Origin of the sequence: Mycobacterium persicum (assembly GCF_002086675.1) — a bacterium.
GTDB classification, from domain to species: domain Bacteria; phylum Actinomycetota; class Actinomycetes; order Mycobacteriales; family Mycobacteriaceae; genus Mycobacterium; species Mycobacterium persicum.
This window is the reverse complement of the sequence record NZ_MVIF01000006.1, coordinates 1-105,508: the sequence shown is the minus strand read 5'-3', so window position 1 is coordinate 105,508 and position 105,508 is coordinate 1. Positions and strand designations below refer to the sequence as shown.

The 105,508-nt window shown below is 65.7% G+C and carries 98 protein-coding genes and 4 pseudogenes; 44 read left to right on the top strand and 58 right to left on the bottom strand.

What is annotated here, in order from left to right; genetic code table 11:
* Positions 1 to 107: 107 nt before the first annotated feature.
* Positions 108 to 818 (bottom strand): hypothetical protein, encoded by a 711-nt coding sequence (locus BST40_RS03955; RefSeq protein ID WP_075548021.1) that lies wholly within the window; start codon positions 816 to 818, stop codon positions 108 to 110.
* A gap of 449 nt (positions 819 to 1,267) precedes the next feature.
* On the opposite strand from BST40_RS03955, the gene BST40_RS03950 reads away from it, so the two are divergent.
* The 3 genes from BST40_RS03950 to BST40_RS03940 all read left to right on the top strand — a co-directional run bounded on the left by BST40_RS03950 (position 1,268) and on the right by BST40_RS03940 (position 8,748).
* Complete coding sequence (locus tag BST40_RS03950; protein ID WP_083153520.1) at positions 1,268 to 5,125, top strand: NAD(P)-dependent oxidoreductase; 3,858 nt, start codon at positions 1,268 to 1,270, stop codon at positions 5,123 to 5,125.
* Between the two features lie 189 nt (positions 5,126 to 5,314).
* A complete protein-coding gene (locus tag BST40_RS03945) occupies positions 5,315 to 7,036 on the top strand; it encodes an aldehyde dehydrogenase family protein (protein ID WP_083153518.1) in 1,722 nt (573 codons plus the stop codon).
* A gap of 719 nt (positions 7,037 to 7,755) precedes the next feature.
* Positions 7,756 to 8,748 carry an NAD-dependent epimerase/dehydratase family protein gene (locus BST40_RS03940; protein WP_075548018.1) on the top strand — a complete coding sequence of 331 codons (993 nt, stop codon included), beginning with the start codon at positions 7,756 to 7,758 and terminating at the stop codon, positions 8,746 to 8,748.
* A gap of 18 nt (positions 8,749 to 8,766) precedes the next feature.
* On the opposite strand, the gene BST40_RS03935 is transcribed toward BST40_RS03940, so the two are convergent.
* Positions 8,767 to 10,374 carry a WS/DGAT domain-containing protein gene (locus tag BST40_RS03935; RefSeq protein WP_158083990.1) on the bottom strand — a complete coding sequence of 536 codons (1,608 nt, stop codon included), beginning with the start codon at positions 10,372 to 10,374 and terminating at the stop codon, positions 8,767 to 8,769.
* A 256-nt stretch (positions 10,375 to 10,630) separates the two neighbouring features.
* Here BST40_RS03935 and BST40_RS03930 point away from each other — a divergent pair, with 256 nt between their 5' ends.
* Positions 10,631 to 11,284, top strand: coding sequence for a class I SAM-dependent methyltransferase (locus BST40_RS03930; protein WP_083153515.1), 654 nt, complete (start codon positions 10,631 to 10,633; stop codon positions 11,282 to 11,284).
* A 118-nt stretch (positions 11,285 to 11,402) separates the two neighbouring features.
* Here the strand turns inward: BST40_RS03930 and BST40_RS03925 are convergent, their stop codons facing one another.
* Entirely contained in the window at positions 11,403 to 12,062 is a 660-nt protein-coding gene (locus tag BST40_RS03925) for a carboxymuconolactone decarboxylase family protein (protein WP_075548015.1), read from the bottom strand.
* A gap of 45 nt (positions 12,063 to 12,107) precedes the next feature.
* Positions 12,108 to 12,509: a nitroreductase family deazaflavin-dependent oxidoreductase gene (locus BST40_RS03920; protein WP_083153513.1), complete on the bottom strand. Its 402-nt coding sequence runs from the start codon at positions 12,507 to 12,509 to the stop codon at positions 12,108 to 12,110.
* A gap of 83 nt (positions 12,510 to 12,592) precedes the next feature.
* Here BST40_RS03920 and BST40_RS03915 point away from each other — a divergent pair, with 83 nt between their 5' ends.
* Positions 12,593 to 13,174, top strand: a complete 582-nt coding sequence (locus tag BST40_RS03915; RefSeq protein ID WP_083153511.1) for a TetR/AcrR family transcriptional regulator — start codon at positions 12,593 to 12,595, stop codon at positions 13,172 to 13,174.
* A 15-nt stretch (positions 13,175 to 13,189) separates the two neighbouring features.
* Here BST40_RS03915 and BST40_RS29245 read toward each other — a convergent pair whose 3' ends face one another.
* Positions 13,190 to 13,516 carry a hypothetical protein gene (locus BST40_RS29245; RefSeq protein WP_142276706.1) on the bottom strand — a complete coding sequence of 109 codons (327 nt, stop codon included), beginning with the start codon at positions 13,514 to 13,516 and terminating at the stop codon, positions 13,190 to 13,192.
* On the opposite strand from BST40_RS29245, the gene BST40_RS03910 reads away from it, so the two are divergent.
* Positions 13,515 to 13,883, top strand: coding sequence for an OsmC family protein (locus tag BST40_RS03910; protein WP_075548012.1), 369 nt, complete (start codon positions 13,515 to 13,517; stop codon positions 13,881 to 13,883). The two genes, BST40_RS29245 and BST40_RS03910, sit on opposite strands and share 2 nt — an antisense overlap.
* 70 nt (positions 13,884 to 13,953) lie before the next feature.
* Positions 13,954 to 14,385, top strand: a complete 432-nt coding sequence (locus BST40_RS03905) for a MaoC family dehydratase (protein ID WP_075548011.1) — start codon at positions 13,954 to 13,956, stop codon at positions 14,383 to 14,385.
* A 588-nt stretch (positions 14,386 to 14,973) separates the two neighbouring features.
* On the opposite strand, the gene BST40_RS03900 is transcribed toward BST40_RS03905, so the two are convergent.
* The 3 genes and pseudogenes from BST40_RS03900 to BST40_RS03890 all read right to left on the bottom strand — a co-directional run bounded on the left by BST40_RS03900 (position 14,974) and on the right by BST40_RS03890 (position 16,099).
* Positions 14,974 to 15,432, bottom strand: coding sequence for a type II toxin-antitoxin system VapC family toxin (locus BST40_RS03900; RefSeq protein WP_158083989.1), 459 nt, complete (start codon positions 15,430 to 15,432; stop codon positions 14,974 to 14,976).
* Positions 15,401 to 15,631 (bottom strand): FitA-like ribbon-helix-helix domain-containing protein, encoded by a 231-nt coding sequence (locus tag BST40_RS33115; RefSeq protein ID WP_075510669.1) that lies wholly within the window; start codon positions 15,629 to 15,631, stop codon positions 15,401 to 15,403. Before BST40_RS33115 ends, BST40_RS03900 begins: the two co-directional genes overlap by 32 nt.
* Before the next feature lie 53 nt (positions 15,632 to 15,684).
* Positions 15,685 to 16,099, bottom strand: a pseudogene (locus BST40_RS03890) (hypothetical protein).
* A gap of 175 nt (positions 16,100 to 16,274) precedes the next feature.
* Here BST40_RS03890 and BST40_RS03885 point away from each other — a divergent pair.
* Complete coding sequence (locus BST40_RS03885; RefSeq protein WP_083153510.1) at positions 16,275 to 16,592, top strand: WXG100 family type VII secretion target; 318 nt, start codon at positions 16,275 to 16,277, stop codon at positions 16,590 to 16,592.
* 468 nt (positions 16,593 to 17,060) lie between these two features.
* Here the strand turns inward: BST40_RS03885 and BST40_RS03875 are convergent, their stop codons facing one another.
* Positions 17,061 to 18,011 carry an SCO6745 family protein gene (locus tag BST40_RS03875; RefSeq protein WP_083153508.1) on the bottom strand — a complete coding sequence of 317 codons (951 nt, stop codon included), beginning with the start codon at positions 18,009 to 18,011 and terminating at the stop codon, positions 17,061 to 17,063.
* A 487-nt stretch (positions 18,012 to 18,498) separates the two neighbouring features.
* Between BST40_RS03875 and BST40_RS03870 the strand changes: the two genes are divergently transcribed.
* From BST40_RS03870 to BST40_RS03860, 3 genes are read left to right on the top strand one after another with little or no spacing between them, the layout of a single operon-like run.
* Positions 18,499 to 20,169: a nitrite/sulfite reductase gene (locus tag BST40_RS03870; protein WP_083153506.1), complete on the top strand. Its 1,671-nt coding sequence runs from the start codon at positions 18,499 to 18,501 to the stop codon at positions 20,167 to 20,169.
* Positions 20,170 to 20,199: 30 nt separating this feature from the next.
* Positions 20,200 to 20,928 (top strand): phosphoadenylyl-sulfate reductase, encoded by a 729-nt coding sequence (locus BST40_RS03865; RefSeq protein ID WP_075548008.1) that lies wholly within the window; start codon positions 20,200 to 20,202, stop codon positions 20,926 to 20,928.
* Positions 20,925 to 21,641 (top strand): sirohydrochlorin chelatase, encoded by a 717-nt coding sequence (locus BST40_RS03860; RefSeq protein WP_075548007.1) that lies wholly within the window; start codon positions 20,925 to 20,927, stop codon positions 21,639 to 21,641. Before BST40_RS03865 ends, BST40_RS03860 begins: the two co-directional genes overlap by 4 nt.
* Before the next feature lie 8 nt (positions 21,642 to 21,649).
* On the opposite strand, the gene BST40_RS03855 is transcribed toward BST40_RS03860, so the two are convergent.
* A complete protein-coding gene (locus BST40_RS03855) occupies positions 21,650 to 22,582 on the bottom strand; it encodes a LysR family transcriptional regulator (protein WP_083153504.1) in 933 nt (310 codons plus the stop codon).
* 100 nt (positions 22,583 to 22,682) lie between these two features.
* Here BST40_RS03855 and BST40_RS03850 point away from each other — a divergent pair, with 100 nt between their 5' ends.
* The 3 genes from BST40_RS03850 to BST40_RS03840 all read left to right on the top strand — a co-directional run bounded on the left by BST40_RS03850 (position 22,683) and on the right by BST40_RS03840 (position 25,720).
* Entirely contained in the window at positions 22,683 to 24,059 is a 1,377-nt protein-coding gene (locus tag BST40_RS03850) for an FAD-dependent oxidoreductase (protein WP_240316445.1), read from the top strand.
* A 2-nt stretch (positions 24,060 to 24,061) separates the two neighbouring features.
* Positions 24,062 to 24,388 carry a ferredoxin gene (gene fdxA, locus BST40_RS03845; protein ID WP_075548031.1) on the top strand — a complete coding sequence of 109 codons (327 nt, stop codon included), beginning with the start codon at positions 24,062 to 24,064 and terminating at the stop codon, positions 24,386 to 24,388.
* Positions 24,389 to 24,499: 111 nt separating this feature from the next.
* Positions 24,500 to 25,720: an alpha/beta hydrolase family protein gene (locus BST40_RS03840; RefSeq protein ID WP_083153502.1), complete on the top strand. Its 1,221-nt coding sequence runs from the start codon at positions 24,500 to 24,502 to the stop codon at positions 25,718 to 25,720.
* Between the two features lie 50 nt (positions 25,721 to 25,770).
* Here BST40_RS03840 and BST40_RS03835 read toward each other — a convergent pair whose 3' ends face one another.
* A complete protein-coding gene (locus BST40_RS03835; protein WP_075548003.1) occupies positions 25,771 to 26,589 on the bottom strand; it encodes a 1-acyl-sn-glycerol-3-phosphate acyltransferase in 819 nt (272 codons plus the stop codon).
* A gap of 164 nt (positions 26,590 to 26,753) precedes the next feature.
* On the opposite strand from BST40_RS03835, the gene BST40_RS03830 reads away from it, so the two are divergent.
* The 3 genes from BST40_RS03830 to BST40_RS03820 are packed head-to-tail and all read left to right on the top strand — an operon-like array spanning position 26,754 to position 30,219.
* Positions 26,754 to 28,016, top strand: a complete 1,263-nt coding sequence (locus BST40_RS03830; RefSeq protein WP_083153500.1) for an alpha/beta hydrolase — start codon at positions 26,754 to 26,756, stop codon at positions 28,014 to 28,016.
* Complete coding sequence (locus BST40_RS03825) at positions 28,013 to 29,017, top strand: tocopherol cyclase family protein (protein WP_083153498.1); 1,005 nt, start codon at positions 28,013 to 28,015, stop codon at positions 29,015 to 29,017. The genes BST40_RS03830 and BST40_RS03825 overlap by 4 nt, the downstream gene beginning before the upstream one ends.
* Positions 29,018 to 29,070: 53 nt before the next feature.
* Complete coding sequence (locus tag BST40_RS03820; protein ID WP_075548000.1) at positions 29,071 to 30,219, top strand: acyl-CoA dehydrogenase family protein; 1,149 nt, start codon at positions 29,071 to 29,073, stop codon at positions 30,217 to 30,219.
* A gap of 9 nt (positions 30,220 to 30,228) precedes the next feature.
* Here BST40_RS03820 and BST40_RS03815 read toward each other — a convergent pair whose 3' ends face one another.
* A complete protein-coding gene (locus BST40_RS03815; protein WP_075547999.1) occupies positions 30,229 to 30,921 on the bottom strand; it encodes a mycothiol-dependent nitroreductase Rv2466c family protein in 693 nt (230 codons plus the stop codon).
* A 237-nt stretch (positions 30,922 to 31,158) separates the two neighbouring features.
* Here BST40_RS03815 and BST40_RS03810 point away from each other — a divergent pair, with 237 nt between their 5' ends.
* Positions 31,159 to 32,406: a hypothetical protein gene (locus tag BST40_RS03810; RefSeq protein WP_208618897.1), complete on the top strand. Its 1,248-nt coding sequence runs from the start codon at positions 31,159 to 31,161 to the stop codon at positions 32,404 to 32,406.
* Between the two features lie 36 nt (positions 32,407 to 32,442).
* On the opposite strand, the gene BST40_RS03805 is transcribed toward BST40_RS03810, so the two are convergent.
* Positions 32,443 to 32,883: a protease inhibitor I42 family protein gene (locus BST40_RS03805; protein ID WP_083153532.1), complete on the bottom strand. Its 441-nt coding sequence runs from the start codon at positions 32,881 to 32,883 to the stop codon at positions 32,443 to 32,445.
* A gap of 184 nt (positions 32,884 to 33,067) precedes the next feature.
* On the opposite strand from BST40_RS03805, the gene BST40_RS03800 reads away from it, so the two are divergent.
* Both BST40_RS03800 and BST40_RS03795 read left to right on the top strand, forming a co-directional pair.
* The gene (locus BST40_RS03800; protein WP_083153494.1) at positions 33,068 to 34,156 is read left to right on the top strand and encodes a DUF5685 family protein; all 1,089 of its coding nucleotides are present in this window, start codon (positions 33,068 to 33,070) and stop codon (positions 34,154 to 34,156) included.
* Positions 34,157 to 34,207: 51 nt separating this feature from the next.
* Positions 34,208 to 35,800, top strand: a complete 1,593-nt coding sequence (locus BST40_RS03795; RefSeq protein ID WP_075545489.1) for a Na+/H+ antiporter — start codon at positions 34,208 to 34,210, stop codon at positions 35,798 to 35,800.
* A 49-nt stretch (positions 35,801 to 35,849) separates the two neighbouring features.
* Here the strand turns inward: BST40_RS03795 and BST40_RS03790 are convergent, their stop codons facing one another.
* Both BST40_RS03790 and BST40_RS03785 read right to left on the bottom strand, forming a co-directional pair.
* Positions 35,850 to 37,112 carry a cytochrome P450 gene (locus BST40_RS03790; RefSeq protein ID WP_083153492.1) on the bottom strand — a complete coding sequence of 421 codons (1,263 nt, stop codon included), beginning with the start codon at positions 37,110 to 37,112 and terminating at the stop codon, positions 35,850 to 35,852.
* On the bottom strand, positions 37,109 to 37,657 hold the full coding sequence (locus BST40_RS03785; RefSeq protein ID WP_075545487.1) for a TetR/AcrR family transcriptional regulator: 549 nt from the start codon (positions 37,655 to 37,657) through the stop codon (positions 37,109 to 37,111). The genes BST40_RS03790 and BST40_RS03785 overlap by 4 nt, the downstream gene beginning before the upstream one ends.
* 59 nt (positions 37,658 to 37,716) lie before the next feature.
* Between BST40_RS03785 and BST40_RS03780 the strand changes: the two genes are divergently transcribed.
* The gene (locus BST40_RS03780; RefSeq protein WP_083153490.1) at positions 37,717 to 38,640 is read left to right on the top strand and encodes a TIGR03619 family F420-dependent LLM class oxidoreductase; all 924 of its coding nucleotides are present in this window, start codon (positions 37,717 to 37,719) and stop codon (positions 38,638 to 38,640) included.
* Positions 38,641 to 39,212: 572 nt separating this feature from the next.
* On the opposite strand, the pseudogene BST40_RS03770 reads toward BST40_RS03780, so the two are convergent.
* Positions 39,213 to 40,280 (bottom strand): annotated as a pseudogene (locus BST40_RS03770) (alpha/beta hydrolase fold domain-containing protein); the annotation flags it as partial.
* 269 nt (positions 40,281 to 40,549) lie between these two features.
* Entirely contained in the window at positions 40,550 to 40,888 is a 339-nt protein-coding gene (locus tag BST40_RS03765; protein ID WP_083153530.1) for a hypothetical protein, read from the bottom strand.
* A gap of 260 nt (positions 40,889 to 41,148) precedes the next feature.
* On the opposite strand from BST40_RS03765, the gene BST40_RS03760 reads away from it, so the two are divergent.
* A complete protein-coding gene (locus BST40_RS03760) occupies positions 41,149 to 42,003 on the top strand; it encodes a sulfurtransferase (protein WP_075545485.1) in 855 nt (284 codons plus the stop codon).
* 9 nt (positions 42,004 to 42,012) lie between these two features.
* Here the strand turns inward: BST40_RS03760 and BST40_RS03755 are convergent, their stop codons facing one another.
* The 3 genes from BST40_RS03755 to BST40_RS03745 all read right to left on the bottom strand — a co-directional run bounded on the left by BST40_RS03755 (position 42,013) and on the right by BST40_RS03745 (position 44,315).
* Positions 42,013 to 43,026, bottom strand: a complete 1,014-nt coding sequence (locus BST40_RS03755; RefSeq protein WP_240316447.1) for a 5'-methylthioadenosine/S-adenosylhomocysteine nucleosidase family protein — start codon at positions 43,024 to 43,026, stop codon at positions 42,013 to 42,015.
* Positions 43,027 to 43,224: 198 nt separating this feature from the next.
* Positions 43,225 to 43,779: a hypothetical protein gene (locus BST40_RS03750; protein ID WP_240316448.1), complete on the bottom strand. Its 555-nt coding sequence runs from the start codon at positions 43,777 to 43,779 to the stop codon at positions 43,225 to 43,227.
* A 35-nt stretch (positions 43,780 to 43,814) separates the two neighbouring features.
* Positions 43,815 to 44,315, bottom strand: a complete 501-nt coding sequence (locus BST40_RS03745; protein ID WP_244174279.1) for a hypothetical protein — start codon at positions 44,313 to 44,315, stop codon at positions 43,815 to 43,817.
* 3 nt (positions 44,316 to 44,318) lie between these two features.
* Here BST40_RS03745 and BST40_RS03740 point away from each other — a divergent pair, with 3 nt between their 5' ends.
* From BST40_RS03740 to BST40_RS03730, 3 genes are all read left to right on the top strand, one after another.
* The gene (locus BST40_RS03740) at positions 44,319 to 45,641 is read left to right on the top strand and encodes a M23 family metallopeptidase (protein ID WP_083153486.1); all 1,323 of its coding nucleotides are present in this window, start codon (positions 44,319 to 44,321) and stop codon (positions 45,639 to 45,641) included.
* 22 nt (positions 45,642 to 45,663) lie between these two features.
* Complete coding sequence (locus tag BST40_RS03735; RefSeq protein WP_083153484.1) at positions 45,664 to 46,650, top strand: alpha/beta fold hydrolase; 987 nt, start codon at positions 45,664 to 45,666, stop codon at positions 46,648 to 46,650.
* A gap of 178 nt (positions 46,651 to 46,828) precedes the next feature.
* Positions 46,829 to 47,971, top strand: coding sequence for a MalY/PatB family protein (locus BST40_RS03730; protein WP_083153528.1), 1,143 nt, complete (start codon positions 46,829 to 46,831; stop codon positions 47,969 to 47,971).
* Between the two features lie 20 nt (positions 47,972 to 47,991).
* Here BST40_RS03730 and BST40_RS03725 read toward each other — a convergent pair.
* Both BST40_RS03725 and BST40_RS03720 read right to left on the bottom strand, forming a co-directional pair.
* Positions 47,992 to 49,347, bottom strand: a pseudogene (locus tag BST40_RS03725) (HNH endonuclease signature motif containing protein).
* A gap of 289 nt (positions 49,348 to 49,636) precedes the next feature.
* Entirely contained in the window at positions 49,637 to 50,167 is a 531-nt protein-coding gene (locus tag BST40_RS03720; RefSeq protein WP_083153482.1) for a PadR family transcriptional regulator, read from the bottom strand.
* A 95-nt stretch (positions 50,168 to 50,262) separates the two neighbouring features.
* Here BST40_RS03720 and BST40_RS03715 point away from each other — a divergent pair, with 95 nt between their 5' ends.
* Complete coding sequence (locus tag BST40_RS03715; protein ID WP_083153480.1) at positions 50,263 to 51,135, top strand: DUF3159 domain-containing protein; 873 nt, start codon at positions 50,263 to 50,265, stop codon at positions 51,133 to 51,135.
* Between the two features lie 107 nt (positions 51,136 to 51,242).
* Here BST40_RS03715 and BST40_RS03710 read toward each other — a convergent pair whose 3' ends face one another.
* The 4 genes from BST40_RS03710 to BST40_RS03695 form a co-directional block, all read right to left on the bottom strand.
* Positions 51,243 to 52,004, bottom strand: coding sequence for a 3'(2'),5'-bisphosphate nucleotidase CysQ (locus BST40_RS03710; RefSeq protein WP_083153478.1), 762 nt, complete (start codon positions 52,002 to 52,004; stop codon positions 51,243 to 51,245).
* Positions 52,005 to 52,118: 114 nt separating this feature from the next.
* Positions 52,119 to 53,303: an acyl-CoA dehydrogenase family protein gene (locus tag BST40_RS03705; protein ID WP_083153477.1), complete on the bottom strand. Its 1,185-nt coding sequence runs from the start codon at positions 53,301 to 53,303 to the stop codon at positions 52,119 to 52,121.
* A 20-nt stretch (positions 53,304 to 53,323) separates the two neighbouring features.
* Positions 53,324 to 54,115: an SDR family NAD(P)-dependent oxidoreductase gene (locus tag BST40_RS03700; protein WP_075545477.1), complete on the bottom strand. Its 792-nt coding sequence runs from the start codon at positions 54,113 to 54,115 to the stop codon at positions 53,324 to 53,326.
* Positions 54,116 to 54,172: 57 nt separating this feature from the next.
* Positions 54,173 to 54,607, bottom strand: coding sequence for an SRPBCC family protein (locus BST40_RS03695; RefSeq protein WP_083153475.1), 435 nt, complete (start codon positions 54,605 to 54,607; stop codon positions 54,173 to 54,175).
* A gap of 220 nt (positions 54,608 to 54,827) precedes the next feature.
* Here BST40_RS03695 and BST40_RS03690 point away from each other — a divergent pair, with 220 nt between their 5' ends.
* Both BST40_RS03690 and BST40_RS03685 read left to right on the top strand, forming a co-directional pair.
* A complete protein-coding gene (locus BST40_RS03690) occupies positions 54,828 to 55,733 on the top strand; it encodes a haloalkane dehalogenase (protein ID WP_075545475.1) in 906 nt (301 codons plus the stop codon).
* Positions 55,730 to 56,152, top strand: a complete 423-nt coding sequence (locus tag BST40_RS03685) for a DoxX family protein (RefSeq protein WP_425270689.1) — start codon at positions 55,730 to 55,732, stop codon at positions 56,150 to 56,152. The genes BST40_RS03690 and BST40_RS03685 overlap by 4 nt, the downstream gene beginning before the upstream one ends.
* Here the strand turns inward: BST40_RS03685 and BST40_RS03680 are convergent.
* The 8 genes and pseudogenes from BST40_RS03680 to BST40_RS03650 all read right to left on the bottom strand — a co-directional run bounded on the left by BST40_RS03680 (position 56,136) and on the right by BST40_RS03650 (position 63,116).
* On the bottom strand, positions 56,136 to 56,630 hold the full coding sequence (locus tag BST40_RS03680) for a hypothetical protein (RefSeq protein WP_142276703.1): 495 nt from the start codon (positions 56,628 to 56,630) through the stop codon (positions 56,136 to 56,138). The two genes, BST40_RS03685 and BST40_RS03680, sit on opposite strands and share 17 nt — an antisense overlap.
* A gap of 114 nt (positions 56,631 to 56,744) precedes the next feature.
* Positions 56,745 to 57,311 (bottom strand): adenylate/guanylate cyclase domain-containing protein, encoded by a 567-nt coding sequence (locus BST40_RS03675; protein ID WP_373420091.1) that lies wholly within the window; start codon positions 57,309 to 57,311, stop codon positions 56,745 to 56,747.
* A 2-nt stretch (positions 57,312 to 57,313) separates the two neighbouring features.
* Positions 57,314 to 57,394: pseudogene (locus BST40_RS33110) on the bottom strand (hypothetical protein); the annotation flags it as partial.
* Between the two features lie 98 nt (positions 57,395 to 57,492).
* Entirely contained in the window at positions 57,493 to 58,386 is an 894-nt protein-coding gene (locus BST40_RS03670) for a 3-oxoacyl-[acyl-carrier-protein] synthase III C-terminal domain-containing protein (RefSeq protein ID WP_075545471.1), read from the bottom strand.
* Positions 58,370 to 59,470, bottom strand: a complete 1,101-nt coding sequence (locus tag BST40_RS03665; RefSeq protein WP_083153467.1) for a 3-oxoacyl-ACP synthase III family protein — start codon at positions 59,468 to 59,470, stop codon at positions 58,370 to 58,372. Before BST40_RS03665 ends, BST40_RS03670 begins: the two co-directional genes overlap by 17 nt.
* Before the next feature lie 29 nt (positions 59,471 to 59,499).
* Positions 59,500 to 60,498, bottom strand: coding sequence for an Acg family FMN-binding oxidoreductase (locus BST40_RS03660; protein WP_083153526.1), 999 nt, complete (start codon positions 60,496 to 60,498; stop codon positions 59,500 to 59,502).
* Positions 60,499 to 60,633: 135 nt separating this feature from the next.
* Positions 60,634 to 62,151 carry a bifunctional aminoglycoside phosphotransferase/ATP-binding protein gene (locus BST40_RS03655; protein ID WP_244174281.1) on the bottom strand — a complete coding sequence of 506 codons (1,518 nt, stop codon included), beginning with the start codon at positions 62,149 to 62,151 and terminating at the stop codon, positions 60,634 to 60,636.
* Positions 62,152 to 62,213: 62 nt separating this feature from the next.
* Complete coding sequence (locus tag BST40_RS03650; RefSeq protein ID WP_083153465.1) at positions 62,214 to 63,116, bottom strand: universal stress protein; 903 nt, start codon at positions 63,114 to 63,116, stop codon at positions 62,214 to 62,216.
* A 257-nt stretch (positions 63,117 to 63,373) separates the two neighbouring features.
* On the opposite strand from BST40_RS03650, the gene BST40_RS03645 reads away from it, so the two are divergent.
* A complete protein-coding gene (locus BST40_RS03645; RefSeq protein WP_075545468.1) occupies positions 63,374 to 64,183 on the top strand; it encodes a universal stress protein in 810 nt (269 codons plus the stop codon).
* Positions 64,184 to 64,246: 63 nt separating this feature from the next.
* Here BST40_RS03645 and BST40_RS03640 read toward each other — a convergent pair whose 3' ends face one another.
* The 8 genes from BST40_RS03640 to BST40_RS03605 all read right to left on the bottom strand — a co-directional run bounded on the left by BST40_RS03640 (position 64,247) and on the right by BST40_RS03605 (position 72,995).
* Positions 64,247 to 65,896, bottom strand: coding sequence for a sensor histidine kinase (locus BST40_RS03640; protein ID WP_176357503.1), 1,650 nt, complete (start codon positions 65,894 to 65,896; stop codon positions 64,247 to 64,249).
* Positions 65,897 to 66,131: 235 nt separating this feature from the next.
* The gene (locus BST40_RS03635; RefSeq protein ID WP_075545467.1) at positions 66,132 to 66,788 is read right to left on the bottom strand and encodes a response regulator; all 657 of its coding nucleotides are present in this window, start codon (positions 66,786 to 66,788) and stop codon (positions 66,132 to 66,134) included.
* A 270-nt stretch (positions 66,789 to 67,058) separates the two neighbouring features.
* Entirely contained in the window at positions 67,059 to 67,829 is a 771-nt protein-coding gene (locus BST40_RS03630) for a universal stress protein (protein ID WP_075545466.1), read from the bottom strand.
* Positions 67,830 to 67,970: 141 nt separating this feature from the next.
* Positions 67,971 to 68,972, bottom strand: a complete 1,002-nt coding sequence (locus tag BST40_RS03625; RefSeq protein ID WP_083153463.1) for a 1-phosphofructokinase family hexose kinase — start codon at positions 68,970 to 68,972, stop codon at positions 67,971 to 67,973.
* A 27-nt stretch (positions 68,973 to 68,999) separates the two neighbouring features.
* Entirely contained in the window at positions 69,000 to 71,042 is a 2,043-nt protein-coding gene (locus BST40_RS03620; protein ID WP_083153461.1) for an erythromycin esterase family protein, read from the bottom strand.
* 16 nt (positions 71,043 to 71,058) lie between these two features.
* Complete coding sequence (locus tag BST40_RS03615) at positions 71,059 to 71,490, bottom strand: Hsp20/alpha crystallin family protein (protein ID WP_075545463.1); 432 nt, start codon at positions 71,488 to 71,490, stop codon at positions 71,059 to 71,061.
* A 52-nt stretch (positions 71,491 to 71,542) separates the two neighbouring features.
* Positions 71,543 to 71,857, bottom strand: a complete 315-nt coding sequence (locus tag BST40_RS03610; protein WP_244174277.1) for a hypothetical protein — start codon at positions 71,855 to 71,857, stop codon at positions 71,543 to 71,545.
* A gap of 157 nt (positions 71,858 to 72,014) precedes the next feature.
* Positions 72,015 to 72,995: an Acg family FMN-binding oxidoreductase gene (locus tag BST40_RS03605; protein WP_075545462.1), complete on the bottom strand. Its 981-nt coding sequence runs from the start codon at positions 72,993 to 72,995 to the stop codon at positions 72,015 to 72,017.
* A 269-nt stretch (positions 72,996 to 73,264) separates the two neighbouring features.
* Here BST40_RS03605 and acsA point away from each other — a divergent pair, with 269 nt between their 5' ends.
* Genes acsA through BST40_RS03580 form a run of 5 tightly spaced genes read left to right on the top strand, consistent with a single transcriptional unit; the run spans position 73,265 to position 78,524 of the window.
* On the top strand, positions 73,265 to 75,073 hold the full coding sequence (gene acsA, locus BST40_RS03600; protein ID WP_075545461.1) for an acetate--CoA ligase: 1,809 nt from the start codon (positions 73,265 to 73,267) through the stop codon (positions 75,071 to 75,073).
* Complete coding sequence (gene pdhA, locus BST40_RS03595) at positions 75,070 to 76,077, top strand: pyruvate dehydrogenase (acetyl-transferring) E1 component subunit alpha (RefSeq protein WP_075545460.1); 1,008 nt, start codon at positions 75,070 to 75,072, stop codon at positions 76,075 to 76,077. Before acsA ends, pdhA begins: the two co-directional genes overlap by 4 nt.
* On the top strand, positions 76,074 to 77,051 hold the full coding sequence (locus tag BST40_RS03590) for an alpha-ketoacid dehydrogenase subunit beta (RefSeq protein ID WP_083153459.1): 978 nt from the start codon (positions 76,074 to 76,076) through the stop codon (positions 77,049 to 77,051). Before pdhA ends, BST40_RS03590 begins: the two co-directional genes overlap by 4 nt.
* Complete coding sequence (locus tag BST40_RS03585) at positions 77,048 to 78,259, top strand: dihydrolipoamide acetyltransferase family protein (protein WP_075545458.1); 1,212 nt, start codon at positions 77,048 to 77,050, stop codon at positions 78,257 to 78,259. Before BST40_RS03590 ends, BST40_RS03585 begins: the two co-directional genes overlap by 4 nt.
* Positions 78,260 to 78,266: 7 nt before the next feature.
* Complete coding sequence (locus BST40_RS03580) at positions 78,267 to 78,524, top strand: acyl carrier protein (RefSeq protein ID WP_075545457.1); 258 nt, start codon at positions 78,267 to 78,269, stop codon at positions 78,522 to 78,524.
* A gap of 225 nt (positions 78,525 to 78,749) precedes the next feature.
* Here the strand turns inward: BST40_RS03580 and BST40_RS03575 are convergent, their stop codons facing one another.
* Positions 78,750 to 80,114, bottom strand: coding sequence for a WS/DGAT/MGAT family O-acyltransferase (locus BST40_RS03575; protein WP_075545456.1), 1,365 nt, complete (start codon positions 80,112 to 80,114; stop codon positions 78,750 to 78,752).
* A gap of 222 nt (positions 80,115 to 80,336) precedes the next feature.
* Positions 80,337 to 81,200 carry an ABC-2 transporter permease gene (locus tag BST40_RS03570; protein WP_075545455.1) on the bottom strand — a complete coding sequence of 288 codons (864 nt, stop codon included), beginning with the start codon at positions 81,198 to 81,200 and terminating at the stop codon, positions 80,337 to 80,339.
* Between the two features lie 525 nt (positions 81,201 to 81,725).
* On the opposite strand from BST40_RS03570, the gene BST40_RS03565 reads away from it, so the two are divergent.
* Complete coding sequence (locus BST40_RS03565; protein ID WP_075545454.1) at positions 81,726 to 82,157, top strand: pyridoxamine 5'-phosphate oxidase family protein; 432 nt, start codon at positions 81,726 to 81,728, stop codon at positions 82,155 to 82,157.
* A 130-nt stretch (positions 82,158 to 82,287) separates the two neighbouring features.
* Here the strand turns inward: BST40_RS03565 and BST40_RS29965 are convergent, their stop codons facing one another.
* On the bottom strand, positions 82,288 to 82,452 hold the full coding sequence (locus tag BST40_RS29965; protein WP_158006296.1) for a hypothetical protein: 165 nt from the start codon (positions 82,450 to 82,452) through the stop codon (positions 82,288 to 82,290).
* A gap of 513 nt (positions 82,453 to 82,965) precedes the next feature.
* Here BST40_RS29965 and BST40_RS03560 point away from each other — a divergent pair.
* The 3 genes from BST40_RS03560 to BST40_RS03550 all read left to right on the top strand — a co-directional run bounded on the left by BST40_RS03560 (position 82,966) and on the right by BST40_RS03550 (position 85,423).
* Positions 82,966 to 83,199, top strand: coding sequence for an RNA 2'-phosphotransferase (locus BST40_RS03560; protein WP_131808248.1), 234 nt, complete (start codon positions 82,966 to 82,968; stop codon positions 83,197 to 83,199).
* A complete protein-coding gene (locus BST40_RS03555; protein WP_075545453.1) occupies positions 83,199 to 84,287 on the top strand; it encodes a glycoside hydrolase family 19 protein in 1,089 nt (362 codons plus the stop codon). Before BST40_RS03560 ends, BST40_RS03555 begins: the two co-directional genes overlap by 1 nt.
* Positions 84,288 to 84,625: 338 nt before the next feature.
* Positions 84,626 to 85,423, top strand: a complete 798-nt coding sequence (locus tag BST40_RS03550) for a hypothetical protein (RefSeq protein WP_131808247.1) — start codon at positions 84,626 to 84,628, stop codon at positions 85,421 to 85,423.
* Positions 85,424 to 85,638: 215 nt separating this feature from the next.
* On the opposite strand, the gene BST40_RS03545 is transcribed toward BST40_RS03550, so the two are convergent.
* The 9 genes from BST40_RS03545 to BST40_RS30680 all read right to left on the bottom strand — a co-directional run bounded on the left by BST40_RS03545 (position 85,639) and on the right by BST40_RS30680 (position 94,810).
* Entirely contained in the window at positions 85,639 to 86,097 is a 459-nt protein-coding gene (locus BST40_RS03545; RefSeq protein ID WP_075545451.1) for a hydrogenase maturation protease, read from the bottom strand.
* Positions 86,094 to 87,386, bottom strand: a complete 1,293-nt coding sequence (locus BST40_RS03540; RefSeq protein WP_075545450.1) for a Ni/Fe hydrogenase subunit alpha — start codon at positions 87,384 to 87,386, stop codon at positions 86,094 to 86,096. The genes BST40_RS03545 and BST40_RS03540 overlap by 4 nt, the downstream gene beginning before the upstream one ends.
* Positions 87,383 to 88,150 carry an NADH-quinone oxidoreductase subunit B family protein gene (locus tag BST40_RS03535; protein WP_075545449.1) on the bottom strand — a complete coding sequence of 256 codons (768 nt, stop codon included), beginning with the start codon at positions 88,148 to 88,150 and terminating at the stop codon, positions 87,383 to 87,385. The genes BST40_RS03540 and BST40_RS03535 overlap by 4 nt, the downstream gene beginning before the upstream one ends.
* Entirely contained in the window at positions 88,151 to 89,014 is an 864-nt protein-coding gene (locus tag BST40_RS03530; protein ID WP_075545448.1) for an FAD/NAD(P)-binding protein, read from the bottom strand.
* Positions 89,007 to 90,128 carry a 4Fe-4S dicluster domain-containing protein gene (locus tag BST40_RS03525; protein WP_075545504.1) on the bottom strand — a complete coding sequence of 374 codons (1,122 nt, stop codon included), beginning with the start codon at positions 90,126 to 90,128 and terminating at the stop codon, positions 89,007 to 89,009. Before BST40_RS03525 ends, BST40_RS03530 begins: the two co-directional genes overlap by 8 nt.
* 73 nt (positions 90,129 to 90,201) lie before the next feature.
* On the bottom strand, positions 90,202 to 90,783 hold the full coding sequence (locus tag BST40_RS03520) for an Rv1733c family protein (RefSeq protein ID WP_075545447.1): 582 nt from the start codon (positions 90,781 to 90,783) through the stop codon (positions 90,202 to 90,204).
* Between the two features lie 43 nt (positions 90,784 to 90,826).
* The gene (locus tag BST40_RS03515) at positions 90,827 to 91,828 is read right to left on the bottom strand and encodes an Acg family FMN-binding oxidoreductase (protein ID WP_083153457.1); all 1,002 of its coding nucleotides are present in this window, start codon (positions 91,826 to 91,828) and stop codon (positions 90,827 to 90,829) included.
* Positions 91,829 to 91,978: 150 nt separating this feature from the next.
* A complete protein-coding gene (locus tag BST40_RS03510; RefSeq protein WP_083153455.1) occupies positions 91,979 to 94,360 on the bottom strand; it encodes a heavy metal translocating P-type ATPase in 2,382 nt (793 codons plus the stop codon).
* 222 nt (positions 94,361 to 94,582) lie between these two features.
* Positions 94,583 to 94,810 (bottom strand): hypothetical protein, encoded by a 228-nt coding sequence (locus tag BST40_RS30680; protein WP_162877233.1) that lies wholly within the window; start codon positions 94,808 to 94,810, stop codon positions 94,583 to 94,585.
* A 19-nt stretch (positions 94,811 to 94,829) separates the two neighbouring features.
* On the opposite strand from BST40_RS30680, the gene BST40_RS03505 reads away from it, so the two are divergent.
* Entirely contained in the window at positions 94,830 to 95,147 is a 318-nt protein-coding gene (locus tag BST40_RS03505) for a hypothetical protein (protein ID WP_240316454.1), read from the top strand.
* Between the two features lie 5 nt (positions 95,148 to 95,152).
* Here BST40_RS03505 and BST40_RS03500 read toward each other — a convergent pair whose 3' ends face one another.
* Positions 95,153 to 95,971 (bottom strand): SDR family NAD(P)-dependent oxidoreductase, encoded by an 819-nt coding sequence (locus tag BST40_RS03500; RefSeq protein WP_075545444.1) that lies wholly within the window; start codon positions 95,969 to 95,971, stop codon positions 95,153 to 95,155.
* 111 nt (positions 95,972 to 96,082) lie between these two features.
* On the opposite strand from BST40_RS03500, the gene BST40_RS03495 reads away from it, so the two are divergent.
* The 3 genes from BST40_RS03495 to BST40_RS03485 are packed head-to-tail and all read left to right on the top strand — an operon-like array spanning position 96,083 to position 99,023.
* On the top strand, positions 96,083 to 96,859 hold the full coding sequence (locus BST40_RS03495; RefSeq protein ID WP_075545443.1) for a crotonase/enoyl-CoA hydratase family protein: 777 nt from the start codon (positions 96,083 to 96,085) through the stop codon (positions 96,857 to 96,859).
* Positions 96,859 to 97,998 (top strand): acyl-CoA dehydrogenase family protein, encoded by a 1,140-nt coding sequence (locus BST40_RS03490; RefSeq protein ID WP_083153522.1) that lies wholly within the window; start codon positions 96,859 to 96,861, stop codon positions 97,996 to 97,998. Before BST40_RS03495 ends, BST40_RS03490 begins: the two co-directional genes overlap by 1 nt.
* Complete coding sequence (locus BST40_RS03485; RefSeq protein WP_083153453.1) at positions 97,995 to 99,023, top strand: acyl-CoA dehydrogenase family protein; 1,029 nt, start codon at positions 97,995 to 97,997, stop codon at positions 99,021 to 99,023. The genes BST40_RS03490 and BST40_RS03485 overlap by 4 nt, the downstream gene beginning before the upstream one ends.
* Before the next feature lie 100 nt (positions 99,024 to 99,123).
* On the opposite strand, the gene BST40_RS03480 is transcribed toward BST40_RS03485, so the two are convergent.
* Both BST40_RS03480 and glgX read right to left on the bottom strand, forming a co-directional pair.
* Entirely contained in the window at positions 99,124 to 99,885 is a 762-nt protein-coding gene (locus BST40_RS03480) for an SDR family oxidoreductase (protein WP_208618898.1), read from the bottom strand.
* Positions 99,886 to 100,057: 172 nt separating this feature from the next.
* Positions 100,058 to 102,244: a glycogen debranching protein GlgX gene (gene glgX / locus BST40_RS03475; RefSeq protein ID WP_075545501.1), complete on the bottom strand. Its 2,187-nt coding sequence runs from the start codon at positions 102,242 to 102,244 to the stop codon at positions 100,058 to 100,060.
* Positions 102,245 to 102,554: 310 nt separating this feature from the next.
* Between glgX and BST40_RS03470 the strand changes: the two genes are divergently transcribed.
* On the top strand, positions 102,555 to 103,778 hold the full coding sequence (locus tag BST40_RS03470; RefSeq protein ID WP_075545500.1) for an alkane 1-monooxygenase: 1,224 nt from the start codon (positions 102,555 to 102,557) through the stop codon (positions 103,776 to 103,778).
* 98 nt (positions 103,779 to 103,876) lie between these two features.
* Positions 103,877 to 104,518, top strand: coding sequence for a TetR/AcrR family transcriptional regulator (locus BST40_RS03465; protein ID WP_241780147.1), 642 nt, complete (start codon positions 103,877 to 103,879; stop codon positions 104,516 to 104,518).
* Positions 104,519 to 104,565: 47 nt separating this feature from the next.
* Here the strand turns inward: BST40_RS03465 and BST40_RS29960 are convergent.
* On the bottom strand, positions 104,566 to 105,508 hold a 943-nt coding region (locus BST40_RS29960; RefSeq protein WP_083153449.1), incomplete at its 5' end, for a DUF6777 domain-containing protein.

The following is a 105,508-nucleotide window of genomic DNA, read 5'->3' as shown; positions in this document are numbered from 1 at the left end:
GTGGATTAACAAGCCCGACGACACCGAGGAGGCCACTCAGTAAATACCGCTCGACGGTGCCTCATTCAGGTTGACAACTTCCGTTCCGAAGTTACCCAGCGCAACCCCTAATCTGGATCGGATACGCAGGTAGTCCGCAGGCACTTGCAGGACCCGCAGAATCTCGTCGTGAGATCGCACCTGGTTTGCGGCCGAATTCTTACGCCCTCATTCGTTATGGTCGCGGCCCATGCCGTTATGATCCCCGGCAACGACGAAGCCTCAACCGTTGTGACACTCAGGTCATCGGCTGAGCGCTCGAAATAGACTAAACCCGCTTCTTTGACCTCGAGACTTCGAGGCAATACGGTGAGACCGATGACGTCGTGAAGATCGTATGACTCAAGTAGCTGACCCACCGCACTAAGAAAACCGGGGTTCTGGCTGAGTTTTTCGGCGGATGAAACGGCTACGGGGTCGGTGCAATATTCCAATGGATGGAATTGCGCCGTTTCCGGTTGCCACTTCCACCGAACCGCAACGGCCTCAGGGGTTACGGCTTCGGGCCGTGCCACGAGCGCGGGACGACCGTCATCCAGCACCGCTGGCCTCTCGACAATTGCTGTGTCACCGCTGACCGCGAAATGACTGTGCAGCAGTAGCGGGCCGGCTATCTCATCGAGCCCAACTTTGTAGAGCTCGGCCTCAACCAATATCTCCGCGAAATCGTCCAGGAAGTTGTCAAACTCTGTTCGTGATTGCCGTTCTTTGTCGGCGTCTTCGACGTTCGGAAGCGCATTGTAAATTTCAGCATGTCCGGGCATAAGCATGCTAGTCATATTCGGTGCACTCCTTTTCACTTGGTTATATTGTTGTGAGCCACACTTTGACTGCGCCGGTACACTGCTTCGGCGCAGCAAATGGATTCTCAATCCGGAGGCGAAGTGGCCGCGTCGGCACGCCCAGTGGCGAGTGCTCGTCGCCCACTCGTCATCGCCTCATCTGTATTGGCGACCACCCCCCCGAATCGTCTTCTGAGGCGCAACGTCGAAGGTTTCATTCGAGGGTCCTCGTAGCGCGGTGCATTGTCAATGGGCCATCCGGCCGCACCCAAAGCGCGACTTCGCGTTCCGCGAAGCGATCGCCGCAATGGCCAGAAAACGTGAACACCCGGATGAGCGAACTCGGTCGCCGGCTCCGTTCGACGCAAGGACTTCGGACTCTACTGGTGATCGAGCGCGCGGTGGTCGAATCAAGCAGATGACGCCCGAAGATCCGTGAGGCCAGGATGAACCCCAGCTATCTGATGGCGCTTGATGCCGGCGGCAGCGGCGGCCATTGCCTGCTCGTTGACGTCGCAGGCGGCGCGTTTACCCGCATCTTTCGGCCATGGAGCCACTCGGCGGCGCCCGAAACCGGCGGGCTGGGAACCGATCTCGACTTAGACCTGATTTGGGCAACCCTCGCCGAAGCCGCCCGCGCGGCGCTGGCCAAGGCGGGCGCAACACCGGATCAGGTGTTGGGCGTGGCGGCGACGAGCATGCGACACACCACGGTGGTGCTCGACGAAGACGACAACGCCTTGTTGGCCACGCCCAACCGCGACGCCCGCGCTGCCGGCGAGGCCTTTCAGCTCGCAAGCGAGCACGGCAGCGCGCTATATGCCCGCACCGGACAATGGCCGAGCCCGCTGGCCACCGTGGCCCGACTGCGCTGGTTGGCAACGACGGACCCGGACGCGTGGGCCCGTGCCACGATGGTGCTCACGCTCAGCGATTGGATCGCCTACCGGCTGTGCGGCGAATCCGGCAGCGAGCCGTCGCAAGCCAGCCCCACCCTGTTATTCGATGTGGCGCAACGTGCTTGGGCGCCCGACCTCGCCGACGAATTGAGCATTCCGCGTCGCCTGCTGCCGCCGTTGCGTCCCGCTGGTACCCGGCTGGGCACGGTCACGCCCACGGCGGCGGAGTTGTTCGGGCTGCGCGCGGGGACTCCCGTCGCGGTCGCCGGCGCCGATACCCAGTGCGCCATGCTGGGCGTCGGCGCGGTAGCGCCGGGACAGGTAGGGGCGATTGGCGGCACCACGGTGCCCGTCCAACTGGTCCTCGACCGGCCGGTTGTCGACCCCGGCGAGCGGCTGTGGACCGGTTGCCACGTGCTGGCGGACCGCTGGGTGTTGGAGAGCAACGCCGGAGCGATGGGTGAAGCGCTGGACTGGTTCGCGCGCATCCTGCACCCGGACGCCGAGCATCCGGTTGCCCACTTCCTGGCCGAAGCGGGATTGTCGGAGCCGGGTGCGGCCGGCATCCTGTCCACCCTGGGCACCGGCGTGATGAACGCACGCGAGTTGCGGCTACCCACCGGCACTGTCACGCTGTCGCACCTGAGCACGGCCCACGATCCGCAACGGCGGCGCCACCTGGAGCGTGCCGTGGTCGACGGCATGGCGTATGCGGTGCGCGCCAACCTCGAGCAGTTAAGTGACGTCGCCGCAACACAAGCCAGCGCTGCCGCGTTCAGCCTCGCCGGCGGCATGTCGCGCAGTGCGGTGTTCGCGCAGCTGCTCAGCGACGTCCTCGGCATGCCCGTCGAAGTCGGCGCCACACCGGAATCCACCGCGCTCGGCGCGGCGCTGTGCGCCGGCGTCGCCGTCGGCGTCTTCGCCGATCTGGCCGAAGGCGCCCAGCGATACCGCGGCCTGGCCCGCACGGTGCTGCCGGACGGCGAGCGGACCCACGCCTACGGCGCGCTCTACGGCGGCTGGCAACAGCTGCGTGCCGCGGGAGCTGACGCCGAAACGCTTGCGTCGCAACTGATCCTGCCGTCGGCGCTCAAGGCGATGAGCGCTACGGCGGCGCGGTCGCGACCGGCGCTGCGTCCGCGCATCCTGGTCACCGCGGACATGGACGACGACGGACTGGCGGCGCTGCGCGCGCTCGGCGACGCCGAATACGCGAGCTTTCGCACCGCGATGCGGCTGCTGACCGGTCCCAGCCTGGTCAAGGCGCTGGCCGGGGCGCAGGTGTTCATCACCGAAGTGGACGTGGTGGACGCCGACGCGATCCGGCAGCTGCCCGACCTGAAGGTCGTCGCCGCATGCCGGGGTAACGCGGTCAACGTCGACCTTCCGGCGTGCACCGCGTTCGGCATTCCGGTCCTCCACGCCCCCGGACGCAACGCCGACGCCGTCGCCGACCTCACCGTCGCATTCCTGCTGATGCTGGCCCGCCGGCTGCCCACGGCATCGACGTTCCTGCGTCAGCCGGGGATCGCCGCCGGCGACATGGGCCGGATGGGTCAGGCGTTCACCAGCCTGCAGGGCCGCGAACTGTGGCACAAGACAATCGGTCTCGTCGGTTTCGGCGCGGTGGGCCGTGCGGTCACCCAGCGCCTGCACGCCTTCGGCGCCGGCGTCCTGGTGTTCGACCCGTATGTCGATGCCGAGCAGATCGTGCTGGCCGATGCCGAGCCGGCGACGTTGGATGAGCTGCTGGAGAACTGCGAGTTCGTCAGCCTGCACGCCGCGGTGAGCGAACAGTCACGCGGGATGATCGGCGCCGCCGCGCTAGCCCGCATGCGGCCGGGCGCTTGCCTGGTCAACACGGCGCGCGCGGCGCTCGTCGACGAGGCCGCCCTGGTCGACGCGCTGCGCAGCGGACACCTCGGTGGCGCCGCGCTCGACGTCTTCAGCGTCGAGCCCCCGGGCTCGGATCACCCGCTGCTGGCCCTCGACAATGTGATCGCGACGCCGCACGTAGGCGGCAACACCATCGACGTGGCGGCGCACCAAGGGCGCATCATCGCCGCGGACCTGCGCCGACTGCTGGTCGGCGAGGCGCCGCTGCATGTCCTCAACCCCGAAACCCTGCGCAGCTTCGACTGGAGCGCACCCCGCCCGACACCGGAAACTGGAGTCCTCGAACAGTTAGCCCGCCAACCCGGGCCCGCGGTCTCGGACCTGCAGCTCGACCACGGCGCGGCCACCACGTCACAGCCCGAACCAGCTTCTCCCGCAACGATATTGGCCCCGAGCATCGAAGTGCCGCCCGAGACGCGCGACGGCATGCGGCGTATCCTGAAGGGCTTCGTCGAACGCATCACCCACGATGAGGCGCTAGGCGCTTTTGCCGCAGGCAAATCCGTCACACTGCGTTTCACGCTCACCGACGTCGATCTGGCGTTCTTCCTGCAACTACAGGGCGGGGCGATCACCGCCGACCTCGGAGACCCCGCGGCGCCAGCCGACGTCGAATTACGCATGCGCGCCGAGATTCTCGACGGAATGTTCACCGGCCGCGTCAATCCCATGCAGGCGGCCATGGGCGGGCGGCTCTCGTTCAGCGGTGACACGACCAAGGCGATGACATTGCAGAACATGCAGGACGATCTGGCCCGGCTCTACCGGGAGGCCCGCGAGGAAGCCGGTGATCCGGGCGATCTGGCCGCCATCCCCGACGCCACCGCAGCCGGGCCGGCCGCCGCGGCAACCACCACCGCGGCGCCAATCGGATCCGCGGGAGATCTTCGCGACACCCTGCTGCAGACCGTGCACGAGCTCTACACCGCCGAGCTCATCACCGCCACCGGCGGCAACGTGAGCGTGCGCATCCCCGGAACCGACCAGCTGTGGATCACGCCGAGTCAAATGTTCAAGGGGGATCTGCGGCCCGAAATCCTGGTGCGCCTGGACCTCGACGGGCACGTACTGGATCCCGGCGCGCCCTCGCCGTCGAGCGAACGAATGATGCACTGCCTGGTGTACCGTGCCCGTCCCGACGCCCAGGCGGTGGTGCATGCCCACGCACCGCACGCCACCATGCTCGTCAATACCGGGTTGCCGTTTCTGCCGGTGTCGACCGAGGCGGCGTTCTTCGGTGATATTCCGCGGGTGCCGTTCATCATGCCGGGGACCGACGAGCTGGCCCATGCAGTGGCCGAGGCCATCCGGGATGGCTGGGCGGTGCTCATGCAGAACCACGGGATACTGGTCGCCGGCCGCAGTTTGCGCCGCGCCGCCGACATGGTCGAGATCATCGACCGCTCGGCCGAGATCATCCTGGGTTGCTACGCCGTCGGCAAAGAGCCGACCACGCTGCCCGGCGATGTGGTCGAAATGCTGCAGAAGATGGGCGATTTGATGGCGTGAAGTCCGGGCCGGGGTGGCTCGTCGTCGCCCGGGCACCAACGTCAGCCCGAACCGCATCCGGTTCGAGACTCGATGTCAGGACCTTTGACCCCTTTCGACCGCGTGGCAAACGGCGCACGCTACAGGCAGCGATGCGGACAGCCGCCCGGGGCGGCGCACATCGTCGTCACAGCAAGATAGGACGGCCCCATGCCCACACAACCAGCACTCGATACAACGGCACTCGACACGGCGCTTGACGTTCTTCATGCTAATGCGGCCAGCTGGGTCGCCCTGTCCCTCGAAGCCAGGGTGGCGCTGCTGGAGGCGTTGCCGAAGAAGATCCTCAATTTCGCCCCGGAGATGGTGGCCGCGGCCGACAGGGCGAAGGGTATTGCGTCGACCTCCAATTGGGTCGCTGAAGACTGGCTGACCGGTGTGTGGGCCTTTATTCAGGGCGTCAACTCGCACGCCCTGGTGCTGAAGCGATTACTCGCCGGACAAGCGCCTATCAAGGCCGACGCGGTGCACACCCGGCCGGATGGCCAGGTCGTCGTCGACGTCTTCCCGGTCAACGTCTACGACCGGTTGCTGCTCAACGGCTATAAGGCGCAGGTCTGGATCGAGCCGGGCGTCAGCGCTGAGCAAACGCGCCAGGACGCCGGCCGCATGTACCGCGGTGCCGGCTACGACCACCCGGGCGTCGCATTGGTCCTCGGCGCCGGCAACGTGGGAACCATTACGACGCTCGACATCCTCGACCAGTTGCTCGCACAGGGGAATGTCTGTGTCGTAAAGATGAACCCGGTCAACGACTACCTCGGCCCGTTCTACGAGAAGATCTTCAATGACTTCGTCTCGCGCGGCTGGCTGCGCTTCGTCTACGGCGGCGCCGACGTCGGCGGCTACCTGGCCCATCATCCGAAGGTCGACTCGATCCACATGACCGGTTCGGCGGCGACCTATGACGCGATCGTGTGGGGCAGCGATGCCGAGGCCGCGACTCGTAAGGCCCACAACACGCCGTTGCTCGACAAGCCGATCTCGGCGGAACTGGGCGGGCTCAGCCCGGTGATCGTCGTCCCGGGCGAGTGGAGCAACGCCGACGTGAGGTTTCAGGCCGAACACATCGCAACGAGCAAGCTCAACAACGCCGGCCACAACTGTATCGCGAGTCAGGTCATGCTCGTGTCGGAAGATTGGGAGTTGACCGATCAGCTCATCGCCGAAATCCGCGCCGTCATGCGCGAAGTCGAGCCCCGCCGCACGTACTACCCGCGCTCGCAGGAGAAGACCGAACAGGCGTGCGCGGGGATGCGCTACACGGAGTTCCTCAGCGGCGACCAGAGCCGCGTGCTCATCTCCGATGTCGACCCGCACAGCGGCGCGAGCATCCTGCGCGACGAGGTGTTTGCGGGCGCCCTCGGAATCGTGCGGCTTCCCGGCAAGACGGCGCGCGAATTCATGCGCAATGCGGTGGATTTCGCCAACGACGTGCTGCCGGGCACTCTAGGTTCGACGATCATCATCGACCCCAAGACACGCAAGGCGAACGCGGCGGCCTTCGATGACGCTATTTCCGGGCTGCGCTACGGCGACATCGGCGTCAACGTGTGGTCGGCGATGAACTTCTTGCTGGGCTACACGCCCTGGGGTGCATTCCCCGGGCACACCCCGCAGGATATCGGCAGCGGCACCGGGGTAGTGCACAACGCTTTCCTGTTGCAGCACGTGCAGAAGGCCATCGCCGAGATCCCGTTCCGGCCGTCACCGCGCGCCATCCTCGGAGGCGAGTTGACGATATCGCCCAAGCCGGTCTTCTTCGTCACGAACAAGACCGCGGAGACGACCATCCGTCGATTGGTCAAGTTCCTGGTGGATGGCAAGCCCACTGCGCTGCCTGGGATCTTTGCGTCGGCGCTGCGTGGGTGACATTGGTGCGCCCATGACCATCGTGGCGCGGCCAAACCCGGGGGACGCTGCGGTGGTCTGGGAGCGTGTGGTCCGATGCCGCGCTGCGTGGACGGGGACCGCACCTGCCGCCGCTGATCAACGTGTTCACTCAAGCCAAATAGCTGCGACACCGCTGATTTCGTCGCCACCACTGGCTTGAGTAGCGGCAGTCACTCTGTCTTCATGAGCCTCTGGCCGAGCCGATATAATTTGCTCACCGCACTCGGAGATTCATGGTGATCACGAATGCTGCTGGGCAACGATGTCCGCTTGCGCAGCCTTGACTGCCTGGCTCTGTTTTCGGCGCGCCGATACCTGTCGGGTCCGCTCAAACCTCTTGTGGTGGCAAGCGTTCGGGAGATGTCTCAACCCAATCGGCTGCGATGCCGCCGTGTCGAGTGTGCAACGACGGCTTTGACGGTGTACGGAGGGCGGAATCCCCTGCGATCGGCCGCCCTGACGGCACAGCCGGGGCCATCAGCACACGCTCGGCGCCATCAGCCGCCGACCCAACCGCACCAGCATGCGATTTCCATCTCCGCATACCGGGGCGCAGCCCCACGACGGCTCGCACCCCATCCCACAGAGACTCGTGTGACTGTTGTGACATTCTCCGCTAGCGCTCACCGGCGGGGACTGCGATGACCGCGCTCCAATCTCGCCTGCCGTCTTCCGCCGACCGGTAGAGTCACGAATTCGTGCAGATCGCAGTGACTGGCGGCACCGGATATCTCGGCGCGCACATCGTTCGTGGCCTCTTGACCGCCGGGCATGACGTGCGGCTTCTTGCCGAGCTCGGCTGGAATAATCCCCAACTGCTGCAACGGCTTTCCAAGCTCGGCACGATCACCGTGCTGGCGGGCGATGTCCGCGACTCCGACACGGTGACGCGGCTCCTGGACGGCTGTGACGCCGTGCTGCATGCCGCCGGCGTCGTCGGGACGGACAATCGGCGCGCGAAGTTGATGTGGCAGGTCAATGCGTATGCGACCGAGGCGGTATTGCGTCAGGCGCATGACCGCGGGCTGGACCCGATCGTCTCGATCAACAGCTACAGCGCCCTCTTCCCGCCGCCGGGACCGGTGATCGGGCCGGATACTCCGACTGCGGCGGGTAGGTCGGCCTACGCCAAGACAAAGGGCTACGCCGATCGAGTTGCCCGGCGGCTGCAAGACGAGGGCGCACCCATTGTCCTCACCTATCCGTCGAGCGTGGTCGGTCCGGCCTTCACGACGGCGCCCGGTATCACCGAACAGGGTTGGGCACCGATACTTCGGACTGGTGTGGCGCCACGACTGCGCAACGCCGGAATGATGATGGTGGACGTGCGCGACATCGCCGAGGTGCATGTTGCGGCGATGCGCCCAGGGCAGGGCCCCAAACGTTACGTGTGCGGCGGCGTGATGCTGAGCTTCGAGGAGATGATCGCTGCCTTCGAGGCCGGCTCCGGACGCCACATCAGGCGAATTCCGCTATCCGGCAGGGCATTTCGGACCATGGGGAGGATCGCGGATGTCGTCGGTGGTCTACTGCCGCTGGGAGCCGGATTCAGTTTCGAAGCCGCACAACTGCTCACCGCGGCGATACCCACCGACGACTCGCGCACCCTGGCCGAGCTCGGGGTGACCTGGCACTCGCCCCGCGAGGCGATCATCGCGACGTTCGCGCACCGCACCGAAGAAGAAAGATAAGTGACAGCCGTCCCGCCGTCAGTTAACCCCGGGGCTGGCGGCCCGCAGCCGCTCGAAGGCCCCGGCGAACCCGTCGACTATCGTTTCGTGGTCGGGCACCAGGGTCTTGTCACAGGCGATACCCACGACGACGTTGCCGTTGTAGGTGGAAATGGTGAAACTCATGGGCTGGTTGCCCGATACCGGTGCCCACCCGACGATGCCCGCCACCTTGCTACCGGCCAGGTACACCGGCATCGGCGGGCCGGGAACATTCGTGAGGGTGCCGATCGTGCGGTTGGTGAACAAGTCCACCGATGCCTCGTAGAGCTGCCGATTGAACCCGGCGATGGTCTCTTGCAGGCGAAACGCCACGGCCGCCTCGTGGCCGTGCTTGATCCGGTTCATCCGCCGCTTGGCCACGGCCAGGACTCGCAGGGGGTCGGGCTGATCGGTCGGCAGTTCGAGTTGAACCAACGCGAACTCGTTGCCGAGACGGTCGGGCAGCGTCACGTCGACGGGTTTGAGGTTGACCGGGATCATGAAAGTCACCGCGGAACAACGGGCATGGTGGGCCTGCAGGTAGTCGTGCAACGCTCCGGCCACACTGGCCACGAGTATGTCGTTGACCGTGCACCGGTTCGCCTTTGCCACGGCCTTCACCGTGGCCAGCGACACCGGCTCCGACCACGCCACCCCTTTGTCCTGGCCGGCGGTACCGGTCCAGATTGTCGAGTCGTTGCGGGTGCCGATCAGCAGTTTGCGCAGCGTGTCCACGTCACCCGGCGCGGCGGAGAACACGTCGACCAGTGTGCCGCTGCCGGGCACGGCGGCGCGCATGGCGGAGCGTACGGACTCGGCGATGCCGGACATCGTCGCCCGGGTGGACGTGGTGATCGTGTGGCCGGCCCCCACCGGGTTCTGCACGGCCAGGCGGCCAAACTCGTTGGCGCGGCCGAGGATTCGGGGAAGCTCGGCGGCGGCCCCGATGACCCCGGCCGCCACGTCCGTCGCCCGTCCGGTCGGGTCGCTCAGCGTCTCTTCGAGAAGTGACCTGCCGCGCCGCGCGGTGCCCGCCGCTCGGCCCGCTGCCGCTCGCAGCCGGTCTCTTATCGGCTGCCCCGGCGGCTGCGGGCGTGCCGCGTGCTGCAGGACCCCGGGGTCGCGGACCAGACCTCCCGAGGGGGACGCATCGAACAGGCTCATCGCCAATTCGACCATGCGCATCCCGTCGGCGACGGCGTGGTGGGTCCGCATGATGATCGCGCTGCCGTGCCGGTAGCGGTTCACCCAAATCCCTTGCCAGAGTGGCCGGTTGCGGTCGAGCATTTCGGTGCGGTGGCTGGCTACCAGCGCCTGCAGTTCGCGGCGATCGTCGGGATCGTTCAGGTCCACAATCGTGACGTGCCGCTCGAAGTCGAACTCGTCGTCGACCTCCCACCACCACGAGCCGTCGCGGTCCTTGACCGCCAGGCTGCGGAACACGGGGTAGCGGGTGGTGAGCCGCTCCTCGATAACTTCGCGCACCCGGCTCCAGTCGAGCGGGTCGGCCGTCCAAACCACCGTGTCGACGACCATCAGGTTGTTCGGCCGGTCCATCTCCAACCACAGAGCGTCCTGGATGCCGAGCCGGTGTCGCTCTGCCATCTTGCACCTCCACGACCGATCGACCGCGCGCCCGGGGGGTCCGCGCTTCGTACCGAGAATCATGCGCCCAGCTGATGCCCTCAGGCCAGCCTCGTGGCCTAGGGGTCGCCGCGCGGACCGAGGGCGCGGTAGCAGACATTGCCACCGATTGCCGCCTGGACATTGACAACCTGATTCGGGTACCGGCCTGGCGCAGTCATTACTATTCCGGCGCAACCCCAAGTGACTGGTTGCGGACGAGCAAGGAGGACGACTCGTGGCCCTTACATTGAACCAGGCCCGTTCGCTCTACGACCGGATCGGTCGTGTCCAGGACTGGCAGGCGTTCTATGAGGACGCGACGATAAACCGGCTCGTGGACCATGCGGAGCTGGCCGAGGGCCAGACGATCTTTGAATTCGGTTGTGGTACTGGCCGATTAGCCGCGCATTTGCTGCGTGCGGTGCCCCCCAGCGTCAACTACCTCGGCGTCGACATCAGCCCGGTGATGATCAGCTTGGCCACCGCTCGGGTCGCCGCCTGGGCCGAGCGGGCCAAGGTTGTGCTGGTTGACGGCTCGCTGCCGCTGCCCGTCGATGACGGATTCGCGGACCGTGTGTTCTCCACGTTCGTGTTCGATCTGCTCGACGAAGCTTACGCCGTGGCGGTTCTGGAAGATCTGCGGCGGATCCTTGCGCCCAACGGCCGGATTTGCCTGGCCAGCCTGAGTTACGGAGAGCGGTTTTTCGAGCGAGCCATCTGCCGAACCTGGACGGGCATCTGGCGGGTCGCGCCGCAGGTCCTGGGCGGGTGTCGTCCGATCAGCGTGAGCGCCCTGCTGGAGCACGGCTGGAAAATGGAGCATCAGTCACGCGTCCATCGCCTGGGAATTGTCATGGATGTCGTCATCGCGACTCCGGACGCACGCTGATGATGGTCATTTGGCTGCGCTTCTGGCGGCATAGCAACAGGTGGTATGCCCAGGCGAGCGCTAGCCGCTGAAACCGTTTTGAAGCCGAGGCGTAGACGGCCGAACCAACGCCGACCAACTACGTCGACAGCACATTGTCGAGCGTCCGCAGCGCCGCCGCGACCCGCGCGATGCCGTGCTCGGCGCAGAAGCGGACGACGTCACGAACGCCGTCCTTGCCGAGACCGGCGTCGAGCGCGAGTTCGACATGCCGGCGGTAAGATTCGTCCAGGGTCTGCAGGGCGACATCGGATGTCAGCGCCATGATGGCCCGCTCGCGCATGCTGAGCCGGTCCTCCGACCATGCCCGCGACAGCTGCCAAGCAACGAATTCGGTGGTCCATTCGTCGGTGGTGCCAAGGTGCGCCACCACGTCAGCCACGGCCTCAGGTGCCGACGACTCGTCGAGATCGCTTGTCTCCATACCGATCTCGGCGGCGACCTGCTGAAGCCGGGCAAGTGCGTCGGCGGCCGCCGGATAACCCGAATACGGGGCGATAAACCGGATCGCGGCCAACAGGTCGGCATAGGCCAGACCGTGCATCGCCGCCGCGGTGACGTGCATCCGGAACGCCAGCCCCAGAGTCGGACGGCAGATGTCCATGGCCAGGTTCTGCAGTAGCTTCTCCCGGACGCTCGTCCCGGCCAGTCCGAACGCAGCAGCACCCACGTCCACTGCGAGCCTCTCGAACTGCGGATCCACCTCACCAAGCGGACTGCTCGGTAACTTTACCGTCATTGTGCTCCCCTTTACCTTAGACGCCACAACGGAATTCGGCCGGGATCAGCCTGCCGGTACCAGCTCGCGCACCACGTCGAGCCTGAGGAATTCCGGCGCCTTGATCACCCAGCGGAGCATGAAGCGGATGAACGGCGGCATGCCGTTCGCCTTCTCGTCACGAAATAGCGTCGGGGCGCCGAGCTGGTAATGCCGCCGCCGGGCCTGCAGCTCACAGCCGCCCGCGGCGAGCACATTGCGCACCCAGTCGGTGCCGGGGCCGTAGGTCAGCGCGATCACAAATCCGTCGTCGCGACGGAATACCCACAACGGAGTGCGGAAGACGCGGCCAGACTTGCGACCGCGATGGATGACGACCCCCCATCCCGGCGCCCAGGTGGCGACGTACTTGGTGACTCGATTAAGTCCCAACTTGTTGGCTTGGGCGACCCATCGTGGTGCCGGCATTTTAAACTCCTCACTCGTGGAATTTATCTGTCCAGGCTAACGCCCGCCGACCCAGAAGTCAACGACTGTAGAATTCTGGAACTATGCGCCCGATTGGACGACGCCCCGGTAATCCCGACACCCGCAACGCGATCGTCACGACCGCTCGCCGGTTGTTCGCCGACTCTGGATACGAAAAGACGTCGGTCCGCGACGTCGCCACCGCCGCCGGCGTTGACCCGGCCCTGATCCGGCACTATTTCGGCAGCAAGGCCGAGCTGTTCAGGTCCACCGTGGGCTGGCCGTTCGAGTCGGACGCGATCAGCGCACGCATCGTCAGTGGCGATCGCGGCAACATCGGCGCGCGGCTGACACGGGTGTTCTTCGAGGCATGGGAGCAACCGGATTCCCGCGCCCCGCTGCTGGCGATCCTGCGGGGTGCGGCCACCCACGATGAATCCACCGCCCTGGTACGGCAATTCATTCAGGGCCAGCTGTACCCGCAGTTGGCCAAGCCGTTGCAGGGGTCGGATGCCGAACTGCGGATCGACCTGGCGATGGCCCAACTACTGGGGATCGCCTACCTGCGCCACGTCCTGCAGGTGGAGCCGATCGCGTCTACACCAGCCGACGAACTCATTGCACGGGTCACGCCAATTATCAACGCCCACCTCAAAATCGGGTGAAACCGGCGACGAAGATCAACCACCGCCGACACCAGCCTGGTCACCCGAACATGCTACGTGTGCGCCGACACGTTGTTGCCGCAATGTGGGTAGTAGCCCCAATGCGGCCAGGGGCATCATGTCCCCAGCGTTCCCGGCATGAACATACCGCAACCGGTGATCTGCTCGCAGCTCGCCGGCGTCGCCACGGACCATAACCCGAACTTTTGAGGCGGATGCCTCAAGCGCCACCATCCCCGTTCGATCAATGATCTCCGCATGGCCTTTTTGAGATGCCGATGCGAAGCGGCGGCCTTGAACTGAAATGCGTTGCACCACAAACGCCAGAAAGGAAATATCCATGACCACAACAGCCAGCGAGACCCCCGTCGACAACGGCGTCAACGTCGACGCTCTCCTGGGCGTCCGGAACGCGTTGCCCGACACACCGGAGATCGCCCAGTTCCACTGGCGGACAATGGTTTACTGCGTCAACGGTACCCACAGCCGATCGGTGCAGGCGACCATCGAGGCCGACCCCGACCTGCACGGAATTCTCGGTGCCGACCCCGACGTCCGCAACGGATTCAGCGGCGTTCGGGTGAGCTACCAGATCAATGCCGACGCGACCCCCGACGAGATCAAAGCGCTGGTGGCCCAGTCACAGAAGCGCTCGGCGGTCTTCGACATGCTCGTCAACCCGACCGACGTCACCGTCGACGTCACCTGAAGGCACGGAGGCGATCGGTGCGGCGGCATGTCCGCATTACGTGTCCATCATCGCACTAAGGAGAATCCCCATGGTTACCAACACCATTCGCAGCACGCCAGTGCTCGGGCAGACTGCCGAGCTCTCGCGCACCATCGGTGACGACGACATCGCGCTGTTCACGCGGATCAGCGGCGACCGCAATCCGCTGCACTACGACGAGGCCGCCGCCAAAGCCTGCCGGTTCGGCGAAATCGTCGTCCAGGGCGGCATCACCAGCGCGATCCTCAACGCCGTCGTGGCCGAAGAACTGCCCGGACCGGGAACGGTGTTCCTCAACGTCAACTGGTCTTTCAAGGCACCGGTACGCCCGGGCGACACCATCACCGGCCGCGTCGAGGTCACCTCGGTTCGCACCGACAAGCCGATCACCGAACTCAAGACGACGGTCACCCGCGACGACGGCACGGTCGTGCTCGACGGCACGGCGCTCTGCTACACGATGGACACCCGTTACGAATAGTCACTCCATCGCAGTCATCCGCTAGGGCGGCGCTGATGTATGTGCCGTTGGCTGATGGGGCGACGGCCGGTCTGGTCACATCAGTCACTCGAGCCACTCGGGGTCGGGGGTATTCGTTGTGCCCGCCCGTTAGCGACAATTCCGTTGTGCACCTGGGTTTGTCGCTCACAGGCGGCATGCCGGTGCGGTCGGGTGCATGGCTGACGGCGCCGAGTGTGCGTTGGCGGCGTCAAGTGTGCGTTGGCGGCGTCGAGTGCGCCGTCAGGGCGGCCGATCATGCCGGTTTCCGCCCTACATGCACAGTCAAAGCCATCACTGCACACTCGATAATGCGGCAGCACAGCCGATTCGGTGAGCAGGCGCGATATCCCCCGAACGCCTTCCACCACAGCCGGTTTGAGCGAAGGTGCGTTATCGGCGTGCCGAAAACGGCGCTAGGCTAAGGCTGCGCAAGAGGATATCGTTGACCAGCCGCATTCGTGGTCACCATGAATTTCCGAGCGAGCCGGGCAAATCGAGTACCCGCTCAGCCGGACTCCGGTGAGCGCGGCAACCGGATCATCGTCCATTTCCGTGGCGGGTCTGGTCTCAAGCAGACCAGCGATATCCCGCGGCGGCTGTCAGCAATCGCCGATTTCGTCCGACGACCTCGATCTCGCAATAGGCGCCAAAAGCCCCGGAAAGGCGTGCATCTGCGGTAACCAGTACGACGTCGAGAGCCTCGGCCAGCGCAACGTAGGCGGCATCGTAGGTCGTCAGGACATGCCGCAGTTCCCATACCCGGTGGAGCAATGGCTGATGTGAGGACTGACGCAGCGGCAGATCCGTCAGGTCCGCCACCGCGCTCGCGGCCCTTCGAGCCGGCATCCGTTTCGCCGCGACCTCGCGGCGCCACACCGAGACCACCTCGAGGTCGATGAGTTCCGGAGCAACCAACGTCTCGCGCGCCAAACGTTCCCGCGCGAGCCGGCCGTCCGACCCGTCGTCGCCCAGCGCTACGGCCAGTACGCTCGCATCAACGACGATCACGATCAGCCCGAACGTCATCGACGGCGGCTCTGAAAGACACGCGGCCGCCGCGACGTGTGGTGATGCGGTCGAACACCTCATCCAGCGTGGGTTGATTCGCGTCGGCGATGAGCCGACTTCGGAGGTATTCCTGTAGGGATTGATGTGCGCGTGCGGCTCGCTCCCGCAGAACTCGGTGGGTGTCCTCCGGAACGTCCTTGATCTGCACACTGGGCATGGCGCCATTTTGGCGCTATGAGCGCCAAAACGCAAGTACGACGGGTGTCCGACTTACATGCCGAAGTGCGTGCGCCGCAATGCCGCAACGGCCTCCGGCGGTCCGCAAACTTCGACGTGTGCCGCCGCTTCGCGCCCGAAGACATACAACAGCAGCTCACCCGGCGGGCCGCTGAGCCGTGCGGCAGGATCGCCCGAGCGCACCCGAACCACCTCGCCGGCACCGGCCCACTCGACCTCCAGCCCGCAACCGCGCAGCCGCCGACTCAGATACCGCGCGCCGCGGCGGACATTCCGCCACAAGCACAATGCATACGCCGGCCGCCAGATCGCGCTCGCGCAACACGATGTGGGCGGCCAGATCGTGAGCGGTCCAGCCCTCGAGCAAGGTGGGAACGGCGGGGCCCAGTTCGTCGAAAAGGTCGCAAAGTTCCAGGCGCTCCTGTATGTCCAACGACACATCGGCCATACCGCCGCAGTCTACGAGCAATGCCCGGGGCAAGTGGCCCGTCGCTCACGAACTCCAATATCGACGCTGCCGCGAGGCCGGCAGCGTATACCGGCATCACCTGGAAGGAATGGGTGACTTGTATGAAGAGCCCGATTTCGCTCGGATGGTGCCAAAGTGACCGATAGGGGGTTTCGTGACTGGTGAGCTGACCACGAGGTTGGAAGCGATGGCATCACCCGCGCAAATTCTTGCGAATCAAAGTGATGATCTGAAAGCGAAATTAGACAGTATCACCGATGATTGGCGCGCATTGTCAGCGTCCTGGCGTGGTATTGCGGCATCGGCCTTCCAGCCGCCTTGGGAAGAGTGGCACCAGGGTGCAACAGCCGTCGCGGCCATCTTGTCTGAGCACTCGCAGCGGTTGCTACGTTCGCTGGACCTCATGCTCGACCACGAGACCATCGCGGCAAAAGCGTTCGAGGCGCTGACCGCAGCGGACCCATCATTATGATCCACCGCTACACGGTCGACTTAGAGGCGCTATTGCATTTCGCCGATCGGCTGGCCAAGTTCAATTCGCAAGCCGAACAGATTGCGACGGCCGTAGAACCAATGCGTAGCTGAGCTGCACGGCACCAACAGCGGCCGCCGCAATTGGACTACATCGTGTTCTTTGGGTTTCATGTCTGTCGTTCTCTCATCTACTGGCAGGAATCGCCGTCACCAAACGCACGACTCCATCATTGCCGCGTATCCATGCAAATGTTACGTCAATAACATTTCCATTCGCTCCCGTGATTGAGATTACTTGAGGGTATTTTATGTCATATTGTGTCACACCCGTTTGTACAGCTTTGCTATCGTTAAAGACGATCTGCCTGGCAAGGTCGGATTCATTCTCGCGGGTGAAACCTGGAGCCGTTCCACTCGACCGCAACCCCTTGTCGTGGTTGCCATTTCCCGGCGAGAAACCCGTCGCTCACGAACTCCAATATCGACGCTGCCGCGAGGCGGGCTGATAGTTCGGGCCCGCGGTCTCGTCCACTCGCTTCAGCAGCAGTTCGCACGGCGGCTCGAACTGCTCGGCGAATAGAATCGCGGCGGCTTCTCCGAGCACCTGCCACGGCTGGGTGGTCAACTCGTCGGTTCTGCGTTCAACGGCTTCGCGGAGATCGAGGCCCGGCTGTAGAACCGTGTCTTCGGCCGCTAATCCCTTGGCACGCAGGCGTTCCCAGCCCGCGGAGAGGTCGTCGGCCGACGTGCCGCGCGACAAACCCAGCCAGTCTTTTTCGTAGCCTAGCCACGCGTTGTGCAGAATCGACGCCTCGGCGTGGGTCAGACCAGCAGCCGTGAGGACCGCCCAGTGAGTGTCACCTCGCCACTCCCGCAGGCAGTTGACCGCATGCCAGCCCGACAGCAAGGGGTCATCCGGACGCGGCATATCCAGGTGGGCCGCAAAGAACGCCCGCCCCATTCGGGGCAAGGCTTCCACCACGGGCCACAGCCTGGGACCCAGCTCTTCCAGGGGCGCCATGATATCCGGGACGTAGCTGTGAAGCCCTTCCACAACTGCCTCGTCACGGGCTCGCCAGAAATCCACAAACGACCGACCGGACTGCGCAACCGCCGGGAATAGCACACGCAGCGCCAGCGGCGAGATCGAGCCGAAGGCGGCAATCACCGCCTCGGGCCCGGCGGGCGCGAGCGGCGCGGCGCGTGCCGCCAGGTACCCGGCGGCTTGGTAGCCCAAGCCGGCGGCCAGATAATCCGGCAATCCGAGCGCTTCATACCGTGCGACAGCGCCCGGATCCCAGAAGATCCAGCCCACTACGGTTTGCACGGATCGAGCGTTGCGCGCGGTGATAGCGGGCCAGTCAGGCCCCTCCGGTGGACTCACCTGGACCCAGAGCGGCAGTTCACTCGACGCCATCGACGTCCCGTCCCTTAAGGCACCCATTTCTGAACCGAATATCCCGGGCGCGGTTCAGTGATAGCGGATATCGCTGGCAAGTCACTGCCAATCTGCTGGGGAATACCTTACGACTGGCGCCACCAATTCCCGATCGCAACACCTTGCGTTGCTTATGTTTCCGACGACAGAGCGCGAATCACACTAGCAAACAACATGATCGAGCCGCGCACCCCGGCCAAGGCCCAGGTTACTCACAACCAAACGATGTGACCTCACAACATGAAGGTCCCTACCGGCGCAACGAACAACAGCGCAACATCGATGTCATGACCCGTGGGTCCGGTGACGTACCTTCGGGTACCTGCCGCTGACCAACATCATCGTTGATGTCGCAGGCCGGTCCGGTGGCCGCCCACCGTCGACTCCCGCCGGAAGGGACACAACCGCCAAAGCGCTGCGCGCCACGGCGATCCGGATCGCCAACGTTCGCGAAGGAGTATGCCACATGACCACAGCAGCCCGTCCCGCCAAGACTCGCAACGAAGGCCAGTGGGCGCTGGGACAGCGTGAGCCGCTCAACGACGCGGAACAGTTCAAGCAAGAGGACGCACCGCTGAATGTCCGCGACCGAATCCTGAACGTCTATGCCAAGCAAGGTTTCGACAGCATCGAAAAGTCCGACCTACGTGGCCGCTTCCGCTGGATGGGCCTCTACACGCAACGTGAACAGGGTTACGACGGCACCTGGACCGGTGAGGAAAACACCGACACCATCGAGGCCAAGTATTTCATGATGCGGGTGCGCTCCGACGGCAAGCCGATGTCGGCCGCCACGGTGCGTGCCCTGGGCCAAATCTCGACTGACTTCGCCCGTGACACCGCCGACATCGGCGACCGGGAGAACGTCCAATTCCATTGGATCCGAATCGAAGACGTGCCCGAGATCTGGGATCGGCTGGCGTCGGTCGGTCTGACCACCACCGAGGCCTGCGGCGACTGCCCGCGCGCCATCCACGGTTCTCCGCTGGCCGGCGACTCGGTCGACGAAATCCTCGACCCCTCACCGGCGATCGACGAAATCCTGCGGCGCTTCATGAACAATCCCGAATACGCCAATCTGCCGCGCAAGTACAAGAGTGCGATCTCGGGCCTGCAGGACGTCTCTCACGAAACTCACGACGTCGCCTTCATCGGCGTCAACCATCCCGAGCACGGCCCGGGGATGGACCTGTGGGTCGGCGGCGGCCTGTCGACCAACCCGATGCTGGCCCAACGGGTCGGTGTGTGGGTCCCGCTCGACGAGGTGCCCGACGTCTGGGAAGCGGTCACCAAGCTGTTCCGGGACTACGGCTACCGCCGGCTGCGCGCCAAGGCCCGCCTGAAGTTCCTAGTGAAGGATTGGGGCATCGAGAAATTCCGCGAGGTCCTGGAATCCGAGTACCTTGACCGCCGGCTGATCGACGGCCCGGCCCCGGAGCCGGTCAAGCACCCGATCGACCACGTCGGGGTGCAGCGGCTCAAGAACGGGCTCAACGCCGTCGGGGTCGCCCCCATCGCCGGCCGGGTATCGGGAACCATCCTGTGCAAGGTGGCCGACCTCATGGAAAAGGCTGGCTCGGAACGCGCCCGGTTCACCCCTTACCAGAAACTGGTCATCCTCGACGTCGCCGACGACAAGGTCGACGAACTGGTGGCCGGTCTGGATGCGATCGGTCTGCCGTCGCGTCCGTCGGCGTGGCGCAAGAACATGATGGCTTGCACCGGCATCGAGTTCTGCAAGCTGTCGTTCGCCGAAACCCGGGTCAGGGCACAGTCTTTGGTTCCGGAACTGGAAAGCCGTCTGGCCGACATCAATACCAATCTGGACGTGCCGATCACCATCAACGTCAACGGATGCCCCAACTCCTGCGCTCGAATTCAGGTCGCCGACATCGGTTTCAAGGGCCAAATGGTCGACGACGGAGACGGCCAACCGGTCGAGGGGTTCCAGGTCCACCTCGGCGGCGGCCTCGGCGAAGACAGCGGATTCGGCCGGAAACTGCGCCAGCACAAGGTCACCAGCGCCGAACTGGGCGACTACATCGATCGGGTGGTCCGCAACTTCGTCACACAGCGCCACGACGGCGAACGGTTCGCAACCTGGGCACTGCGGGCCGAGGAGGAAGACCTTCGATAAGTCCACCCGAAACGAGCGGAGGACGACGAGATGAGTTACACCGAGCCGCAACTACGTGAATTGGCTGCCCGTGGCGCCGACGAGCTGGAGGGAGCCAGCGCTACCGACCTGTTGCGTTGGACCGACGCCCACTTCGGCGGCGTCAACGGCCCCCGGGGCTGGGCCACCTGCAACTACGTGGTCGCCTCCAACATGCAAGAAGCCGTATTGGTGGACTTGGCCTCCAAAGTGCGCCCGGGCGTGCCGGTGATCTTCCTCGACACCGGCTATCACTTCGCCGAAACCCTCGGCACCCGGGACGCGGTCGAATCCGTCTATGACATCCGGGTTCTCAACGTCGCCCCCGAACACACGGTGGCCGAACAGGACGAGCTGCTCGGCAAGGACCTGTTCGCCCGCAACCCCACCGAGTGCTGCCGGCTGCGCAAGGTCGTCCCGCTGACCAAGGCGTTGCGCGGGTATTCGGCCTGGGTCACCGGCATCCGCCGGGTGGAGGCGCCCACGCGCGCCAACGCCCCGCTGATCAGCTTCGACGAGGCGTTCGGACTAGTGAAGGTCAACCCGCTGGCCACCTGGACCGACGAGGACGTGGAGACCTACATCCAGCAGAACAACGTGCTGGTCAATCCGCTCGTCGACGAGGGCTACCCGTCGATCGGCTGCGCTCCCTGCACAACCAAACCGGCCGCCGGCGCCGACCCGCGCAGTGGGCGCTGGCAAGGGCTGGCCAAGACCGAATGCGGGTTGCACGCCTCATGAGCACTTTGATCCTCACCGCGCACGGCAGCAGAGATCCGCGATCGGCGGCCAACGCCCGAGCCGTCGCAGCCGAGCTCACCCGCATTCGGCCCGGAATCGACGTGCGGCCGGCCTTCCTGGAACTGGCCGAGCCGGCATTCATCGACGTAGTCGCCGGCTTGCCCAACGGCCGTCAGGCCGTCGTCGCGCCCCTGCTGCTGGCCAGCGCCTACCACGCACGTCGCGACATTCCCAGCCAGATTGCGCGTGCCGGCGCGCACGGCGTCCGCCAGGCCGACGTGCTCGGTGAAGACGATCGCTTGGTATCGGTATTGCGCGAACGCCTGGCAGAACTCGGCATTTCACCGCTCGACCGGGACCTGGGTGTGGCAGTGGTCGCGATCGGCTCATCGAACGCCGCGGCCAATGCCCGTACCGCGCAGGTGGCCGCCGCGCTGGCCGCCGGCACCCGCTGGGCCGGAGCCACCATCGCCTTTGCCACCCGGCCGCAACCGTCGGTGGCCGACGCGGTCGCGCAGTTGCGGCGCCGCGGCGCCCGCCGCCTTGTCATCGCACCGTGGTTCCTGGCGCCGGGTCTCATCACCGACAAGGTGTGGAACTACGCGCGCGACAACGGTATTCCGATGGCCCAACCGCTAGGCGCGCACCGGCTGGTGGCCGAGACGCTGCTCGACCGCTACGACCAGGCGCTGGCCCACCACGTCGCCGCTTAGCCGCATTCCTAGCCGAAGCGGATATGGCTGAGCAGCTCCCGGATGGCCCCAGCGGGCGGGGTGCGCCCGCCAACCCAGATGGCCCGAAACTGGCGCCGCAGGTCCAATTCGGGCACCGGAACGGCGCTCAGTCGGCCGACCGCGAGGTCGTCGGCCACCGCCAGCCGGCTCATGGCCGCCGGCCCGGCACCAGCCAGCACCGCGGCCCGCATGGCCGCGGCGGAGGATAATTCGAGCACCGGCGGCGCTTGGCGCACATCGTCGCCCAGCACCTGACGCAGCGCCACCGTCAGCGAATCGCGGATGCCCGAACGGGGTTCGCGAGTAACCAACGGTGTTTGCGCGAGTTCACCGGCGCTCACCGGGTGTGCTCGCCGAGTCCACTTGTGGCCCGGCGGCACCACGATCACCAGCTCGTCATGGCCCACCACACAGCTGCCCAACCCTTTTGGCGGCCCGGGATTTTCGACGAATCCAAGATCAGCGGTGCCACCGCGAACCGCAGCGATGGCGTGCTCGCTGTTGGTAGCCGTCAAGATCACCTGGGGGGCGCTGTCACCGCGCCGCCTGGCCGCGTCCTGTAACGACAGCAGCCAGTGCGGCATCAGCTGTTCGGCGATCGTCTGGCTGGCCACCACTTTGATCCGCTCCCGCCCCTCCTTGCGCAACGCGCCCAGACCGGCATCGACCTCGCTCGCGACGTCGAGTAAGCGCGCAGCCCACTCGGCGACAACCACTCCGGCCGGGGTGAGTTGTGAGCCGCGGGTGGTTCGGGCGGCCAGCGTCACACCGACCTGGGCTTCCATCGCCGCCAGCCGTTTTGACACGGCTTGTTGGGTCAAGCCGAGTTCGCGCGCGGCGCCGCCGAGGCTGCCGGTCTGCGCGATCGCCAGAAAGATCTCGAACGAGGCGAGTTCGGGCATGCGGGAACTGAGCGGCATGGTTGATGAAACCACGAAAACGCCGACACAACCATTGTTTGTGACAACACAACATCGACACGTCTACCCCGGCCCGGCGCAGACGGCAACCATGAGATTCATGACCCGTCCGTATCACGTAGCGATTGTGGGTTCCGGTCCGTCGGGATTCTTCGCCGCGGCGTCGCTGCTGAAAGCCGCCGACGCCGGCGAAGGGCTCGAGGTCGCGGTCGACATGCTGGAAATGCTGCCCACGCCATGGGGTTTGGTGCGCTCCGGGGTGGCACCTGATCACCCCAAGATCAAATCGGTCAGCCAGCAGTTCGAGAAGACCGCGCAAGACCCCCGATTCCGGTTCTTCGGCAACGTCACGGTCGGCCAGCATGTCCAGGCCGCAGAACTCGCCGAGCGCTACGACGCGGTGATCTACGCCGTCGGCGCCCAATCCGACCGGCCCCTGGGCATTCCCGGCGAACAGCTGCCGGGCAGCGTCGCCGCGGTCGATTTTGTCGGCTGGTACAACGCGCACCCACACTTCGAGCAGATGTCCCCCGATCTATCGGGCCGCCGCGCCGTCGTGGTGGGCAACGGCAACGTCGCGGTCGACGTCGCCCGGATCCTGGTGACCGATCCCGACGTGCTTGCGGTCACCGACATCGCCGACCATGCATTGACGGCGTTGCGCGCCTGCCACATCGAGGAAGTGGTGATCATCGGTCGGCGCGGCCCTTTGCAGAGCGCGTTCACCACCCTGGAATTGCGCGAACTCGGAGAACTCGAGGGCGTCGACGTTGTCGTCGACCCGACCCAGCTGGAGGGCATCAGCGACGACGACCTGGCCTCCGCCGGCAAGGTCGCCAAACAGAACATCAAGGTGCTGCGCGACTACGCCGCCCGCGCACCCCGGTCCGGACACCGCCGGATCGTGTTGCGGTTCTTGACGTCTCCCATCGAAATCAACGGGAACGACAAGGTGGAAAGTATCGTGCTCGGCAGCAACGAGCTGGTCAGTGACGCCGGCGGCCGAATAGTGGCCAAGGACACCGGGGCCCGGGAAGAGCTGCCCGCGCAGCTAGTGGTGCGATCGGTGGGCTACCGCGGTATACCCACACCCGGGCTGCCGTTCGACTCCAAGAGCGCCACCATCCCCCACACCGACGGCCGGATCACGGGCAGCCGCAACGAATACGTCGTCGGCTGGATCAAGCGCGGTCCGAGCGGGGTGATCGGTACCAACAAGAAGGACGCCCAGGACACCGTCGACACCCTGCTCGCGGACCTGGCCGCACAGCCCGGCAACGGCACCCCCGCCGAGGACCGCGCTGACGAACTCGCCCGGTGGCTCGCGTCCAGGCAACCGCAGCTGGTCAGTGCCGCGCACTGGCAGGCGATCGACTGTTTCGAGCGGGAGGCCGGCGCCGCGCAGAACCGACCGCGGGTGAAGGTGGCGAGCAGGTCGGAACTGCTTCGCATCGGGGGCTGTCAGAAAGGAGAATGATTGTGGCATACGTGATTGCCGAACCCTGCGTTGATATCAAGGACAAGGCCTGCATCGAGGAATGCCCCGTCGATTGCATCTACGAGGGCGCCCGGATGCTTTACATCCACCCCGACGAGTGTGTCGACTGCGGCGCTTGCGAACCGGTGTGTCCGGTGGAGTCGATCTACTACGAAGACGATCTACCCGGCGAGTGGAGCGAGTATCAGCAGATCAACGCCGACTTCTTTGCCGAACTCGGTTCACCCGGGGGCGCGTCGAAAATCGGGATGACCGAGAACGACCCCGCCGCGGTCGTGGAGCTGCCTCGCAAGGCGGAGGCGACCTAGAGCCGACCTCGCGCGCGAGGGGATCCGAAATACCCGTTGGGCTTAAGCTGATCGAAGGCTGATCCAAGGCCGATCGAAAAGCCGAGACCGCGTCGAACAGGGTGACACGAGATGCCGGACATCGACCAGACAGACCGGCGCCGCGGCAGCGCCAACGCGCTGCTGCAGGCGCTGGGTCCATTCACCCGCACCGGCGGCTTCTACGCCCGGTCTTGGGGCGCTTATCTGGACCGGCAGCCCGACGAGCTGCCGGTGGCTCGGCCCACCATCGCGCTTGCCGCGCAAGCGTTTCGCGACGAAATCCTGCTGACCGGCTTCGGGATGCTGAGGTCGGCGCCCAGCGCCTCCTCACTGGAGCGGATAGATCGCGAAGTCCTTGCCGCACTTGACGTTTACCAGAACAACGGCTGGCTGGCCGATCCCGAGGGATTCTTCGCGGCACCCCCGCCGCTGACCGAGGTGGCGGTCAAGCGGGTGGACAGCATGGGGCGCAGCTACCAGCGCCTCTCCTTCGACAGCGGCTACGAACCCCACCCGGGCGAACCGGGCCGCGAGCGGTGGCTGAGCTACACCGGAAACCGTCGCGAGTACGCGTTGATGTTGCGGCACCGCCGCCCGCGGCCGTGGCTGGTGTGTGTGCACGGTGCCGAGATGGGGCGGGCCGGGCTCGACCTGATGCTGTTTCACGCGTGGTATCTGTACCGCAACCTCGACCTCAATGTCGTGCTTCCGGTCCTGCCCCTGCACGGGCCGCGGGCACGCGGGCGGCCTTACGGCGCCGCGTTTCCCAGCGAGAATGTGCTCGACGCGGCCCACGGCGCCGCTCAGGCGGTGTGGGACATCCGGCGCCTGCTGTCCTGGATCCGCGCCCAGCAGCCCGACGCGATGATCGGGCTCAACGGCATATCCCTGGGCGGTCTCATCAGTTCGTTGGTCGCCAGCCTCGACGACGGACTCGGATGCGCGATCCTGGGTGTTCCAGCCGTGGATCTGGTGGAGCTGGTCGGCCGCCACGCCGGCCTCGGCGGCCACGGCCGCCTCCGTCAGACGATGAGGTCGGCCCGGCCCATCGGCAGGATGATCTCGCCGCTGGCCCTGACTCCCCGTGTTCCCTTGGCGGGCCGCTTCATCTATGCCGGTGTTGCCGACCGGTTGGTACACGCCCGGGACCAGGTCAGCCGCCTCTGGGAGCACTGGGGCAAGCCGGAGATCCATTGGTATCAAGGCGGTCACACCGGTTTCTTCCGCTCCCGGCCGGTACAGCGGTTCATCGACGACGCACTGGCGCAGTCCGGGATGGTGGACCCGGCGAGGTTACGGCCACGACGGTGAGACCGCCGGGCGTCGCGGTGGCGTCGTAGACCGCGTGGTGATCGCAGGTGTCACCCAAAGATCGGGAAGCGCCGCTGGGCGGCCAGCTTGTCCAGGCCGTTCTGCATCACCCGGCGCACGTGCGCGTCGACGTCCTTGACGTCAGGAGCGTGGCCGAATTCCTCGGCGACGCGGACGGGCGGCAGCACCTCGACGACGATCTTGGTGGGCAGCGGCATGTTGACCGGCGCGACGATGCTGAGCCCGAACGGGAAGCCGAAGGTCACCGGCAGAATGTTGGTCCGGAACAGCTTACGCTCCAACTTGGTGAGCCCAAGAGCACGTGCCAGCCGTCTGCCGCGGGTCAGGAAGAACTGGCCTTCCTGGCCGCCGATGGAGACCGCGGGCACGATCGGCACTTTTGCTTCGACGGCGGTGGTCACATAGCCGGTTCGGCCACCGAAGTCGATGACGTTCTCCCGCAGGGTGGGCCGGTAGACGTCGAAGTCACCGCCCGGGAATACCAGCACGACCGCACCGGCGGCCAACGCCTTGGCGGCGTTGTCCCGCGTTGCGCGGATCACGCCGGTGCGCTTGAAGAACTCACCGGCCGGCCCGGCGAACAGTGTGTCGAAACCCAGCGCGTACAGCGGGCGGTCATAGCCGTATCTGTCGTAATAGCCCACGGCGAACACCGACAGGTCCACCGAAACCAGGCCGCCGGAATGGTTCGAGACCACCAGGCATGCGCCCGACGGGATATTGTCCAGACCACGCACCTCGGAACGGAAATACCGCTTGACGATCGGCCGCGTCAGCGTGATGACGTGCTCGGTCAGGCCGCGGTCCCACTTTTCGATGTCGGTCGGGTCGCTGTGGGTATCGCCCATGTCTTGCCCTCACAGGTGCTCGGCTGGAGCCGATGGTACGCCGCAGCGCCATTGACGCGTGACACCAAGCGCCACACCGATTCTCGACCGCGTCCCGCCGCGGCGACGAAGCTCCGGCACCCTGATCGGTCAGTCGGGAAGGCACGCTAAGTAAGGTGGCCCACATGGGCAGAGCTCAGTTCATCCACATCCTCCGGCAGATCGGCGCTCTGGTGGTCACGGCGGTAACTGCCACCTCCACACTCAACGCATATAAACCCCTGGCGCGCAACGGTTTCGCGTCGCTGTGGTCATGGATTTTCGGTCTGGTCGTCACCGAGTTTCCGTTGCCGACACTGGCCAGCCAGGTAGGCGGACTGGCGTTGACCGCCCGCCGGCTGACCCGGCCGGTGCGGGCGCTCTCCTGGCTAGTCGCTGCCATCTCGGCATTCGGTCTGCTCAACTTCAGTCGCTCGGGTCATCGAGCCGATATCCCGCTGGCCGCTGCGTTGGACGGCGGCTTGGGCAACGGTCGCCGCACCGACTCGGACGGCCTGTGGCGCCGCGCGTCCGGCGGTGGCACCGCCAAGAATCCCGGACCGCTGCGCATGCTGCGGATCTACCGCGACTATGCCCACGACGGCGACATCAGCTACGGCGAATACGGCCGGGCCAATCATCTCGATATCTGGCGACGTCCCGATCTCGATCGGTCCGGCAAGGCACCGGTGCTGTTTCAGATCCCCGGCGGTGCCTGGACGACCGGAAACAAACGCGGACAGGCCCATCCCTTGATGAGCCACCTCGCCGAGTTGGGCTGGGTCTGCGTGGCGATCAACTACCGTCACAGCCCGCGCAACACGTGGCCCGATCACATCGTCGACGTCAAGCGCGCCCTCGCCTGGGTCAAGGCACACATCGGCGAGTACGGCGGCGACCCCGACTTCATCGCCATCACCGGTGGCTCGGCCGGCGGTCACCTGTCGTCGCTGGCGGCACTGACACCCAACGATCCGCAATTTCAACCGGGATTCGAAGACGCCGATACCCGCGTCCACGCGGCGGTGCCGTTCTACGGCGTCTACGACTTCACCCGCTTCGACGACGCGATGCATCCGATGATGCCGGCGCTACTCGTCAAATCCGTTCTCAAACAGCGGCCCGCGACCAACTTGGAGCCGTTTGTCACCGCGTCACCGGTCAACCATGTTTCCGCCGAGGCCCCGCCGTTCTTCGTGCTGCACGGCCGCAACGACTCGCTGGTACCCGTCGAGCAGGCACGCGCGTTTGTCACCGCGCTTCGCGACGTCAGCACTCAACCCGTGGTCTACGCCGAACTGCCGCTTACCCAGCACGCTTTCGACATCTTCGGGTCGGCCCGGGCGGCGCACGCGGCGATCGCCGTCGAGCAGTTCCTGGCCGAGATCTACGCGACGCGGCACCGATGACCGCCGCATACCTGCGCTGGGCCGCCGAGGGTATCGCCAAGCGACTGGTCGATGCCTATCGCAGCACCGGCGCCGACCTGCCCTTTGGCGATCCGTTGCCCTCTCATGGCTGTGAAATGGAGGGCTGGTTCTGGCGCCTCACCGACAGCGCCACCGATCGCGTCGTGGTCGGGCTGTGCAGCGTCAACCGCCACCCGGACGGGGACTGGGCCACCGTGGCAGTCGCGCTGCATCCCGGCGGGATGGTGCGGTCGGCGGCGCTGGACGAAGCCGAAGCGGAATCCTCGCCGTTCACGGTCCACGCCGGAACCGACCCGGCCGGCAGTTTCGCAGCCGCCACCGACGGGCTACGAATCGACCTCGACGACATCCATCTCAATCTGCGATTCACTGATCTGTTCCAATGGCCCAAGGTTTTCGGGGGCGGCGGGGTGTTCTCCTCGATCCCGTTTCTGAACCAATACTGGCATCCCTATCGGCTGGGCGGTAAGGCAAGCGGCACAGTCGAATTCAGTGACGGTACCTGGACGTTCGACGACGCCCGGCTCTATGCCGAACGGAACTGGGGCGCGGGCTTTCCCGAGCGCTGGTGGTGGGGCCAGGCGCACGATTTCGACGGCGCGGACGTCTCCGTCGCGTTTTCGGGCGGTCTTCTTCAGCTCGGCCCGATCCGTCAAGACGTCACCGGAGTGGTGGTGCGCCTCGGTGACGAGGTGATCCGGATGACGCCGCCGGCGCTGGTGCGATCACAGGTCGGCGACGGCCACTGGCGTATCCGGGCGTTCAACCCGCTTTACCAGATCTGGCTGGACGGTGACACCGCCGGCCGCGATCCGCACGTCTTACCGGTGCCATTGCCCGCGGCGCGGCGCAACGTCGACACCGACTTCGAGCATCTTGCCGGCCGGCTGCATTGCGTGGTCCGCAAGTTCGGCCGCGTGGTCTTCGACGGCACCTCCGAGCTGACGGGACTGGAGATCGGCAGCCGGCCGGCCGGGTAGCGGCGCTCGGTCGTATCGAACACCGCGCCCGCACCAGACAGTATGGTCTGCACATGGCCGCCGGTGTCACGGACGCATTCGTGGAGCGACTGGGTCAGCGTGCACAGCAGGCCGAGGAGCTTCGCCGGTTGCCCGCCGCCACGGTCGCCGAACTGATCGAGTCGGGATTCTTCGATCTGTTGCGGCCCACGCGGTATGGCGGGCAGCAGGCCGAATTCGCGGCGATCTTCGACCCGGTACGCCGGATGGCGCACGGCTGCGCCTCCACCGCCTGGACCGCGGCGTTCTACACGCTGCACAACTGGATGCTGGCCCTTTTCGACGAGCGCGCCCAAAGCGAGGGATTCGCTTCCCGACCGTTTCTCGCTTCGTCACCGTTGGCGCCTACCGGGCGCGGTGTCGCAGTGGACGGGGGCGTTCGGCTGTCCGGTCGCTGGTCGTGGGCCACCGGAGTGATGGACGGCAACTGGACGATCGTCGGCGCGCTCTGCGGTCCCGACAACGCGACCTACCCGGCACTGGCGCTGGTGCCCGCCGACGACATCGGGATTGTCGACGTCTGGCAAACCGACGGGATGCGTGCCACCGGCTCCAACGACGTCGTCATCGACGACGTCTTCGTCCCCGCGCACCGACTGGTCAAGGTCAGCGATATCTACGCCGGCACCGCGCCTGGTGCGCTGCTGCACGACGCGGACCTCTACCGCTGGCCGCTGATACCCGCGCTGGCGCTGGTCGCCGCAATGCCGGCGCTGGGCGCCGCCGAGCGCGTCACCGAAGTCTTCGCCGAGCGACTCTTCGAACGTGTCCTGGCCTACGAGGGTGGCACGCAGAAAGACAAGCCGGCCGCTCAAGCCCGACTGGCCGAAGCCCGGGTCCGGCTACGCGCCCTGGACGGTCTGCTGGCCGACACCGCCGGGCGAATCGACCAGACCTTGGCGGCCGGAGACCGTGTGCCGCGCCCCGTCCGCGCCGATGCCCGGCTGGCCGCCGCGCACATCGTGCGGGAATCACGCGCGGTGATCGCCGGCCTACTGGAGGCGTCCGGCGCCAGCGCACACTTTCTCAGCAGCCCGCTACAACGGGCCAAACGCGATGTCGACGTGCTCAGCGGCCACGTGGTCTTCGACTACGACGTCAGCCGAGAACTGGCCGGCGCCTTGGCAATTGGCCTGAAGGTGGCGCCGACCGCCATGGTCTGACGGTGAGCTTCAGCGGCCGGCCAGCCTGTCGATGTCGACCACTTCGCCGCGGTTGATGCTGACCCAGTCACGGCCGTCGAGATATGGCCGCAGACTTTGGGCGATGAGGTCGGCATCGGCGGGTGACTTCGGCCGCTGCAGCTCATAGACATGCGGCAATTCGGCCATACCGGTGACCACGTTCCACAGCTTGAGCGCATCCGGCCCGGTCGGTGGGTCCACCAGCACCGGCCCGAACAGGCATTGCCCCTCGATGAACAGCGTCGGCACCCCGTATCCGCCGGCGTCGACAACCCGCTGATGCTCCGCGCGGACCTCGTCGTGGGTGCTCGGATCCGCAAGCGCGGCATCGAGAATCGACGCGTCGACACCGATCTCGCCCAGCAGCCGGCGGGCCACCGCGGGATCGTGCGGTTTGCCGCCGAGACTGTGCAGTTCGTTACCGATCGCCGCGTACCACCGGTCGAGCAACGACATGTCGCTGCGGCGCAGCAACGCGCCGATGCGCATCAGAGACCAGCCGTAGGACCAGTCACGTTCCCAGGGGTGCTTCTTGCCGGCTACCCGGTTGATCTCCTCGAGGCTGAAAAACCGCCAATTGACGGCGATGCCCAACTGCGCACGGACGTCACGGATCCAGATCGAGGTCTGGTAGGCGAACGGGCACATGGGGTCAAAGTGGAAATCTACGACAGTGCTCATCACGCTTGACCTTTCGACGGCGCCTCGCGAGCTGGCGTTGCCGCGTAGCCTACGCGCACGCGCCGGACCGAAAGCCGTGCCTGCACGATCACCTGACATCGACGGCCACGATTTCTTAGGTAATCGGCCGTCGAGGCCCAAAGCCCCTAGCAGGTGCCGGGTTGCGCGGTGCAGTGTTGCGATATGCCGACGCGGATCGGCGGCAGGGGGATTTACATGAAGAGGCTGCACCCGCGGTTGACCGGCGCCGCCCAAAACGGCTTTGCCGCTTTTCTGCGGAATCATGGCGGAAAGCTGCGCTGGATCGTGGTGCTCGTGGGCGTGACATTGATGATGTTCGGCGCGGTGATACCGGTAGCCTGTAGCCGCCAGCCCAGTAATTGCGGAAATGGTGCCGCGTGCGAGCCCACGAAGGGCGCACCGGACGCGGAACGGGGCCCGGCCGCGGATAGAAAGCACGCGGGTCGATTGCTAGATGCTGCCCGGCAGTGCGAGGACGATATGCACAGCGCCCACCCGCCGGCGGCCTGTTATGTCGTGGTGTCGTGGGAGCAGAACCGGAAAATCCCTTATCAGGAAGCCATAGACCTCGCCAACAAGTTGATGCGACAAGGATTCGTGGACGCTCTTTCGGCCGCCTCCGACAAGCCGTGGGCTCCCTATTCCCTGCAAGCCTGCAATTGGTATCTTGGCGCTCTTGGAGCGATTCTGGATATTCCCTATTTCAGAGATCGCGCCTATGACGGCGTCTACGACGAGAAGCTGCGTAATGCCGACAAGATGAATGAGTTCCTCGCACAGGCGGTCAAGAATCCGGATAGAAGCGGTTGGAAGCTCGTCGGCGTAGGAATCAATCCCGGATCCGAGGTCACGGAACTGGCAAATCAAGGTCAATTTGTTGTCGCGTCATCGCATAGCATCCCGGGCCGCACCGAATACGGGCATATCGCAATTGCGGCACCGGATTACCTCGATAAGGAATCCCAGCCGGCGGCAGGCAATACCGGGCCGTGGATCAGATATTCGGTGTACAACGGCACGCCGCATACCACGAAAAGCACCAGGACCAGCGCCATCTTCGGCTCCAGCGTTACCGAGCCGATCTGGGTGCAGTATGTCGGTAAAGACTGGCTCGTACCGTCGGGTCAAAAGAAACTCCCGTGCGTGGACTTGAACGGCGACGGTATCTGTGACGACCCGCCCGGTGGGGGGACACCGCCGTCGCCCACCTATGTCTGCGTCGAATGTCCGCCCGGATATCACTGCGGCCACAATCCGGAACGCTGCATCCCCAACGCAACCACTCCGGTAACGACCAAGCCGACGACACCACCGGTGACGACCAAACCGTCGACCCCGCCGGTGACAACACCACCGGTGACAACCAAACCCTCGACCCCGCCGGTGACAACACCACCGGTGACAACCAAACCCTCGACCCCCCCGGTGACGACGCCGCCGACGACGACCGAACACCCCGCGTGAGCGGCTTTCGAGTCAACCCAGCTCTAGCGGCACCCGCTATTGCACAGTCACTTTCCCGGTGAAGGTACACGTCGGCGCGTTGTCGCCGCCCACGAAGCTGGCGTAGCCGGTGGTGATCGTGGTGCTGCCGGGCTTGAGCGCCGTGAACGTCCACACCTCGGTGCCGGGTGCGCCCATCATGTCGGTGTCCGGCCGCACATACCGGTGATCGACCTGCTTCAGGACCGTGGCGTCACCGATCTTCATGTCTTCCGCCCAGCGGAACGGGGTGGTGTAATTCGACCCGAGCGTCACCTGCAGCGTGTCCCCGACCGACATGGTGACATCGCGTTCGATCGCGCTTTGCTTCAACACGTCGTCCATCGACACGTCAATGGTTTTGGTCGCCGGCGGTCGGGCCTTGCTGGCACAGCCGATGCAACCCAACAGCACCGACAAGACAACCATGACGACGGTCACCATGAGTCTGATCTTCATCAACACCGCCCTTCAATCAGGGTTTGCAGCATAGTCGCCTGAACGGGATCGCGTTGGCCGGCAAGGACGTTTGCTTGCCCGGCGAGTTCCGGCGCCCCGGCGAACTCCCGATCTCGTGTTCCCGGCGCGCGGCGGCGCGGCGTTTCCGGGCGCATGTCCGTCCCTAGTCCGGTAGCTTCGACGCGTGTTTGGCATCATCCGGCCGTGCCGTCACCGGCTCGGTGGCGAACTCACGGCAGTTTGGCGAGCGCAGCTATGCGGACTGTGCCTGGCGCTTCGCGACGACTACGGCCAGGCCGCGCGAATCGCCACCAACTACGACGGCTTGGTGGTCTCGCTGCTGGTCGAAGCGCAGTCCGACGCGCGACCAACGCGACGGACCGCCGGACCCTGTCCATTGCGCGGGATGCGACGTGCGGACGTGGCGACCGGTGAGTGCGTGCGACTGGCCGCCGTGGTGTCGCTGGCGCTGGCCGCCGCCCGGGTGCGCGATCACGTCGACGACCGTGACGGCGTAGTCGGTGCGGCCCCGGTGCGGGTGGTGGCGCGCCGGATCGCCGATCGCTGGACGCGCCAGGGCACCGATGCCGGACACTCCCTCGGATTCGACACCGGCGTGCTGGTCGCGGCGATCGACCGGCAGACCGTGCTCGAGGCGATGGTCGGTCGGGCGGGCCCGGGCAGCTCGCTACTGCTGGTGACCGAGCCCACCGAGACCGCGGTCGCCGCGGCCTTCGCACATACCGCGGTGTTGGCCGGCCGACCGGCCAACCAGGAGCCGCTGCGTGAGGTGGGGCGGCTGTTCGGGCGAATCGCGCATGTCCTCGACGCGGTCGAGGATTACCGCGACGACGCAGCTCACGGAAAGTGGAACCCGTTGGCGGCCACCGCAACACCCGTCGCGGCGGCCCGCACCCGGTGCGACGACGCAGCGCTGGGCATCGAACTGGCGCTGGCCGACGTCGACTTCACCGACGGACGACTGGCGCGGCGGTTGCTGACCCGCGAGGTGCGCCGCGCGATATCGCGCACCTTCAACCGCGCCGGTGACAGCGCGCGAGGCGGGACGCCGCATGGCGAGCAGGACGGGATCAACTTCGGCGACCAGGCGATGGGCGCTGGCCCCTACCCGGGCGATCCGGGTGAGCTACCGCCCATTGCGGAGCAAAGTCCCAAACAGGGATGCTGGAACACCTGCACCGACGCGTGCTGCTGCGACGAAGACTGCTGCTGCGACTGCTGCGACTCCTGCGACTGCTGCGACTGCTCGTAGTTCGGGCCATGTGGTCGCGGGATCGATGAGTCCGTAGGCGAAGATGGGCTGGTGTTCGGCCTCGTCGTTATCGTCACGCTCGTCGCCATCGTGGTTGCCGGAACCGTTCTGGGTCGCCGTTACCGGGTGGGACCGCCGGTCTTGCTCATCCTGCTTGGCGCGCTGCTGGGTCTCATCCCCCGGTTCGGAAGCGTCGAGATCGACGGCGAAATCGTGTTGCTGCTATTCCTTCCGGCGATCCTTTACTGGGAAAGTCTGAACACCAGCTTCCGCGAAATCCGCTGGAACTTGCGCGTGATCATCATGTTCAGTGTGGGGCTGGTGATTGCCACCGCGGTGGCCGTGTCATGGACAGCACGGGCATTCGGCATGGAGTCACACGCCGCGGCGGTGCTGGGTGCGGTGCTCTCGCCCACCGACGCCGCCGCGGTGGCCGGCCTGGCCAAACGATTGCCGCGGCGCACACTTACCGTCTTGAAAGGCGAGAGCCTCATCAACGACGGAACGGCGCTGGTCCTCTTCGCCGTGACCGTGGCCGTCGCCGAAGGTGCGCCGGGGATCGGACCTGCCGCCCTGGTCGGCCGTTTTGTCGTCTCCTATTTGGGTGGGATCACCGCGGGGCTGTTGGTCGGGTGGCTGGTGACGATGCTGCGCCGCAGGATTGACGCACCGCTCGAGGAAGGAGCGCTGAGCATGATGACGCCGTTCGCGGCGTTCCTGCTCGCCCAGTCGCTACATTGCAGCGGCGTCGTCGCGGTCATGGTGTCAGCGCTGGTGCTCGCCTACACCGGCCCGCGGGTGATTCGGGCGCGTTCCCGTCTGCAGTCGTTCGCATTCTGGGATATCTCGACGTTCCTCATCAACGGGTCTTTGTGGGTCTTCGTCGGGGTCCAGATCCCAGGCGCGATCGAGCACATCTCGGACGTCGGCGGCGGACTGCGTCGCGCCACCGTCCTGGCATTGGTCGTCGCGGGGGTTGTCGTCGCAACCCGAATCGTGTGGGTCGAGGTGACCACCCTGCTGGGACGCGCGGTCGACCGGTCCTTGCGTAAACCCCACCGCTACGTCGGCTTTCGCCAGCGCTGTGTGACCAGCTGGGCCGGATTCCGCGGCGCGGTCTCGCTCGCGGCAGCGCTCGCGGTCCCGATGACCACGCGAAGCGGCGCACCGTTCCCCGACCGCAACCTGATCATCTTTGTCGTGTCGATCGTGATTCTGGTGACGGTGCTGGTCCAGGGCAGCTCACTGCCCGCGGTGGTCCGCTGGGCCCGGATGCCGGACGACGTCACCCGTGCCGACGAATTGCAGTTGGCCCGAATTCGCAGCGCCGAAGCCGCCCTGGAAGCCTTGCCGGAGGTCGCCGACGCGCTTGGGGCCGGCACCGAGATTGTGAAACGCCTGCAGCGCGATTACGAAGAACGCGCCGAACTCGTCGGGGTCAACGGCGCCGACTCCGCGACCAGCGATCTGGCGGCGCACTGCGATCTGGTCCGTCAGGTTCGGCTCGGCGTTCTGCAATATCAGCGGCAGGCCGTCACCGCGCTGCGCAACAAGAACCTGATCGACGACATTGTGCTACGCGAGGTGCAGGCGGAGATGGATCTCGAGGAGGTGCAGCTGCTCGACCCGGCCGACCTCGACTGACGTCGATCCCGGTGGCGGCGACTGCTGCGGAGGGCGAGCGACCGGCTGCTCAACCCACCGCACACGGCAGCCGTTTGATCCCGTGGAAGAACGAGGACCGCAGCCGGTCGGGCGGCCCGGTGACGACGAGGCCGGGCACGCGTGGGTACAACTCTTCCAGCATCACCCGCAGTTCCAGACGGGCGAGCTGAGCGCCGAGGCAGAAGTGCACTCCCCCGCCGCCGAACGCGACATGGTCGGGCCCCGGGCCAGACCGCCCCCGGGTGATGTCGAACTCGGCGGCCCGCTCGAACATGTCCTCGTCGCGGTTGGCCGACAGGTAGTGCATCAGCACCCAGTCGCCGGCCCGGATGTGCTGGCCGCGGATCTCCACGTCGCGAGTGGCGGTACGGCGGAAGTGCATCACCGGGGTGGCCCAGCGCAGCAGTTCCTCGACGGCGGTCTTGGCCGCCTTACGATCGCGGGCCAGCAGCGCCTGTTGGTCGGGGTGCTCGGACAGCGCCAGGATGCCGTGGCTGAGGGTGTTTCGAGTGGTCTCGTTGCCGGCGATCGCCAGCAGCAGGAAGAATTCGTTGAGCTGGTCGCGGTTGAGCCGGTCGCCGTCGACCTCGGCGGCGAGCAGAGCCGACAGGATGTCGTCGGTGAGGCCGTGCTTTCGCCGGTGTTCGACCAATTCGCCGCAATAGGCGAACATTTCGGCGGCCGCCTGCCCGAGCGCCTCGGGTGTGGGAGCGTAGTCGGGGTCCTCGATGCCCAGGCTTCCGATCGCGTTGCTCCAGCGGAAGACGTCCATCCGGTCCGCGGCGGGCACACCCAGTACCTCGGCGATCACCTGCAGCGATATTTCCGCGGAAACATCTGTGACGGCGTCGAATTCGCCCTTGTCGGCGATGTTGGCGACGATGTCGCGGGCGACTTGGCGCATCCGCGGTTCCAGACGCAGCACATTGCGCGCGGTGAAACCCTGGTTGATCAGCTTGCGGTAGTGGATGTGTCGCGGCGGGTCGATTCCCGGCAGCATCGCCGAGGTCGGCGCCGCCTCGACCGCCACCAGGGTGTTGCCCTTGCTGCTGGTGAACGTCTCGGTGTCGCGACTGACGAGTCGCACATCGGCGTGTCGGGTCAGCAACCACGTTCTGGGCAGTCCGGACAGGTACACCGGATGCACTGGCGCGCGGGCCCGCAACCTGCGCAGCGCCTCGAACGGAGCACCGGCGAGATACGTGTCCGGGTCTAGCACGGCGGCGGCGTCGCGACCGGAAGTGCTGTCGTGATTTTCGACAATCAGCGACCCCAGCTTCGGAATGCTCATCGGTGCTCCGCGCGCGCCTTGATACCGGCGATGACGACGTCGAGTCCGGCCCGGAACCGCGATGCGGGCTGACGCTTGCCGCGGGACTCCTCCAGGCTGATCGAACCGAGCAGATAGGTGTACAACACCGAATGTGCCGCGGCAACACCGCTTTCGACTAGTCCGGCTTCGGCGAGAAGGGCGCGGCTCAGTTTGTCGAGGCGGCGGGCGCGTTCCCCGCCGCCACTGGTTTGCAGGACGCCGGCGACGCCGGGGACGTCGAGCAGCACGTCGCGTGCGGCACAGTAAAGCTCGGTGAGCCGGGTGTCCCAGGGGCCGGCTTCGGGTTCGGGGATGTCGGCCAGAACGGATTCGGCGAGCAGGTCCAGGGCGGCCTGCTTGCCCGGGACGTGGTAGTACACCGATGGGACCGCGGCGCCGAGTTCGGCGGCGAGCTCACGCATCGTCACCTGCTGCACGCCCATCCGCCTGGCCAGGTTGTGCAGGCACGCCACCACCTGGGCGCGGTCGAGTTCGCCGTAGGCCCGCCGTTCCGTGGAGGTCATTGAACCCGCCTATTCGAGCGGCGTTCGAAATGATTCGAGCACTGTTAGAATCTAGCGCGATGAGCGCCGTCGCCGCAAAGCTGTCGATTGCCACGCCGGTGGTGACCATGTTGCCGGGGGTCAGCGCCGACTGGGAAAGGCACGCCTCGGTAGAGGACCTGGCTCAGATCGCCGAAGCCGCGGACCGGCTCGGCTACCACCACCTGACCTGCAGCGAGCACATTGCCTTGCCCAGAGCCGAGCAGCGGCGCCGCGGGACCCGCTATTGGGATCCGTTGGCCACCTTGGGCTACTTGGCCGCGCGCACCCAGCGCATTCGGCTGGCCACTAACGTGCTGGTGCTCGGCTATCATCATCCGCTCGAAATCGCCAAGCGTTACGGCACTTTGGACGCTGTCAGCGGCGGCAGGCTAATCCTCGGTGTGGGTGTCGGCAGTCTCGAAGACGAATTTCATCTCATCGGCGCTCCGTTCGCCGATCGTGGAGCCCGCGCCGACGACGCGTTGCGAGCGTTGCGCTCGGCGCTGTCGGTATCCGAGCCCAGCTACCATGGCCAGTTCTATTCCTTTGACGGCATGGTGGTCGACCCGTGCGCGGTCCAGTCGCACGTCCCCATCTGGGTCGGCGGACGCACCGTGCGGTCACTGCGGCGAGCCGCGACGCTGGCCGATGGGTGGGCCCCGTTCGACGTGAGCCTAGGGCACGTCCGAGAATGGTTGAGCCGCTTCGAACTTCATCCGGGATTCGAAGTGGTGCTGACGCCCCCGGCGCCGCTGGACCCGATCGGCGAACCCCAGTTGACCCGCGACGTCCTCGCCGAGACCGCCGCGCACGGCGCCACCACCATCTGCGCCACCTTCGTGCACACCTCGCGGCAGCACTACCTAGAAAGCCTGCAGGCTCTTACCGAACTGGCCCCTCTGGAGTGGCGAGCCGCTCCGCGCGCTTATTCCCCACGAAGGGTTGACATTTCATCGTCATGACGAATCTGTGATGTCGTTAGCGGACCGACCAGGACGGCGCATGGCGGGTCACCGTAGGCGGTATCGCCGGCGCAGATCCTCCCCGGTGACCGTGTTGCCGGCGGCGTAGTCGGGTCGGCCCGGCGAAAGTCATCTACCAAGCCAGGCGCACGTAGCGCGCGCAGGGTTTCGTTCAGCGACTCCAGGTCGTCGGGCGACATCCTGACCGCGGTGACGCGGCCGTAGCGGGTTGTCTGGATGCTTTCGTGTTTGGTATCAGCCTCATCGACGAGCGCAGAAATCTTGTCCTGGCCTCAGTCAGCGGCACCATTTTCTGGTCAACAGTCACCCGAAGATCCCGTGCTCTGCACAGGTCAGATCGAACGGGGCGCCCCGCGCGTGCCGGACGCCGGTGAGGGCGCGCGGCAAGTCGTCACGGTGCCGAAACGGTGGCAATCTCGGCCTGCTCTTTGACTTCGCAAGCCGACCATGAGCACACTTCGCCAAAGACGCGATCGGTTAGGGCGCCGCCGCGAAGCAGAACTCGCCGGCGAAATGGGCGCGACTACGGTATGCGGGTTGGTCGGCTCACCGGTGGCCTCACGAATGTATTCGCCGATTTGACGCAGCGAGCGGCTGGCCTCGGGCACCACTGGTGCGGCCAGCTGAAAGACATGAATCTGGCCCGGCCAGATCCGGACCTCGGCCGGCACACCAGCAGCCGCCAACTTGGCCGCCGCCAACCGCGCATCGTGTAGCAGCACCTCGGAGCCGGATACATGGATCAGCGTTTGCGGCAGGCCGGGCCGGATGTGATCCAACGGCTCATAGATCTCTTCGGGCATCTCGTCGACCGAGTGCTTGGTAGCCGCGCTGGCAACCCAGGCCGTCAGCGCATCGAAAGCCGTAGCGGGAAACATCGCGTCGGTGCTGATGTTGGGATGTGCTTTCTTGGGTTCCTTGGCCAGCTGCAGCAGCGGTGAGATTGCAACCAATGCTGCCGGCCTTTCGCCAAACTGCTGCAAACGCTGCGCCAATGCCAGTGCCAAATAGCCACCCGCTGAGTCACCGGCCAACACGATCTGGTCGGGCTGGTACCCGTGCCGACGCAGCCATCGGTATCCGTCGTAACAGTCATCGAGCGCCATGCTGAGCGAATGCTTGGGAATCAGCCGGTAATTGACCACCAATACCGGCGCGTCGGCGGAGTGCGACAGGGCATTGACCACCCCGCTGTGCGAGTTTGCCCCACAGGTCAGGAATGCGCCGCCATGCAGGTAGAGCACTACTCGCCGGGTGCCATCCGCAGGCAGCACTGCCGGTGCGCGAACCAGCAGTGCGCTGGCGTTGGGTAGCTTCACCCGAGCACGGACCGTGCCCGGCGTGGGGAGCAATACCCGGCACGCGAAGTCGACCAGGCCAAACGGCCACGGCGCATGGGGGAGATGGCTAACCACGCTGATAACGGGCCGGATCGCACACCGCGCTGCCAATGACACCAACCGGGCCGGTGCACTTGGACCCGTCTCGACGATCTCGGCGGCGGCTTCGTCGCTGAGAGCGGCGGCTTCGTCGAGCTGCAATCGATGTGCAGCCGTCCTTGCAGGTTCGCGAAGAGCCTTTGCCGGAAACCCGGGCAGGGTTGTCAATGGTGCAATCAAGCTCGACGCTTCCTTTACAGCATGGTCAAATCACAATACGCGTGTATAGTATTCTGCAATGGATGCATAGCGCAAGACTTCCTTGTGGCAATATTTGATCAGGTACACCATGCCGCACCCGTCCTGCCGATGAGCTCGCCCGGCGCCTCGTGATAGATGCGCCGGGTCAAAGCTTTTGCCGCCACCGCCCCTTCACCGCAAAGTGCACTGCGGGACAGGCACATTCGGTTATCAACACCCACAGGGCGGGCTGCGCCGAAAAATTCGGCTTAGAACAAAGACTCGGCCCAGCTGCCTTGCGGATAGGGCGGAACCTGGCCGGCGAAGGCTCCGTCGGTGGCGACGCACAAGAGATCTGAGACAGTCCCCGCGTTCGCCACCGTCTTAGTCTCCGCCCCTGGCACGACGCGCAGTACCACCGCTTGCCAGAAATAGGTGATGCCGCCGTGTTCGTACCAAACAAACCAGTCATTGTCGCGAGAGCCGGCCCGAATCAGACGCCGAAACGGCAACGTCGGATCGGTGACCGCGTCGGTCTTGTTGAAGGGCGCGCCGATATCGGCGATCGGCGGCAGAATCTGACGAAGTTCCGCGGGCAGCTGGGACACTGACTGCACTTCCTGGACCGGTGTCGCAAGCGTGCACTGCGTATCAGGCACTGCCCCAACGGGTGCCGACATCGCGATAGCCAATGACACAACGGCCATCAGCGTCGCCGTCGACATCCGTGGTGCGAGAAACCGCCGCGCCGTCATCTGATCCGCCTACTGTCGCCTGTGCCACCGAGGCTATCGCCGATCGAGCCCTCGCCATGGCCAATCCGGGAAACCGATGGCGGTAGGCTCGTGGACCAAGTGGAGGTGAGTCGGTGAACGCCAGGGACCAGGTATTGATCACTGTCGCCGAGCTGGCCGGCCGGATCCGGTCCGCCGAGCCGGTCACCCTACTGGACGTGCGGTGGCGATTCGACGAGCCGGACGGGCATTCGGCTTATCTGCGGGGCCACCTACCCGGGGCGGTCTACGTCTCGCTGGAAGACGAACTCAGCGACCACACCGTCGTCGGCCACGGCCGTCACCCACTACCCTCGGGGCGCAGTCTTCAGGCGGCCGCGCGCCGCTGGGGAATTCAGCGGGACGGCCTGGTCGTGGCGTATGACGACTGGAACCGGGCCGGTTCGGCGCGAGCGTGGTGGGTACTCACCGCGGCCGGGGTTGACAATGTCCGCATCCTCGACGGCGGCCTGGATGCGTGGCGGTCGGCTGAAGAACCGTTGGAGACCGGACCGGTGACGCCTCCCGCCGGGAATGTGCTTGTGCGCCATGATGATCTTGCTGCCGGGCGACGGCCTACCTTGACCGCACAGCAATGCGGGTCAGGCGCGGTGCCGCTGCTGGACACACGGGCGCCGGAGCGCTTTCGCGGCGATGTGGAGCCCGTCGACCCGGTTGCCGGTCACATTCCCGGCGCGACAAACCTTCCCAGTGCCGCCGTACTGGATTGCGACGGAATGTTTCTCGACCAGGATGCGCTTACCCGGCTGTTGTCCGGCCGCGGCATCGATCCCGACGGCCCGGTGGGCGCCTACTGCGGATCCGGTATCACCGCTTCCGTCACCGTCGCCGCGCTCGCCGCGATGGGTCGTGAGGCGGCGCTATATCCCGGATCGTGGTCCGAGTGGAGTTCGGATCCGACCCGTCCGGTCGCTCGCGGCGCCGGATAGCCGGGCGCGCTAGGCGCCGGTCCAGTTCTGCAGAAACGCCTGGGCAACCAGTGCGGCGTTTTCGACCGCGATCTGCTTGTAAAGAAAGAACTGGAACGGAAAGCCGGGCAGGTTGAGCGGATCACCGGGGCCGTCGGACATGCCGCGGATGCCCAGAAACGGTATGCCACGCGCGTTGGCGACCGCCTGCGCCGCCGCCGTCTCCTGGTCGACAGCGTCGAAGGCCGGTTTCTGTACCGGTATCTTCAGGTTGCTGAGCAAGCCGTGGGCCAGGAACGGCAACGCCGCGTGCGGAAAGTTACCGGTGTAGAGCAGCGAGCGGTCCGGCGCCGAGCAGGGCTGACAACCAAAAATGTCGCCGCCGTTGGGGATACAGGGAAATGCCTGGCCGTTGTTGTTGTCGCTGCTGGAGCCGTCGCCACCGACGAAGAGTTGTGTCTGCCGCCCCAGGTTGACCAGTGGCACGGTGGGTACGTGCTTGCACAGGCAGGCGGGATTGCCGAGATTGTTGACGTTGCCCAGGCTGACGGCCAACGTCTGCGCCGCGGCCAGCATGCCGGGATCGACGGCCTGAAATGTCGCGCCGTTGTCCAGGGTCCAGCGCGCCGGGATGGCCACGTCTCCTATCGCGGTGCGTCCGGCGCCGCCGGCGACACCCGAAAACACCACCGCGCCAACGGCAATTCCGGACGAGCAGGTGAAGCGATCCACGGCGATCTCGGTGGTGCGGGTGGCGTTGACCAGCCCGATACCGGTCATCGCCACTATCACTCTCTTTCCGGCGATCGACCCGAGGTAGAAGCGCCGATGGTGGTCGACGACAACCGGGTTGGCGTCAAGCATGGTGTGCGACAACACCGCGTCGGCTTCGGCGGGAAAGGCCGACAGGATCAGCGTGCGCTGTTGACATGGGCTCACTGTCGCGAAGCCTCCGGTGTCGGCCCTGGTGTTCGACGAGACCGCCGCGGCGCCCAGCAACAAGGCGGCCACCATCGCACACGCAGCCAGGAACCGCTCGAGCACGATCCCCCTATCCCCGGCGGAACTTCGTCGGTCGCGGGTGCCAGGACACGCTGTCTCATGGGTGGTGTGGCTTAGATTTTGGCGCTACCTGACGTAGCGGCGGACATTCGTTATGGATGTTTTTCGCCAACGATTCCGTGTCGTTATTCGGGGGCTGGCGTCGGAGCTGCCGCCGAGTGAGCGAACGTGTCGGCGGCGCTACAAGCGCTCGACGACCAGCTGCGCGAACGCGTGGTTGGTCGAGACCTGTCCGTCGGGCATTTTGATGTTCGGATCGTAGAGCTGCAGGCTTATCCCGTCGACCTTGTCGCCGTTCTGATGGCCGACGAAGTAATTCGTCGTCTTGCGTATCGTGAGCACGCCGTCGATGATGCTCTGTTGCGAATAGCGCGGATCTTGAAGCGAACCCAGGATCTCCATCTTCTTCTGGTCGACATTCCAGAAGAACGCATAGCCCGGAGCCGAATAGGCGGCCGCCTGCTGCTCCGGCGTCAGCTTGAAACCAAACGAGGTCAGCGACCAGCCATCGATGCGATACGTGCCCGGATGCAGTGTCAGGTATCCGTTCGACTTGTCGTACTTGATGTAGCCATGCGCATCCAAGTTCACGTCGTTGAAGACCCGAACATTGACGCCGGGCTTCATCGGGACGTTGGCCAAGCCGCGTTCGGTGAACGCTCCCCACAGGCGCGGGTGAGATGCTGCGCCGCAGGCCGTTACGGCCAGCGCCACAGCGACGGCCAGGAAGAACAACCTGTGTCTCAACATGCCTCCCGGGTGGATTCTTTTCAGAGCAGCGGCCGGCCTGCAATTGCCGCTGACACTCTTTCCGCCATCCAATAGGCAATGGCCATGGATCGCTGTCCGTTCGCAAAACCGATGCCTTCGTAGACCACTTCGCCGACCGCCGCCGGCAGGCTGACGTTCTGCGAGCGGTGCCGCCAGGTCAACCGATAGGACGCTCCGGCCCGCTGGATCCGCAAATCGAGATCCCCGGTCAATTCGCCTGCGGCGTCGAAGTATTGCACACGGTAATCGCCGGGGAAGCCATTGGACGTATCGCCCCTGGCCCGTCCCGAACCGATCCCGCCGCTCGACCGGACCGAACCAGAAGAGACATATCGTGCATTGATGATGCCGGCTTCCTCGGAGCTGATCTGATATTCGGCAACACCGATTACCCGGGTAGTGATCATGCCCAGCATGGTAAGCCCGGCGTGCATGTCTTCGGCCCAAATAGCAGAGCCGAAGACTAAGCTCACGAGACCCGGCCGACCAAGGAGGCGCATCCGATGGCAGCTGTCCCCGCACGCCGTCCGCTCTGGAAACCGTTGGCCACCTTCTGGTTGATCCTGTTCGTCGCCGCGTGCTCGTCGAGTACGCAGACGGGCGGCGGCGCCTCGTCGACTACCCCGGCCAGAACCAACCCGCTTGCCGGTGTGACGGTGCCCGACGCCTTTACCCCGCTGACCGTTGCGCCAATCAGCCGCCCGACATTTCCCTTCCCCGGCAGTGACGGCAAGTATCACTTGGCCTTCGACGTGCAGATCACCAATGCCACCGGGGTGCCGGCCAGCCTCACCGCCGTCGATGTGGTCGATGCGCAGGATCCCAACAAGGTGCTCGCCACGTTCGCCGGCCCGCAGTTGGTCGACCCCGCCTGTAACTATGGAAACTGCAACCGATTACGACAGCTCACCCAACAGCCCTCCCCCGACTTCGGCATTGCGGCCCAGACATCGCGGACGCTGTTGCTGGACTTCACGCTTGACACGTTGGCGCAATTCCCGAAGGCAGTCATGCTGCGTCTGCGTGGCACCGGGGTGACCAACCCGGCGGTGAGTACCGAACCCGGCCCGATGGACACCCTAGGTGCTCCGTTCGATATCTCGGCCGGCACCCCGCGGGTGATCAGCCCGCCACTGCGGGGCAACAATTGGGTCGCCTTCAACGGCTGCTGTGATCCGGGCTGGGCGCACCGCGACGCCATCATGCCGGTCAACATGAAGCTGAACAACAGCCAGCGGTTTGCGATCGACTGGATGCACATGGACGACCAGGGCAACTTCTACACCGGAGACCGAACCCGCAACGAGAGTTACGTCTCGTACGGAGTTCCCGTCTACGCGGTCGCCGACGGCACCGTGGCCTCCACACTCGACACGGTCGAGGCCAACGTACCGGGCATCCTGCCGGCCTCCGATCCTGCCCTGGCCGCCAAGATGACAATCAACACCATCGACGGCAACCACATCGTAATGGACCTCGGTGACGGCGTGTACGCGCTCTACGCGCACCTCATCAAGGGCTCGTTGCTGGTCAAACCCGGTGACAAGGTCAAAAAGGGCCAACAGATCGCCAAACTGGGCAACACCGGCAACTCCAACGCCCCGCACCTGCACTTCCAGCTGATGAGCGGTCCGTCGCTGCTCGAAGCCGACGCCGTGCCCTATGTGCTGGACGCCTTCAGTTACCAAGGCCAGGTGAGCACCACCTCGGTGTGGAATGCCGACAACTACCTCAGCGGCTCGTTCTTCGGGCCAGAGCGACTGCAGGCACCCGAACTTCGCTCCAACCAGCTGCCGCTATTGCTGGCGATTACGACTTTTGCATAAGACCGGCGAAAGGACCCCGCCCGTGGACATCTTCACCGAATGGCACAGCGGCGGAACACAATTGCGTTGGCGATCGACCACCGCCGCCAACGACGGCGCCGAAGTGTCGGTGTTCAGCCGCCGCTGCGGCACACCCGGGGCGCCGGCGCTGGTGCTGGTTCATGGCTTCCCCACGTCCAGCATCGACTACTTCGGGTTGGCGGGTGCGCTGGGCTCGGAGTTCGACATATTCGTGCTCGACTTCCCGGGCTACGGGCTGTCCGACAAGCCGTCGGCGCCCTACGTGTATTCGTTGTACGACGACGCCCGGCTGCTCGTTCACGCCATCAGGCGGGTGTGGCAGCTGACCGAGTTCCGGATGCTCACCCACGACCGCGGCAGCAGCGTGGGCATGATCGCGCTGGGCATGCTGGCCGCCGAGGACCCACCGGCACTGCCGCTGAACGTGATCATCACCAACGCCAACATCTACCTGCCGCTGTCCAACCTCACCGCGTTCCAGACGGCGCTGCTCGACGCCGCGACCGGGCGGGCCACCGCCGCGGCGACGACGCCCGAGCTGCTGGCGGCCGGGCTGGGAGCCAGCACCTTCATCCCGCGGCGGACGCTGGACGACCCGGAGATCGCCGCGCTGGCGAAGTGTTTTGCCCACAACGACGGGATCTCGGTGCTGCCCGACACCATTCAGTATCTGCATGAGCGGGCTGCCGACGAAACCCGTTGGCTCGAAGGGCTTTCCACCATGTCTCTGAACACCGCGCTGGTCTGGGGGCTGCATGACAGCGTGGCGCCGCTGCGCGTCGCCAACCATGTCTGGCAGGCGTATCTGAAAAACCAGCCGGGGCGCAGCCGCTACTGGGTGATGCCCGGCGCCGACCACTATCTGCAATGTGACGCGCCCGCGGAATTGGCCGAGATCGTGCGCCTCACCGCCGGCGGGGAGGACATCGGGCTGCAGACGCTGGGGAACCGGCCCGAAGGCGCGGTTCTGGTCGACCAGAGCGACTAGCGTCGCAGACGCCATCGACCCACACTGCGGCGATTTCGTCAGTTCGGTGGATCTGCCGTCGACCATCCCCACGCACGCCTTTGCCGCTCGGTGACTCGGCATCCGAGGGCCGTAATCTGCAACAGTGACGAATCCACTCGAGGAGCTATCGCTCGAGCAATTGCAGCGCCGCACCAGCATGAAATGGCGTGCTTACCCGGCCGATGTCCTGCCGCTGTGGGTCGCGGAGATGGATGTCAATCTTGCGCCGACGGTGGCCGCCGCCATCCACAGCGCCGTCGACCGCGGCGACACCGGATATCCCCACGGCACCGCCTATGCCGAAGCGGTGGCCGAGTTCGCCTCGCAACGGTGGGATTGGCACGATCTGGAGGTCGGCCGCACCGCGATCGTGCCCGACGTCATGCTCGGAGTTGTGGAGCTACTACGGCTGGTCACCGAGCGCGGTGACACGGTCATCGTCAATTCGCCGGTCTACGCACCGTTCTACGCGTTCGTGTCTCACGACGGCCGGCGGGTGATCGAAGCGCCGCTGGGTGTTGACGGCCGGATCGATGTGGACACGTTGCAGCGGGCCTTCGCGCGCGCCGGTGGCTCCGGCGGGAGCGTCGCCTACCTGTTGTGCAATCCCCACAACCCGACCGGCGCCGTGCACACCGTCGACGAACTAAGCGAGATCGCCCGACTCGCACGCCGGTTCGGCGTCCGGGTGGTGTCCGACGAGATCCATGCTCCGCTCGTCATGAGCGGGGCGCGATTCACGCCGTACCTGAGCGTGCCTGGTGCCGAGAACGCATTCAGCCTGATGTCCGCCTCGAAAGCATGGAATCTCTGCGGGATCAAAGCCGCTGTGGCCATCGCCGGTGCCGAAGCAGCAACCGATCTTCGCCGCATGCCCGAGGAAGTCAGTCACGGACCAAGCCACCTCGGTGTCATCTCGCATACCGAAGCATTTCGCAGCGGCGGCGATTGGCTCGACGCCGTGCTGCAGGGCCTGGATACCAACCGAACGTTATTGGGTGATCTGGTCGAGCAACACCTTCCCGGGGTGAAATACCTTTGGCCGCAAGGCACTTACCTGGCCTGGCTGGACTGTCACGCACTCGGTTTCGCCGAACGGGCCGCCGACGGCCTTGCCGTGGTGTCGGACCTGTCGGGTCCGGCCAGCTGGTTCCTGGACCACGCCCGGGTGGCGCTGAGTTCCGGCCACGTCTTCGGAACGGGCGGGGACGGGCACGTGCGCATCAATTTCGCGACCAGCCAAGCCATCCTGACCCAAGCCGTATCGCGAATGGGCCGGGCGCTGGCCGACATACATTAGTCAGCTCTGGGTTGACGGAGCTACTCCGTTTCGTCGTCGTCGCCTCCATCGCGGAGCAGTTTCTCGGGATGATGCATGGTGGTGCGGGGTTGGCCGCGGTCCAGGTGGGGTGGCGGGAGCCATTCGGTGTCGCCGTGGGTGTTTTTGCGGGTGGTCCAGCCGTTGTCGAGCAGTTTGTGGTGGGGTCCGCAGGCGAAAGTGAGTTGGTTGATGTCGGTGGTGGTTGACTCGGCGAACGGAATCACGTGGTGGACTTCACCGTAGTAGCCTTTGACGTCGCAGCCCGGGGCTGAGCAGCCACGCTCCTTGGCGTACAAGACGATTCGCGTCCGGGTGAGGCCAGCCGCTTGCGGTGATAGAGCGCCACGGCTTTGCCTTGATCGAAGATGGCGAGGTAATGGTGGGCGTGGCGGGCCAGACGGACCACATCCGACATCGGCAGGATGGTGCCGCCGCCGGTCAGCGCATTGCCGGCGGCCGCCGCCAAATCCTTGAGCGTGGTGGACACGATGATGCTGGCCGGCAGCCCCGTTGTGTTGGCCCAGGTCTCCGGAGGCCAGCAGGGCGCGCAGCCCGGCGGTGAGCCCGTCGTGGTGGCGTTGGGCGGCCGAGCGAGTGTCATGCTGAATCGCCTCTTCCGAGGGCGCGCCATCGACCGCCGGCTGCTCGTCGTCGGGGTTGCACATGCCCGGGGCGGCCAGTTTGGCCAGCACCGCTTCCAGGGTGGCGCGCAGTTCGGGGGTGATCAGCCCGCGCAGCGCCGACATGCCATCGGCTTGCTGGCTGCCCAACATCAGTCCGCGTCGGCGCGCCCGATCCTCATCGCGGTAGGTGCCATCGGGGTTGAGGCAATCGGCGAGGGTGGCGGCCAGCTCGGCGAGCTGTTCGGGGCGAAACTGGCTGGCTTGGCGGGCCAGCTGGGCTTCGGCGCGCTCGCGGGTGGCGTGGTCGACCCAGCCGGGAAGCTGCCGGCAAAACCGGCGGATCACCGTGATGTGCTCGGCGCCGAGTTTGGCGTCGCGTTGGGCGGTGGCGGTGGCGGCCAGCGCCGGGGCGATCGGCCGACCGGACAACCCGCGCCGCGGCCCGAGATCGGCAGCCACATTAATGCGCCGGGTGGCCTCGGCACGGCTGATCAACGTCCACTCGGCGATCGCATGCGAGAGTTTGCCGCCTAACTCTGCGGCGCTGGCTTGGCGGGCCAAATGGTTGATCGGCTGATGCTGGGGCACCGGGATGCGTCGGCGCACCTGTTCGCAGCGCTGCAGCAGCGTCAACCATTGCGCGGCGCTCAACGCGTCAAAGTTCAGGCCCGCCACCACATCCAGCGCCGCATCCAACCTGTCGAAGGCCGCCGTGACCGCCTGCCAATCCATAGCACCTAACCTATCGGCGGGCACCGACAAGACTCGGGCAAAAAACGACTGCCGAACAATCGATTTCACGCTTCGCTCAGAGCGAACAGCAGCGCTTCCCGTCGCGCGGCTAACGGTGCGACAAGGCCGCGCTTGGGCTGCGGCTACCTTATGCGCAACATCCCACGGCGCACAACGGTTTTGCCGTGCAGTGCAGGCTCTACGCAGATATTTCAGTAGACGGGCGGCGCGGGCGAGGTGTGTCGAGCACGCCCGCGGTGCAGCAGGTGCATGAGAAATCCGGTTAGTCCTAACCGCGGGCGCCGCGCCGATCCAGGCCCTCGATGACCCAAGTGGCCCAGTCGATCTCGTGGCGAGTCCACCGTAATCCCTGCTCGAGAACCGCGCGGGCAAAGAAGCTGTCGTCATCGTCGGACCAGTCGTAGGCTTCGCGGATCTGCTGGTAGTGCGCATGCTCCTGCTCGGCCAGCGACAACAGTGATTCCACATACTTACGCGCCTGGTCGGGAGGCAGCTGGCCGAGTAGAAACACCCGCAACAACGCAGCGTTGCGAATGGGCGGATCCTCCTGCGGAGAAGTGATCCAGCGATTGAGCTCCGCCCGGCCCGCATCGGTGATCACGTACTCTTTGCGCCCCCGCGGCCCCGTGTCGGACACCCTTATCAGCCCGGCGGCAGCGAGCTTGTTGAGCTCGCCGTAGAGCTGACTCTGGGTAGCCGGCCAGACGTTGTCCATCGACAACTTGAACCGTTTCAGCAGGTCATAGCCACTACCTGGCTCCTGGGAAAGCAACCCCAACGCGGCATGTCGCAAGCTCACCAGACCATCTTAACTATCCATCATTGACATGTCACTAGTGAGATGCCACTATTCACATGTCATAATTGGATGGTCGATAACGCGAGGAGTTCCAGATGAGTCACACCCCCCGCCCTCACCTGCCGGCCCCTTCCGATAACGACAACGACGCTCAGCCGTCGAAGGGCCGGCCGGAGGCACACCGCCGGGCAGGCGTGATCGACTCGTTTCTGAAGTCGCCCTTCGCCGGAATCGCACCGTGGGCGCTGTTGTCAATCCTGTCCGGACCGGGCCGCTTCGAGGAAGCGGTGGTCGCCGCCCTGGGGTTCTCGTTGCTCGTCATGGTTGCCGGTGTCATCCGGGGCATCAAGGTTCACACGCTGGAGGTCTTCGGTGCGCTGTTCTTCGCGGCGCTGGCCGTCGTCGGATTGGTCGCGACCGACAACGTGATCCGTTGGCTGGAACTGTGGTCCGGCGAGCTGACCAACATTTCCCTGGCCGGTTTCGCCTGGCTGACGCTGCTGATCCGCAAACCGTTCACCATGGCCTACGCCAAAGACACGACGCCACAAGAGTATTGGGACAGCCCGCTGTTCGAGCGGATCAATGCCGTGATCACCGCCGTGTGGGCAGGCGCGTTCATGTTCGCCGCGGCGGTCGGCTTTGTCGGCGACTATGTCTTCCACGACCCCAGCAACTTCTGGACGGGATGGATCCTGCAGCTGGCGGCCATCTTCTTTGCGGCGGCGGTCACCAAGTTCTACCCGGATTACGCCTCGGCCAAATTCGACCTGGCCAACGGAGAACCGGCCCGGCTGCCGTCGACCATCGGGCTCGTCGAGTGGCTGCCCACGTTCGTCGTGGTCACCGGGATCGCGGGCCTGGTCACCGACTCGGTGGATTTCGCGGTGGGTATGGCGCTGATCGTGATCGGCAGCGTGGCATCCGGTCTCATGGTGAAACTCTTCGCCGCGGACAAGAAGCCCTGACGCGAGCCGATGCCGTTGGTCCACAACGGAACCAGGGCCCGGGCTGCGCGCCACCGCTTGATCCGCAAGCGACTGATGAGAACTTCTCGACGCTAGGCCATTCGGCTTTACATATCACCGCTACCGGGCCACCGGTCCGCGCCGCCGGTGGCGGCCAGTACGGCCTCAGCCAGTTCCGAGCGGCACACCACCAGGTCCGGAAGCTTCGGGTCCGCCCGGTTGTACGCCAACGCCGATCCGTCGATGCGGGAGGCATGCAAACCGGCGGACCGGGCGACCGCCACCGGCGCGGCGGAATCCCATTCGTACTGGCCTCCGGCGTGCACGTAGACATCGGCCGACCCTTGCACCACCGCTGCGACTTTGGCGCCGGCCGAGCCCATTTCGACCAGCGTGCCGTGTAACGCGTCGCGGACGGCCAGCGCGATTGCGGGCGCTCGGGTGCGCGACACCACGATGCGTGGTCGTCCGGATGCGGTGGGCGGCGGCTGAACGTGCGGTGTCGCCAGGGTGATGCCCTGCGCCGGCAGCGCCACGGCACCGGCAACGAGCTCATCGGTCTGCCACAGCGCGACGTGAACCGCCCAGTCCTCACGTCCGAGTTCGGAGAACTCGCGGGTACCGTCGAGCGGGTCGATGATCCACACCCGCGCCGAGCGCAACCGCACCGGGTCGTCGGCGCCCTCCTCGGACAGCACCGCATCGGCGGGACGCTGTAGGGCCAGTGCTTGCATCAGAAAGTGGTGAGATCGCTTGTCCCCCGCCGACTTTCGCTCGCTCGCCGCGGCGTCGGCAAATTCCTGCCGGATGTGGAGCAGAAGCTGCCCGGCCTCGGTGGCCAGCCGCGCGGCAAGAGCGTGATCATCCATGGCGAACCGTTTTCCGGATGGGTTGGCAATCTGTGCCAAATTACCGCACCGCGGGTCGGCTCATCGCCGTCCGGGCGGGCCGGATCGTCATGGCAAAGTGGACGCAAAGCGGACTCAGAGGCCGAACTGGTCCTCGATGATGCCCAGCCACACCTGGGCGCAATCGATGGCCACCTTCTCGCTGATGAAGGCGTGCTGGGTCCCGGTGTACATGTCACGGAACGCGCGCTCGAGACGACTGCCTTCGCGGATCGAGCTCGTTCCGGCGACCAGGTGCGCCCACTCCGCGCAGCTTCGTGCCGTATCGGTGGCGAAGACCGCGGCCGCGCGCAAGTCGGCCCGCAACATCGGCGTCAGGTCGTCACCGGCGGCGACGGCGGCTTCGGCGGTGGTGACCGCGTCGAGTACCAGCAGGCGGGCGGCCCGCCACGCCGCGACGTGATGTGCGAGCCCCTTCTGGAAGGTTTGGCGGCTGGCCAATGGCGCCATGTCGCTCATCCGGTACTTGGTGGCCGCGAGGTCGACGACGTCGTCGAGCATGCTCTTGGCGACCCCGAGTGCCCACGACGCGTGACCGGCGGCGGTGACGGGCATCAGGCCCATGCGGGTGGCCGGCGAGCTCCCCCGGTACGGCTCGCGGGTGAACAGCGGAAACGTCCGGCCGTGCGGCACGAACACATCCTGGGCGCTGTAGTCATAAGACCCGGTTCCCTTGAGCCCCTGCACATACCAGCCGTCGTTGAACTGGATGTCGTCGCGTGGGACCACGGCCACCTGCATGTCGGGGATGCCTTCGCTGATCCAGCGCATCTCGCCGTTGTCCATCGGGAAAAACCCGGCGGCGATGTACTGCGAATGGCCAATGCCCGAGCCGAAGCTCCACGACCCGCTCAACCGGTAGCCGCCGTCGACGACGGTCCCCTGCCCATTGGGGAAGAATTGGCCGCCCATCGTGACATGGTTGTCGTGCGCGCTGAACACCTCGGCGAAGCCGTCGTCGGGCAGATAGGTCGCGGCGGCGAACCGCGACGGCAGGTTCGCAATCCCGATCCAGCCGAAAGACCCATCCTGCCAAGCCATTTCGATCCACATCTCGATCATGTCGGCTAACGGCGGCTCGACCCCGCCGGCGGCGACGGGACTGAGCGCCGACATCAGCCCGGTAGCCCACATCGCATCGACGATCGGATCGGTCAGCGTGCGCTTGCGCTCGGATTCGGCGGCCTCGGCTCGCACCAGATCCCGCATCCCGCGGGCCAATGCGACGACCCGCCCGCTCGCTTCAGCTGTCGACGTCATGGGGGTTCCTGTCACTCGTCTCACTCGGGAAAGCCGAAGAGCCGGACGACGCCGTGGTCGCGTCCGGCCGTGTAGCCGCCGTCGACGGCAATGGCCTGACCGGTGACGAAGGATGCCTCCGGCGACACCAGAAAGGCGGCCATGGCCGCGACCTCCTCCGGGCGGCCCAGCCGCCGCAGGGCATGCTCGGCGACGATCGAGGCCTGCGGGCCCTCCATACCCGGCATACCGAAGACGCTGTCGGTCATCGGCGTGGCGATGAAGCCCGGGCAGATGGCGTTGGCGCGGATACCGCTCGGCCCGTAGTCGAGCGCAATGTTCTTGGTCAACAACACCACACCGCCCTTGGCGGCGTTGTAGGAGCTACCGCCGGCGGTCCCTTCCAGACCTTCGATGCTGGCCAGGGTGACGATGGAGCCGCGCTCGCCGTCGACACGGGGTTGCTCGATCATCCTGGCCAGCGCGGCCTTGGCCACCAGAAAGGTCGCGGTGAGGTTGGTTCCGATGACCCGGTCCCACTCGGTGCGCGAGAGCAGGTGGACCGGGCCGCCGCCGGCGACCCCGGCGCAGTGAACGACCCCGTCCAGGCGGCCCGGCACCGCGTCCATGACGGCGGCGACGGCGGCCTCGTCGGTCACGTCGGCCGAAACGAAGGTGAATCGCCCGCCGAGGTCCTCCTGGGGGGCAACGAGATCGGCGCCGACGACCGAGCCCCCTTCGTCCAGCAGCCGGCGCGCGGTCGCCAAACCGATGCCCGAGGCCGCACCGGTCACGACGAATGTGCTCGCACGGGCACGTTCACCGTGGGCCACGGCCGGTCCTCTCCGGACGTCGGTGGCCCGCGACAGCGAGCCGGTTCCTCGGCACCGCTAGCTTTCGAGCGTCTTCGCGCAGGCGGCCAGAATCGCCAGAAAGTTCGACCGCAACAGCGGGCGGGTGACCGCGGCCAGCAGGTTGCCGCCGGCCCGAGCCGGATGGGTGTAGGTGGTCAGCCAATCGACATGGGTACCGTCGCCCGCGGGAGTGAACGTCAACGTCCCGCCCTCGTGATTGAACGGCGGAAACGAGCGCAGGATGAGGTAGGTGTAGCTGTGCGGCCGATCAAAGGCGGTGATCTGCTCCCGAAACCAGGTGCCGAGTGCCACCACGTCACGCACCGCACCCGGCCCCGTCGGGGCCGAGTCCTTGGTGTAACCGGCCCGGAGCACCAACGGGGCGGCGGTCAACGCGTGCGGGTCGGCCAGCCAGTCGAACACCTTTTCCACCGGCGCTGCGATGGTCCGCTGCACGTGAATCTCGACCATGAGATCTCCTGTCTGGCCGCAGCCGCGTACTCCCGCACATGCTAGACGCAGCAGAAATTCCGCCCGGCAAGCGCCCGCGAACCACCGGCACCGAGGTCGGATGAACGTCGCGTCCCGCCGCGCCCACGCAGCTGTCGGCCGGCCCAGCTGCCCGGCGCAGCGGCATGGCAGGCTTGCCGTAGCAGACGAGCTCACCGTGCCGCCCCGAAGGAGCTGACTGATGGATGTCCTGAGAACACCGGATGCCCGGTTCGAAAATCTCCTCGGCTACCCGTTCGCACCGCACTACGTCGATGTGGCGGCAACCGACACCCAGGCGTTGCGCATGCACTACCTCGACGAGGGTCCAACCGACGGGCCGCCGATCGTGCTGCTGCATGGCGAGCCCACCTGGAGCTACCTGTACCGGACGATGATCCCGCCGCTCGCCAAGGCCGGCAACCGGGTGCTGGCACCCGACCTGATCGGCTTCGGCCGCTCCGACAAGCCAACGCGCATTGCGGATTACACCTACCTGCGTCATGTGGAATGGGTGACGTCGTGGTTCGAGAATCTCGATCTGCACGACGTGACGCTCTTCGTGCAAGACTGGGGATCATTGATCGGTCTGCGCATCGCCGCGGAACAGGATGCCCGGGTAGCGGCTCTGGTGGTGGCCAACGGCTTCCTTCCCACCGCGCAGCAGCGCACCCCGCCCGCCTTCTACCTCTGGCGGGCTTTCGCCCGCTACTCCCCCGTGCTGCCCGCGGGCCGCATCGTCGACACCGGCACCGTGCACAAGGTCCCGGCCGAGGTACGGGCCGGCTACGACGCTCCGTTCCCCGACAAGCGGTACCAAGCGGGCGCTCGGGCCTTTCCCCAGTTGGTGCCAACCTCGGCCGGCGACCCCGCGATTGCGGCCAACCGGGCCGCCTGGGACGCGCTGGGCCGATGGGAGAAGCCATTCCTTGCCATCTTCGGGAAACGGGACCCGATCCTGGGACGAGCCGACCGTCCGTTGATCAACCACATCCCGGGCGCGGCGGGCCAGCCGCATGCCCGCATCAACGCCAACCACTTCATCCAGGAGGACAGCGGACCGGAGCTGGCCGAACGCATCATTTCCTGGCAGCAGGCCGCGCGATGAGCCCCCGACAGAATTCGTCGTCATCGGTGACCGAGCCTGCCGGTGCCCGGCGTGACCGCAACGAGATCGCGGCGTATCGGATCGCCGCGCTGCTGATCGGCGTGGGCACCATCCACTTCGTGGCGCCCAAACCTTTCGACGACATCATCCCCGCGGAACTGCCCGGAAACCCGCTGCTCTACACCTACGTATCGGGTGTCGCCGAGTTGGTCATCGGGGCGCTGTTGCTGCCGCGACGCACCCGGCGATTGGCCGCGCTGGCGGCCGCGGGGCTTTTCGTGGCGGTCTTTCCGGGCAATCTCAACATGGTCCGGCTGTGGTGGGACAAGCCCTGGCCGATGCGGATCATCGCGCTGGCGCGGCTGCCATTGCAGCTTCCGATGATCACCACGGCACTCAAAGTCAGCCGCACCAGTTAACTCCCACACCAGCGGCCGTGTCAGCCGGCGCTTCAGGAATGAACCGAAGTGCTTGCGGTAGCCAGAGGTTCAAAGCCCAGCGCTTCGGCCCTGGCGCGAAGACGCGCCATGAATTCGTCATGACCGGCCGCGTCGCCGCGCGCCAAGGCATAACGGTGACGGCCAGCCAGTGCCATATCATCTCACCAAAGGCGAAGCTGTCGTCGACGGCCGAACGGGCCAGTTCGATGGCGCCGTCGAGATCTCCTTGTCGCACTTTGTGTCTGGCGATCTCGGGCTCGATGACGGCGATCGCCAAGCTGACGAAACGCTGTCTCGCCGCTGACTGCCGCGCCATGACCGGCAGCGCGAGGCCGTCGTCGCGGTGGGCGCCGCCATGGTGGATTTGCATCAAGCCGTGTGAAAGTCGGGCGAACCTCAGAACCAGTTCGTCGCCGGTCTGCTCGGCAATACGTAGTGCCTCGGCGGTGTGAGCCAAGGCGGTCGTGTCGGCAGCCAAGGCGCCGAACGGAATTGCCAAGACGTGTTTCCACATGATGTTCATGACGTGGATCGTGGGATCGATCGGGCCGCCATCGCGATGGCCGCGTCGCTATTGGCTTGCCAGCCCGCCATTCCCAGGCAGATTCCGGCAAAACCCTTGAGGCCCGTTGCCATTGCCAGCCGTGAACCGAAGATGAGACCGCCTTTCGTCGGATCTCCGGCGGCCAGATCGACGGCTCGCTGCGCCATGCGTCAGACCTCCCGGACCTCGCCGGCCTCTAGTTTTGCGTAGCACCCCGCCCACGGCCAGCAGCCGGTGCGCCGGCACCGGCACGTCAGTGCCCTTGATCTGCCCCAGCTCGTAATCCCGTAGGACAGCGGCATTTTCGAGCAGGCGTCCGGTCGATTCGCTGATCATCACACCGCCGGGCGGGGCGGCGGATTCCATCCGCTGCGCCATCACCACCGGTTCGCCGATTGCTGTGTAACCCGCTGGGCCGGAATTGATTTCACCGGCAATCACCTGGCCCGAATTGAGCCCGACCCGCAACCGCAAAGCCACCCCGTCATCGCGTTCGATATCGCCGGCAAACGGCTGGATTTCGCGCTGAATGGCCACCGCCGCCAGACACGCCCGCAGCGCGTGATCTTCGAGTGCGGCCGGCGCCCCGAACACCGCCATGATGCGTACTCCGCCGACCGGGCGCTGCGGGTCAGTGGCTCACCGCATTCGCTGCAGAACTTCGCGGTGGCGGCCACCGCGCTGCCACACGATCGGCAGGACGCGTCCGCTGCGACGGTTCGACTGACGTCCACCTCGGTATCGTGACACTGCCCGAGACGTCGGGTCTACAGATTCACCCGACGACGCGGGGCGGCTGACGATAGAGCGCCGCGCCGGCCGTGACGCCGGCACCCGCGGCGACGAACAGCACCTGGGTGCCCGCGGGCAGGCTCTGCACCTGCCCCTCGAGGGCTGCGGCCAGCGCCGCCGTATGCATGTGCTCGTCATCCGCCACGCGAATCAGGTCGGCCGGCACCCCGAGCCGGTTGCCCAGCGCCGCACGGAACCCCTGCCGTGCCGGGGCGGCGACGATCATGTCGATGGCCGAAAGGCGCACGGAATGCGCGGTCAGGCAGGCCGCCACCGCCTGGGCTGCGGCGGCGGCGAACTGATCGTCGATGTCGGCCGACTCGCTGAACCGAAGAACATTGCGGGCGTCGGCGAAACCGACGGTGGCACGGAATGTCTCGTCGGTTGCCCCGTCGTCCAGGTTCGCCCACGAGACGCGGCTCAGACCGTAGTCCTCGTTGGTCCAGCCGCACAACAACGCGGCTCCGGCAGCCGAGAAGGGAAAGTGCTCGCTCATCCCGTGTCCCGGATCGGCGTCGCTGGCCACGATCAGCGCGCGGTTGATGCTGTGGGTCCGCAGAAAACCATCGACGATCTGCAACGCGGTCAACACGCCGCAGGCGCCGTTGGCAATGTCGAACGAGAACGTGCCGTGACCACCGGCATGCGGATCCTCGGGGTTGGCCCCGATGTCGTCCTGGATCAGCGCTGCCAGCGCGGGTTCGCCCAGATTCCGGTCACGATAAATCCCCGCGTTGACCACGAGATCCAGCTCGCCGGGCTCGCATCCCGCTCGCTGCAGGCAATCCTTGGCCGCGGCGACGGCCAGGTGCAGCGCGCTATGCCGATGCAGCAGGCCCGGGTGTGTGAGGTCGACTCGATCAATGACTGTGCCCATACCGGCTCACCATGTCCTCATCCAGGGTCAGTAAGACGATCCCAATTTCGAGCCCCGAAGCCAGAGCGATCAGCGCGATCCGTTCCCCGGGCGCGACGTGTCCGGCCTCGAGTTCCTCGACGAGAGCCACCGTGTGGGTGGTCGACGCCGTGTTGCCGTACCGGTCCACGGTGATCACCGCGTCATGGCGGGGCTTGTCGCCGAACGACTGCGACATTCGGGCCATACCCTTGCGGATTGCCCGCGCCGAGGTCTGATGAGTGATCACGTGGTCGATGTCATGAATTGAAATGCCTGCCGTATCAAGGACTTCCTGTAACAGCAGCGGCGTGTTGGCCATTGCGGCCTGATGGATGGCGCGGGCGTTGGTGAACATCCGCGCGCCCGGGTCGTGTCCCCGCGGGTAGGCCAGACACAGCCGGCTGTAGTCGGCGACGGTGGTGAACCCGGCCAGGGCGATTCCCGCCGAGCCGACGGGTGCCCGCTCCAGCAGCAGGGCCGCGCCGGCGTCGCCGAGGGTCAATGAGGCCAACTCTTTGCTGAGGATGTTGCGGATATGACGCGCCGCGTTATGGCTGAGCTGTGAGATGTACTCGCCACTGACGACCAGTCCGCGCTCGACCACGCCCTGGCGGATCCAGTTGTTCAAAATCGTTACACCGGTGAGCATTCCGGCACACGCGTTGGATATGTCGAACGTCATCGCCCGGCGCGCCCCGATGGCGCGGGCAATGGCGCTGCTCATAGTCGGCTCCAGCCATTGGGTCAGGCCGCCGCGGAACTTGGTGATGCTGCAGTTGATCACCACGTCCAGCGCCGCCGGGTCCTGCCGCGCGACCGCCAGAGCGTTCAGCGCCGCGGAGGTGGCCAGCGAGTAGGAATCCTCATCACCCACCGAGACCCGGCGCTCGTGGATTCCGGTCAGCCGTTCCAGGTCGATGTGGGTGTGATGACGAGTGGTCGACATCAATTCGTCTGTGGTGAGATGGGTTTGGGGCAGATGCCGGCCGGCGGCGGCTACCCGAGTGACGAACGGCGCCTGCGGTCCGTTCGCCGTCTCCATTACCAGCCAGTGCCGCGTCATGGGCTGAACCTCCTTCCCGCTGGCGCAGGTCAACGCCGAAATTCGAGTACTTCCGTCACGGGCCGCCGCGCGGTGCGCTCCACGTGCTGGTCGTTGGCCGGTGATCGGCCGAGTCGGATGAGCAACTGCGGCCGGCCCGCGGTACCGGTGATCTGGGCGATGATGTTGCGACTCATCGCGATTTCGGTCATATGCGTCAGCGTGCACGTGGCCATGCCCGCCATGGTGCATTCGAGCAGCACGGCCGACATCGCCTCGCCGCAGCGCAACACGTCCAACGGGTCATCGCTGTCGGTGGACAACACCACGATCTTGGACTGGTCATGATCGATGCCTGGGCGACGGCGCCCGCCGCCGGCAGGCGGAAACGCCCGCGCGATGTCGACCCGGGACGCTTCCGCGGTGGACACCAGGGCGCCTTCCGGCGCATGACTCGGGTCTGTTGTGAACGGCGATGTCCACCAACGCAATTCGGATAGGTAGGTGGTGTCATAACGGCGCAACGTCTCGGTGAGCCGGGACGCCTCGGCCAGGGCCGGACGCTGCTCGTCGGCCACCACATCCAGTAGGACGTCATAGGGTGCGACCACGCGTCGCAGCACGGACTCCGCGGCCGTCCACCGGGCGGGCGGGTCGAACGGCAATCGGTCGGTGCGGCGCCGCAGGATTGCCTGCATCCGGCGCTGCTGCTCTGCCGTGATGGTTTCGGCGCGACGAAATCGCAGTGTCGCCAGCCGGTCCTGGCTTGCCGGGTCGGGAAACCGTTCGGTGGTCGTGTCCCAGCCGGCAACCGACATGGCGACACGCAGGTGATCCAGCACCGCGCCGCAGCTCAACAACAGTTCCCGGCCGGTGTGGTCGGTAGCCGGCATCGACCGGCTGGTGTCGGCCCACAGCTGCAATGTGGGACCCTCCGCAATCCATCGCCATGGCTGGCTGTTGTGCAACGACGGAGCATGACAGGCCAGCATCACCGCTTCGCGGATCACCACCGCACCGGGTACATCGGGTACCGCCGCCGCCGTCATGAGCATCACCTTTCGCCTGTGAGGTCAACGCTATGAACTTGCGCCGCGCGCGGACAGGGCCGTTGGTCCTCGACGAGAGGGGCCTTGGGCTCGGCTCGTTGCCGCCGGGAGCGGATTGCGACGACGACCGCGGCGTTACTGCGGCGCGCCTGCGCCGGTGGCACACAGCCACACATCGTGGGCTTCCCGCACCGAGAACTCGAGCGGCCGAGAGGTGTCGACCAGGTGCGCGGTGTCCCAGCCGTTGTGCCGAGCGGCCAGGGTCGCCGCGATCTGCGGCGTCGCATCGGAATTGCCCGGTTGCCGGGTCCTGACCCGGTCGGCCGCCGTGTCGACCGGCGCCGTACACAGCAGTTCCACCAGCGGCGAATGTGCTTCGGCGGCAAGGCGATGCGCTTGGGCGCGCAGCTGCGGATCGCGCCAGGTCCCGTCGAGGATCACCGGCCGCCCGTTCGCCAGGCTCAGACGCGCTCGGCGCAGGGCTACCCCGTAGACGGCGGTGACGTTTCGCGGGCTGTACAGCCCGGCATCCAACACGCCGGACTCTCCGGCGATGGCGCCCCACTCACGCAGCTGCCGGCGCACGTCGTCGGTGGAGATAACCTGAGCCCCAACGCGTTCCGCCAGCGCCCGGGCCACCGTGGATTTTCCGGTGCCCGGGTTGCCGCCGACAAGCGCCAGCCGAACCGCGCCGTGGCGCAGATGCCGGGTCGCTATGGCCAGGTGCCGGGCGGCGTCGGCGGCGGACGCCGAGTTGCCCTGCGACAGCCGGACGCAGTCGACCTTGGCCCGCACTACCGCGCGATAGGCAATGTAGAAGTCATGCAGCGGCTTCGGCGCGGTATCGCCGGAATGGGCCAGGTAGCGTTCGAGAAAGTATTCGCCAAGGTCGTTGCGGCCCAAGTACTCCAGATCCATGGCCAGGAAGGCTGCATCGTCGATACGGTCGACGTAGCGAAGTTGGTCGTCGAACTCGAGGCAATCGAGCAGGGCCGGTCCGTCGGCGACGCAGAAGATGTCGTCGGCAAGCAGATCGCCGTGGCCGTCGACAATGCAGCCTTCCTCGATCCGTCGGTTGAACAGAACGTCACGGCCGCAGACGAATTCGGCAACCAGCTGCTCGATCCGCCCGATCGACTCGTCGGAGAACACCGTACCCGCATAGCGGTGAAGTTCGGTCAGGTTATCAGTCCAGCGTCGATCGATCGCGCCGGCCTCGCCCTGGGCGTCGATCAGTGGACTTCGCTCGGCATGCTCGTGAAAGCGGGCCAGCACTGCGGCGATGGTGTCCAGTAGCTCCCGAACCGACGTCTCGGACCCGCCGTGCTCGGCCAGCCACGCCAACCGGTCGCTGTCGCGGTAGCGCCGCATCACCACGACCGGTTCGGCCGGTCCTCCGGCGGGGTCGGAGAGATGTGCGATGCCGAGATAACTGTCGGGCGACAACCGGCTGTTCAGCTCGACTTCGCGCAGGCACGCGCGTTCGCGTTGCTCAGGTGTCCGGAAATCCAGGAAGTCGGTCAACACCGGCTTCTTCGCCTTGTAGGCCCGGTCGCCGGCGAGCACCACTACGCCGGTGTGGGTTTCGTGCACATCGACGTAGGGCACCCCAGCGGTCGTCGCTGCATCAGCAGTACCTCTGTCGGCGTTGATCACGGCCTCCCATGCGCTCGTTCCGATTGCTACGGACACCTCGGCGCTGTGGCCAGGACCGCTCAGGACCGACGAGCCACGATCACCGGTGTCCGAACCGAGTGAACCACCGCATTGCTGACCGAACCCAGCAGCATGCCGGTGAATCCCCCTCGTCCGTGGCTGCCCAGCACGACGAGTTGGGCGGTTTGCGCTTGGTCGATCAGCTCGCGGGCCGGACGGTCGCACACGACGAGCCGATGGACCGTGACGTCGGGATACCGCTCCTGCCAGCCGGCCAGGCGTTCGGCCACGGTCTGCTCCGCTTCCGACTTGACGGTCGCCCAGTCCAAACCCGGCAGGTCAACCACTTCCAGATCGCTCCAGGCGTGCACCGCCTTCAACTCCACACCGCGGCGCGACGCCTCGTCGAAGGCTATGGCCGTCGCCAACTCCGAGACCGGCGAGCCATCAATTCCTAGCACGACCGGCGCTTGCTGCAGCTGAGCACGATGCGCGGGAGCGGCGGCCGGGTCCGCCTCACGGATGACCGCGACCGGACAGGTCGCGCGGCGCAGCAGCGCCGAACCGACCGAGCCCAGGACCGCCCGGGCGACCGCTCCACGCCCGTAGCTGCCCACCACCGCCAAATCTGCTTCGGCGGACAGTTCTACCAGCGTGGGCACCGGCGGCGACCATCTCAGCTCGGTGTGGATGGTGATCTCCCGATGGGCCTGCACGGCCTGCTCAGCGATCTTGATCGCCTGTTCTAGGACCTGGCGGCCGTCTTCTTCCTGCCACGCGGCCATGCCCATCGACATCGGCATCTCGGGCCACATCGGCACGGCCGCATTCACCATGTGCACCAAGGTCAGTGGCAGATGGCGCAACGTGGCGTCCTGTGCTGCCCACGACACCGCCGCATTCGACGCGGCCGATCCGTCGACGCCGACGACGATGCCAAGACGTTTCATGGTTGCAGACATTCCCTTCTCCCTCAGCCATCAAAACGCTAATGCCCGCGAGCGTCGTCGGTCGTGAGGCTTAAGTCCCCAACCGGGTGGCCGTGAGACCTTCGCCGCGCCATCTGGCACACCGACGGACCCAGAGAGGACCCGTTGGGGACCAACAGCCTCGCGAGCCGGGGTCAAACGACCCTGCCACCAACCGGCGATGCGCAATAACCTCGCGAAGTGACGGGTTCGGGGTCTCTGCGGGCGGGCCGTCTGATCGGGAGGATGCGATGAATCATCCGCAATCACGAATAGTTGTGGGCATCGACGGGTCGGACGCCGCGATCAACGCCGCCAAGTGGGCAATTACCGAGGCGATCAGCCGCGACATCCCGCTCCGGTTGATCCATGCGATCCCCCGCGGCGCCGATGCGCCCGCCGGCGACGACAGTCTGGACGTCGAATATGCCGAAATGGCCCTCCACGGCGCCGCGTCCGCGCTGCACGCCATGGACGAGGCCGTCAAAGTCGAGACCGAGATCGTATACGGATCACCCGGCGGCACCCTGATCGACGAATCGCGTTCGGCGGCAATGGTTTGCGTGGGGTCGGTGGGGATAGGACGGGTCGCTCGCAAGCTGCTGGGCTCGACCGCCGAGGCGGTGGCGCGAAAGGCCCGGTGCCCGATCGCGGTCATCCGCACCGGACATAACGACGTCGGGCCGGATTCGGCGTGGATCGCTGTTGTCGTCGAGGATTCGCCGGCCAACGACGCGGTGCTCGAACAAGGCTTCCGGGAGGCGCGCCTTCGCGGGGCGCCGATTCTGGCGATGGGCGTCTGGCGCTGGGGTCTGGGTGAGATTCGCTACGAGCAACTGAATCGTCGGCTCGACCGCTGGGTCGGTCAGTATCGCGACCTGCACGTCCAACCGGCAGCCGCTCGGCATGGGGTCGCCGAATTTCTCGGCAGGACCGAGGAACCGATCCAATTGGCGGTGGTGGGCAGCGACGATGCCGGCGACGTCGCGCGGATGGTCGGCCCGGTGACATTCCACGTGCCACGCCGCGATGGGCATTCGGTGCTCGTGGTGCCGAACTGACGGCCCCGCCACCGCGGCAGGCCGACCGCGCCGGTGACAACGCCACCCGCCGACCAGCCGTCGTCAGCAATCGCCCAGCGGAGCCGTCCAGTGGACCCGGGTGCCGCCGTCGGGTGCACTGCTGACCTCGCAGCTGCCGCCGAGTTGTTCGGCCCGGTGCTTCATGTTGGCCAGACCGCTGCGGCGCGAAATGTCGGCGGGCAGGCCACACCCGTTGTCGACGATGTCAAGGCTGAACATGTCGGCGACGCCGACCTCGATGGTCAGCTGGGTAGCGCCCGAGTGGCGCAGGGCGTTGCTGACGGCCTCGGTGGTGACCGCTTCGGCGTGGTCGGCCAGTTCGCCGCCGACGACGGCCATCGGGCCGTCGATGTGCACGGTAGTGACGATGTCGCGATGCTCGGTCAGGTCGGCGACCACCGCCTGAATGCGGTGCCGGAAGCCACCGTCGCGCTCCAGCGGAGCCTTCAGCTGGAAAATGGCGGTGCGGATCTCCTCGATGATGGTCTGCAGATCATCAAGCGTGCGGCCGAGCCGGCCGATCACTTCCGGTGACCGCGCCCGGGCAAGGGTGCCCTGTAGATCCATCCCGGTTGCGAACAGCCGCTGGATGACGTGGTCGTGCAGGTCGTGAGCGATGCGCTCGCGTTCGGCCAGGATGGTCAGCTGGCGCGCATCCTCACGGCCGGACGCGAGCATCAGTGCGATCGTGGCGTGGGTGGCGAAATCGCGCACCAAATCCACATAACTGGCGTCGAAGGGCGGCTTGTCGGCGCCGCGGGCAATGGCGATCACCCCGGCGACGTGGTCGTGGGCGCGAAGCGGCATCAGAATCGCGGAGCGCTGTGCGACGTCGGTGAACGCGGGAATCCTGTGGTTGAACGCCTCGGTGATCAGCGGCTGGCCGGACCGGAAAACGGTGCCGGTGGTCGAGCCGTCCACCGGAACCCGCTGGCCGACGACCTCAGTGGCATTCCGCCCCACCGCGGCGGAAACAACCAGCGTGTCGATCTCCTCGGGCGGCTGGTCGACATCGAGCGGTATCAGCACAATCGCCTGTTCGGCATCGGTGAGTGCGCATGCCTTTTCCGCGATCAACCGCAACGGACGCCGCTGCGGCTCGGCGCTGGTCAACAGTGCGGTCGTGATCTCGCGGCTGGCCTCCATCCACTTCACCGCCGTGCGCTCGCGCTCGAGAACCTGCGCGTTGTCGATGGCGACCCCGGCCGCGAACGCCAGCGCGCGAGCCGCGAACTCGTCGGATTCGGAGAAGACCCGCCCGGGGCCGACATGGGTGAGGTAGAGGTGGCCGAACACCGTTCCGCGGATCATGATCGGCACGCCGAGAAACGCCCGCATCGGGGGATGGTGCTCGGGGAACCCGCAGGCGGCCGGGTGCGCGGTCAGGTCATCCAGGCGCAACGCCGGCGTTTCGACGAGCGAGACACCCAGCACTCCCTTGCCGACCGGCAGATGCCCGATCCGTCGCGCTGTCTCGGCGTCTATCCCCTCGTGGATAAACGAGAGCAACGTTCCTTCGGGATCGCGGACGGCCAGGGCGCCGTAGGGGGCGGCGGTCAATTCCCTGGCCGCGGAGACGATCCGCCGCAGCGTTCCGTCGAGGTCGAGATCCGAGCCGATCTCGACGATCACCTGCAGCAATTGCGCCATTTGGTCGCGGGCCGCCAGCAACTCGTCGAGCTGCGCGTGCATCCTGTCCACTAGTCCAGGCTGACCCAACCCCGCAAATGGTGAGCCGCTGTGGTCACTGGCCACCTGACTGAAACCTTCCACGCCCCCGGCTTACGACAGCCGGCGCAATACGGGCGACACTCGGATGTCGCTGACCAGCTTAACCAAAACGCGGTCGGGCGGCCATTGATCTGTGAGCCCGCGGTTCGCCGGCGGTGACCGGCAAATGATTGCGGCTGGGCGTCGGCAGGACGCGTCAGTTGCCGGGCGCTGGCGGCGCCGACCCTTGACCCAGCCTCGAGGCGAACACCGCTGCCTGGGTTCGCCGCTCCATGCCGAGTTTGGCCAGCAGGCGCGACACGTAGTTCTTCACTGTTTTCTCGGCCAGAAACATCCGGGCGGCGATCTGCCGGTTGGTCAATCCCTCGCTGAGATGCCCGAGCAGCGTGCGCTCCTGCTCGGTCAATCCGGACAACGGGTCGTGATGCTCCGCCCCGCCCCGCAGCTTTGCCATCAGCGCTGCAGCCGCCCGGTTGTCCAGCAGCGATTTGCCGGCTCCGACGTCTTTGATCGCCCGGGCCAGCTCCATACCCTTGATGTCTTTGACGACGAAGCCGCTGGCGCCGGCCAGGATCGCCTCCAGCATCGCTTCATCGGAGGTGAACGACGTCAGCATCAGACACCGCAATTCGGGCTGATCCGACAGCAGGTCACGACACAATTCGATGCCGTTGCCGTCGGGCAGGCGCACGTCGAGCACGGCGACATCCGGCTTCAACGCCGGGATCTTCGCCATCGCTTCGGAGACGGAACCCGCTTCGCCGACGATCTCGAGGTCAGGGTCGGAAGCGAGCAGATCGGTCAGTCCGCGACGGACTACTTCATGGTCATCGACCAAGAAAACCTTAACCATTGCGAGTCCTTTCACCCTGACCGCACTATTTTCCAACTATTCCCCACTTTTGCCACTATTGCCGATATTGGACGGCGATGTCGGTTGGCATCTGGTTCGTGTGCTTTGCGCCGACCCGGACCGATCGGCGCGTAACCGTAACCCCGGTGTCGCAGCGCTACCTGCCGCCGCCGAAGACGACGTGGCCGACGGGTGTCCACTTCCCGGGGCAAGCGACAATCCGGTTGGCACAGAAGGAAATTCGGGGCGCGGCGGGCACCCGATCGGATTTTAGTGCCGCACTACCAGGATCGAGCAATCGGGATAACCCAGAATCGGATGGCAATTGGGAGTAGCCAGTTCCGGGAGCTGTTCGGCGTCGGTCTCGCCGACAACGGCCAGGTCGATCGAGCTGCCGTGGCGCTCGGCGGCCTTCGCGCCGGTGCCCGCGGCAACGATCTGGACGGGCACGTCCGGATAGCGGCGGACCCAGCTGTTGAGCCGGCGATCTATCTGGCGCACCGTGGCGTGCCGGCGCCGCCCCTCTTCCATCGCCTGGTGCACGACTTCGTCGTTGTCGGCTTCGTCGTTGAGGACGACGGCGATCACACCCAGCTTGGTGGGCGAGCCGTCAGGATTGGTCCGGACTATCGCGACCGGGCAGTGTGCGCCCGTCACCAACGCCGCGGCGGTCGGGCCCAGCAAGCCGTCGGCAGCCCTGCCCCGACGCGCGGTGCCGACGCAGATCAAGGCGGCGCCGCGGGATTCACCGATCAACACCTGCGCCGGATCGCCGGACAGGATAGCGGTTTCGGTCTCGACCGGTCGGCCTTCGCCCTGGATGGCCCCGTCCGCCTGGTACAGCGCCCGCTCGGCGCGTTCGAGCTCCCACTCGCAGTTCTGCGCCGACCCGCCCGGCGCATCATGGGCGGGAATGACATAAACCAGGCGAAGCGGCAACTGCCGGCCCCTTGCCTCTGCGATCGCCCACTTGGCGGCGTTGACCGCGGCTGGTGAGCCGTTGACGGCCACGACCACCGACTTCGGGTCCGGCTGCGACATGTCGGCTCCTGACTATTTCGACCCGCTCACTATCAGGCTATTGCGGAATCGGCTCTGTGGGCAGGGGCCGTTCGGCCTTAGCTTGGTATGCCGTTCGTCCCGGGCGATTTCCGCCGAGAATTCCACGTCGAACACTCACGATCACATCGCGCCGGCGGCCGCGTCGCTGACTTCCGAAGGTTGGCCAACCTGCTCGAACAACCTCTCCACATCCGCCCGCTCACAGGCCGCCGTACCCGGTGTCAGCAGCATTGCCGCGCCCGCCGCAATCCCCAACCGAACCGCCTCGGCCAGCGACCAGCCGCGGCATAGGCCCACCGTGATCGCGGCAACCATGGCGTCGCCAGCCCCGACGCCGCTTCCGTGTCCCATCGGAACCGCCGAAAACCGCTCACTGGTGTCGCGTGTGGTCAGCAGCGCGCCGTGCGATCCCAGCGACACCACCACGGCTTGCGCAAGACCGCGGTCGATCAGCTCACGGGCTGCACCCAATTGCGCGGACTCGGTGACCAGCTCCCGACCGGCGCACTCCTGGAGTTCTCGCACGCTTGCCTTAAGCAGGAAGACTCCGTGACAGATGTGCCGCAGGCCGCCACCGGAGGTGTCCAGCACGAACCTGGCATCGAGCTGACGGCAGACATCGGCAACCCGCTGGTAGTAATCAGCGGGTACCCCCGGCGGCAGACTGCCGCTAGCCACCACGAATTCGGCGGAACGCGCGGCAAACCGCAATTCCTGAAGACATCGCTGCTGGTCCGCCGATGTCAGTTGGGGTCCCGGAAGCACGAACCGGTACTGCCGGCCGGTGGTGATCTCGTTGACGGTGAAGCTTTCCCGCGTCGACGCGGCGATCGGGATGTGCGCACAGGGCAACCTCTCGTCGCTGAGCAGCCGCACCAGAAGCCCACCATGCGACCCGCCCGCGGGAAACACCGCAAACACCGACCCGCCGAGGACCTGCGCGACCCGGGCGACGTTGATCCCGCCGCCGCCCGGGTCGTAACGGGTTGCCGAACAGCGCAGTTTCTCGGTCGGCCGGACGACGTCGACGCTGGTGGTGATGTCGAGCGCCGGATTCATGGTCAACGTGACGATTCGCGGTCCGGTTGCCACTGGCTGGGCCGGCTCGGCCGCCTTCGTCATGTCCGTTGACTCGGCTCGGACCGGCGGCTACAGGCCACTCGGGTAGGTTTCCGGTGTCTCGCCGGCGATCCACAAACTGGTGGTCTCGAGAGGTTCGAGCGCACGGGTCTTGTCGATGTGGATCATCGCGTCGAACTGATCGGCGGGGCGGACGTGGAAGTAGTGGCTTTGCCGTTCGGTTGCAGGCAGGTAGATCACCCCGATGGCACGTCCCAGCCGCACGACGCTGAGCGGGTCCGCGGCTTCCGGGGTTATCTGCGGTGACACCAGGAAGGCATTGCGCCCGGTCTCGTGAAGTAGTTGCTCGACGCTTCCGTTGAGTGCGGGTCGGACCACCTTGCGTTCGGCGATGCCGCCCCATTCGCTGGCAGCGGTCACCGTGCCGGAGTAGGTGCACAGCCCGATCAGACGCGACTCGTCACCGTATCGCTGCCGAACAAGTTGACCGAGGGTGAGCTGCCCGTCGGCCCATACTTCGGTGGCCCGGGCGTCCCCGACGTGAGAATTGTGTGCCCACACCACGATCCGGGCCGGCGGGACATCGTCGTGGCGGTCGAGGTGTTTCAGCAGCGCGTCCAGGGTCTGGGCCATGTGCTGATCGCGCAAATTCCATGAGGTGACCCGCCCGCTGAACATCGCGCGGTAGTACACCTCCGCGTTGCGTACCGTCTGCGCATTCTGTTTGGCGTAGAACGCTTCGTCTTCGGCGAGCAGCCCGTCCCGGCGCGCATAGCTGAGCAGGTGGCGCTGCAGATCGACCAATTGCTCGATGGCTTGACGTTCGCACGACGGGCCGGCGCCGAATGCCGCCGCGTACCCGTAAGCCTGACCGTCGTCGGCGGAGGTGTGGTCAAAGCAGGCGTAACGGGCGCGTGCCCGAGCCGCCGCGGTGGGGTCCACCTTGTCGAGGAAGCGGATCACTTCGTGCGTCGAACGGTGCAGGCTGTACAGGTCCAGGCCGTAGAAACCGGCTTGCCGTCGACCATTCGATTGGTGCCGCTGGTTGCGCGCGCGCAGCCAGTCGACAAAGTCGCGGACCACGACGTTGCGCCACATCCAGGCCGGAAAGCGCTCGAAGCCGCTCAACGCTGCTGCGGCGCTGCGGTCCTCGCCCAGACCGCGCACATACCGATTCACCCGGTAGGCGTCGGGCCAGTCCGCCTCCGCGGCAACGGCGCAGAAGCCCTTCTCCTCGATCAGCCATTTCGTGATGGCGGCCCGGGCCGCGTAGAACTCGTGGGTGCCGTGCGAGCTTTCGCCGATCAACACGATCCGGGCGTCGCCGATCAGCTCTTCCAGCGTTTCGGATGGTGGCACCCCGCCGGGAGCGTCGATGGCCACGCTGTTGATCACTTCGGCGGCTGTCGGCGCCGCGGGTTTGATCACCGAGATGCCCGAGGTCGGGGTGGCCAACAGTCGGCGGACCTCCTCGTCGGTGACCTGGCGAAAGTCCCAGAATGACTCACCGACCGCCAGAAACGGGGTGGGCATGGAGGCGCACACGACGTCGTCGACGATGCCGGCGAACTCCCGGCAGGTGGATTCCGGGGCGGCCGGCACCGCAATCACGATCTGCTCGGGCTCGGCTTCGCGCAGCGCCTGCACCGCCGCGAACATGCTTGCGCCGGTGGCCAACCCATCGTCGACCAGGATCACCGTCTTGCCGGCGACGTCGAGCGGCGGGCGGCCCGCGCGATAAATGGCCTCGCGGCGGACCAACTCGCGGCCTTCGCGCTCGGCGATGTCGCGCAGTTGCTGCGGCGTGATCCGCAACCCCCGCACCACATCGTCGTTGACGTCGACACGGCCACCGCTTGCCAGTGCGCCCAGGGCAAACTCTTCGTGGCCGGGAACGCCGAGCTTACGGACGATGAAGGCGTCCAGCGGAGCGTGCAGCGCCGCCGCCACCTCCCAGGCGACGGGTATGCCGCCCCGCGCCAGGCCCAGCACGATCACGTCCCCGTGGTCGCGGTAGGCACTCAACAGACTTGCCAGCACCCGGCCGGCCTCCCCGCGATCGCGGAATACCCGCCGCGGCGCGTGCCGGGTGGTCTTTGCTGAGCTGGTCATGGCGGTTGGCGCTCAGTCAGTTCGCGCGCTGGATTGGAATCCGGCGCTCGGCAGGCTTGGCGTCTGACACGGCAACGGAGACGGTGAGGATGCCTTTGTCGTAGCTGGCCTCAATGGTGTCTTCGTCGGCGCCGGCCGGCAACGCGACGGTCCGAACGAATGAGCCGTAGGAGAATTCCGACCGGCCGTCGAATTCTTTCTTCTCGGTTCGTTCGGCCTTGATGGTCAGCCGCCCGTCGTGCACGGTGATGTCGATGTCCGTTGCCGGGTCGACACCCGGGATTTCGGCGCGCACCTCATAGCGGCCGTCCTTCAATTCGTCCTCGAGCGGCATCAGCCGGCTTTCGGCGGCCAAACGCGGGCCGGCAAACGACGGAAAGCCGGCGAGCAGTTCGGAAAAGTCCGGGAACAGTGACCTGGGCCGGCGCTGCACGGAGAAAGAAGTCATGATTATCTCCTTTGTTTTCGACTCGTCGTGGTGGCGATTTCTATCCGACCAGTCAATCCGGGCCGCCGATAGGGACCGAAGTCCCGGGCCGGCGGGGCCGTTCGTCCGCTCTGCCGCCGGTGCCGGGACCTCGGCGGTGCGCTGCCCCCAGGTAGGCCATGACGCGGTCCAGGATCAGGTCATATGCGTCGCCGTCTTCGGCGAGACGGACAAGTACCCGGCGAAGCAGAAAACCCTCGATCCGCCGATCCAGCGGCCACTCGGAATATTTGTTGTGGTCGGCATATGCCGAGTTGAGGAACTGCACCGCCAGCGCATCGAGATCGGAATCTGTCAATAGCGGAGCGTTTCCCAGCGGAGAACCCATACCAATATCCTTTGTATTTTCTTTGTGCGTGCACGCGGCTTTCGTCGATTCGCCGGGTTGGCCCAATGATTCGGTGCTTTGCGGCCGGGGCATAGGGCCGGAAGTCACCTGTGATCGGTAACCGGTGCGGACTGACCTGCCGGGCCATCGCCATGATTCAGCGGCGAAACTCCAGCACGTCGCGCAACGGTCGCCGCGGTGTGGGCGGCGGAACCTCGCCGGCAGGGGCCACACCGACCCGGATCAACACCTGAGGTACCGCCGGGCTGCTGGTGAGATCGCCGACGATGGCGCGACTGGCTGCGATCTCGGTGAGATGGGTGACCGGACAGGTCGCCAATCCGGCAAGGGTGCACTCCAGCAATACGGCCGACAGCGCCCGACCGCAATCGAGGGCGTCGGCGCGCGTGTCGCCGGGCGTCGACAGCACCACGATTCTGGCTTGATCGGCCCTGCTGGCCGAACTGCGCTCGCTGTGCCAGTCAGCGGGAAACCGGCGATTCACAGCCACCGCCCGAGCCGCCGATCCGGACGCCAGCGCGCTTTCGGGTATCCCTTCCGATTCCCTGGAAGGCGCTGTCCACCAAGCCAATTCATGATGGTACGAGTCGTCGTAGCGGCGCAGCGCCTCGGTGAGCCGCGACGCCTCGGCGAGCCGGGGCCGCGCCTCGTCGGTCAATACCGCCAGCTCGATCCCGTCGTTTTCGAAGGAACTGCGCAGCACGGATTCCACTGACGCCCAGTCGCTGGGCGCCCGGAACGGACGCCGGTCGGTTCGACGACGCAATATCGCCTCGGCCCGGTCACGCCGGGGTTGGGTGACATAGTCCATCGAGGCGAAGTCGATCGAGGCCAGGTGGTCCAGATCATTGGGGTTGGGAAAAAGGTCGACGGCCGCGTTCCACCCGGCGGCGGCCATGGCGACCTGAAAGTGATCGAGCAACGCACCGCAACTGATCACCGCTTCGCGACCCGAACTGTCTGCCGAGGTCACCAATCGGTGCGGATCGAGGAACAAATCGACGGCCGTGCTGCCCGCCAACCACCGCCACGGCTGGCTGTTGTGCAGTGAGGGAGCATGGCACGCCAACTCCACGGCCTTGGTGATTACCTCGGTGTCGACCGTCGCTTGGGTCATCGCATTCACCTGCCTTGTGATCTGACTTCGACTTTCGTCGAGGCTGGGAGCCGACGCCAGAGTCCTTGGTCCCCGGCACGGCGGGCATTGGGCCTTGAAGGGCCGTCACCGCCCTTTCCTGCCCGCGGAGTTCGAGTCCAAGGACAACCGGCAGTAGGACTTGATGACTTTCTTCTCTATCGGGTAGCCGGCCCCGGGAAAACGATGAAAACGATGCAGAGGCCGGCTTCGCGCTGGGCTTGAGCCGTGTCGAATCGTTAGGACGATTGATGGATGTCATTCACAAAACGCCCCACGACTACCGCGTCGCGCCCAATCTCACCGACTACGAACGGGCCCGTGCCCAGTTTCGCTGGTCGGATGTGCCGGCGCTGTGCGAGGGCATGGGCGAGGGCAGATGCAACATCGGCTACGCCGCCCTGGACAGACACGCCGCCGGCCCGACCGCGACACACACCGCACTGCGATTCGTCACCGACAAGAGCTGGGACGGCGCGATCTCCACGCGGGATGTGAGCTACGCGGAGCTGATCCGGCTCGCGGCGCGGTTCACCGGAGTGTTACGCGCGCTCGGCATGAATAAGGGCAACCGGGTGTTCACGATCATGGGCCGCGTCCCCGAGCTCTACATCACCATGCTGGGCGCGCTTCGCAACGGCAGCATCGTTTCGCCGTTGTTCTCGGCTTTCGGGCCGGAGCCCATCGCCACCCGAGTCGCCATCGGGGAGGCCGACGTACTGGTCACCACGAAGGCGATCTACCAGCGCAAGATCGCCAAGATCCGCGACCGGCTGACCTCGGTACGACACGTGCTCGTCGTGGACGACGACAAAACGGGCGAACAGCTACCGGGAACGCTCAACTTCTGGGACTGGATGAACGCAGCCGAGGAGAACACGCCGGTCGAACCCACCACCGCCGAGGACCCGGCGCTGCTGCACTTCACCAGCGGTACCACCGGCACCCCCAAGGGCGCCATCCACGTCCACGGCGCCGTCGCGATGCACTATGTCACCGGCCGGTACGCACTCGATCTGCATCCCGACGACATCTATTGGTGCACAGCCGATCCCGGGTGGGTTACCGGAACGTCGTACGGCATCATCAGCCCCCTGCTGCACGGGGTGACTTCCGTCGTCGACGAAGCGGAGTTCGACGCCGAACGGTGGTACCGGATCCTGCAGGACCAAAGTGTGTCGGTCTGGTACACCGCACCGACCGGGATTCGGATGTTGATCAAGGCGGGGCCCGAACTGCCTGCGCAATACCGGTTCCCGCAGCTGCGTTTCATCGCCAGCGTGGGCGAACCACTCAATCCCGAGGCGGTCTGGTGGGGAAAACGTGTGCTGGGCTTGCCAATTCACGACAACTGGTGGCAGACCGAGACCGGCGGGATCATGATCGCCAACACCCCGGCGTTCGACATCAAGCCCGGCTCGATGGGCCGGCCGTTGCCCGGCGTGGACGCCTATATCGTGCGCCAGAACGACGACGGCAGCACGTCGGTGATCGAGGAGCCCGACGTGGAGGGTGAGTTGGCCCTCAAGCCGGGCTGGCCATCGATGTTCCGCGGTTATCTGCACGCCGAGGATCGCTATCGAAAGTGCTTCAGCGACGGGCTTTATCTCACCGGCGATCTGGCCAAAAAGGATGCCGACGGCTACTTCTGGTTCGTCGGCCGCAAAGACGACGTGATCAAATCCGCCGGCCACCTGATCGGGCCGTTCGAGGTGGAAAGCGCGCTGACCGATCATCCGGCGGTGGCCGAGGCGGCCGTCATCGGCAAGCCGGATCCGACCGTCGGGGCAGTGATCAAAGCCTTTGTCACCCTCAAGGACGGTTTCGTCGGCGACGACGACCTGCGGCTGCAGTTGCTAGGCCATGCCCGCAAGCGGCTTGGAGCTGCCGTGGCGCCCAAGGAGATTCAGTTCGTCGATTCGTTGCCGCACACTAGCAGCGGCAAGATCATGCGGCGGCTGCTGAAGGCTCGCGAACTCGGGCTGCCCGAAGGCGATACGTCCACCGTGGAGAACTTGACCGCTCAACGGCCCCAGGAGCCGCAGGAGGTGTCGCAGTGACCGATACGAAGCTGGCGCAGGAACTCCTGGCCGATATGGTCCGGGTGCGTCGGATGGAAGAAAAGTGCGCAGAGCTCTACAGCGCAGCCAAGATTCGGGGATTCCTGCACCTCTACGTCGGCGAGGAGGCCGTGGCCGCCGGCTCGCTGCGCGCCCTGGCTGAGGACGACGCGGTGGTGGCCACCTACCGCGAGCACGCGCATGCGCTGCTGCGCGGCATCCCGATGACCTCGATCATGGCCGAGATGTTCGGCAAGCAGGAGGGCTGCTCGCGCGGCCGCGGCGGGTCGATGCACCTGTTCGACAAGTCCAGGCGGTTCTACGGTGGCAACGCGATCGTGGCCGGCGGCCTGCCGCTGGCGGTGGGTGTCGCGCTCGCCGACGCGATGCTCAAGCGCAACCGGGTCACCGCCTGCTACTTCGGCGACGGCGCGGTCGCCGAGGGCGCCTTTCACGAGTCGTTGAACATGGCGGCCCTGTGGAATCTGCCGGTGTTGTTCTTGTGCGAGAACAACCTTTACGCCATGGGAACCGCGTTGGACCGGGCGCAATCGCAGACCGACCTCACCGTCAAGGCGGCGTCGTACCGGGTTCCGACGCTGGCCGCGGACGGGATGGACGTCGAGGCGTGCCTCAACGCCACTCAACGGGGTGTCGACCACGTCCGCAACACCGGTGGCCCGTTCTTCATCGAGTTCCGTACCTACCGGTTCCGCGCGCATTCGATGTTCGACCCGGAACTGTACCGGGACAAGGCCGAAGTCCAGAGGTGGCGCGAGCGTGACCCGATCCGGCTGTTCACCCAACAGTGCCTGGACAACGGCACCATCACCGACGACGACGTCCGGGAGATCGAAGATGCGGCCGCCGGCGAGATCGAGGCCGCGGTGGCCTACGCCGAAGCCGGGACCTGGGAAGACCCGGCCGACCTCGCGCGGGATGTGCTGACGCCGGTCGGAGACGGCACCGCAACCGACGAATCGACTTGGGAGCCAACACGATGAAGACCAGCTATCGAACCGCGGTTCACGACGGCATTCGCGACGCCCTGAGCAACGACCCGCATGTCGTGCTGATGGGTGAGGACGTCGGACGCTACGGCGGAACGTACGCCGCCTCCAAGGGCCTGCTGGAGGAATTCGGCCCGGAGCGGGTACGTGACACCCCACTGTCCGAGCTGGGTTTCGTCGGTATCGGGATCGGTGCGGCCCTCAATGGATTACGCCCGATAGTCGAAGTCATGACGGTGAACTTCAGCCTGCTGGCGCTGGACCAGATCGTCAATACCGCTGCGGCGCTGCGACACATGTCCGGTGGGCAGTTCTCGGTGCCGATCGTCGTCCGGATGGCGACCGGGGCCGGACGTCAGCTCGCCGCGCAACACTCACACAGCCTCGAGCCTTGGTACGCCCACATTCCGGGCATCAAGGTGGTGGCTCCGGCAACCATCGAGGACGCCTACGGCATGCTCGCCCCCGCCTTGGCCGACCCCGACCCGGTGATCATTTTCGAGCACGTCCAGCTCTACAACACTTCGGCAGATGTCGGTGTGCTCAAGCCGACCGATATCTGTCGGGCGGCGGTGCGCCGCAACGGCGCCGACGTGACGCTGATCGCCTACGGCGGCTGCGTCCCCAAGGCGCTCGACGCGGCGAACGAATTGTCGCTGGCCGGAATCGACTGCGAGGTCATCGATCTGCGGGTGCTGCGACCGCTGGACACCGACACCATCCTGGAATCGGTGCGCAAGACGCATCGCGCGGTGGTGATCGACGAAGCCTGGCGCAGCGGCAGCCTGGCCGGAGAAATCTCGGCGCAAATCATGGAGGGGGCGTTCTACGACCTCGATGCACCGGTTGCCCGGGTGTGCAGCGCGGAAGTTCCCATTCCCTATGCCAAGCACTTGGAAGAGGCAGCGCTGCCGCAGCCCGCCAAGATCGTCGCCGCGGTGCACGACATGTTCGGTGACCAATCATGATCGAGTTCGCCATGCCCGCACTCGGCTCCGACATGGACGAGGGCACCCTGAATGAATGGCTGGTCAAACCCGGCGACAAGGTGACCCGCGGACAGATCGTGGCGATCATCGAAACCACCAAGGCAGCAGTGGAAATCGAGTGCTGGCAGGAGGGGACCGTCAACGAGTTGCTGGTGCCGGTGGGCGAAACCGTCGAAGTGGGAACCCCGTTGGCCACGTTGCTGGAACCGGGTGAGCGACCGACCAAACAACCGCGCAAGCGGGCCGGGCCGTCGATCGCAGCCGCGCCGGCGCCGGTGTCGGTACCGTCGGGCGCCGGGGTGGCGCCGGTGACCCCGCCGGGGCCGCCGCCGCATCGCCGCTGGGTCTCCCCCGCCGCCCGCCGCCTGGCCCAATCACTGCACGTCGAGCTCGACGCCGTCACCGGCACCGGTCCCCAAGGGGCGGTCACCATCAACGACGTCGAGCACGCGGCGGCGGCCAAACCGGCCGAAAAGCCGGCCGCCAAGGTTCCCACCAAGCCGACGGCGGCCGACCGCGCCGCGCTGATGCGGAAATCCATTGCGGCGGCGATGAGCCGGTCCAAGCGCGAGATTCCGCACTATTACCTTGCCGACGAAATCATCATGGAAAAGTCGCTGACCTGGCTGACCGCGCGAAACGCCCAGCGATCCATCACCGAGCGAGTGCTGCCGGCCGTTTTGCTGTTGAAGGCTGTTGGCCTCGCGGCCCAACGGTACGGCGAGTTCAACGGTTTCTGGCGCGACGACGGGTTCGAGCCGGCGACGGGTGTTCATGTCGGCGTGGGGATTTCGCTGCGCGGCGGTGGGCTGGTCGCGCCGGCCATCCATGACGTTCCCGACAAGAAGCTCGACGAGTTGATGGGCGACCTCACCGATCTGGTGGCGCGGGCACGTTCCTTTTCGTTGCGGAGCTCGGAGATGTCGGACCCGACCATCACGGTGACCAACCTCGGAGACCAGGGCGTCGACACGGTCTTCGGGGTGATCTACCCACCGCAGGTCGCCATCGTCGGCTTCGGTAAGCCGAGCCAGCGGGTCTGCGTCATCGACGGCGGCATTCGCGTCGTCACCACCGTGCAGGGCACCCTCGCCGCCGACCACCGGGCCAGCGACGGCCACCGCGGCGCCCTGTTCCTGAGCGCCATCAATGAATTCCTGCAGCAGCCCGACCTCTTGGAAAAGTGATGCACACATGACGACCCAACAGAACACCCGTGACGCGGTGCTGTCCGTATTGACCACTATCGCGCCGGAAGTCGACGCCGACGACATCCGCGACGACGTGCTGCTGCGCGATCAAGTCGACCTCGATTCCATGGACTGGCTGAACTTCCTTCTCGGGATCCACAAACGGATGCACGTCGACATTCCCGAGTCGGACTACGCGTCTCTTCGCACCCTCACCGACGTGGTGAACTACGTCGACAAGCACGCGGCCACAACGGCTTGAATGGTGGTGGCCCGGCCGCGCAGTACCAAGGCCCGCCGAACCGATCCACACGTCCGCCGTCGTGTCGCCGGCAGCCGTCAGGCTTGGTCTTGGATGCGGTCACACCAGACGGATGGGTCGTCGGCCTCGACGTTGGCCGGTGTCGTCTGGAGTCAGCTCAGCGGCTGATCGGATCGGCACCACAATGGCGTACGAAAATGGCTCGCGATAATGGTGAAGCCACCATCAACGGCTCCCAAGGCCCGCATTCCGGCAGATTTCGGTGAACTCTGCGTCCATGGCCGCCGTCACCTCATGTGGGTCGTCAACAGTTGCACCGTCGGTTAGTACCGCGATATTGAGCTGATCGACATAACTCCACACGGTCACGTTGAGCCCGCTCCACGGCGGCAAATGCCCCACTGAATATATTTCGGTGACCACCGCGCCGCCAACCCGGCCATACCGCTGGAAGGCCCCATGAACATTGGCGATAGTCACATTGGGCATTTTGGCTACCGCTTTGCGGCTGGACGCCAACCGTAGACCAGATTCCACGGCCACGGGCAACGCACAGTCCAACCAGCGGCTGAGGAGCCCGGGCCCCCTCAGCCGGTGCCGCTCCTTACTCAAAATGGCGTTTTCGTGGCAGCGTTGCACCCGCTCCAAGGCGTTGTGAAGGTCAACGGGCAGCACAATGGATAACGCGTCAGCGCAATTCCCAGAAATCCGATCCGCGGATAAATTCCAGCTCACCGGAATGAGCGCCAGTAGCGGGTCGGCCTTTCCGTCGTAGCGCAAGAGCAAAGAGCGTAGTGCACCGGCCGACATCGCTAACACCAGGTCGTTGATGGTAACCCCGAGATGCCGGGCGGTCCGTTTGACGTCGGCCAATGCCAGGCTGACGCTGGCGAACCTGCGCTCCGGGCGGGCCAGGAGGTGGTTGATGAAGGTCCGCGGTGGCGCCACCAAAAGCCTGCGCGAGCTGCGGCGCGTCCGGGCCAGACTCTGCGCTGTCTGGCGGATTGTGCCAGGAAGTCGACCGGCCTGATGCAGGTGGTCCGCGCACGCCAACTTCATCAGCTGCCACTTCCGGGGAGCGGGGTCGGGCAGATACTGGCCGGCAACCGGTCCGGGCTGCAGGTCCATGCTGCGGGCAAGCAGGTTCGCGGCGCCCACTCCGTCGACAAGTGCATGGTGGATCTTGGCGACCACCGCGATGCGGCCGTCGGACATGCCGCTGAGGACGTACATTTCCCACAGTGGACGTCGGCGGTCAAGGGGGGCACCGGCGATTTCTCCGATCGCCTCGTGTAGCTCGCGCCGACCAGCTGGGCTGGGCAGGTGCCAAGGCCGGATGTGGTAGTCGAGGTCGACATCGCAGTGCTCGCGCCACATCGGGTGGTGCAACTTGAACGGTACGTTGACCAGCTGGTAGCACAACGGCTCAAGCTTGTAGAGACGATTGCGGATCGCCCTGCGAAACGCCTCGATATCGAAATTTCGACAGTCCTCGTCCAATTTTATGATCGCGACTTTGAGCGTGTGGAGATGGACGTTGGGGGTCTCACTATAGAGCATGAGCGCATCGGTACCGTTAAGCCATTTCAATGTCGAACCTCGCTGACAAACCAGAAGGCCTCGCAAGTAAACGACCCTTTCCAGTACCCAAAATCTTTCGGTCGATGCCCAGCGCGCCGGCATGGCACCACTCCATGAATGGCGCCGACGTGGCCTGAACCCATCGGTAACATGACGCTGCCCTCGACGCAATAACACCACTCATTGCCCGTCCAATGCCGGGCCAAGAGAATAGCTGGGTCGCCATCGCGATCATCGCCGTCTGGATAAGACAATGACGCCGATCGGCACCAAAACCACCAGACAGCCAAGAATCCACGCCAACGTCGGCGCCATGACCGACCATGTCACCGGTAAGACTTTCTTAGTGGTATCGCCCGCCAGAGCGCGCAACGCCTCGACAAACTGAGAGATGGGTTGATTACGCACGAACGGGTGAATCCATCGAGGAAACAGCCGGATTGGCATGAGACCGACTGACAACAGTCCGAAGATCAAGATCGGCAGGGACAGGAGAGGCACCATCGCGTCGGGGTTCTTGGTAGCGGTGCCCAGCAAATCAGCGGCTAGCGCCAGCACAACCCCGATGACGAGCACCAATACGCAAAAGCCAACGATATAAAGCGGTCCGCGATGAAACCGGAACCCGACCACGTAACCACTAATCAGCGATACCGACAGTCCCCAGCAGCATCGGTATAGAGCGACGGACACGCGAGCAAGCACCGGTGTCAACGGGGCAATTGGCATAGTGGCGAACCGTCGATTGATGCCTCGCAAGGCATCGGTGGCCGCTCGGAAACCCGTCCCGATTGCCGCAAAAGCGATGGCTTGCAATGCGACCAACGGCGTGATGTATTGCCCGATGCTGCTGGCTACTCCTGAGCCGCCGACGAACTGGTTCCACGGTTTAGCGAACGGTAGGTAAAAGCCCACCATGAACACCACCGGCGCCCCGACCGTGGTGAGTTTCTCTCCGACGCTCAGACTCGGCGAGATAAAGCGGCCAAAGAGCACCCACCCTTGGCGAAGCGTCAGCAGGCGTGGCGTCTTCACATTCGTACTCAGCCTCCACCAGGTTGCGTGCCGGGGCGGATCGATAACGCGGGAACTCATCGCAGAGCCCACTTCGTGAGATGGTGCGCCCTGCAGGGCTCGCCGGGATCCGGCAACCGGAGTCTCAGAGCGGCGTTGACTTGTTGCGGCGACTGTGATCCGAGCGCTGCGACATGCGGATCGAGATCCTTCCGCGGCGCATCTTGCCGCCGGTGATGCTGCCGATACATCCGCCGTTTGGCGGCGCCGTCGGTGATGAACCGTTCCGGTTTGACCTTGGTTTCATGGTCGAGGGCTCTCGGGCCGGGACATCTAATGGGGAAGAGCGTGTCCATGGTGCTATAGGATAGTATTGTTTACGAGTCATATGTACAGGCAGCAGCCCGCCGCGCCCTGCCAGGGCTATCGAGTTGGTGATTTACCGCGAATCAGCGCAATTCCGTACAGGGCTGCCGTGGATTGAACTGCCCCGGGCGTCGCGTCTGCCACGCCCAGTCCTAGTACCGGGGAGGCCGGCGGGCGCGGAAAAGTAACCGACTCCAATAGCATCATGCCTGTGAGGTATCAGATGAGAGGGGTTGGCTGATGTCGGGAACCGGAGAAGTGATCACCATCCTCCCCGTGAGCGAATGCTGGGAACTGCTGAAAAGCGTGACCTTGGGGCGGCTGGTCACCAGCGTGGACGGACGTCCGCAGATCTTCCCGGTGAACTTCGCTGTCCAGCGCCGCACCATCCTGTTCCGCACCGCGGAAGGCACCAAGCTGGTCAGCGCCGCGATGAACAACCAGGTGCTGTTCGAAGTCGACGATCACACTGCCGTCGAGGGCTGGAGCGTGATCATCCAGGGCAGGGCACGCTCACTTCGTAGCGACGAGGAGATCGAGGAGGCCGACCGCGCCCAGCTCTTGACCTGGATCGCAACCGAGAAAAAGCACTATGTGCGGATACTTCCCGACCTGGTGACCGGCCGTCGTTTCCGGTTCGATCGACCGAGCCCCTCAGAGCCGGTTCAGTGAGCTCGGCACCATGCCGTCGCGCGCTGCGCGGGGCATGAGTTCCAGCGACCAGCACCACCGGCGCGCCGGGGAGGTGGTGGGTGCACGACACTGCGTGGCGTCGCCCGCTCAGCACATGAAACATACGTAGTTAGCTGCAAAGAGATTCCGGCTTGATCAGTGGGTCCAATAAGTGGATCAGCCGATAGGCGATGCGGTGCGGCAGACCCCTGCGTGTGCCGTCGAAGATTTCCGGAAGCGGCGCGAATCCCAACGAAAGCCGCAGCGCATCAAGCTCTTTCGCGGTGGCAGGCATGTCAATGCTGAGCCGCTCGTCAACCCCACGTTGAGAGCGTCCGGACGCCGGAACGGCGCATAGACTAGCGAAGCTGTTTCGCGACCTGTCGACCCGCGCTCCGGGGCGGGGCTGCGGACGTCAACCGGTGCCGCGCATTGTCCTTCGACCAGCCGGTGACCCCCACCGCCTGGTCCAGGATTTTCCTTGTCCGTCTTGGACGCCTTCATGTACGCCGTGGCGAACTTCGCAGTGATCTCGCCACAAGACAACTTCGAAAACCCACTTCTCACGCCCGGGCGAGCATCACCCTTTCGTAATCATCTCTACGTGATACACAGAGGGTGTTTCGCGGGCATTTCTCGTGATGCTTACCGCTTGCTACACCCACCAGCATGGGGCAAGTTATGCTGTGCCGCGCACGTCAACGGACACTAATAGAGAATCGGCATGGCGCCGCAGGAGATTAGGGTTGATCCGGTCACACTTCACCATGGGTCGAAGCAGGTGCTCAGCGCCTTCGAGGAGGCCGCTGTGGAATTTTTCGACCATGACAACAACCTGGCCGAAGCGACACCGGGCTGGATAGGCGCCTCACAACGAGCGCTGAACGAGGTTTCGACCCGTTGGTGGATCCGACACCGCGATCACCTGTGGTCAGGGACGGAGCTTGGCATGGGCATGGGAGCAGGGGTGGCCGGCTACCTCGAAAACGAGGACGCATCGGTCCAGGCAATGACGTCGGTTGTGAGAGCACCGGGTGCTTGATGGAGCCGCTGACCCCTGACGACGTCAGGCGCTGGGATTTGTCGGCTATCCAGCAGGTGTTCAAGGTCGCAACCGACCGGGCCACAACGTTGCAGCGCCTGGGAGCCAACCTCCAAGAAGTTAAGGACATACTTTCGCAGTGGCACGGCGAAGGCGGAGAGGCATTTCATTCCAGCCTAGACAAGAATCGCACCGACATTGAAGCCGATGGGCAAGAATCTGCGCGGGTGGGTGCCGTGGTGCAGCGCGCCGAGGAAGACATCCGACAATGCAAATCCATGCTCAATAAGGTCGATGAGCTTGCCCGGGCGAACCACTGGACCATCACCCCTGACTGGCAGATCGACATCGGCAACACCGGCATCGGGCGCGGACACGACCTGCAATTCATCACCACCTTACAGCTACTTCAGGCAGACCTCGGCGAAGTCAGGATGCGCGCCCACGCCGCCGACCACGAACTGGCCACCGCCCTGCGGGCGGCGGTTGGCGAGGCCCCGCTCGACCAAACTCGACAGCCGACACCTTCTCCTGCAGTTGACAGTTCGCCCGAGGGCGTTACGGCCGAACAGTTGCGCCAGATAATGCCAACGCTATCGCCGGAAAAGACCGCGCAATATCTGCCCATGTTGAACAAAGCGATGGCGGAAGGGCAAATAAACACGCCACTGCGCCGTGCCGCATTCCTTGCTCAACTTGCGCATGAGAGTGGCGAGCTAAAGTGGTTCGAAGAGTTCGCGGATGGCTCGGCATACGAAGGCCGAACTGACCTCGGTAATATCCAGCTGGGTGACGGACCCCGATTCAAAGGAAGAGGCCCAATTCAGATCACTGGTCGCTCGAATTACACCCGAGCCGGACAGGCGCTTGGCGTTGATTTGGCCAATAACCCAGACCTGGCTGCACGCCCCGACATCGGCTTTCGTATTGCGCAGTGGTATTGGACCACCCACAACCTCAATACCCTCGCCGATGGCGGTCCCGCCAGCTTTGATGACATCACTCGCGCAATTAACGGCGGCCTAACCAATAAAGCCGACCGAGACCAGTATTACGCTACAGCATTGAGAGTTCTTGGAGCACATTAATATTGAGGCGACAGAGCAAGGTAATTGATCGCATGCTTCGGACATCATGTCGAATAGCCGCAACCATTCAAATTTGTGCGGCGCTGCTTGCCGGCTGCCAGGGACAGACGAAACCTCCGGCCGATGATTCGAATACAACGCGGGAGAGCCTCGTAGCCTACCGAGCTGCGGATGAGATGGGTCTAATCCAAGGAACCACGGTTATCGCCAAGGCCAGTGGAACGTATACCGAACCTTCTGGCACGCCACTGATCACTGACGATGGGCATTTCATATTCGCTCGCTCATCACCCGCCACACTAACCACGATTGACGTTCAGAATCGTCGAGTCAATACAGTGCCAATACCGACCGCCCAACGACTTGGCACCGGTGGTGGCAGCACGATTGTGTGGCTTGATGGGCATCAACAAGTCATGCAGCTAGATCTCACGAAGCCGTCGCACGGCGCCACCGTACGCCAGATTGTCGACCTACCTCCTTTAGCCAACTCTTTGATACCGCGCGACCCCATGCTGGTTGCCGCCCGCAACGGCACGGTGATTCTCGCGCGGGTGGAATCAGAGCCCTCTCCCTTCGGCGGCCCCGATACTCTTTTCGCAATCCGGTCGGGTTCGACCGTCCCATTAAGTAAAGCTGATACCAACACTCCGGTGTCAGTCGGCGCTGTCAGCCCGGACGGCGACAACTACGCCTTCGGCCTTTACCGACGATCGAGCAACGCGTGTGGCCAGGGGGCGGTCACGCTGGTCAAGCTGGCCGATCGGTCGCAACAGACCATAGAACTCAACCAGCCACCAAGCGAAGCAGTCGGATCTCAAATCTCCAAAATGTGGTGGCCGGCAGGCGGGCCCGCCACGCTGAGCTATTCCAGTTGGAACTGCTCCGATATGAGCACCACCGTTCCGCAGACCGTCTGGCAATTAGCTGGAGACCACTTGGTTCAGCAGAGCCCGGATCGGGCACTGGAAATCCTCAACCTGTCGCCGCATGAGCGCGCAATCATTATCCCTGAACAATCCGCGCAGCCCCAAGCATCTGGAACACTCGTCATCGAGATCAACGGAAAGCGGACCATGATCCACGCTCAGGTTAGTGACATCGCACACATTGGCGCTCAGCCTCCTCATGTCTAATCCGTGGGAGGGGAACCCCGACTTTCAACAACCAAAGCCCGGCCACGGTTGCATCGTTATGGGAGTGTCACCGGAAATTCGTCCGGCATCTGCTCCATTGTGAGGGGATTATTGACAACGGTGAGATCTCGAGGGGAATCTGCTTTGGATCCCCCGTGCGATTGGTATTTGCCGAAGGTTTCCTTCTCAGCAGCAGTTGTCAGCCGCATAACGGCTCAGCGCGCTCGATCGATTTCATCGACAGCCATGCGCACCACCGCCGGCACCGCGGCTGCCACCTGCGGTGTCAAACCGACGCCGGGGCCGGTATCGGCCGCTTCGACGGAGACCACCACCAGCGCGTCAGGCACCCGGTCAAGGGCCTGCCCCAATGCGTATGCGGCGGCGACGTCGACGCGATGCGAACTGATGGCCTCGGGTGACACCAGATCGCTGAGCGCACAACGGGTTACCCGGCCCGGCAGGGGCGGCGTGGCGACGGCGGCATCGATCACGATGGCTAGCCCAGCACCCGACCACGCCTCCAGCAGGCCCATGGGCTCCACAATGTCGGTCACCACCCGGATATCGGGCAACCCCAGTTCGTCGAGTGCGGCGGCGGCGACAACGCCCACGCCGTCGTCGCGGCGGTAGCGATTGCCCAGCCCGACGACGACAACCGGGCCCGCGGTCATCCGCGTTGCACCGTCAGCGTCAGGAAATGCGCGGAGCAGGAGATGCACGGGTCGTAGTTGCGGATCACCTTCTCGCACAGGGTGGTCAACTCGGCATCATCGAGCGCGAGGTTCGCCGAAACCACGCGAGCCAGGTCGTCCTCGATGGCCGCCTGGTTCTGAGAAGTGGGCGGGATGATCGTCGCCGCCAAAATCAGCCCGGCGTCGTCGATTTCGTATCGGTGGTACAGCAGGCCGCGGGGCGCCTCACTGACGCCGTGACCGACGCCCGCACGGACCGGCACCTCCACGAATGGGCGTGACGGCCGCTGGTATCCGTCAATGATGCGCAGCGCCTCCTCGAGTGCGTAGACCACCTCGACGGCACGAATAACAATGCTGCGGAAAGGATTTCGGCATTCACTCGACAGTCCAGCGGCTGCGGCGGCCTCGGCGGCGACCGGCGACAGCGCCGACGAATTGAGGCAATACCGCGCCATCGGCCCAGTCAGGTAGCGGCCACCGTCAAGGGTGGCATGCAGCGCGGTCGAATGCGGCACCTGCGACTCGTGCACGTGGCCGGTGAACTCGGCCACCGGGAACGACGGGCCGGCGCTGCGCGCGATGGCGCCGTTCTCGATCGCATACTGACCCGGCTGGCTCAACGCCAGCATCTCGTGGTCGAGCTCGAGGTCGGGAAAGTCGAACCCGGACACCCACTCCACCGTCGCCAACGCGTCGTCGAGCGCCCGGCGCAACAGCTCGGCCAGCGGCGCCAACTGCGACCGGTGGGGCACCGAGTAGAACCCGCCCAGACGCACGTTGATGGGATGTATCGACCGTCCGCCGAGGAAGTCCATCAGCTTGTTGCCGGCCTTCTTCAGCCGCAGCCCGCGCTCGACCGCCGCACGCTGGTCGCGGGCCAGGGCGATCACGTCTGGACAGCCGAGGAAGTCCGGCGCGTGCAGCAGGTAGACATGCAGGACGTGGCTGTGGATCCATTCGCCGCAGTACAACAGCCGGCGCAGCGCCACGAGCTCGGGATCCATCTCGACTCCGCAGGCCTGTTCGATCGCGTTGCAGGCACTGACCTGATAGGCGACCGGGCAGATGCCGCAGATCCGCGCGGTCAGGTCCGGTGGCTCGGTGTAAGCCCGCCCCCGCAGGAATGCTTCGAAAAACCTTGGCGGCTCGTAGATGTTGAGCTGCACGCTGTCCAGCGCGCCGTCCTTCAGCGTGACATGCAGCGCCCCTTCCCCTTCGACGCGGGTCAGGGTGCCGACGCTGAGCGTCCGGTCTTGCGGGGTCATCGGTCGCTCCGCGCATCGGCTCGTTCAGCGGCGAACGCGGTGACGTTGAACGTCGAAAACACCCGGTCGACATCCCCGTCGGACATCCCGTCGCGGCGCAGCAGCGGTATCAGCGTGGCGGTTTGCGGTGCCGCGGACGGACCGAAGCAGCCGTAGCAGCCACGATGATGGCTGGGACACAAGGCGCCGCAGCCGGCATGGGTGACCGGCCCCAGGCACGGAATGCCTTCGGCGACAACGATACACGTCGTACCACGCAGTTTGCATTCGGTGCACACCGTCTTGGCCGGCAGCCGCGGTTTGCGCCCGACCAGCAGCGCGGCCAGGGTGTCCAGCAGCTGTCCGCGGTCGATCGGACAGCCGTGCAGCTGGTAGTCGACCTTGACGTGTGCGGCCGCGGGCGTCGAAGTCGCCAAGGTGTCAATGTATTCCGGATTCGCATAGACCAGCGAGGTGAACTCGCCGACGTCGGCGAAGTTGCGTAGCGCTTGCACCCCGCCGGCGGTCGCGCACGCGCCGATGGTGACCAGTATCTTCGACTGGTCCCGGATCTCGCGGATGCGCTGCTCGTCGTGGTGGGTGGTGACGGATCCCTCGACCAGTGATATGTCGTACGGCCCGCCGACCATCGCGCTGGAGGCCTCGGCGAACGTGGCGATCCGCACCTGGTCGGCAAGAGTGAGCAGCTCGTCCTCGCAGTCGAGCAGGGTCAGCTGGCAACCGTCACACGAGGCAAATTTCCACACCGCCAGACTGGGACTCATCTACAGCTCCTTGACCCGTAGTAGCGGGCCGGCGACGTCGTACCCGACGACCGGTCCGTCCCGGCACACCAGTAATGGGCCCAGCTGGCAGTGGCCGCACCAACCGACACCGCACTGCATGTTCCGCTCCAGCGATACCCGAATATCTCGCGCCGCAACGCCTTTGGCGAGCAGGGCGTCTGCCCCGAACCGGAGCATGGGCTCGGGCCCGCACAGGAACGCGGTGGTGCGGTCGGGCCGCAGCGTGAGCCGGCGCAGCGGTTCGGTCACCAGACCGACTTCACCGCGCCAGTCCTGGACGGGCACGTCGACGGTCAGGTGGAGTTCGATGTGCGGGTCCTCCGCCCACTTTTCCAGTTGTGCGGCGAACAGAAAGTCGGTCTTGGAGCGGGCCCCCACGACCAGCATCAGCCTGCCGTAGCGGGTGCGGTTCGCCAACGCGCCAAGGATTGCCGGACGCAGCGGGCACAGTCCCACCCCGCCGGCCACCATCACCAAATCCCGTCCGGCCGCCTCGTCGAGTCCCCAGGTGGTGCCGAACGGCCCGCGCACCCCGATCAGGCTGCCCGGCCTGGCACCGTGCAGGGCGCGGCTGACCGCCCCGACCGCGCGGATGGTGTGGGTAATCGAGCCGTCGGTGACGGTGGGATCCCCGCTGATGGATATCGCCGCTTCGCCGACGCCGAATGCGTAGAGCATCATGAATTCACCGGGTTGCGGCGCGGGAAGTACCGCATCGAGCGGCTCCAGACACAACGTCGCCGCATCCGGGCTTTCCACCACCCGGCTGCGTACCCGATACGGGACCGGCGCCATCGCGGACGGCGGCAAGGCGCTGGTCACCGGGACGCCTCCCTCAGTCATCGCGGGCCATCTTGTTCATTTCCTCGGTGATGTCGATGCCGGTGGGGCACCAGGCAATGCAACGCCCACAGCCGACGCAGCCCGACATGTCGAACTGGTCATGCCAAGTACCCAGCTTGTGGGTGAGCCAGTGCCGGTACCGCGACGCGCCGGACCGGCGCACACTGCCGCCGCCGTGGACATAGGTGAAGTCGAATTCGTAGCAGGACGCCCAATGCTGCCAGCGTTCGGCGTGCTCACCGGTCAGGTCGGTGACGTCTTCGGTGCTGGTGCAATAGCAGGTCGGGCACACCATCGTGCAATTGCCGCAGGTAAGGCAGCGACTGGCCACCTCTTCCCACTGCGGCGACTCGCGTGACCGGACAAGTAGCTCACGTAGATCAGTGTCCGGCATCTGCCGTCCCATCCGATGCGATGCGGCCTCGACATCGGCGCGCGCGCAATCGATTTCGTCGCCGCCAGCCGGCCGGTGCGGCAGCGCCGCGAGCACGTCGGCGCCGTCTTGGCTACCGACGTCCACCAGGTAGGTCATCCCCTCGGCGCCGACGCGCTCGGTCAACGCCAAGTCGTAACCGGGTCCGACTGCCGGTCCGGTGCCCATCGAGGCGCAGAAACACAGCCCGCCCGGTTCGGTGCAATTCACCGCGACCACGAAAGCCTGACGCCGGCGGCCGACGAAGGTGCTGTCGGCGTATGCCGCACTACCCAGCACCCGGTCGAGCGTCGCGATCGCGGCCAGATCGCAGCCGCGCACGCCGAGGAAGGCATACCGCGGAACATCCTCGGATTCGGTGGCGCCGAACCCGTCCCGGGTGCCAGCCCACAACCGCTGCCGCGGCGGGTGCAGGAACTGTTTCCACGACTGCGGCCCGGCCGAATGCCCGAACGCCGCGTCGTCGTCGCGCCGGCGCACCCGATAGTGCCCCGGCGCCACGTCGACGCCCCAACCACGCGGAAGATCGTCGGCCGAGTCGAGTTCGGCGAGCACAATCGCGTTGTCGCGCAACGTCGGACCAATGACACGATAGCCCCGCTGGATCAGCACCTCGACCAGGCGGTGCAACCCGACGGTGTCCAGCAATACAGCCTTGGAGTCTTCCCCATGTCTGGTCATCGACACGTCATCAGCCTATTTCACAAACGCTGGCGAATGCTGCGGCATCTGAATCTTGTCCCGGCACAGGTGTTCAATACCGATTCCTCCGGCCACCGTCGTCCTGCAGGCAACTGAGGTCGCGCTCCCATGCGGCATCGCGTGCCCGGTCGAGCCGGGAGCGGACCGAGCCGACCACTAATGACATCGCGGCCCCGCAGGTCAGCACGATCAGCACCGAGGTGACGACCGCGTCCACGCCCGCATGCCACCTCGGTGTCGGTGGCCGGACCAGGTTGCCGTCCCGGTCCACCCAGATTTCGACGCGCTGCCCCACATTGAGCGGAGCACTGTGCCGGAACGAGCCGGTGCGCTCGCCGGCCGCCGCCGCCCAGCGCACGTGTACGACAATGCCTTCGGAGTTCGGGTCGTGGGTGGCACCGGTGACCGTGGCCGTCACCGGGTGCCGTACCTGTGCCTGCGCGGCGTATTGGTGGTCCCGGGCGTCGAGGACCTCAGCGCCTACGATAGCGGCGGCAGGTATCAGCAAAAGCGACGCGACCAGCACGACCAGCAGCAGCAGGGCTTCCAGACGGTCGGTGCGCCGAAGCAGCGGATTGCGACCGACCAAGCGGGCGAGCCGCCAACAGCGCGGGTCTATGGTGAACGTCTCCATCGCAACTTCCTGAAACTTCTTGCGGGCCTTGGGAATCGGACGGCTATTCAGTGACGGATTTCTCGCCGTCGGCAATCCACTCGACGATCTCGGAGAGGTCACGTCGCGGCGTCGACGGCAATGGGTCGGCATTGATGGGCGCCCAGCCCACCCGCAGCAGCATCTGCGGATACTGGCTATCGCCGAAGACATCGGCACGAACCGCCGCACGTGTTTCGGCGATTTCCAGCGGTTCGGTGACCGGGCAGCTGGCCAGGCCCATCGCCGTCGCGGTCAACAGCACGACGCTGGTTGCCTCACCGGCGCGTAGCTGAGCCAGCCGATCGTCGGTGCGCGTTCCCAATGCCAGCATCACCGCATTGTCGTCGGCGGGCGAGACATCCGGCGGCATGGCCAGCTCCGGGCCGGCGAAACGCCGGCTGGGTATCGGCGCCGCAGGGTCGGGTATGGGCGTATTGCGGGCGGGAACACCGACCGCCGAGGCGTGCCGGCCACTCCACGCGGTAAGCTCGGCGAGATAGTCGGCATCGGATGCGTGGTCCCAAACCGATTTCGCCACAACGGCATTCAGCTTGTCCATGGCGTCGACCTGATGTAGCGTCACCCCATTGCGGGCCGCTCGCGCAGCCATCAACGCTATGTCGCTGACCGGCACCGGCCAGAAACTGTAGTGCCGCCGATCGGTTCGCCGCCGCGGTATCGCCGCGGCCAGCATGATGTCCAACTGATCGGCGTTCTGACGAGACACTTCGATGGAGGCAAGATGACTCGGGTCCGCAGGATTGGGCACCCTACACACTTTGGCTTGCCAACCCGTCGCGGCCAGGGCGATGATGCAGTGGTTCAGTGCCGCACCGCAACTCAGGATCAGGTCACGCCCTTCCGGGTCGGTGGTGGGCAACTGCAGGCCGGTGTCGGCGTAGAGATGCAGGGACGCTTCCCCCACCCGCCACCGCCACGGCTGCGTGTTGTGCACAGACGGCGCCCGAGAGGCCAGCGTCAGGACCGTGCGGACTGTGCCGGCATCCGGAAAATGCGCAGTCATGGTCGTTACTCCTTTCGGTCGGCGGAGTCGTCGTATCAACGATTGCGCAATCACATCGGCGGGACGAGGGCACGGCGTCCTTGCAGCGAAGGACTTTGTGCCATTGCCGAATCGGCGAACGTCCTCTCGGCGCCACGCCGGCGAAGGGATTCAGGAGTTGGGTGCTTGCGCGCTGGCGGGCCGCGGCGGCGGCCCGGTCGCGGCGTCGTCTTCGGCGAGGGTGAAGTAGCTTTCCTCTTCCTGCACAAAGTGCAACCGCAACAGCGCATACAGGCCGTACAGGCAGGCCAGCAGGTCGTCGACTTGGTCATGCCGAATTGCCCCGGCCGACTGCGCCAGCGCCAGGTGGGTCGCGATCCGATCGGATAGCCGCTGGATTTCGGCATGGGTGCGGCTCATGGTGGCGGTGGCTTCACCGCTGCCCAGCGGACGCGCCAGCGCCGGGTAAAGCTGGGCCTCCTCCGCCTGTTCGTGCGGCAGGATCCGCTCGGTCAGCAGGGTATGCGCCGCGGTCAACGACGCCAGCGCCGCGGCATCAGGCCCGGCAGCCACCCGATCGGCGGCGGTGCGCAGCAGCCCGATGGTGTCACGCAGCTGGTCGTGTTCGTCCGCGAAGCGGTGCAGCAACTGCTCGGTACCCGCGGCCAAGCGCAACTCGGTGTCTGGGTTACCGCGTAACGCCCGAAGCGCGTTGCCGATCACCGCGATATCGATACCCTCTTGCAACAATGCACCGGCCGCAGGCGGCAGCCAGCCCAGCGCCGCGATCGCCATGGCCAGCAGCGACAGGCTCATGCCGACGACCGCGCTCTGCACCGCGATCCGCCGCGACCAGCGCGCGATGTCCATCGCATCGGCCAGCCGATCGAGCCGATCGGTGGTCAACACGATGTCGGCGGCCTCCGAGGACGCGGTGGCTCCCCGGGCGCCCATCGCCACCCCGACGGTGGCCGCCGCCAGCGCGGGGGCGTCGTTGACGCCGTCACCGACCATCACCGTCACCGCGCGTTCGGATTCGGCGCGCACCGCGGCGAACTTGTCGGCCGGGCTCTGGTCGGCGTAGACCTCGTCCAGGCCCAGAATCGTGGCGACCTCCCGCGTCGGTTCGGCCCGGTCGCCGGTGAGCAGGATCAGCCGGTTCAGCCCGGCCTCGCGCAATCGGCGCACGGTGCGCGGCGCGTGCCGGCGCAATGGGTCGCGCAGTAACACCGCCCCGGCCGGGTCGCCGTCGACGCAGACCCAGGCGATCGCCGCGCTGTCCAACCGGGCCCGGTTGATCGCGGCTCGCACCCAGGCGCCGGTCAGGGCGTCGGCGGCCGACTTGCCGACCGTGATCCGATGCCCGTCGATGTTGGCGGTGACACCGCGGCCCGGCTCTTCGGCGACTTCAGCCGGGAGCGACAAGCGCAGACCCCGGCTGAGCGCTTCGGTGACGATGGCCTCGGCCAGGACGTGCGGGGAAAGCTGGTCCACCGAGGCGGCCAGCCGCAGCGTCTCGGTGGCGTCCCGGCCGGGGGCAGCCACCACGTCGACCACAACAGGACGCCCCATCGTCAGCGTGCCGGTCTTATCCATCACCAAAGTCGTTGCGTGCCCGAGGTTTTCCAACGCGACTCCGCTGCGGATCACCACCCCGGCCCGGGACGCCCGAGACAGCCCGGAGACGATCGCCACCGGCGCGGCCAGCAGCAGCGGACACGGGGTTGCCACCACCAGAACCGCCACGGCGCGGACGGCCGACCCGCTCGCCAGCCAGGCAGCCGCGGCCAGCAGCAGCGACAGCGGCAGGAACCATGCCGCGTAGCGGTCGGCCAACCGCACGATCGGTGCGGTCTCCGCACCCGCCTGCTGCGCCATTCGGACAATGCCGGCGTAGGTGCTCTGGTCGGCGGTTTTGGTGGCGCGCAGCTCAAAAGCGCTGCCGGCGTTGACCACACCGCTGCGGACCGGTTCGCCGACCGCACGTTCCACCTGCAGCGGCTCGCCGGTCAGCGCGGACTCGTCAAGGACGGCTACCACGTCGACGATGCGCCCGTCCACGGGGACCACCTCACCCGGGCCGACAACGACAATGTCGTCGACGACCACGTCCGCCAACGGGACAAGACTGACCTGGGTGCCGGCACGTCGCCTTGCAAACCGCGGCGCACGCTCGAGCAGCGACCGCAGGTCGCGCGACGCGCGGCGTTCGGCGGCCGCATCGAGGGCACGACCACTTGCCAGCATCACCGCGATCAATGCGCCGGCCACGTATTCGCCCACCAGCAGGGTGCCGATCAGTGACAACACCGCGATGACGTCGACGCCGATGCGGCCCCGGCGCAACGCGGCCATGACCCAGACCGAGGCCGGCACGACGGCCAGTGCGGTACCCGCGATCCAACAGCCGTCGGCCAGGCGGCGCTCGCCAAGCAACCAGGCGATCCCGCCGGCGGCCAATAGACCTACGGTCGACACCACCAGTGCCGGTTCGATCAATCGGCGAACTCGCGATAGCCACCGGTCGCCCGAAGTTGCGGTATCGCCAACCACCTCGAAAATCCTATCGCTTGCCGATACTTTCGACGTCCACCACAGCCGGGCCCGATACAGCGCAACGAATCCGCAATCGAGTTCACCAGCTCGACGTTGGCCCTGCTAGGGCCGTAATGCCCAGCTCCCCCGGGTCCTTGGACTCCGGGCCTGGCCGGGCCGACGTCGACGCATTTCGTGATTCACGAGCCGGGTGCTGCGTACAATCACGCGCCGATAGGTCTAGCCGTATACCCGGCCGCGGGACGAGCACCGAAGGAATCCGATGCCGATAGTCAGGTTGCTGGTCGTCGTCTTCGCGCTCAGTTGGCCGGGGATCGTGGCATGCGGGTCGCCGCAAAAGCCGGCGCCACGCCCGTCGGCTTCGAGTTCCACCTCGACGACGGTCAACACGACCACTGCGAGCACCAGCCAACCCGGTACCACTGCGTCACCGTCAGCTCCCACCACCACCGCACCGTGTGTGGGGTTGTCGATCTGTCCACCGCCGCCGCCGGACGCCGAGGGCAATCCCGCGTGTTTCTATTCCGACGGCTGGCAGGCGACGTCGTCCGGGGCCGGCATCGAGGTGTGGTATTTCCATGAGCCGCAGAACATGGCAAAGCCCGACAAAGTGACCGCGGTAGTGCGCAAGAAGGACGGCACCATCGAGTCCCAGGAAGCCGATATCGAAGCGGGGCAACAAGTACACCGCTTCGAGTTTGCGACCATCAACCAATCTGCGGTCGCAGAGGTGTTTTTCGACAGCAGCGCCGGCCGGTGCTTCGTCATCGGGCCGGGCAGCTGACGATCTCAGTGTCGTTCTCCTGACACATCGCGCCGCGAGGCGCCGATGAGTTTCTGCATCAGCCGGTGCCCGCCGAGGACTATCGCGGCACGATCGGGTCCACTGCCGCGGTGCACCGCGGCGGCGTTGTCTCCGGTGATGAACACCGGGCCGGATGCCAAGTTCTGCAAACCCTCGCGCGCTGCGTCGGCGGGTTCGGCCACCGAGATCCCGGGCACGTCGAAGTTCAGGCCGGCTCGCTCCATGGCCGGCGTGCGGGTCACCCCCAGCACCAACTCGAGAACGTCAACCCCGCAGTCGCGCAGCTCCAGCCACAGGCTCTCGGCGAACAGCCGACTGAACGCCTTGACGCCGGCATACACCGACTGCCGCATCGAGCCGTATGTCGCTGCGCTCGAACCGATCAGCAGGATGCCGCCGCGACGGCGGGCGCGCATCGGCCGGCCGAAGTGATGTACCAGTTCGAGCATCCGGGTCACGTTGAGGTCGACGACTCGAGCGATGTCGGTCAGATCGGCGTCGAGGAACTTCTGCCGGCAGGTGTTGGCGCCGGCGTTGTAGATCAGCAGGCCGACCTCCAGGTCGGCCGTTTCCGCGCTGATCCGCCAAATCGATTCAGTATCAAGAAGATCCACGGCAATCGTATGCACCTGCACACCGATCTCCCGGCACCTGTCCGCGGTGTCGGCCAGCGGTCCCGGCTTGCGCGCGATCAGCACCAGGTTCAGCCCGGCACCGGCCAACTGCGTGGCGAATTCCGCGCCTACGCCCTCCGAACCACCGGCGATCACCGCCCACGGGCCGTACTTCGCGACGTCGGGCATGGTTCCTCCTCCGCGCTGAAGCCAGCACCACGTGGCATCGGCGAAAGCCACCAGTTCTATTCGGGCACCGCGATCGGGTTAGCGCAAGACCGAGTCCTTACAGTTTCCGTCATGAGCACCGTCTTGGACATCGCCAGCAACGGACCGACCCGGGTCTGGACGATCAACCTGCCCGATGTCGGCAACGCGATCACCGGCAAGGATTTCATCGCCGCATTCGAAACCGCCGTCGACGACGCTAACGCCGACACCAGCCTCTGCGCGGTCATTTTGACCGGAACCGGCAAGATCTTCTCCGCCGGCGGCAACGTCAAGGAGATGGCCGACCGCGACGGGATGTTCGGGCTGGACGCGATCGATCAGCGGCACGCCTATATCGACGGGATCCAGCGGATCCCGCGGGCTTTGACCCGGCTCGAGGTTCCGTTGATCGGCGCGATCAACGGGCCGGCCATCGGCGCCGGCTGCGACCTGGCGATGATGTGCGACGTTCGGGTCGCGTCGGAACGCGCCTGGTTCGCCGAGAGCTTCGTGCAGCTCGGGCTGATCCCCGGCGACGGCGGCACCTGGTTTCTGCAGCGGATCGTCGGCTACGAACGCGCCGCAGAGATGACGTTCACCGGCGACCGGGTGGACGCCCCGACCGCCCTGCAGTGGGGCATGGTGAGCCGCGTGGTACCACACGAGGAACTGCTGGCCGAAGCACAGGCGCTGGCCGACCGCATCAGCAACAACCCCGCCCACGCATTGCGGATGGCCAAGCGGCTGCTGCAGGAGTCACGGACCGGATCCCTGGAGTCGACGCTGGGGATGGCCGCGGCTATGCAACCGCTGGCCCATCGCGACCCCGAGCACCAGCACCGCATCGCCAAGTGGAAGACCCGTTGATGGCACCGCCCAGGTTGGTGCCGCCCGCCGTCGTCGACCCCTCGGGCACCGACGCGTTGCGGGCCGAGGTTCGCGCGTTTCTCGCCGAGCAATTGGACGCCGGAGCATTCACCCCGTCCGTCGATGCCTGGCTGACGCAGTGGGACGAGCAGTTCACCGCGGCGCTGGCGGCACGCGGCTGGCTGGGCATGACCGTGCCCGTCGAATACGGCGGCCACGGACGCTCATTTGTGGAGCGGTTCGTCGTCACCGAAGAACTGCTGGCAGCCGGTGCTCCGGTGGCCGCGCATTGGGTCGCGGACCGCCAAATCGTGCCGTCGCTGCTCAAATACGGTACCGATCAACAGAAGTCGCATTTCCTGCCGCGGATTGTGCGTGGCGAGTGCTTTTTCGGCATCGGCATGAGCGAACCCGATTCCGGCTCCGACCTGGCCAGTGTGCGCACCCGGGCCGAGCGCGTCGCCGGCGGCTGGTCGCTGTCGGGCACCAAGGTCTGGACGTCGGGCGCCCATCGCGCACACGCATTCATCGTGCTCGCCCGCACCGCACCGGTGGATCGAGCCGATCGCCACGCCGGGCTCAGTCAGTTCATCGTCGATCTGCGCTCGGCCGGCGTCGAGATCCGTCCTATCATCTCGATGAACGGCGACCACCATTTCAACGAGGTCATCCTCGACAAAGCGTTCGTGCCCAACGGCATGGTGTTCGGCGAAATCGGCGACGGTTGGCAGCAGGTGACATCGGAGCTGAGTTTCGAGCGCAGCGGGCCCGAACGCTTCCTGTCGACCTTCGTACTGCTGGCTTCGGCCGCCGAAAACATGGCCCTGCAACGGCTTTCGTATGATGTCAATCTGGGGCGGCTGGTGGCGCGGGTTGCCGGGCTGCATCAGATGTCGGCCGCGGTGGCGGGTGCGCTGCAACGCCATGAACGGGCCGACGTCGCCGCGGCGGTGGTCAAGGTGCTCGGCACCACCGCCGAAGGCGACATCGCCGACTTCGCCGACCGCCACGCAGGCGGTGATTCGCACTACGCCGATCTGGTGTCGCGGGCGATCGACCAGCGTCCGGGGTTCACGCTGCGCGGCGGCACCAACGAGGTGTTGCGGGGTGTCATCGCGCGGGGGCTGGGGCTGCGATGACGACCGTCGATCCAACCGGCCCGGTCGACCCCGCCCTGGCCGAGATGATGGACGCCGTCTTCGCGGGTTATCGCGAAACCCATCCTGGGGGCGTGGCGCGTGACGCGGCACTGTGGGGACGCCTCGATGATCTCGGCCTGGTGCGGCTCACTGGGTCCGAAGAGTCCGGCGGCAGCGGTGCCGGCTGGTACGAAGCGGCCGAGCTGCTTGCCGCGGCGGTTCGCCATGCGGTGCGAATTCCGTTGGCCGAGCACGATTTGTTGGCGTGCTGGCTGCTGCAGGCCAACCGGATGCCCGCCGACAGCGCGGTGCGGACGGTGTGTCTGCTCGACGACCGGGGCATTGCCGAAGACGTGCCCTGGGCCAGCGGCGCAGACCGGATCGTGGTGGTCTGGCACACCGGCTCCGGATACCAGCTGGCCGACGTTGCGGCAGAATCGCTCGTTATCACCGCTGGTACCAACCTGATCGGTGAACCGCGCGACACGGTATCGGCGGATCCCGCCGTGCTGCGCGGGGTTCCGGTTGCCATGCCGGTGGTGGCGACGCTGTCGCGCAGGTCTGCGCTGGTGCGGGCGATCCAGGTGTGTGCGGCACTGGACCGGATTGTGCAGCTGTCCATCGAGCATGCGACTTCACGGGTCCAGTTCGGCCGGCCGCTGTCGAAATTTCAGGCGATCCAGCACCTGATCGCCGACATCGCCGCCGAGGCCGCCCTCGCCCGGGCCGCGACGGAGTCCGCGCTCACCGCCGCGGTTCGCAGCGAGTGGTCCGCGCCGAACCTGGATTTCCTTGTCGCCGTTGCGCGTTCGTGTGCGGGTCAGGCCTGTTCGGTCGTGGTGCGCAATGCTCACCAGGTCCATGGCGCGATGGGTACCACGCACGAACACCGCCTGCACGAGTACACCCGCGCGGCACTGGCGTGGCGCTCGGAGTTCGGTTCGGTCCACTACTGGGACGAGCAGGTCACCCGCGCGGCACTGAAAGCGGGGTCGGCCGGCCTCTGGAGCCTGATAACCGGGTGACGCCAGGCGCTTTTCGCCGGGCGTAACGCCACGGCGAAAAATCGCGCTGCTCGATATCGCTCTGGCGTTACGCTCACGCTGCGCGTCAGGCCGGCTCCCCCTAACCGGCGTCGAGAACCGGTCCGCCGGCAGCCGATGCCCCCCTGGCGACCACGATCGGCATCGACGTTGCGGCGTCGGTGCGCAGGATGGTGTGCACCACATTGACCAGATCCTCGACCGGCATTAACTTGCCCGGCATAGTGCCGGCGGACAGCCACAATGGATAGGCCTTCCTGGCAAGATCGCCGTCCCAGCCGATGTTCATTCCGGTCCGTGCATCGCCCTCGCCGCCGGCGCACTCGCCCACGATGAGGCAGGTGAACCCGATACCGGGGTGCTCGGCTCGCCATGCCTCGACGAGCCGTTGAAGAGCCGCCTTGCTGACCCCGTACGCGCCGAGCCCGGGCCACGGCGGTGTGTAACCACCCGTGTCGGATGACAAGTAGACCGCCTTGCCCGAGGCGGCGGCCAAGTGTGGCACCGCTGCCGCGGTCGCCACCGCCGCACCAATGACGTTGGTGTCGAAGACTTGCCGCCAGGTGTCGGCATCGGTATCGACCAGGCGGACCAGTGGACTGATGGCCGGGGCGTAGACGAGGTTGTCGATGCCGCCGAGCGCCTCGGCGGCCGCGGCGATAGCCGCTCGGCACGACGCCTCGTCGGTGACGTCGCATTCCAGGGCAATGGCACCGGGGCCGGCTTCGTTGGCAGCGGCCTGGGTTCGCTCGAGCCGCCGCGCGAGCAGCGCGACGTCGTCGCCGCGCTGCGCAAGTCCGATGCCGATACAGCGCCCCAGGCCGCTCGAGGCGCCGATGACCACCGTTTTCGACATAGCCGCCTCCTACCCCAAGCGTTGACCATGTGCGACGAGTCCCGCCAAAGCCACAGCGTATCGGGTCGCCGAAACTGTGTTATTGCAGACAAAGTGCGAGTACGGGCCTGCGAAATTACAGGCTCGGCGAGACGGCTGGTCGGGCAGCCGATCCGAAACGCTACTGCCCGGCAATGCCGGCGACAGCGGACTGGCTCGGCAATTCGTTCGCGGCTTGCAGCACCACCGCGCTGCGCGCATCGACGGTGAGCGTTGCCGCGGCGGGCAATTCGTCGCAGGGCGCCAGCCGCCGGGCACCGGTGTAGATCACCGTGCGCCACCTCTCGCCGAATTTGGCTGGTGGCAAGGTGAATTCGATCGGCTCGTGGTGGGCGTTGAAGCACAGGACGAACGAGTCGTCGAGCACCCGCTGACCCCGTAGGTCGCGGTCGGGGATGCCGTGGCCGTTGAGGAACACCGCGATGGATTTCGCGTAGCTCGCGCCCCAGTCCTCCTCGGTCATCTCCGATCCGTCGGCGGCGAACCAGGCGATGTCGGGCACACCGTCCTCGCCGCGACGGCCCACCGGCTTGCCGGAAAAAAACCGGCGCCTGCGAAATACCGGATGGTTGGCCCGCAGCGCCGACACCGCGCGGGTGAAATCCAGCAGGCCGGTGTCGGCCTCGGCCCAATTGACCCAGGTGATTTCGTTGTCCTGGCAGTAGCCGTTGTTGTTCCCGTTCTGGGTGCGTCCGAGTTCGTCGCCGTGGCAGATCATCGGCACGCCCTGGGACAGCAGCAAGGTGGTGAGGAAGTTGCGCTGCTGGCGGCTTCGCAGCTCGTTGACGCCGGGATCGTCGGTCGGTCCCTCCACGCCGCAGTTCCACGAGCGGTTGTAGCTCTCGCCGTCGTTGTTGTCCTCGCCGTTGGCCTCGTTGTGCTTGTCGTTGTAGGAGACCAGGTCGCGCAGCGTGAACCCGTCGTGGGCGGTGACGAAGTTGATCGAGGCCACCGGCCGGCGCGCGGTGTGCTCGTAGAGATCGGCAGATCCGGACAGTCGGTAAGCGAACTCGTCGAGGGTGGCGGGCTCACCGCGCCAAAAGTCGCGGACGGTGTCGCGGAATTTTCCGTTCCACTCCGTCCACTGCGGCGGGAAATTGCCCACCTGGTAGCCGCCGGGTCCGACATCCCAGGGCTCGGCGATGAGTTTGACCTGGCTCACCGTCGGATCCTGTTGGACGAGTTCGAAAAACGTTGCCAGCCGGTCGACTTCGTAGAACTCCCGGGCCAGCGTCGCGGCCAGGTCGAACCGGAAGCCGTCGACGTGCATCTCGGTCACCCAGTAGCGCAACGAATCCATGATCAGCTGCAGCGAGTGCGGATGACCGACGTTGAGGCTGTTGCCGGTGCCGGTGTGGTCGAGGTAGTAGCGCTTGTCGTCGTCGACCAGCCGGTAGTAGGCGGCGTTGTCGATTCCGCGCATCGACAGCGTCGGGCCCAGGTGGTTGCCCTCGGCGGTGTGGTTGTAGACCACATCGAGGATCACCTCGATGCCCGCCTCGTGCAGGGTGCGCACCATCGCCTTGAACTCCTGCACCTGCCCACCTGCCGACGTGGCGCTGGAATACTTCGGGTCGGGCGCAAAGAACGAAATGGTGTTGTAGCCCCAGTAATTCGAGAGCCCCTTCTCGACCAGGGTGGAGTCGTTGGCGAAGTGGTGCACCGGCATCAGCTCGATCGCGGTGACACCGATGCTGGTGAGGTGCTCGACGATCGCCGGGTGGGCCACCGCGGCGTAGGTGCCGCGTAGGTGCTCCGGGATGTCCGGGTGCGTTTGCGTCAGGCCTTTGACGTGAGCCTCGTAGATGACGGTGTCGGCGTAGTGGTGATTCGGCGGGCGGTCGGTGCCCCAGTCGAAGTAGGGGTTGATCACCACGGCTTTGGGCATACTGGCCGCCGAGTCGTCCTCATTGCGGCTCTCCGGGTCGCCGAAGGTGTAACCGAACAGCGACTGGTTCCAGTCGAAAATGCCGTCGATGGCCTTCGAATACGGGTCCAGCAGCAACTTACTCGGATTGCACCGGTGCCCGGCGCGGGGGTTGTAGGGACCGTGGACCCGATACCCATAGCGCTGGCCGGGTTCGATGGTCGGCAGGTAGGCGTGCCAGACAAAGGCGTCGACCTCGGGCAGGGTGATCCGGGTCTCGGTGCCGTCGGCGTCGAACAGGCACAGCTCGACCCGCTGGGCGACCTCGCTGAACAGCGCGAAATTCGTGCCGGCGCCGTCGTACGTCGCGCCCAGCGGGTAGGCCCGGCCGGGCCAAACCTCGAGAGTGGGCGTGGGGGCGACGACGGGAGCGCTGGTCATGGCGCAGTTGATACCCCGTCGGTGCCGCGGCCAAACCCGGCCCAGGTTATCCCCGTCGGCTTCGGTCGACGTCAGCCGGATACGAAACGCCTTGCGGGGGAAGCGATTTCGCGGAGCACCGAGCTGACTCGGCTGGCGGCGCGCACTGCGGCGCCCGTAGTCGGCGGTCACCGAGGTTGAACAAATCTAGAGATTTATCTACCCATTGCACAAATTCTCTGATATGTTCATCAGGTCGACCCACCGCCCCGGTGGCGACCTAGTCCAGACCCGCCGCCCCGGCGGCGACCTAGTCCAGAAGGGAAACATCATGGGGACCACCGCAATGGGAGCAGTAATAGCGTCTCCGGTCGAACGATGGCGAGACCGTAAGCGACACCTGTGGCTGGTGGGACTCGTCCTGCCCACGGCGTTGCCGGTGAGCGTCGCGGTTGCCTGGGCATTCGGCAAACTCGGCTGGAACGCCGCCACTCCGGTGTTGTGGTGGGTAGGGCCACTGCTGCTCTACGTCCTGTTGCCCATCCTGGACCTGTTCTTCGGCCCCGATGGCCAAAACCCGCCCGACGAGGTGATGGAGCGACTCGAGAACGACAAGTACTACCGCTACTGCACCTACGCGTTCATTCCGTTCCAGATGGTCAGCCTGGTGCTGGCGTGCTACCTGTGGACGGCCGACGACCTGAGCTGGCTCGGCATCAGCGGCGGCCTCGGCCTGATCTCCAAGATCGGCCTGACGCTGACCATCGGCGTCGTCGGCGGGGTGGGCATCAACACCGCCCACGAGTTGGGGCACAAGCGCGAGAACCTCGAGCGATGGCTGTCCAAGATCACCCTCGCCCAGACGGTGTACGGACACTTCTACATCGAGCACAACCGCGGCCATCACGTGCGGGTGGCCACCCCGGAGGACCCGGCCAGCGCGCGATTCGCGGAAAGCTTCTGGATGTTCTTGCCGCGCAGCATGTTCGGCTCACTGAAGTCGGCCTGGGAACTGGAAAAGACCCGCATGCAGCGGATCAACCAGCCCAGCTGGAGCCTGCGCAACGACGTGCTCAACGCCTGGGTCATGTCGATCGTCCTGTTCGGCGGGCTGACCGCCGTATTCGGGTGGCAGGTGCTGCCGTTCCTGATCATCCAGGCGTTCTACGGCGCGTCGCTGCTGGAATCGGTCAACTACCTCGAACACTACGGTCTGCTACGGCAACGAACCGCTTCCGGGCGCTACGAACGGTGCGCGCCGGTGCACAGCTGGAACTCCGACCACATCGTCACCAACATCTTCCTCTACCACCTGCAGCGGCACAGCGATCATCACGCCAATCCCCTGCGCCGCTATCAGACGCTGCGCAGCATGGCCGGCGCCCCCAACCTGCCCAGCGGGTACGCCACCCTGATCACCCTGACCTACCTCCCACCGCTGTGGCGAAAGGTGATGGACCACCGCGTAATCGAGCACTACGGCGGTGACATCACCAAGGTGAACATCGATCCGCGCAAGCGTGACAAAGTCCTGGCCCGCTACGGAATCCGGTGATGGCCGCCGTCCATGCGCGGGCTCGGCCCGCGGGTACCGAACCCGGCCCCGCGGGCACGACGCCCAAAGCACGGTCGATGCGCACTAATCTCAGCCTCATGGTCGAGACCGAGCCATCGCGAAACCGCAACCCGTATCAGAGCACCGCGTTGAGCCTGATGCACAACGGGGTGCTCGACGCGCTGCACGGCCTACTGCTCCAACGGAAGTGGTCGTCGATCACGATGGCCGACGTGGCATCGGCGGCCGGCGTCAGCAGGGGAACCATCTACAACGAGTTCCAGTCACGACGCGGCCTGGCGCGTAGCTATGCCCTTCGGCTGACGGACACCATCGTCACCGGAATGCGAACGGCTATAGACGAACACCACGGCGACGGCTACGGCGCCATGCGGACGGTCTTTCGCGACTTCTTCGACCGCGTCGACCATGATCCCCTTGTCCAAGTATTGCGAACCGAAGACGCACCCAACGACATTCTCCGATTGATCACGGTCGAGAGCCAGTTCCTGGTCGACCATGCCTCGGGCCAGCTGTCGCAGACCTTCCAGCACAGCTGGGTCAACGCCGACGAATACGACGCGACGGTGATGGGCCAGGCCGTGGTCCGGGCCGCCCTGAGCTTTCTCGCGCTGCCCCCGGCCGACGCCGACGAAGCCGCGCGGGGCATGGCGCGCCTGCTCACGCCGTTCGTCGAAGCGATCGGTGGCCAGCGCATGTCTGAAACCGACCGGCATTGACCATTGCACCCGGGACCGAAACACGTTGTCAGGCAGGCGTTACCCGTTCAATCTCCGACGCGGATCATCAACCGGCTTGTTACCGGATGGCATCCGGTGGCGACGATATTGACTGCTAATTCCTGCACGATCCCCTTGACGACCACGGTGGGCGTGCCCACGAACGCCAGTGAACCGCACGAAACGTGCAACGTTCCCTGGTAGCTGGTTCCGTTCCAGTGCACCACCCCCGAACCGCCTGGGGTGACAATCGTCGCGTCGCAACCAGGGCAATCGGAACGCACCGGTTGGGTCCATGGCCCGTTGTCGAACTTGTAGGTGCCGCTGAAGAGCGGCCCCGGTTGGGCGGCCGGGAAGGTAGGTGCGGCGGGCGGGGGAACGGGTTGGTTACGGGGGATGTCGTTGGTGGCGGTGGTTCCGGCCGGACGGTCGAACGCTTGGCCGGTCACGACGTCGACGAGGACGAAGGTAGTAATGGTTGAGGCGCTGGGTTGGACGGCCGCCAGGGCTTCGGAGTCGTAGCCTGGCCAGGCTGTGCCGAGGGGTTGGGCATCGCCTGATAGCGAGATCGGCGCGGTGAGGGGGTTGCCGCAGTAGCAGCGGGCGCGCGGGACTCCGTGGGCGTCGACGAATGCGGCTGTGCCGGTTTGCAAGACAGATTGCAGGGTGGTGGGGCGGCTTCCGTCGAATCCGTGGTTGGTGACGCGGGTGTCTAGGCGCAGTAGTACCGGGGTGAGTTCGCGCAAATACGTGGGGATGTCGGCGGGGGTGAGGGGGTGACCGCCGCTCCAGAACAGGCTCGGATCGCTATTGAGCGCTTCCACGAAGGCCCCTGCCTGAGCGGGGTGGCTGCTCAGGAAGGTGATCATTTTGTCGCGGTCGCATTCGGCGTTGTTGAGCGTGCCGCCGTAGAGGCCGTCGCGGTCGCCGGGCAGTGGCTGGGTGGCTATGGGGGTGCCGCCGTTGTGTGGTTGCAGAGAGGGTGGGGAT

What these genes read in the sequence shown, in the direction of transcription:
- BST40_RS03900 (WP_158083989.1), bottom strand. Translation starts at nt 15,432, where the DNA reads ATGACGTTCGGGCTGATCGTGATCGTCGTTGATGCGAGCGTACTGGCC.
- BST40_RS03955 (WP_075548021.1), bottom strand. Translation starts at nt 818, where the DNA reads ATGACTAGCATGCTTATGCCCGGACATGCTGAAATTTACAATGCGCTT.
- BST40_RS03585 (WP_075545458.1), top strand. Translation starts at nt 77,048, where the DNA reads ATGATCGAGTTCGCCATGCCCGCACTCGGCTCCGACATGGACGAGGGC.
- BST40_RS03490 (WP_083153522.1), top strand. Translation starts at nt 96,859, where the DNA reads ATGGCACCGCCCAGGTTGGTGCCGCCCGCCGTCGTCGACCCCTCGGGC.
- BST40_RS03625 (WP_083153463.1), bottom strand. Translation starts at nt 68,972, where the DNA reads ATGACGAAGGCGGCCGAGCCGGCCCAGCCAGTGGCAACCGGACCGCGA.
- BST40_RS03580 (WP_075545457.1), top strand. Translation starts at nt 78,267, where the DNA reads ATGACGACCCAACAGAACACCCGTGACGCGGTGCTGTCCGTATTGACC.
- BST40_RS03870 (WP_083153506.1), top strand. Translation starts at nt 18,499, where the DNA reads ATGACCACAGCAGCCCGTCCCGCCAAGACTCGCAACGAAGGCCAGTGG.
- BST40_RS03730 (WP_083153528.1), top strand. Translation starts at nt 46,829, where the DNA reads ATGAAATGGCGTGCTTACCCGGCCGATGTCCTGCCGCTGTGGGTCGCG.
- BST40_RS03805 (WP_083153532.1), bottom strand. Translation starts at nt 32,883, where the DNA reads ATGAAGATCAGACTCATGGTGACCGTCGTCATGGTTGTCTTGTCGGTG.
- BST40_RS03920 (WP_083153513.1), bottom strand. Translation starts at nt 12,509, where the DNA reads ATGCCGGCACCACGATGGGTCGCCCAAGCCAACAAGTTGGGACTTAAT.
- BST40_RS03705 (WP_083153477.1), bottom strand. Translation starts at nt 53,303, where the DNA reads ATGACGTCGACAGCTGAAGCGAGCGGGCGGGTCGTCGCATTGGCCCGC.
- BST40_RS03485 (WP_083153453.1), top strand. Translation starts at nt 97,995, where the DNA reads ATGACGACCGTCGATCCAACCGGCCCGGTCGACCCCGCCCTGGCCGAG.
- BST40_RS03610 (WP_244174277.1), bottom strand. Translation starts at nt 71,857, where the DNA reads ATGGGTTCTCCGCTGGGAAACGCTCCGCTATTGACAGATTCCGATCTC.
- BST40_RS03815 (WP_075547999.1), bottom strand. Translation starts at nt 30,921, where the DNA reads ATGAGCACTGTCGTAGATTTCCACTTTGACCCCATGTGCCCGTTCGCC.
- BST40_RS03925 (WP_075548015.1), bottom strand. Translation starts at nt 12,062, where the DNA reads ATGACGGTAAAGTTACCGAGCAGTCCGCTTGGTGAGGTGGATCCGCAG.
- BST40_RS03620 (WP_083153461.1), bottom strand. Translation starts at nt 71,042, where the DNA reads ATGACCAGCTCAGCAAAGACCACCCGGCACGCGCCGCGGCGGGTATTC.
- BST40_RS03500 (WP_075545444.1), bottom strand. Translation starts at nt 95,971, where the DNA reads ATGCCCGACGTCGCGAAGTACGGCCCGTGGGCGGTGATCGCCGGTGGT.
- BST40_RS03605 (WP_075545462.1), bottom strand. Translation starts at nt 72,995, where the DNA reads ATGACCCAAGCGACGGTCGACACCGAGGTAATCACCAAGGCCGTGGAG.
- BST40_RS03740 (WP_083153486.1), top strand. Translation starts at nt 44,319, where the DNA reads ATGGCAGCTGTCCCCGCACGCCGTCCGCTCTGGAAACCGTTGGCCACC.
- BST40_RS03865 (WP_075548008.1), top strand. Translation starts at nt 20,200, where the DNA reads ATGAGTTACACCGAGCCGCAACTACGTGAATTGGCTGCCCGTGGCGCC.
- BST40_RS03590 (WP_083153459.1), top strand. Translation starts at nt 76,074, where the DNA reads ATGAAGACCAGCTATCGAACCGCGGTTCACGACGGCATTCGCGACGCC.
- BST40_RS03465 (WP_241780147.1), top strand. Translation starts at nt 103,877, where the DNA reads ATGGTCGAGACCGAGCCATCGCGAAACCGCAACCCGTATCAGAGCACC.
- BST40_RS03950 (WP_083153520.1), top strand. Translation starts at nt 1,268, where the DNA reads ATGAACCCCAGCTATCTGATGGCGCTTGATGCCGGCGGCAGCGGCGGC.
- BST40_RS03570 (WP_075545455.1), bottom strand. Translation starts at nt 81,200, where the DNA reads ATGAGTTCCCGCGTTATCGATCCGCCCCGGCACGCAACCTGGTGGAGG.
- BST40_RS03535 (WP_075545449.1), bottom strand. Translation starts at nt 88,150, where the DNA reads ATGAGTCCCAGTCTGGCGGTGTGGAAATTTGCCTCGTGTGACGGTTGC.
- BST40_RS03840 (WP_083153502.1), top strand. Translation starts at nt 24,500, where the DNA reads ATGCCGGACATCGACCAGACAGACCGGCGCCGCGGCAGCGCCAACGCG.
- BST40_RS03820 (WP_075548000.1), top strand. Translation starts at nt 29,071, where the DNA reads ATGGCCGCCGGTGTCACGGACGCATTCGTGGAGCGACTGGGTCAGCGT.
- BST40_RS03615 (WP_075545463.1), bottom strand. Translation starts at nt 71,490, where the DNA reads ATGACTTCTTTCTCCGTGCAGCGCCGGCCCAGGTCACTGTTCCCGGAC.
- BST40_RS03695 (WP_083153475.1), bottom strand. Translation starts at nt 54,607, where the DNA reads ATGGTCGAGATTCACGTGCAGCGGACCATCGCAGCGCCGGTGGAAAAG.
- BST40_RS03525 (WP_075545504.1), bottom strand. Translation starts at nt 90,128, where the DNA reads ATGACCAGACATGGGGAAGACTCCAAGGCTGTATTGCTGGACACCGTC.
- BST40_RS03745 (WP_244174279.1), bottom strand. Translation starts at nt 44,315, where the DNA reads ATGCGCCTCCTTGGTCGGCCGGGTCTCGTGAGCTTAGTCTTCGGCTCT.
- BST40_RS03640 (WP_176357503.1), bottom strand. Translation starts at nt 65,896, where the DNA reads ATGCACGCGCAGCTCGACGAGTTGCTGGCGGCCCGCGACCAAATGGCG.
- BST40_RS29245 (WP_142276706.1), bottom strand. Translation starts at nt 13,516, where the DNA reads ATGGATATTTCCTTTCTGGCGTTTGTGGTGCAACGCATTTCAGTTCAA.
- BST40_RS03530 (WP_075545448.1), bottom strand. Translation starts at nt 89,014, where the DNA reads ATGACTGAGGGAGGCGTCCCGGTGACCAGCGCCTTGCCGCCGTCCGCG.
- BST40_RS03830 (WP_083153500.1), top strand. Translation starts at nt 26,754, where the DNA reads ATGGGCAGAGCTCAGTTCATCCACATCCTCCGGCAGATCGGCGCTCTG.
- BST40_RS03790 (WP_083153492.1), bottom strand. Translation starts at nt 37,112, where the DNA reads ATGAGCATTCCGAAGCTGGGGTCGCTGATTGTCGAAAATCACGACAGC.
- acsA (WP_075545461.1), top strand. Translation starts at nt 73,265, where the DNA reads ATGGATGTCATTCACAAAACGCCCCACGACTACCGCGTCGCGCCCAAT.
- BST40_RS03650 (WP_083153465.1), bottom strand. Translation starts at nt 63,116, where the DNA reads ATGTCTGCAACCATGAAACGTCTTGGCATCGTCGTCGGCGTCGACGGA.
- glgX (WP_075545501.1), bottom strand. Translation starts at nt 102,244, where the DNA reads ATGACCAGCGCTCCCGTCGTCGCCCCCACGCCCACTCTCGAGGTTTGG.
- BST40_RS03660 (WP_083153526.1), bottom strand. Translation starts at nt 60,498, where the DNA reads ATGACGGCGGCGGCGGTACCCGATGTACCCGGTGCGGTGGTGATCCGC.
- BST40_RS03835 (WP_075548003.1), bottom strand. Translation starts at nt 26,589, where the DNA reads ATGGGCGATACCCACAGCGACCCGACCGACATCGAAAAGTGGGACCGC.
- BST40_RS03565 (WP_075545454.1), top strand. Translation starts at nt 81,726, where the DNA reads ATGTCGGGAACCGGAGAAGTGATCACCATCCTCCCCGTGAGCGAATGC.
- BST40_RS03825 (WP_083153498.1), top strand. Translation starts at nt 28,013, where the DNA reads ATGACCGCCGCATACCTGCGCTGGGCCGCCGAGGGTATCGCCAAGCGA.
- BST40_RS03715 (WP_083153480.1), top strand. Translation starts at nt 50,263, where the DNA reads ATGAGTCACACCCCCCGCCCTCACCTGCCGGCCCCTTCCGATAACGAC.
- BST40_RS03785 (WP_075545487.1), bottom strand. Translation starts at nt 37,657, where the DNA reads ATGACCTCCACGGAACGGCGGGCCTACGGCGAACTCGACCGCGCCCAG.
- BST40_RS03685 (WP_425270689.1), top strand. Translation starts at nt 55,730, where the DNA reads ATGAGCCCCCGACAGAATTCGTCGTCATCGGTGACCGAGCCTGCCGGT.
- BST40_RS03910 (WP_075548012.1), top strand. Translation starts at nt 13,515, where the DNA reads ATGACCACAACAGCCAGCGAGACCCCCGTCGACAACGGCGTCAACGTC.
- BST40_RS03690 (WP_075545475.1), top strand. Translation starts at nt 54,828, where the DNA reads ATGGATGTCCTGAGAACACCGGATGCCCGGTTCGAAAATCTCCTCGGC.
- BST40_RS03855 (WP_083153504.1), bottom strand. Translation starts at nt 22,582, where the DNA reads ATGCCGCTCAGTTCCCGCATGCCCGAACTCGCCTCGTTCGAGATCTTT.
- BST40_RS03470 (WP_075545500.1), top strand. Translation starts at nt 102,555, where the DNA reads ATGGGGACCACCGCAATGGGAGCAGTAATAGCGTCTCCGGTCGAACGA.
- BST40_RS03670 (WP_075545471.1), bottom strand. Translation starts at nt 58,386, where the DNA reads ATGGGCACAGTCATTGATCGAGTCGACCTCACACACCCGGGCCTGCTG.
- BST40_RS03780 (WP_083153490.1), top strand. Translation starts at nt 37,717, where the DNA reads ATGAGCGCCGTCGCCGCAAAGCTGTCGATTGCCACGCCGGTGGTGACC.
- BST40_RS03860 (WP_075548007.1), top strand. Translation starts at nt 20,925, where the DNA reads ATGAGCACTTTGATCCTCACCGCGCACGGCAGCAGAGATCCGCGATCG.
- BST40_RS03850 (WP_240316445.1), top strand. Translation starts at nt 22,683, where the DNA reads ATGACCCGTCCGTATCACGTAGCGATTGTGGGTTCCGGTCCGTCGGGA.
- BST40_RS03875 (WP_083153508.1), bottom strand. Translation starts at nt 18,011, where the DNA reads ATGGCGTCGAGTGAACTGCCGCTCTGGGTCCAGGTGAGTCCACCGGAG.
- BST40_RS03545 (WP_075545451.1), bottom strand. Translation starts at nt 86,097, where the DNA reads ATGACCGCGGGCCCGGTTGTCGTCGTCGGGCTGGGCAATCGCTACCGC.
- BST40_RS03520 (WP_075545447.1), bottom strand. Translation starts at nt 90,783, where the DNA reads ATGGAGACGTTCACCATAGACCCGCGCTGTTGGCGGCTCGCCCGCTTG.
- BST40_RS03945 (WP_083153518.1), top strand. Translation starts at nt 5,315, where the DNA reads ATGCCCACACAACCAGCACTCGATACAACGGCACTCGACACGGCGCTT.
- BST40_RS33115 (WP_075510669.1), bottom strand. Translation starts at nt 15,631, where the DNA reads ATGCCCAGTGTGCAGATCAAGGACGTTCCGGAGGACACCCACCGAGTT.
- BST40_RS03905 (WP_075548011.1), top strand. Translation starts at nt 13,954, where the DNA reads ATGGTTACCAACACCATTCGCAGCACGCCAGTGCTCGGGCAGACTGCC.
- BST40_RS03630 (WP_075545466.1), bottom strand. Translation starts at nt 67,829, where the DNA reads ATGTCGCAGCCGGACCCGAAGTCGGTGGTCGTGGCCGTCAACGGCTCA.
- BST40_RS03515 (WP_083153457.1), bottom strand. Translation starts at nt 91,828, where the DNA reads ATGACTGCGCATTTTCCGGATGCCGGCACAGTCCGCACGGTCCTGACG.
- BST40_RS03935 (WP_158083990.1), bottom strand. Translation starts at nt 10,374, where the DNA reads ATGGCAGAGCGACACCGGCTCGGCATCCAGGACGCTCTGTGGTTGGAG.
- BST40_RS03710 (WP_083153478.1), bottom strand. Translation starts at nt 52,004, where the DNA reads ATGGATGATCACGCTCTTGCCGCGCGGCTGGCCACCGAGGCCGGGCAG.
- BST40_RS03665 (WP_083153467.1), bottom strand. Translation starts at nt 59,470, where the DNA reads ATGACGCGGCACTGGCTGGTAATGGAGACGGCGAACGGACCGCAGGCG.
- BST40_RS29965 (WP_158006296.1), bottom strand. Translation starts at nt 82,452, where the DNA reads ATGCCTGCCACCGCGAAAGAGCTTGATGCGCTGCGGCTTTCGTTGGGA.
- BST40_RS03645 (WP_075545468.1), top strand. Translation starts at nt 63,374, where the DNA reads ATGAATCATCCGCAATCACGAATAGTTGTGGGCATCGACGGGTCGGAC.
- BST40_RS03555 (WP_075545453.1), top strand. Translation starts at nt 83,199, where the DNA reads ATGGAGCCGCTGACCCCTGACGACGTCAGGCGCTGGGATTTGTCGGCT.
- BST40_RS03635 (WP_075545467.1), bottom strand. Translation starts at nt 66,788, where the DNA reads ATGGTTAAGGTTTTCTTGGTCGATGACCATGAAGTAGTCCGTCGCGGA.
- BST40_RS03495 (WP_075545443.1), top strand. Translation starts at nt 96,083, where the DNA reads ATGAGCACCGTCTTGGACATCGCCAGCAACGGACCGACCCGGGTCTGG.
- BST40_RS03540 (WP_075545450.1), bottom strand. Translation starts at nt 87,386, where the DNA reads ATGACCCCGCAAGACCGGACGCTCAGCGTCGGCACCCTGACCCGCGTC.
- BST40_RS03915 (WP_083153511.1), top strand. Translation starts at nt 12,593, where the DNA reads ATGCGCCCGATTGGACGACGCCCCGGTAATCCCGACACCCGCAACGCG.